At 66.0% G+C, this 114379-nt stretch carries 102 protein-coding genes, 1 tRNA gene, 1 other RNA gene and 4 pseudogenes (1 of these 108 cut by a window edge); 54 read left to right on the top strand and 54 right to left on the bottom strand.

What is annotated here, in order from left to right; translation table 11 throughout:
- The 5 genes from AC5RUP_RS06475 to AC5RUP_RS06455 form a co-directional block, all read left to right on the top strand.
- Positions 1-765 carry the 3' portion of an MFS transporter gene (locus AC5RUP_RS06475; protein ID WP_494153844.1) on the top strand. Its footprint begins 453 nt before the window's first position, so 765 of the gene's 1218 nt are visible here — the last part of the coding sequence; its start codon lies beyond the left edge, outside the window; its stop codon occupies positions 763-765.
- A gap of 137 nt (positions 766-902) precedes the next feature.
- On the top strand, positions 903-1187 hold the full coding sequence (locus AC5RUP_RS06470; protein ID WP_493977268.1) for a DUF1540 domain-containing protein: 285 nt from the start codon (positions 903-905) through the stop codon (positions 1185-1187).
- Between the two features lie 289 nt (positions 1188-1476).
- Positions 1477-2259: an SDR family oxidoreductase gene (locus AC5RUP_RS06465; protein WP_494153843.1), complete on the top strand. Its 783-nt coding sequence runs from the start codon at positions 1477-1479 to the stop codon at positions 2257-2259.
- Positions 2260-2567: 308 nt separating this feature from the next.
- Positions 2568-4466: an FAD-binding monooxygenase gene (locus AC5RUP_RS06460; RefSeq protein WP_494153842.1), complete on the top strand. Its 1899-nt coding sequence runs from the start codon at positions 2568-2570 to the stop codon at positions 4464-4466.
- 123 nt (positions 4467-4589) lie between these two features.
- The gene (locus tag AC5RUP_RS06455; RefSeq protein WP_494153841.1) at positions 4590-5162 is read left to right on the top strand and encodes a CueP family metal-binding protein; all 573 of its coding nucleotides are present in this window, start codon (positions 4590-4592) and stop codon (positions 5160-5162) included.
- Positions 5163-5272: 110 nt separating this feature from the next.
- Here AC5RUP_RS06455 and AC5RUP_RS06450 read toward each other — a convergent pair whose 3' ends face one another.
- Positions 5273-5944: a DNA alkylation repair protein gene (locus AC5RUP_RS06450; protein ID WP_494153840.1), complete on the bottom strand. Its 672-nt coding sequence runs from the start codon at positions 5942-5944 to the stop codon at positions 5273-5275.
- 390 nt (positions 5945-6334) lie between these two features.
- On the opposite strand from AC5RUP_RS06450, the gene AC5RUP_RS06445 reads away from it, so the two are divergent.
- The 3 genes from AC5RUP_RS06445 (at position 6335) to AC5RUP_RS06435 (ending at position 8440) form a co-directional block, all read left to right on the top strand.
- Entirely contained in the window at positions 6335-6469 is a 135-nt protein-coding gene (locus tag AC5RUP_RS06445) for a hypothetical protein (protein WP_493988910.1), read from the top strand.
- Between the two features lie 5 nt (positions 6470-6474).
- A complete protein-coding gene (locus AC5RUP_RS06440) occupies positions 6475-7620 on the top strand; it encodes a N(5)-(carboxyethyl)ornithine synthase (RefSeq protein ID WP_494153839.1) in 1146 nt (381 codons plus the stop codon).
- A gap of 178 nt (positions 7621-7798) precedes the next feature.
- Positions 7799-8440: an NAD(P)-dependent oxidoreductase gene (locus AC5RUP_RS06435; RefSeq protein ID WP_494153838.1), complete on the top strand. Its 642-nt coding sequence runs from the start codon at positions 7799-7801 to the stop codon at positions 8438-8440.
- 133 nt (positions 8441-8573) lie between these two features.
- Here AC5RUP_RS06435 and AC5RUP_RS06430 read toward each other — a convergent pair whose 3' ends face one another.
- On the bottom strand, positions 8574-9542 hold the full coding sequence (locus AC5RUP_RS06430) for a nuclease-related domain-containing protein (RefSeq protein ID WP_494153837.1): 969 nt from the start codon (positions 9540-9542) through the stop codon (positions 8574-8576).
- 226 nt (positions 9543-9768) lie between these two features.
- On the opposite strand from AC5RUP_RS06430, the gene AC5RUP_RS06425 reads away from it, so the two are divergent.
- The 6 genes from AC5RUP_RS06425 (at position 9769) to AC5RUP_RS06400 (ending at position 18288) form a co-directional block, all read left to right on the top strand.
- A complete protein-coding gene (locus AC5RUP_RS06425) occupies positions 9769-10101 on the top strand; it encodes a hypothetical protein (RefSeq protein ID WP_494153836.1) in 333 nt (110 codons plus the stop codon).
- The gene (locus AC5RUP_RS06420) at positions 10098-12077 is read left to right on the top strand and encodes an alpha/beta hydrolase (RefSeq protein ID WP_494158382.1); all 1980 of its coding nucleotides are present in this window, start codon (positions 10098-10100) and stop codon (positions 12075-12077) included. The genes AC5RUP_RS06425 and AC5RUP_RS06420 overlap by 4 nt, the downstream gene beginning before the upstream one ends.
- Before the next feature lie 131 nt (positions 12078-12208).
- Positions 12209-12712 (top strand): hypothetical protein, encoded by a 504-nt coding sequence (locus tag AC5RUP_RS06415; RefSeq protein WP_494154693.1) that lies wholly within the window; start codon positions 12209-12211, stop codon positions 12710-12712.
- Between the two features lie 229 nt (positions 12713-12941).
- Positions 12942-15161, top strand: coding sequence for a choline BCCT transporter BetT (betT, locus tag AC5RUP_RS06410; protein WP_494154692.1), 2220 nt, complete (start codon positions 12942-12944; stop codon positions 15159-15161).
- On the top strand, positions 15158-16654 hold the full coding sequence (locus AC5RUP_RS06405; protein ID WP_494158381.1) for an aldehyde dehydrogenase family protein: 1497 nt from the start codon (positions 15158-15160) through the stop codon (positions 16652-16654). The genes betT and AC5RUP_RS06405 overlap by 4 nt, the downstream gene beginning before the upstream one ends.
- Positions 16654-18288 (top strand): GMC family oxidoreductase, encoded by a 1635-nt coding sequence (locus tag AC5RUP_RS06400; RefSeq protein ID WP_494153313.1) that lies wholly within the window; start codon positions 16654-16656, stop codon positions 18286-18288. Before AC5RUP_RS06405 ends, AC5RUP_RS06400 begins: the two co-directional genes overlap by 1 nt.
- A 56-nt stretch (positions 18289-18344) precedes the next feature.
- Here the strand turns inward: AC5RUP_RS06400 and AC5RUP_RS06395 are convergent, their stop codons facing one another.
- From AC5RUP_RS06395 to AC5RUP_RS06385, 3 genes are all read right to left on the bottom strand, one after another.
- Positions 18345-18719, bottom strand: coding sequence for a VOC family protein (locus AC5RUP_RS06395; protein ID WP_494090600.1), 375 nt, complete (start codon positions 18717-18719; stop codon positions 18345-18347).
- Between the two features lie 153 nt (positions 18720-18872).
- Entirely contained in the window at positions 18873-19757 is an 885-nt protein-coding gene (locus AC5RUP_RS06390) for a DNA-formamidopyrimidine glycosylase family protein (RefSeq protein ID WP_494153312.1), read from the bottom strand.
- A 26-nt stretch (positions 19758-19783) separates the two neighbouring features.
- Positions 19784-20386, bottom strand: a complete 603-nt coding sequence (locus AC5RUP_RS06385) for a TetR/AcrR family transcriptional regulator (RefSeq protein WP_494090602.1) — start codon at positions 20384-20386, stop codon at positions 19784-19786.
- Between the two features lie 57 nt (positions 20387-20443).
- On the opposite strand from AC5RUP_RS06385, the gene AC5RUP_RS06380 reads away from it, so the two are divergent.
- Positions 20444-21628 carry an MFS transporter gene (locus tag AC5RUP_RS06380; RefSeq protein WP_494153311.1) on the top strand — a complete coding sequence of 395 codons (1185 nt, stop codon included), beginning with the start codon at positions 20444-20446 and terminating at the stop codon, positions 21626-21628.
- Between the two features lie 127 nt (positions 21629-21755).
- On the opposite strand, the gene AC5RUP_RS06375 is transcribed toward AC5RUP_RS06380, so the two are convergent.
- Positions 21756-22049 (bottom strand): antibiotic biosynthesis monooxygenase family protein, encoded by a 294-nt coding sequence (locus AC5RUP_RS06375; RefSeq protein ID WP_494068400.1) that lies wholly within the window; start codon positions 22047-22049, stop codon positions 21756-21758.
- A 246-nt stretch (positions 22050-22295) separates the two neighbouring features.
- Between AC5RUP_RS06375 and mdlC the strand changes: the two genes are divergently transcribed.
- On the top strand, positions 22296-23906 hold the full coding sequence (mdlC, locus tag AC5RUP_RS06370) for a benzoylformate decarboxylase (RefSeq protein ID WP_494153310.1): 1611 nt from the start codon (positions 22296-22298) through the stop codon (positions 23904-23906).
- A gap of 30 nt (positions 23907-23936) precedes the next feature.
- On the opposite strand, the gene AC5RUP_RS06365 is transcribed toward mdlC, so the two are convergent.
- Positions 23937-24263 carry a cupin domain-containing protein gene (locus AC5RUP_RS06365; RefSeq protein ID WP_494153309.1) on the bottom strand — a complete coding sequence of 109 codons (327 nt, stop codon included), beginning with the start codon at positions 24261-24263 and terminating at the stop codon, positions 23937-23939.
- A 325-nt stretch (positions 24264-24588) separates the two neighbouring features.
- Between AC5RUP_RS06365 and AC5RUP_RS06360 the strand changes: the two genes are divergently transcribed.
- Positions 24589-26613 (top strand): transglycosylase domain-containing protein, encoded by a 2025-nt coding sequence (locus tag AC5RUP_RS06360; RefSeq protein ID WP_494153308.1) that lies wholly within the window; start codon positions 24589-24591, stop codon positions 26611-26613.
- Positions 26614-26665: 52 nt separating this feature from the next.
- Here AC5RUP_RS06360 and AC5RUP_RS06355 read toward each other — a convergent pair whose 3' ends face one another.
- The 6 genes from AC5RUP_RS06355 to AC5RUP_RS06330 form a co-directional block, all read right to left on the bottom strand.
- Entirely contained in the window at positions 26666-27421 is a 756-nt protein-coding gene (locus tag AC5RUP_RS06355) for an alpha/beta hydrolase family protein (protein ID WP_494153307.1), read from the bottom strand.
- A 108-nt stretch (positions 27422-27529) separates the two neighbouring features.
- Positions 27530-29920: a bifunctional salicylyl-CoA 5-hydroxylase/oxidoreductase gene (locus AC5RUP_RS06350; RefSeq protein WP_494153306.1), complete on the bottom strand. Its 2391-nt coding sequence runs from the start codon at positions 29918-29920 to the stop codon at positions 27530-27532.
- A gap of 23 nt (positions 29921-29943) precedes the next feature.
- Positions 29944-31590, bottom strand: a complete 1647-nt coding sequence (locus tag AC5RUP_RS06345) for an AMP-binding protein (RefSeq protein WP_494153305.1) — start codon at positions 31588-31590, stop codon at positions 29944-29946.
- Positions 31591-31688: 98 nt separating this feature from the next.
- The gene (locus AC5RUP_RS06340) at positions 31689-32603 is read right to left on the bottom strand and encodes an acyl-CoA thioesterase (RefSeq protein WP_494153304.1); all 915 of its coding nucleotides are present in this window, start codon (positions 32601-32603) and stop codon (positions 31689-31691) included.
- Positions 32600-33082: a cupin domain-containing protein gene (locus AC5RUP_RS06335; protein ID WP_494153303.1), complete on the bottom strand. Its 483-nt coding sequence runs from the start codon at positions 33080-33082 to the stop codon at positions 32600-32602. Before AC5RUP_RS06335 ends, AC5RUP_RS06340 begins: the two co-directional genes overlap by 4 nt.
- 33 nt (positions 33083-33115) lie before the next feature.
- The gene (locus AC5RUP_RS06330; RefSeq protein ID WP_494153302.1) at positions 33116-34033 is read right to left on the bottom strand and encodes a fumarylacetoacetate hydrolase family protein; all 918 of its coding nucleotides are present in this window, start codon (positions 34031-34033) and stop codon (positions 33116-33118) included.
- Positions 34034-34170: 137 nt separating this feature from the next.
- On the opposite strand from AC5RUP_RS06330, the gene AC5RUP_RS06325 reads away from it, so the two are divergent.
- Positions 34171-34587 carry a RidA family protein gene (locus AC5RUP_RS06325; protein ID WP_494153301.1) on the top strand — a complete coding sequence of 139 codons (417 nt, stop codon included), beginning with the start codon at positions 34171-34173 and terminating at the stop codon, positions 34585-34587.
- A gap of 97 nt (positions 34588-34684) precedes the next feature.
- On the opposite strand, the gene AC5RUP_RS06320 is transcribed toward AC5RUP_RS06325, so the two are convergent.
- The 6 genes from AC5RUP_RS06320 to AC5RUP_RS06295 form a co-directional block, all read right to left on the bottom strand.
- On the bottom strand, positions 34685-36391 hold the full coding sequence (locus tag AC5RUP_RS06320; protein ID WP_494153300.1) for a thiamine pyrophosphate-binding protein: 1707 nt from the start codon (positions 36389-36391) through the stop codon (positions 34685-34687).
- 121 nt (positions 36392-36512) lie between these two features.
- On the bottom strand, positions 36513-37868 hold the full coding sequence (locus AC5RUP_RS06315) for an MFS transporter (protein WP_494153299.1): 1356 nt from the start codon (positions 37866-37868) through the stop codon (positions 36513-36515).
- A 289-nt stretch (positions 37869-38157) separates the two neighbouring features.
- Entirely contained in the window at positions 38158-39033 is an 876-nt protein-coding gene (locus AC5RUP_RS06310) for a PaaX family transcriptional regulator (protein ID WP_494153298.1), read from the bottom strand.
- Positions 39030-39488, bottom strand: a complete 459-nt coding sequence (locus AC5RUP_RS06305; RefSeq protein WP_494153297.1) for an acyl-CoA thioesterase — start codon at positions 39486-39488, stop codon at positions 39030-39032. Before AC5RUP_RS06305 ends, AC5RUP_RS06310 begins: the two co-directional genes overlap by 4 nt.
- 92 nt (positions 39489-39580) lie before the next feature.
- Complete coding sequence (locus AC5RUP_RS06300; protein WP_494153296.1) at positions 39581-41065, bottom strand: MFS transporter; 1485 nt, start codon at positions 41063-41065, stop codon at positions 39581-39583.
- Entirely contained in the window at positions 41062-42129 is a 1068-nt protein-coding gene (locus AC5RUP_RS06295) for an MBL fold metallo-hydrolase (RefSeq protein ID WP_494153315.1), read from the bottom strand. The genes AC5RUP_RS06300 and AC5RUP_RS06295 overlap by 4 nt, the downstream gene beginning before the upstream one ends.
- A gap of 224 nt (positions 42130-42353) precedes the next feature.
- Between AC5RUP_RS06295 and AC5RUP_RS06290 the strand changes: the two genes are divergently transcribed.
- On the top strand, positions 42354-42839 hold the full coding sequence (locus AC5RUP_RS06290) for a cupin domain-containing protein (protein ID WP_494153295.1): 486 nt from the start codon (positions 42354-42356) through the stop codon (positions 42837-42839).
- Positions 42840-42951: 112 nt separating this feature from the next.
- Here the strand turns inward: AC5RUP_RS06290 and AC5RUP_RS06285 are convergent, their stop codons facing one another.
- Positions 42952-43827: a PaaX family transcriptional regulator gene (locus AC5RUP_RS06285; protein ID WP_494153294.1), complete on the bottom strand. Its 876-nt coding sequence runs from the start codon at positions 43825-43827 to the stop codon at positions 42952-42954.
- 87 nt (positions 43828-43914) lie between these two features.
- Here AC5RUP_RS06285 and AC5RUP_RS06280 point away from each other — a divergent pair, with 87 nt between their 5' ends.
- Both AC5RUP_RS06280 and AC5RUP_RS06275 read left to right on the top strand, forming a co-directional pair.
- Entirely contained in the window at positions 43915-44586 is a 672-nt protein-coding gene (locus AC5RUP_RS06280) for a hypothetical protein (RefSeq protein WP_494153293.1), read from the top strand.
- A 247-nt stretch (positions 44587-44833) separates the two neighbouring features.
- Complete coding sequence (locus AC5RUP_RS06275; protein WP_494153292.1) at positions 44834-45310, top strand: hypothetical protein; 477 nt, start codon at positions 44834-44836, stop codon at positions 45308-45310.
- A gap of 108 nt (positions 45311-45418) precedes the next feature.
- On the opposite strand, the gene AC5RUP_RS06270 is transcribed toward AC5RUP_RS06275, so the two are convergent.
- The 4 genes from AC5RUP_RS06270 to AC5RUP_RS06255 are packed head-to-tail and all read right to left on the bottom strand — an operon-like array spanning position 45419 to position 51165.
- The gene (locus AC5RUP_RS06270) at positions 45419-46408 is read right to left on the bottom strand and encodes a C-terminal binding protein (RefSeq protein ID WP_494153291.1); all 990 of its coding nucleotides are present in this window, start codon (positions 46406-46408) and stop codon (positions 45419-45421) included.
- Positions 46405-48090 (bottom strand): thiamine pyrophosphate-binding protein, encoded by a 1686-nt coding sequence (locus AC5RUP_RS06265; RefSeq protein ID WP_494158380.1) that lies wholly within the window; start codon positions 48088-48090, stop codon positions 46405-46407. The genes AC5RUP_RS06270 and AC5RUP_RS06265 overlap by 4 nt, the downstream gene beginning before the upstream one ends.
- The gene (locus AC5RUP_RS06260) at positions 48083-49795 is read right to left on the bottom strand and encodes an amidohydrolase (protein WP_494153353.1); all 1713 of its coding nucleotides are present in this window, start codon (positions 49793-49795) and stop codon (positions 48083-48085) included. Before AC5RUP_RS06260 ends, AC5RUP_RS06265 begins: the two co-directional genes overlap by 8 nt.
- Positions 49792-51165: an MFS transporter gene (locus tag AC5RUP_RS06255; protein WP_494153352.1), complete on the bottom strand. Its 1374-nt coding sequence runs from the start codon at positions 51163-51165 to the stop codon at positions 49792-49794. The genes AC5RUP_RS06260 and AC5RUP_RS06255 overlap by 4 nt, the downstream gene beginning before the upstream one ends.
- A 217-nt stretch (positions 51166-51382) precedes the next feature.
- Between AC5RUP_RS06255 and AC5RUP_RS06250 the strand changes: the two genes are divergently transcribed.
- The 5 genes from AC5RUP_RS06250 (at position 51383) to AC5RUP_RS06230 (ending at position 57806) form a co-directional block, all read left to right on the top strand.
- Positions 51383-52279, top strand: coding sequence for an Lrp/AsnC family transcriptional regulator (locus AC5RUP_RS06250; RefSeq protein WP_494153351.1), 897 nt, complete (start codon positions 51383-51385; stop codon positions 52277-52279).
- Between the two features lie 243 nt (positions 52280-52522).
- Positions 52523-53854: a hypothetical protein gene (locus AC5RUP_RS06245; RefSeq protein ID WP_494153350.1), complete on the top strand. Its 1332-nt coding sequence runs from the start codon at positions 52523-52525 to the stop codon at positions 53852-53854.
- 10 nt (positions 53855-53864) lie between these two features.
- Complete coding sequence (locus tag AC5RUP_RS06240) at positions 53865-54842, top strand: phosphoribosyltransferase-like protein (protein ID WP_494153349.1); 978 nt, start codon at positions 53865-53867, stop codon at positions 54840-54842.
- Complete coding sequence (locus AC5RUP_RS06235) at positions 54839-56842, top strand: ORC-CDC6 family AAA ATPase (protein ID WP_494153348.1); 2004 nt, start codon at positions 54839-54841, stop codon at positions 56840-56842. The genes AC5RUP_RS06240 and AC5RUP_RS06235 overlap by 4 nt, the downstream gene beginning before the upstream one ends.
- Entirely contained in the window at positions 56829-57806 is a 978-nt protein-coding gene (locus AC5RUP_RS06230) for a hypothetical protein (protein WP_494153347.1), read from the top strand. The genes AC5RUP_RS06235 and AC5RUP_RS06230 overlap by 14 nt, the downstream gene beginning before the upstream one ends.
- Before the next feature lie 957 nt (positions 57807-58763).
- Here AC5RUP_RS06230 and AC5RUP_RS06225 read toward each other — a convergent pair.
- A pseudogene (locus AC5RUP_RS06225) lies at positions 58764-59625 on the bottom strand (ImmA/IrrE family metallo-endopeptidase); the annotation flags it as partial.
- A gap of 40 nt (positions 59626-59665) precedes the next feature.
- On the opposite strand from AC5RUP_RS06225, the pseudogene AC5RUP_RS06220 reads away from it, so the two are divergent.
- The 3 genes and pseudogenes from AC5RUP_RS06220 to AC5RUP_RS06210 all read left to right on the top strand — a co-directional run.
- Positions 59666-59770, top strand: a pseudogene (locus tag AC5RUP_RS06220) (winged helix-turn-helix transcriptional regulator); the annotation flags it as partial.
- Between the two features lie 55 nt (positions 59771-59825).
- A complete protein-coding gene (locus AC5RUP_RS06215; RefSeq protein ID WP_494158418.1) occupies positions 59826-60056 on the top strand; it encodes a hypothetical protein in 231 nt (76 codons plus the stop codon).
- 167 nt (positions 60057-60223) lie between these two features.
- Positions 60224-61300, top strand: a complete 1077-nt coding sequence (locus tag AC5RUP_RS06210) for a DNA-methyltransferase (RefSeq protein ID WP_494153346.1) — start codon at positions 60224-60226, stop codon at positions 61298-61300.
- Here the strand turns inward: AC5RUP_RS06210 and AC5RUP_RS06205 are convergent.
- Positions 61297-61968 carry a BglII/BstYI family type II restriction endonuclease gene (locus AC5RUP_RS06205; protein WP_494153345.1) on the bottom strand — a complete coding sequence of 224 codons (672 nt, stop codon included), beginning with the start codon at positions 61966-61968 and terminating at the stop codon, positions 61297-61299. The genes AC5RUP_RS06210 and AC5RUP_RS06205 overlap by 4 nt on opposite strands.
- A 289-nt stretch (positions 61969-62257) precedes the next feature.
- The gene (locus AC5RUP_RS06200) at positions 62258-63772 is read right to left on the bottom strand and encodes a helix-turn-helix domain-containing protein (RefSeq protein ID WP_494153344.1); all 1515 of its coding nucleotides are present in this window, start codon (positions 63770-63772) and stop codon (positions 62258-62260) included.
- Between the two features lie 128 nt (positions 63773-63900).
- Here AC5RUP_RS06200 and aceA point away from each other — a divergent pair, with 128 nt between their 5' ends.
- Both aceA and aceB read left to right on the top strand, forming a co-directional pair.
- Entirely contained in the window at positions 63901-65217 is a 1317-nt protein-coding gene (aceA, locus tag AC5RUP_RS06195) for an isocitrate lyase (RefSeq protein ID WP_494106841.1), read from the top strand.
- A 197-nt stretch (positions 65218-65414) separates the two neighbouring features.
- Complete coding sequence (aceB, locus tag AC5RUP_RS06190; protein WP_494153343.1) at positions 65415-67055, top strand: malate synthase A; 1641 nt, start codon at positions 65415-65417, stop codon at positions 67053-67055.
- 260 nt (positions 67056-67315) lie between these two features.
- On the opposite strand, the gene AC5RUP_RS06185 is transcribed toward aceB, so the two are convergent.
- The gene (locus tag AC5RUP_RS06185) at positions 67316-67657 is read right to left on the bottom strand and encodes a YciI family protein (RefSeq protein ID WP_494153342.1); all 342 of its coding nucleotides are present in this window, start codon (positions 67655-67657) and stop codon (positions 67316-67318) included.
- A 28-nt stretch (positions 67658-67685) separates the two neighbouring features.
- Here AC5RUP_RS06185 and AC5RUP_RS06180 point away from each other — a divergent pair, with 28 nt between their 5' ends.
- The 4 genes from AC5RUP_RS06180 (at position 67686) to AC5RUP_RS06165 (ending at position 72252) form a co-directional block, all read left to right on the top strand.
- Positions 67686-68069 (top strand): hypothetical protein, encoded by a 384-nt coding sequence (locus tag AC5RUP_RS06180; RefSeq protein ID WP_494153341.1) that lies wholly within the window; start codon positions 67686-67688, stop codon positions 68067-68069.
- Between the two features lie 307 nt (positions 68070-68376).
- On the top strand, positions 68377-69495 hold the full coding sequence (locus tag AC5RUP_RS06175; RefSeq protein ID WP_494158379.1) for a hypothetical protein: 1119 nt from the start codon (positions 68377-68379) through the stop codon (positions 69493-69495).
- A 621-nt stretch (positions 69496-70116) separates the two neighbouring features.
- Positions 70117-70701, top strand: coding sequence for a hypothetical protein (locus AC5RUP_RS06170; protein ID WP_494153339.1), 585 nt, complete (start codon positions 70117-70119; stop codon positions 70699-70701).
- A gap of 708 nt (positions 70702-71409) precedes the next feature.
- On the top strand, positions 71410-72252 hold the full coding sequence (locus AC5RUP_RS06165; RefSeq protein ID WP_494153338.1) for an endonuclease VII domain-containing protein: 843 nt from the start codon (positions 71410-71412) through the stop codon (positions 72250-72252).
- 56 nt (positions 72253-72308) lie between these two features.
- On the opposite strand, the gene AC5RUP_RS06160 is transcribed toward AC5RUP_RS06165, so the two are convergent.
- Both AC5RUP_RS06160 and AC5RUP_RS06155 read right to left on the bottom strand, forming a co-directional pair.
- Positions 72309-72677 carry a helix-turn-helix domain-containing protein gene (locus AC5RUP_RS06160; protein ID WP_494153355.1) on the bottom strand — a complete coding sequence of 123 codons (369 nt, stop codon included), beginning with the start codon at positions 72675-72677 and terminating at the stop codon, positions 72309-72311.
- Between the two features lie 129 nt (positions 72678-72806).
- Positions 72807-73124, bottom strand: coding sequence for a thioredoxin domain-containing protein (locus AC5RUP_RS06155; protein ID WP_494153337.1), 318 nt, complete (start codon positions 73122-73124; stop codon positions 72807-72809).
- Positions 73125-73263: 139 nt separating this feature from the next.
- Here AC5RUP_RS06155 and AC5RUP_RS06150 point away from each other — a divergent pair, with 139 nt between their 5' ends.
- The 3 genes and pseudogenes from AC5RUP_RS06150 to AC5RUP_RS06140 all read left to right on the top strand — a co-directional run bounded on the left by AC5RUP_RS06150 (position 73264) and on the right by AC5RUP_RS06140 (position 74730).
- Complete coding sequence (locus tag AC5RUP_RS06150; protein ID WP_494153336.1) at positions 73264-73770, top strand: hypothetical protein; 507 nt, start codon at positions 73264-73266, stop codon at positions 73768-73770.
- Positions 73767-74333: pseudogene (locus AC5RUP_RS06145) on the top strand (MOSC domain-containing protein). Before AC5RUP_RS06150 ends, AC5RUP_RS06145 begins: the two are co-directional and overlap by 4 nt.
- Before the next feature lie 67 nt (positions 74334-74400).
- Positions 74401-74730: a hypothetical protein gene (locus AC5RUP_RS06140; protein WP_494153335.1), complete on the top strand. Its 330-nt coding sequence runs from the start codon at positions 74401-74403 to the stop codon at positions 74728-74730.
- A gap of 66 nt (positions 74731-74796) precedes the next feature.
- Here AC5RUP_RS06140 and AC5RUP_RS06135 read toward each other — a convergent pair whose 3' ends face one another.
- The 4 genes from AC5RUP_RS06135 to cycA form a co-directional block, all read right to left on the bottom strand.
- Entirely contained in the window at positions 74797-75819 is a 1023-nt protein-coding gene (locus AC5RUP_RS06135) for a 1-aminocyclopropane-1-carboxylate deaminase (protein WP_494153334.1), read from the bottom strand.
- Between the two features lie 19 nt (positions 75820-75838).
- On the bottom strand, positions 75839-76285 hold the full coding sequence (locus AC5RUP_RS06130) for a VOC family protein (protein ID WP_494132921.1): 447 nt from the start codon (positions 76283-76285) through the stop codon (positions 75839-75841).
- A gap of 182 nt (positions 76286-76467) precedes the next feature.
- Positions 76468-77421: an acyl-CoA thioesterase gene (locus AC5RUP_RS06125; RefSeq protein WP_494158378.1), complete on the bottom strand. Its 954-nt coding sequence runs from the start codon at positions 77419-77421 to the stop codon at positions 76468-76470.
- Positions 77422-77554: 133 nt separating this feature from the next.
- A complete protein-coding gene (gene cycA / locus AC5RUP_RS06120) occupies positions 77555-79012 on the bottom strand; it encodes a D-serine/D-alanine/glycine transporter (protein ID WP_494158377.1) in 1458 nt (485 codons plus the stop codon).
- Between the two features lie 328 nt (positions 79013-79340).
- Here cycA and AC5RUP_RS06115 point away from each other — a divergent pair, with 328 nt between their 5' ends.
- Positions 79341-81368, top strand: coding sequence for a vWA domain-containing protein (locus tag AC5RUP_RS06115; protein WP_494158376.1), 2028 nt, complete (start codon positions 79341-79343; stop codon positions 81366-81368).
- Between the two features lie 7 nt (positions 81369-81375).
- Here the strand turns inward: AC5RUP_RS06115 and AC5RUP_RS06110 are convergent, their stop codons facing one another.
- From AC5RUP_RS06110 to AC5RUP_RS06090, 5 genes are all read right to left on the bottom strand, one after another.
- Positions 81376-82710 (bottom strand): DUF2254 domain-containing protein, encoded by a 1335-nt coding sequence (locus AC5RUP_RS06110; RefSeq protein WP_494154032.1) that lies wholly within the window; start codon positions 82708-82710, stop codon positions 81376-81378.
- A complete protein-coding gene (locus AC5RUP_RS06105) occupies positions 82707-83339 on the bottom strand; it encodes a CG0192-related protein (protein ID WP_494154033.1) in 633 nt (210 codons plus the stop codon). The genes AC5RUP_RS06110 and AC5RUP_RS06105 overlap by 4 nt, the downstream gene beginning before the upstream one ends.
- Before the next feature lie 87 nt (positions 83340-83426).
- Positions 83427-83834: a VOC family protein gene (locus AC5RUP_RS06100; protein ID WP_494154034.1), complete on the bottom strand. Its 408-nt coding sequence runs from the start codon at positions 83832-83834 to the stop codon at positions 83427-83429.
- A gap of 32 nt (positions 83835-83866) precedes the next feature.
- The gene (locus tag AC5RUP_RS06095; protein WP_494154035.1) at positions 83867-84364 is read right to left on the bottom strand and encodes an SRPBCC family protein; all 498 of its coding nucleotides are present in this window, start codon (positions 84362-84364) and stop codon (positions 83867-83869) included.
- 24 nt (positions 84365-84388) lie between these two features.
- Positions 84389-84721, bottom strand: a complete 333-nt coding sequence (locus AC5RUP_RS06090; RefSeq protein WP_493977146.1) for an ArsR/SmtB family transcription factor — start codon at positions 84719-84721, stop codon at positions 84389-84391.
- 244 nt (positions 84722-84965) lie between these two features.
- Here AC5RUP_RS06090 and AC5RUP_RS06085 point away from each other — a divergent pair, with 244 nt between their 5' ends.
- Positions 84966-86402, top strand: a complete 1437-nt coding sequence (locus AC5RUP_RS06085; protein WP_494154036.1) for an amino acid permease — start codon at positions 84966-84968, stop codon at positions 86400-86402.
- A gap of 1 nt (position 86403) precedes the next feature.
- Here AC5RUP_RS06085 and AC5RUP_RS06080 read toward each other — a convergent pair whose 3' ends face one another.
- The 6 genes from AC5RUP_RS06080 to AC5RUP_RS06055 form a co-directional block, all read right to left on the bottom strand.
- Positions 86404-87057 carry a GDSL-type esterase/lipase family protein gene (locus AC5RUP_RS06080; protein ID WP_494154037.1) on the bottom strand — a complete coding sequence of 218 codons (654 nt, stop codon included), beginning with the start codon at positions 87055-87057 and terminating at the stop codon, positions 86404-86406.
- 214 nt (positions 87058-87271) lie between these two features.
- Positions 87272-87892: an RraA family protein gene (locus AC5RUP_RS06075; protein WP_494154038.1), complete on the bottom strand. Its 621-nt coding sequence runs from the start codon at positions 87890-87892 to the stop codon at positions 87272-87274.
- Positions 87885-88295, bottom strand: coding sequence for a RidA family protein (locus AC5RUP_RS06070; RefSeq protein ID WP_494154039.1), 411 nt, complete (start codon positions 88293-88295; stop codon positions 87885-87887). The genes AC5RUP_RS06075 and AC5RUP_RS06070 overlap by 8 nt, the downstream gene beginning before the upstream one ends.
- Entirely contained in the window at positions 88276-89637 is a 1362-nt protein-coding gene (locus tag AC5RUP_RS06065) for an MFS transporter (RefSeq protein ID WP_494154040.1), read from the bottom strand. Before AC5RUP_RS06065 ends, AC5RUP_RS06070 begins: the two co-directional genes overlap by 20 nt.
- Positions 89638-89831: 194 nt before the next feature.
- A complete protein-coding gene (locus AC5RUP_RS06060) occupies positions 89832-90278 on the bottom strand; it encodes a helix-turn-helix domain-containing protein (RefSeq protein ID WP_494154041.1) in 447 nt (148 codons plus the stop codon).
- A gap of 3 nt (positions 90279-90281) precedes the next feature.
- Positions 90282-90989, bottom strand: coding sequence for an RsbRD N-terminal domain-containing protein (locus tag AC5RUP_RS06055; RefSeq protein WP_494154042.1), 708 nt, complete (start codon positions 90987-90989; stop codon positions 90282-90284).
- 117 nt (positions 90990-91106) lie between these two features.
- On the opposite strand from AC5RUP_RS06055, the pseudogene AC5RUP_RS06050 reads away from it, so the two are divergent.
- From AC5RUP_RS06050 to AC5RUP_RS06035, 4 genes and pseudogenes are all read left to right on the top strand, one after another.
- A pseudogene (locus AC5RUP_RS06050) lies at positions 91107-91367 on the top strand (thiamine pyrophosphate-binding protein); the annotation flags it as partial.
- Between the two features lie 89 nt (positions 91368-91456).
- Positions 91457-92794 carry a thiamine pyrophosphate-dependent enzyme gene (locus tag AC5RUP_RS06045; RefSeq protein WP_494158375.1) on the top strand — a complete coding sequence of 446 codons (1338 nt, stop codon included), beginning with the start codon at positions 91457-91459 and terminating at the stop codon, positions 92792-92794.
- On the top strand, positions 92791-94047 hold the full coding sequence (locus tag AC5RUP_RS06040; RefSeq protein ID WP_494154561.1) for a M20 family metallo-hydrolase: 1257 nt from the start codon (positions 92791-92793) through the stop codon (positions 94045-94047). The genes AC5RUP_RS06045 and AC5RUP_RS06040 overlap by 4 nt, the downstream gene beginning before the upstream one ends.
- Positions 94048-94075: 28 nt before the next feature.
- A complete protein-coding gene (locus AC5RUP_RS06035) occupies positions 94076-94780 on the top strand; it encodes a DsbA family oxidoreductase (protein WP_494154562.1) in 705 nt (234 codons plus the stop codon).
- Positions 94781-94856: 76 nt separating this feature from the next.
- Here the strand turns inward: AC5RUP_RS06035 and AC5RUP_RS06030 are convergent, their stop codons facing one another.
- Complete coding sequence (locus tag AC5RUP_RS06030) at positions 94857-95492, bottom strand: dihydrofolate reductase family protein (RefSeq protein WP_494154563.1); 636 nt, start codon at positions 95490-95492, stop codon at positions 94857-94859.
- A 380-nt stretch (positions 95493-95872) separates the two neighbouring features.
- Here AC5RUP_RS06030 and AC5RUP_RS06025 point away from each other — a divergent pair, with 380 nt between their 5' ends.
- Positions 95873-97063: an MFS transporter gene (locus tag AC5RUP_RS06025; RefSeq protein ID WP_494154564.1), complete on the top strand. Its 1191-nt coding sequence runs from the start codon at positions 95873-95875 to the stop codon at positions 97061-97063.
- Between the two features lie 139 nt (positions 97064-97202).
- Here the strand turns inward: AC5RUP_RS06025 and AC5RUP_RS06020 are convergent, their stop codons facing one another.
- From AC5RUP_RS06020 to AC5RUP_RS06000, 5 genes are all read right to left on the bottom strand, one after another.
- Positions 97203-97880 carry a LytR C-terminal domain-containing protein gene (locus AC5RUP_RS06020; protein ID WP_494154759.1) on the bottom strand — a complete coding sequence of 226 codons (678 nt, stop codon included), beginning with the start codon at positions 97878-97880 and terminating at the stop codon, positions 97203-97205.
- Positions 97873-98172, bottom strand: a complete 300-nt coding sequence (locus AC5RUP_RS06015) for a type II toxin-antitoxin system VapB family antitoxin (RefSeq protein ID WP_493977152.1) — start codon at positions 98170-98172, stop codon at positions 97873-97875. Before AC5RUP_RS06015 ends, AC5RUP_RS06020 begins: the two co-directional genes overlap by 8 nt.
- Before the next feature lie 142 nt (positions 98173-98314).
- Positions 98315-99820 carry a multicopper oxidase domain-containing protein gene (locus AC5RUP_RS06010; RefSeq protein ID WP_494154760.1) on the bottom strand — a complete coding sequence of 502 codons (1506 nt, stop codon included), beginning with the start codon at positions 99818-99820 and terminating at the stop codon, positions 98315-98317.
- Positions 99817-101406, bottom strand: a complete 1590-nt coding sequence (locus AC5RUP_RS06005) for a multicopper oxidase domain-containing protein (protein ID WP_494158374.1) — start codon at positions 101404-101406, stop codon at positions 99817-99819. The genes AC5RUP_RS06010 and AC5RUP_RS06005 overlap by 4 nt, the downstream gene beginning before the upstream one ends.
- Complete coding sequence (locus AC5RUP_RS06000; RefSeq protein ID WP_494158373.1) at positions 101399-101926, bottom strand: DUF4352 domain-containing protein; 528 nt, start codon at positions 101924-101926, stop codon at positions 101399-101401. Before AC5RUP_RS06000 ends, AC5RUP_RS06005 begins: the two co-directional genes overlap by 8 nt.
- 293 nt (positions 101927-102219) lie before the next feature.
- Between AC5RUP_RS06000 and AC5RUP_RS05995 the strand changes: the two genes are divergently transcribed.
- The 3 genes from AC5RUP_RS05995 to AC5RUP_RS05985 all read left to right on the top strand — a co-directional run bounded on the left by AC5RUP_RS05995 (position 102220) and on the right by AC5RUP_RS05985 (position 105409).
- Entirely contained in the window at positions 102220-103131 is a 912-nt protein-coding gene (locus tag AC5RUP_RS05995; RefSeq protein ID WP_494154397.1) for a hypothetical protein, read from the top strand.
- Between the two features lie 161 nt (positions 103132-103292).
- On the top strand, positions 103293-104324 hold the full coding sequence (locus AC5RUP_RS05990; protein WP_494154398.1) for an isopenicillin N synthase family dioxygenase: 1032 nt from the start codon (positions 103293-103295) through the stop codon (positions 104322-104324).
- Positions 104325-104494: 170 nt separating this feature from the next.
- Positions 104495-105409 (top strand): oxygenase MpaB family protein, encoded by a 915-nt coding sequence (locus AC5RUP_RS05985; RefSeq protein WP_494154401.1) that lies wholly within the window; start codon positions 104495-104497, stop codon positions 105407-105409.
- Positions 105410-105677: 268 nt separating this feature from the next.
- Here the strand turns inward: AC5RUP_RS05985 and AC5RUP_RS05980 are convergent.
- Positions 105678-105765 (bottom strand) — tRNA-Ser (locus AC5RUP_RS05980).
- A gap of 315 nt (positions 105766-106080) precedes the next feature.
- On the opposite strand from AC5RUP_RS05980, the gene AC5RUP_RS05975 reads away from it, so the two are divergent.
- The 5 genes from AC5RUP_RS05975 to AC5RUP_RS05955 all read left to right on the top strand — a co-directional run bounded on the left by AC5RUP_RS05975 (position 106081) and on the right by AC5RUP_RS05955 (position 113128).
- A complete protein-coding gene (locus tag AC5RUP_RS05975; RefSeq protein WP_494158372.1) occupies positions 106081-107094 on the top strand; it encodes a hypothetical protein in 1014 nt (337 codons plus the stop codon).
- Positions 107095-107129: 35 nt separating this feature from the next.
- Positions 107130-107225, top strand: an RNA gene (gene ffs, locus AC5RUP_RS05970) — signal recognition particle sRNA small type.
- Positions 107226-107294: 69 nt separating this feature from the next.
- On the top strand, positions 107295-110948 hold the full coding sequence (locus tag AC5RUP_RS05965) for a DNA polymerase III subunit gamma and tau (protein ID WP_494158371.1): 3654 nt from the start codon (positions 107295-107297) through the stop codon (positions 110946-110948).
- A 24-nt stretch (positions 110949-110972) separates the two neighbouring features.
- Positions 110973-111569 (top strand): recombination mediator RecR, encoded by a 597-nt coding sequence (gene recR, locus AC5RUP_RS05960; protein WP_494002065.1) that lies wholly within the window; start codon positions 110973-110975, stop codon positions 111567-111569.
- Positions 111570-111838: 269 nt separating this feature from the next.
- Positions 111839-113128: an aspartate kinase gene (locus AC5RUP_RS05955; protein ID WP_494091566.1), complete on the top strand. Its 1290-nt coding sequence runs from the start codon at positions 111839-111841 to the stop codon at positions 113126-113128.
- A 96-nt stretch (positions 113129-113224) separates the two neighbouring features.
- Here AC5RUP_RS05955 and AC5RUP_RS05950 read toward each other — a convergent pair whose 3' ends face one another.
- Positions 113225-113437, bottom strand: coding sequence for a hypothetical protein (locus tag AC5RUP_RS05950; RefSeq protein WP_494091565.1), 213 nt, complete (start codon positions 113435-113437; stop codon positions 113225-113227).
- Between the two features lie 74 nt (positions 113438-113511).
- Complete coding sequence (locus AC5RUP_RS05945; protein WP_493977167.1) at positions 113512-113724, bottom strand: hypothetical protein; 213 nt, start codon at positions 113722-113724, stop codon at positions 113512-113514.
- A gap of 95 nt (positions 113725-113819) precedes the next feature.
- Here AC5RUP_RS05945 and AC5RUP_RS05940 point away from each other — a divergent pair, with 95 nt between their 5' ends.
- Positions 113820-114281, top strand: a complete 462-nt coding sequence (locus AC5RUP_RS05940; protein WP_494154779.1) for a MarR family winged helix-turn-helix transcriptional regulator — start codon at positions 113820-113822, stop codon at positions 114279-114281.
- The last annotated feature ends 98 nt before the right edge of the window (positions 114282-114379 follow it).

Below are 114379 nucleotides of genomic sequence, written 5' to 3'. Positions count from 1 at the left end.
CTGGCGGTGGTGCTGGTTGTTGACGGCAGTTACGAGGGCGCGTTCCTCTTCTGTGCGGCCTGTTCCGTCGCGGCTTTGGCGGTGACCCTGATCCTGAGACTGCCGGAAGCGGCAGCGGCGCCTGCCGCCGTCGTCAATCAGCGCGGTCCGGGCGGCGGGCCGGAAAGGGAGCGCCGGACGCCCGCCGTCCTGCTCGGAAAGGTGTTCGCGCCCGAGGTCCTGCCGATCACCACGGTGCTGCTGGTCAGCGGGCTGGCCTTTTCCGGCATCCTCTCGTTCCTGACCTCGTATGCGGAGGCGGCGGGCGCGGCCGATGCGGCGGCGCTGTTCTTTATGGTGTTTGCCGCCGCGGTGCTGGTGTCGCGGCTGACCGCCGGCAGGGTCCAGGACCGCCGCGGCGACAACGTGGTGCTGTATCCCGCGCTGGCGCTGTTCGCCGCCGGCCTGGCGCTGCTGGCACTCGGGCCGGGCACCTGGATAGTCGTCGCATCCGCGGTGTTGAGCGGCCTCGGGTTCGGGACCCTGCTGCCCGGAACGCAGGCCATTACCGTCCGGCTGGTTGCGGAACGGAGGTTCGGCACTGCCCTGGCCACCTACTACCTGATGCTGGACATCGGCACAGGCTTCGGCCCGGTGCTGCTGGGCCTGCTGGTGCCGCTGACCGGCTTTGACGGGATGTACGGCTGGCTTGGGCTGCTCATGCTCGCCTGCATCCTGCTGTACTACCTGGTGCACGGCAGGACGGCCAGCCGGGCGGCCGCCTGAGCCGAGGCCGGCGCCGGCGGGCGTGCCGGAATTACCTCACAGTCTTATGCCTTTTTGATCGGCCGCAACGCGCCTACCGTAGTGAGTGAGGCCGTTCAACCCGGGGCGGTCCCAGGATGGAAGGAAGTGCCATGACCGTGACTTCACACGTCAGCGAATGCGCAGTGACCAACTGTTCCTTCAACGATCACAGCGAATGCAACGCCGCCGCGATTACCGTGGCGGGCGGCGAGAACCACGCCGAATGCGCCACGTTCATCGATACCGGCGTGCACGGCGGTCTCCCCAAGGTGCTGGCCAGCGTCGGCGCCTGCCAGCGGAGCGAGTGCACCCACAACGACCACCTGATGTGCCAGGCACCCGAAGTGCACGTGGGTCCCGGCGCGGACAACGCGGACTGCCTCACCTACGAACACCGGTAACGAGGGCCTCGCGCGGGTTTCGTAATAACCCAGGCCGCGCTCCCATCGGCGCTCGCCTGCGGAACCACCTGCCGCGCCGGCATACCACGGCCATGGCCCGTGCCCGCGCACTCGTCGTCCGCCGCCCGGAGCCCGCCGCCCTGATCCGACCATTCCCCGGGCCTACCCGTTGGCGCGCCGCGGTCGCCGACATCACACCCATTTCCGGAATGCCACCGATTTTTATGCGTTTGCATAGATGTGGGCACCTGTACGAGCGCCCACTCCATTCAGGAAGAGGGAAAGTATCATGCAGAGATTCTCTGGCAAGTCGGTCATCATCACTGGCGCAGGTTCGGGCCTGGGCCGGTCGGCAGCACTGCAGATCGCCAAGGAACAGGGCAACCTGACCCTGGTCGACCTCAACGAAGCCGGCCTCAAGGGCGCCGTCGAGGAAATCCGCCAGGTCGCTCCGGACGCCGACATCCTGACCGTCACCGCGAACGTGGCAGACGAGTCCGCCGTCGAGAATTACGTGGCCCAGGCCGTCGAGCGCTTCGGCAGGATCGACGGCTTCTTCAACAATGCCGGCATCGAAGGCAAACAGAATCCCACCGAGGACTTCGGCTCCGACGAATTCTCCAAGGTCGTGTCCATCAACCTCAACGGCGTCTTCTACGGCCTCAAACACGTCCTGAAGGTCATGAAGGAACAGGGCTCCGGCGCCGTCGTGAACACCGCATCCGTCGGCGGCATCCGCGGCGTCGGCAACCAGTCCGGCTACGCAGCCTCCAAGCACGGCGTGGTCGGCCTGACCCGCAACTCCGGCATCGAATACGGCCAGTACGGCATCCAGGTCAACGCCATCGCGCCCGGCGCCATCATGACCCCGATGGTCGAAGGCTCGCTCAAGCAGATGGACCCGGAGAACTGGGAAGAGGTCGGCAGGGGCTTCGTCGAGCCCAACCCGATGAAGCGCTTTGGCAAGCCCGAAGAGGTCGGCCAACTGGTCGCCTTCCTGCTGTCCGGCGACGCCGGCTTCATCAACGCCGCCGTCATCCCGATCGACGGCGGCCAGTCGTACAAGTACTGATATCTCCCGCCGGGGAGCCGCGCGGCACCTCGCTGCACCTCGCCGGTGGGCGATCACTCAGGAGGACGACGGCGGCGCGCGAGCACCGCCGTCGTCCTTCCGTTTAAGGATGCAAGCGCCGACCGGGCCACGGCCGAACCCGTGAGCCCATGCCCGCCCGGACTACCGCGGGTTACCCGGTTTACTTGTTAGCTGCGTCATGTTTGCCGTACAGTATCTGCAACCGAACGGTTATTCAGTTATAGAACCCGGTGTTCAAATATAGAACACCGGCGACGGCCGCAGATGCAATAGAAGTGAGGACACCCGTGCAGTTTCACCACCACGGTTACGTATCCGGAGACCCGCGCGTCAAGCCGGCAGCCGGCGTAGGCATCGACCGCCCCGAGGAGCTTCCCGACGAGGTCGACGTGCTCATCGTGGGCTCGGGTCCCGCGGGCATGCTCGCGGCCGCGCAGCTGGCTCAGTTCCCGAACATCACCACGCGGCTGGTGGAGCGCCGGGACGGACGGCTGGTCCTCGGCCAGGCCGACGGCATCCAGGCCCGCAGCGTGGAAACCTTCCAGGCCTTCGGCTTCGCCGAGCGCATCACCGCCGAGGCCTTCTGGCTCACCGAGATGAACTTCTGGCGCCCGGGCACCGAGAACCCCAAGCACATCGTCCGCGGCGGCCGCGCGGTCGACGACGAGATGGGCATCAGCGAGTTCCCGCACCTGATCGTCAACCAGGCGCGCGTGCTGGACTACTTCGCCGAGGTCGCGGCCAACTCGCCCACCCGCCTGACACCGGACTACGGCTGGGAATTCAAGACCCTCGAGGTTGCCGACGAGGGCGACTACCCGGTGAAGGTGACGCTGATCCGCAGCGCCGGCCCGGACGCCGGCTCCGAGCGCATCGTGAATGCCAAGTACGTGGTGGGCTGCGACGGCGCCCGCAGCAAGGTCCGCGCCGCGATCGGCAGCACGCTGGCCGGCGACAGCGCCAACCACGCCTGGGGCGTCATGGACGTGCTGGCCCAGACCGACTTCCCGGACATCCGCACCAAGTGCGCCATCCAGTCGCACGACGGCGGGTCCATCCTGCTGATCCCGCGTGAGGGCGGCTACCTGTTCCGCATGTACGTGGACCTCGGCGTGGTGCCCGACGACGACAACGGCAAGATCCGCCAGACCTCGATCGAGCAGATCATCGCCAAGGCCAACGAGATCATGACCCCGTACACGGTGGACGTGCGCAGCGTCGCCTGGCACAGCGTGTACGAGGTGGGCCACCGCCTCACCGACCGGTTCGACGACCTGCTGCCCGAGGACGTCGGCACCCGCACGCCGCGCGTCTTCATCACCGGCGACGCCTGCCACACGCACAGCGCCAAGGCCGGCCAGGGCATGAACGTCTCCATGCAGGACGGTTTCAACATCGCCTGGAAGCTGGGCCACGTGCTGGAGGGCCGCAGCCCGGAGAGCCTGCTCTCCACCTACTCCGCCGAGCGACAGGTGGTGGCGAAGGACCTCATCGACTTCGACAAGGAATGGTCGACGATGATGGCCAAGAAGCCCGAGGAGTTCGCCGATCCCACGGAGCTCGAGGACTTCTACGTCCGCACCGCCGAATTCCCGGCCGGCTTCATGACCGAGTACGCCCAGTCGATCCTGACCGGCGCGCGCAGCCACCAGGACCTGGCCACCGGCTTCCCCGTCGGCAAGCGCTTCAAGTCCGCCAAGGTCTCCCGCGTCTGCGACACCAACCCGCTGCACCTGGGCCACCTCGCCGAGGCGGACGGGCGTTGGCGCATCTACGTCTTCGCCGACCAGGCGCAGGCCGGCGAGTCCACGGCTGTAGCCAACCTGTCCGAGTGGCTGGTGACCGCACCGGATTCCCCGCTCGCCGCCCGGCCGGAGGGCGCCGACCTCGACGCCTGGTTCGACGTGAAGGTGATCTACCAGCAGCATCACGAGGAGGTGGACATCAACGCCGTGCCCGCCGTGTTCAAGCCCGAGGTGGGCCCGTTCCAGCTGACCAACCTCGAGAAGGTCTTCGGCACCGCCAAGGACGAGGACATCTTCGACGCCCGCGGCATCTCCCGCGACGGCGCCATCGTGGTGGTCCGGCCGGACCAGTACGTGGCGAACGTGCTGCCGCTGTCCGCGACCGCTGAGCTGGCCGAGTTCTTCGCGCCCCTGCTGAAGGCCCGCGAGCCGCAGCACTGATCCACCCTAAAACGGAAGAACGACGACGGCGCTTGAGTGCCGTCGTCGTTCTTTCCTTGAGAACAATCACCACCGTTGGCCCCGCGCTGCCCGCCTCCCTGGCGCGGGAATGAGGAGATGGATATGAAACGGGCCGTTATCGCCGCCGCTGCGCTTGGCCTGATGCTGACTGCCTGTGCCCCGGCCCCCGGAGCCACTCCCGCAGGGGAGACCACGGACGCCGAATTCCTCGCCGGCTTCGGGCTTGAGGAGATGGATGCGGTTGGCATCATCGACCACCTCGACCGGCTGGACACTGCCGAACGGCCCACCGACCTGATGGCATCTGTCCGGCAGGGCGATTTACTGCTCACCGACGGCCACAACGAGGTCACACTGGACCTGCCCGAGGACCGCTCCTACATCTCGGTCGCCCCGTATCTCACCCAGACCCACGACTGCTTCTACCACAGCCTGACGACCTGCCTCGGCGAGCTGGGCAACGAGGACATGAGCGTCAAGATCGTCGACGCCGCCACCGGCAAGACGCTGGTGGATGAGCGGCGGGAAACCTTCAGCAACGGATTCGCAGGGTTCTGGGTTCCCGGCGACGTCCACGGCACCATCGAGGTAACGTACGACGGGCGCTCCGGCTCGACGGACTTTTCCACGACCGACGACAGCGCCACCTGCATCACGGATCTCCGGCTGGCCTAAGGACGCTGGGACCGGCCGCCCTGCCGGCGGGCAGGCTTCCAGCGGGCGGCGTCGGCGGTCCGGACGCACTTACTGCCCGGAAGCACCGGGACGCGCCCGATCCACTTCCGCTAGCCCTTCGCCTGCCGGCTCACCATCTCGTTGATCCAGGCGGGCGCATACGGGGACGTGCAGTTCGGCGGTGTCGGGTAGTCCTTGAGCACCCCGAGGCGTTCGCCGATGTCGATCGCGCGGGCGCGGTGCTCGGCGTGCTCGATGCCGATCTGGGCGAGGGTGTGGTTCATCGCCCACTGCAGGCGGTCGGGCGCGTCCTTCATCTCCGCCTCGACGATGTCGAGGAGTCCCTTGAGGTCCAGGCCCTCGGGCTTTTTCGCCACCCGTTCGGTGGTCAGCGCCCACCCGGCGCTGGCGACCACCGGCTCCGCGTCGCCGGTCCAAGCCACGCGGAGCTCCTCGGCGTGCGGACTCTTCTTGACCACGTAGTTCACCAGCCAGTCGTGCACCTTGGGGGCGCGAGCCTCGCGCAGCATGGCGTCCAGTTCGTCGCGTCCGAAATCCTTCGGTCGGCAGATCAGCAGGGTCAGCAGCCGCGCCGCAGTGTTGTCCGTGGCCCACAGCCCGCGCGCCAAATCCTGCTGGGTTTTCAACCGCTTGGCGACAGCGCGCAGCTTGCCGAGGTTCACGCCGTGGTCGTCGCCGCGCTTCTCATTCGCCTCGCGCACCTTCGGGTCCTCAAGCGCGGCCAGCTCGGCCATCACCTCGGTTATCGTCGTCTCGGACATCCACCCTCCCGGTTACTCACGTCTGAGATCCAGCGTAGTGGTGTTTCAATCGCGGGCGCTCAGGTGCTCCAAGGCCCCAAGATCCGGCGTTCCACGCCTCGCGGCGCCCGCCATGCCCTAATTCAAAGGCACCGGCGTCGAAAACGGCCTATATCCGACAGGACGACGACTTTATCGGCCCGTTTCGACGTTTTCGGCCGCTGTCGATGGGACCAGGATGCAGCGCTGCCCTACGACGGCGCATATTCCCCGCTGACGTGCGACAACGTGCGCCACCGAGGGCCATCAAAGCGCCCGCCTGACGCGGAATGGCGTATGGTCAAGGGTACGGAACAAAATCTTTGTTCCCGTTAGAGCGCAGCATTCTTTGCTGGCGCCAAGGAGGCACTCATGGCCGACAAATCTCCCCGACAGACCGCTTCGAAGAAATCGGGCAAGTCCATCAAGGAAAAGCGCAGCGACAAGAAGGCCAAGGCCGCCGGCGCCGCGGCCTCGGAGACCCTGACCTCCATCAAGAAGCGCTGAGGCTTTTGACTCTGCTCTCGCTCGGAGTCCTGGCAACGACGCGCAAGCCCGATGAGCGCAGGCTGGCCCTCCATCCTGCGCACATCGAGCGCCTCGACGCCGACCTCCGCGAGCGGATCATCCTCGAACGGGGCTACGGCGAGCGCTTCGGCGTGTCCGACGCGCACCTGGAACACCTGGTGGGACGGATCGCGCCGCGCGAGGAACTCATCGCAGCAGCGGACGTGGTGGTGCTGCCCAAGCCGCAGCCGGAAGACCTTGCCGAACTCCGTGACGGCCAGATCCTCTGGGGCTGGCCGCACTGCGTCCAGGACCGCGCCATCACCCAGCTGGCCATCGACAAGCGGCTGACGCTCATCGCCTTCGAAGCCATGAACCACTGGGCCGCGGACGGCAGGTTCGCCCTCCACGTCTTCCATAAGAACAACGAGATGGCCGGCTACTGCTCGGTGCTGCATGCGCTGGAACTGGCAGGGTCCACCGGCGACTACGGCCGCCCGCTCACCGCCGTCGTCATTGGTTTCGGCGCCACCGCCCGCGGCGCGGTCACCGCGCTGAACGCGCACGGCGTCCACGACGTCCAGGTCCTGACCAACCGCGCGGCGGCCGCCGTCGGCTCCCCGATCCACTCCGCACGGATTACCCAGTTCGACCAGGACGCCACCGCCCCGCATCTCAGCCACGTCATCACCGACGACGACGGACGGGTGCCGCTGGCTCCGTTCCTCGCGGAGCGGGACATCGTGGTCAATTGCACGCTGCAGGACCCCAACAACCCGCTGATCTACCTCGACGAGGCGGACCTGGACGGCTTCCGGCCGGGCAGCCTGATCGTCGATGTCTCCTGCGACGAAGGCATGGGCTTTAGCTGGGCGAAGATGACGACCTTTGCCGAACCCACCTTCGAGGTCGGCAACCACGTGAGCTACTACGCCGTGGACCACACACCGTCGTACCTGTGGAATTCCGCGACCTGGGAGATCAGCACGGCCCTGATCCCGTTCCTGCGCACCGTGATGAGCGGACCCGACAGCTGGCTCGAGGACGACACCATCAGCCGGGCCATCGAAATCCGCGAGGGCATCATCGCCAACCCGGCGGTTCTCGCGTTCCAGAACCGCTCGGACGAGTACCCGCACCTGCCTGCATAACGACGACGACGGGACGCGGCCCGGGCGATCGGCCACCTCGGCGGCACTCAAGCCGGGGCCGCGGTCCTGACGTTCCGTCGCAGGGCGGCACGCGCCGCGGAATAAGTTGATGCTTCAATCGATTGCACCAAGCAGAGGCAAAGCCTTTTGAAAGACATCACGCCAACGTAAGGACAGCATGAAGATCGGAATCATCGGAGCCACGGGCAACGCCGGACGCGCCCTCTTCCACGAGTCGGCCAAACGCGGCCACCAGACAACGGCCATCGTCCGGAGCGCCGCCAAGGCCGCGGAGGTCCTGGGCGCGGACGCCGAGGTGCTGGAACGCGACGCCTTCTTCCTCGGCGCCGAAGACCTGGCCGCCTTTGACGTCGTCGTCAATGCCTTCGGCACGGCTCCCCACGAGGCCTACCGGCACGTCGACCTGGCCCGCTCGCTGGTCGAGCTCGCCGGGGAAAGCACTCCCCGTCTGGTCTTCATCCTGGGCGCCGGCAGCCTGACTACCGGCGACGACGACCACCTGTTCGTCGAGGACATCCGCAACATCCCCGGCGCCGAGGCGTGGATCTCCATCCCGGAGAACCAGCTGAAGGAACTGGAATACCTGCGCGGTGTCACGGACGTCGACTGGGTCGGGGTGTCCCCCTCGGCGCTGTTCACGCCCGGCGACGCCACCGCCCCGGTGCTGGGTAGCGACCGGCTCCTCTGTGCCGGCGACGGCGAATCACACACCACGACCGGCACGATGGCCGTGGCCATTCTGGACGAGATCGAAAAGCCCGCGCACCGGCAGACCCGCTTCACGGTCAGCGACAGCTAAACCTCTCCAGCCACAACACGACGGCCGCCGCAGCTGGTCCTGCCCGGGCATCCTGTCCGGTCGCAGGCAGCGCGGCGGCCGTCGTTCGCCGTCTCGACCGGCCCCTGTCCACGCGCCCCCCGCCGGTGGAAGATCAGCGCCGGTGTCCGCTGCCGGTCCGGCGGGTACCGGCACCGGCCGGTGCTTTCTTCTGCATGGCCAGCAGCTTCGCCAGCGCGTAGCGGTTGACGGTTCCCGCCTTCTGCCCCTGCAGCAGCCAGTGGCCGATGCCGTCGACGCCGGCCTGCACCCCCGTGATGGGGATGCCGGTGGGAGAAATCTGGTGCCCGGGCGTGAACGTGATCGGCCCCGGCGCGTTCGGATGGGCGATGACGTGGCAGGCCACCTCGGCCGCAACCCTGGCCGTGCGCGGATGTGTCTGGACAACGTCCATGTGAATGGTCCGCCGCCTGAACCCGCGCGGGTGGACGGAGGCCAGCGTCTCCCGGTCGATCCACTGGTATTGCCCGGGTTTCCAGAACTTGGAGTCGATATAAACCACCCGGTCCCCGTTGAGGACGGCGTGGTCGATGTCCGCCACGTGGCTGCCCGGGAACCGCAGCCCGTGGAAGATCCGGGTCCCGGGGATGGCCAGCAGAGTTTCCAGTGCCTGCGCCGTCCACCGCTCGCCTTCCGCGCCCTTGGCGATGTCCTCGCGCCGGAACCGGGACCAACCGCCCGACAGGGCCGCGCCGCCCTGGCCGAAGACCAGTTGCCGGGCGACCTTTTTCGGCGCCGCAACGCCCCAGTGCCTGCCAATCGCGCCAAGGCCCAGGAAACAGGCTGCCGCCAGGGCGACGGCGACCGGCAACTGAGGGGGAGCGTCGCCTAAGGCGGCGCTGGCCAGCATCGAGATGAGCACCAATGACTGTCCGAAACCGATCAGTAATAGGACGACGACGACCAGGACGCGAAGGCCGTTGTAGCCGCGGCCGATGCGCTCCGCGGGCGCGGGCTGGTTCCGCCACGACAGCCGGCCCGGATCGAATTCCATGAACGGCGAATACAGGGTTTCGGGCCCAGCCGGCCGGCCGGCGGCCCGCCACTGTTCCGGACGTTCCATGCAGCCTCCCCCGTTCACGTTTCAGCAAGGAGCCCCAGTATGTCCCCGCCCCGCATCGGGGGCCAGAGGTTCCAGGCCGTGGAGCCGCCCCAAGCGCCAAATCGATAAACCATGGGGAGTCGTCCCCATTCAGTTCCGCGTTCCCGCATGGGACAGTGTGAGCAAACGGTTAAGCGGGAGGGACAGGCGGATGGGCAGCTGGCGGATCAATCCGAGGCAGCTCCACATGATTCTGGTTGACGTGGCCGCGGACGGCCAGTCGCTGGACAAGGCGGCAGGCGACACGGCGGCGGCAGGCGATGAGGCGGCGTCGTTGTTCGGCAGCGCCACGGACGTGGCCGACGCGTTCGCGGGGTTCTGGTCGCCGCGGCGGGATGTGGGCCACCGGATCGCCGGCCTCGTGTACAACAAGTCCCGCGTGGTCGCCGAAACCGCCGAGCTCTTCATCGACGCGGACGGGCGGATGTCCGACGACGCCGCCGCTTTCGCCGAGTCCCTGAACGCCGGCCGCTCGGCCGTCCTCACCCCGCGCGGCTTCGGGCCGGTGCCGGATCCGTGACGGTGCGGCTGGGCAGCGTCCCGGAGATCAACGTCCCCTGGGACCAGCTCGGCGATGCGGTCCGGGAGATGTCCCTGCGCGCCGCCTCCGCCGCAAACTACCTGGTCGATGCCGGTGCCGCCTGGGCCGGGCTGAGCGTCGCATATCAGCAACCGGAGACCGAACTGGAGGTCCATTCCGCCCTAAACGAGTTGGACGCTCCCACGCGGGAATGGACCGCGGCGCTGGCCGCTGCCCGGGAAGCCGTCACGGCCTTCGTCTCCTCGGGCCGGGTGCTGCAGGCGCAGGCCGAAGAACTCGCGGCGGCACGCCCCGGCCTGGCCAGGGCGCTGAACGGCGCGGAATCGCAGGAGGGGGACGAGACGGAGCAAGCGGAGCAGCGGGCGGAGGCCTTCAATGGACGCGTCCGCTCCCTGCGGGCCGACTGGCAGGCGCTGGCCGCGCAAACCGCCGCCGCCCTGCGGGCCATCAGCGGCGGAACCGTCGACTCGCTGCCGCCCACCCCGCTGCTGCCCGCCGCCGCCCCGTCCGCGCCGCCGTGGGCCCACTTCACCAGCGGGCTCGACGAACGGTTCGGCCCGCTGACGCCGGAGTCATACCTGCCATCCCTGGCCGGCCTCACCGACGAGGAACTGCGGGCGTGGGCCGCGGCCAACCCCGAGGGCGCCGCCCTGCTGGCCGCCCACAAGCTGCCCGTGTGGCGGATGCCCGGCTCGGCCGAGGCCGTCATGGCGGAGGCGATGGCCGGCGATGCCGCACTGACCGAGGGCGGAATCGCGGGAATCCGCGAGGCTTGGCTCACCCTGGCGCCGACCGATCAGGAACGGCTGCTGCTGCTCTACCCCGCGGTGTTCGGGAGCCTGAACGGCATCCCCTTCGCCGGCCGGATCCGGGCCAACACCATCACCGCCGCGGGCTACCGCGAAACCGTGGCGACTCGACAGGCACAGCTGGGCCCGCAGCCCGACCTCAACGACTACCTCGTGGCCGCGGGGAACCAGCAGGGCCACCAACGGATGGTCTACCAGCGGGCCTACCGGCAGTACACCGCCGACCTCGAAACGTGGCAGTCCGAACACGACCGGCTGGCAACGCTCAGGACGGGGCTGGACTACGCCGTCGGCCATCGCTCCCAGGTTGTCCTGGTCAGCCTGGACGGCGACGGCCGGATCGTCACCATGAACGGCACCCTGACGCCGGGCACCAGGACGGTCGCCGCCCTGGTCCCGGGCACCGGCGCGGACCTGGGCCAGCTGGAGGCCTACTCGCGCCGGCTCGACGCCGTGAACGGAGAACCGCCCGCCGGCACCGTCTCCTTCTACTGGCAGGGAACCGACCTGCCGGATGAGGTCCCCGACAACATCACCACCTCGTTCAACGAGCGGGGCGGACCCCTGCTGGCCGCCTTCGACCACGCCCTCGACCTGGAGACCCGGCCCGACGCCCGCACCACGTACATCGGCTACAGCGCCGGCGGGTCGCTGCTGGGCACCGCCGAACGCGAGGGCCTGGATTCCACCAACATCGTCTACGTCGCGCCGGCCGGCACCGGGCACAACGTGGGCAGCCCCGCGGACACCGCCAACCCGGATGCCCACCGCTACTGGCTGCAGACCCGCGACGACCCGATCAGCGCGGCCCAGATCCTCGGCGGCGGCTACCACGGAGCGTCGTTCTGGCGCGGCGGCAGCCCCACCGCCATGGACCCGGTCCGGCTCGAGACCGGCTTTTTGAAGCCGGAGGACCCGGGCTCGCTGATGGACGGGCACACGGACTACTTCTGGCCCGGCTCCACCTCGGCCACCAACATCCAGGGCGTCGTCGAAGGCACGAGCGTCAGCCCGTTCGTCCCGGACCGGATCCAGCAGACCTACTCCCCCTACGGCCCGCTGATCACCAGCCCGCTCGAGCAGAATCCCGAGGACTACGCATATGGCAACCTTGAAACCGTGACGGTCGAAAGTCTGGAGAAATGAACATGCGGGCTCGCTCCCCCTGGCACCGCCCGGCCCGCCCGCGCGGCGAAGAACGACGGCGGCGTCCCGGCTGCGCCGCCACCCTCACCGCGTCTGCCGCCCTTTCCGCCGTCATTCTAGGAGGCTGCGCCATGCCGCAGGAGAACCAGCCGCAGGAAATACAACCGACGTCGCAGGACTACGGCCGCCAGCTCGAGCAGCTGCTCCCGCAGGCGATCGCGGAAACGTCCACCGCCGCCGACCTGAAGATCAACCTGCTGCGCGAACAAACCTGCCTGCGCCCGGAGGACGAACGGCCGCAGACCCAGACCGCGTGGATCGCCCGGGCCACCGGCAAGGTCGCGGACGCGGCCCAGGCCAACGCCGCCCTCGACGCCGCCGCCGGCTACCTCACCGCGCACGGCTGGGAGCAAAAGAACGAGGCAACCGCGGAAACCGGCGACGTCCGGACCCTCTACTTCCGCAACGGCGACCTCGGCGCAACCGCCGCCCACCACGTTGCCGGCGGCGTGGGCGCCGTCGTCCTCTCCTTCACCAGCCCCTGCCTGGACCACCCCGAAGACCACCGCATGATCCGCTCCGAACAAGACCCGGAGTTCGGGATGAACAGCCAGTACTACGACGACGGCGCCTGACGCATCCCCTTCTGGTGGCGCCCCACTACCCGCCCGTAAACAGAACACGCGGGGCAATCGACGTGAACCTAGTCACTTCATGAGGTGATCCTCCTCACTTAGTTCATGTGCTATACGCGCGCATGCGGGTAAATTCCTGCTCTTGCTAGCGTCGAGAGTTGCCCTCACCCGGCCAAGACAACAGCGAGACCGCGACCAGCATTCCTACGATGTGAGGTACGAGACCGATATGAGTACGCCGCCCGAGACCGACGAGCCTAAGCTCGACGGCGAAGACAGTAAGCGCCCCATCCCCGGAACGGCTCCGCCGGAGTCCCCCGCCGTCGAGCCACGGACGCGGGTGAACTGGACCGTCTTCATCGGCTCCGCGGCGGGCGTCCTTGGCATCGCGCTGTGGGCCATTTTGGACCGTGAGTCGGCCGATGCGGTGATCGGCACCGCCGTCGCCTGGGTGGGCGAGACCTTCGGCTGGTGGTACTCCCTGATCGTCGTCGCGGTCCTGGCGTTCGTCCTCTTCGTGGCCGTCTCCCGGGTGGGAAAGACCCGGCTGGGGCCCGACCACTCGCGCCCGACCTTCAATCTCTTCACCTGGACCGCGATGCTCTTCGCCGCGGGCATCGGCATCGACCTCATGTTCTTCTCGGTCGCGGAGCCGGTGACTCAGTACCTGGCACCGCCTACGGGCGACGGCTCCACCGTGGAGGCCGCCCGGCAGGCCGTGGTCTGGACCTTGTTCCACTACGGCATCCTCGGCTGGGGCCTCTACGCCCTGATGGGGCTGGCGCTGGGCTACTTCGCGTTCCGGCACAACCTGCCGCTGAGCATCCGCTCGGCGCTCTACCCCATCCTCGGCAAGCGGATCCACGGCCCGGTGGGCCACGCCGTCGATATTGCGGCCATGCTCGGTACCATCTTCGGCATTGCCACCAGCCTGGGCATCGGCGTCGCCCAGCTCAACTACGGCCTGAGCTTCCAGTTCGGCATTCCCGAGAACACGGTGGTGCAGATCGCCCTCATCGCCGTCGCGGTGCTGATGGCAACCATCTCGGTGCTGACCGGGATCGAGAAGGGCATCCGCCGGCTGTCCGAGCTCAACGTCGTCCTGGCCATCTCCCTGATGGTCTTTATCCTGATCACCGGCTCCACCCGGTTCCTGCTGGACGGGATCGTGACCAACATCGGCGACACGCTCTCCCGCTTCCCGTCGATGGCCCTGGACACCTTCGCCTACGACCGGCCCGACGAGTGGCTGAACGGCTGGACGCTGTTCTTCTGGGCCTGGTGGATCGCCTGGGCGCCGTTCGTGGGCCTCTTCCTGGCCCGCATCTCGCGCGGACGCACGCTGCGCGAGTTCGTCGTCGGGGTGCTGGTGGTGCCGTTTGCCTTCATCCTGCTGTGGATCTCGATCTTCGGCAACAGCGCCCTCGAGATCGTGATGGGCGGCAACGCCGCGTTCGGCGAGGTGGCCATGAGCCAGCCGGAGCGGGCCTTCTACGGGCTGCTGGAGCAGTACCCGATGGCCCCGCTCAGCGCCGCGATCGCCACCTTCACCGGGCTGCTGTTCTACGTCACCAGCGCCGACTCGGGTGCCCTGGTGATGAGCAACTTCACCTCCTACCTCAAGGACGCCGATTCCGACGGCCCCAAGTGGCTGCGCGTCTTCTGGTCGGTCGCCACCGGCCTGCTGACCCTGGCCATGCTGCTGGTGGGCGGGGTGCCCACGCTGCAGAGCGCCACCGTCATCATGGGCCTGCCCTTCTCGGTGGTGCTGGTCTTCATCATGCTCGGCCTCTACAAGGCGCTGCGGCTGGAGAAAGCCTTGGCCGACAGCTACCAGGCCGGCCTGCACTCCGTGCTGAACTCACGCACCAACGTGCCGCACGGGGCGGACGGCCGCCGCGGCTGGCGCCAGCGCCTGGCCCGGGCCATGAACTACCCGGGCCGCCGGCAGGCCCAGCGCTTCGTCGCCGAGGTCGCCATGCCCGCGCTCAACGACGTCCGCACCGACCTCGCCGCCCGCGGCCTGGAGGCCACGCTGAAGACCAGCACCGTCGACGCCTTCGGGATCGACACCGCCGACCTCTGCGTGGAGCTCGACGGCGAACGCACCTTCAAGTACCAGATCTATCCGGTGCAGAACGACGTCCCGTCCTATGCGCGCTCGTCCGCCGCCGGCGGCAAGTACTACCGGATCGAGGTGTTCTCGCTCGAGGGCAGCCACGGCTACGACCTCATGGGGTACAGCAAGGACGAGGTCATCGCCGACGTGCTGGACCATTACGAGGTGCACCTCGAGTTCCTGCACCAGCACCGCGCGACGCTGCCCTACAGCACCGCCGCCGAAAACGTCCCGCCCAAGGCGGACTGGGAAACCGATTACGACACCGTCGACGAACCCGTCGCCGCCGTCCCAGAACCCGTCGCCGCACTTTCGAAGGAGACACCATGACCACCACCGCCTCCACCCTGTTCATCAACGGCGCCTGGGAACCGGCCGCCGACGGCGCGGTGCGCGAGATCCGCAATCCGGCCGACGGCCGGGTCGTCGCCACCGTGTCCGAGGCCGGCCGGGCCGACACCGAGCGGGCCATTGCCGCCGCCCGCGCCGCCTTCGACTCCGGTGTCTGGGCCGCCGTCCCGGCGCCCGAGCGGGGTGACTTCCTGCTCAAGGTGGCCGCCGGGCTGCGCGAGCGCCGCGAGGAGTTCGCCCGCGCCGAGTCGCTGGACACCGGCAAGCGGATCGTCGAAAGCCGCATGGACATGGACGACATCGCCGCCTCCTTCGAGTACTTCGGCAAGATCGCCTCGCAGGAGGCGGGCCGCGTGGTCGACGCCGGGGACCCCGCCGTCGTCAGCCGGATTGTCTACGAGCCGGTGGGCGTCTGCGGCATGATCACGCCCTGGAACTACCCGCTGCTGCAGGCCGCGTGGAAGATCGCGCCTGCGCTGGCCGCCGGCTGCACCTTCGTGCTCAAGCCCGCCGAGCTCACCCCGTCCACGGCCATCCTGACCATGAAACTGCTCAAGGACCTGGGCCTGCCCGACGGCGTCGCGAACCTGGTCACCGGCCCCGGCGCGGAGGCTGGCGCACCGCTCTCCGAACACCCCGACGTCGACCTTGTCTCCTTCACCGGCGGCCTGGTGACCGGCAAGGTAGTGGCGGCGGCCGCAGCCGGCACCGTGAAGAAGGTGGCGCTGGAACTCGGCGGCAAGAACCCGAACCTGGTGTTCGCCGACGCCGACTTCGACGCCGCCGTCGACAACGCCCTGAACGCGGCCTTCGTCCACTCCGGGCAGGTCTGCTCCGCCGGCGCGCGCCTGCTGGTCGAGGAGTCCATCGCGGAGCGCTTCGTGGACGAGCTGATCCGCCGCGCCGAGGGCATCCGCCTGGGCGGCCCCTTCGACGAGGCCGCGGAAACCGGCCCGCTGATCTCGGCGGCACACCGGGAGAAGGTGGACGCCTACGTGAAGCGCGGCGTGCAGGAGGGCGCGCGGCTGCGCTGCGGCGGCGCCGCCCCCGAGGGCCCCGAGTACGACGACGGCTTCTACTACCTGCCCACCGTCCTGGACCGCGTGGAGCGGGGGATGTCCGTCGTGGTGGACGAAGCCTTCGGCCCGGTGGTGACCGTGGAGACCTTCCGCGACGAGGACGAGGCAGTGGCCACCGCCAACGACACGATCTACGGCCTGGCCGGAGCCGTCTGGACCCAGGACGCCGGCAAGGCCCAGCGCGTGGCCGGCCGGCTGCGCCACGGCACCATCTGGATCAACGACTTCCACCCCTACCTCCCGCAGGCCGAATGGGGCGGCTTCGGCCAGTCCGGCGTGGGCCGCGAGCTCGGCCCCACCGGCTTGGCCGAGTACCAGGAGTCCAAGCACATCTACCAGAACACCAGCCCGCAGGTGACCGGCTGGTTCGCTGACCACCGCAAGGAGAACTGATGCACATCGACAACGTCGAGAACCTCGTCGACCGGGACTTCGACTACATCGTCGTCGGCGGGGGATCCGCCGGCGCCGCCGTCGCCGCCCGTCTAAGCGAAGACCCCGCGGTGTCCGTGGCGCTGGTGGAGGCCGGCCCGGACGACCGCGGCGTCCCCGAGGTCCTGCAGCTGGACCGCTGGATGGAGCTGCTCGAGTCCGGCTACGACTGGGACTACCCGATCGAGCCGCAGGAGAACGGCAACTCCTTCATGCGTCACTCGCGGGCGAAGGTCATGGGCGGCTGCTCCAGCCACAACTCCTGCATCGCCTTCTGGGCCCCGCGGGAGGACCTGGACGAGTGGGAGTCCAAGCACGGCGTCACCGGCTGGAACGCCGAGGCCGCCTACCCGCTGTACCAGCGGCTGGAGACCAACGAGGACGCCGGCCCGGACGCCCCGCACCACGGCGACTCCGGCCCCGTGCACGTCATGAACGTCCCGCCGGTGGACCCGACCGGCGTCGCACTGCTGGATGCCTGCGAACAGGCCGGCATCCCGCGGGCCAGGTTCAACGACGGAACCACCGTGGTCAACGGCGCCAACTTCTTCCAGATCAACAGCCGGGCCGACGGCACCCGCTCCTCCAGCTCGGTGTCCTACATCCACCCGATCATCGAGCGCGAGAACTTCACCCTGCTCACCGGCCTGCGCGCCCGCCGCCTGGTGATTGACGCGGACAAGCGCTGCACCGGCGTGGACATCGTGGACAACGCCTTCGGCCGCACGCACCGGCTGTCAGCGCGGCGCGAGGTGGTGCTGTCCACCGGAGCGATCGATTCGCCGAAGCTGCTGATGCTCTCCGGCATCGGGCCGGCCGCACACCTGGCCGAGCACGGCATCGACGTGCTGGTCGACTCCCCCGGCGTCGGCGAACACCTGCAGGACCACCCCGAGGGCGTGGTCCAGTTCGAGGCGAAGCAGCCGATGGTTGAGACCTCCACCCAGTGGTGGGAGATCGGCATCTTCACGCCCACCGAGGAGGGCCTGGACCGCCCGGACCTGATGATGCACTACGGCTCGGTGCCGTTCGACATGAACACTTTGCGGCACGGCTACCCCACCACGGAGAACGGCTTCAGCCTGACCCCGAACGTCACGCATGCCCGCTCCCGCGGCACCGTCCGGCTGCGCAGCCGCGACTTCCGTGACAAGCCCATGGTCGATCCCCGGTACTTCACCGACCCCGAGGGCCACGACATGCGCGTGATGGTCGCCGGCATCCGCAAGGCCCGCGAGATCGCCGCGCAGCCGGCGATGGCGGAGTGGGCCGGCCGGGAGCTGTCGCCGGGCGTCGAGGCGCAGACGGATGAAGAGTTGCAGGACTACATCCGCAAGACGCACAACACCGTCTACCACCCGGTCGGCACCGTGCGCATGGGACCGGCCGAGGACCCCATGTCGCCGCTGGACCCCGAGCTGCGGGTCAAGGGCGTCACCGGCCTGCGCGTCGCGGACGCGTCGGTCATGCCCGAGCACGTAACCGTCAACCCGAACCTGACCGTCATGATGATCGGCGAACGCTGCGCGGACCTCATCCGCGGCAGCCGGACAACGGAAACAACGACGGCGGCGGCCGGCGCGGCGCACGCCTGATCGGTGGTGCAGTGAGGGTGGCGGACGCAAACCTGCTTCCGCCACCCTCTGCTCTTCTACCCGCTATGAGGCGAGAGAAACTCAAGCCGATTTCCGTGGTTGTCCCGTAGGTAGAACCGGCGCATTCCAGGGAAATTGTCATCCCATTCGGGTGCATGCCCATGAGCTTCTATCCGCCGGGCCAGTGCATCGATGTCCCGAACGAGGATTCCGGGATGTGCCTTCCGCTGAGGACGGAAATTTTCCTCGACTCCTAGATGAATCTCTAGGTTATCGGCGCGCACCCACAGCCCACCACGCGCAGCCAAAATCGGTGGCTTTTGAACCTCCGTGAGCCCAAGGACTTCGAGGTAAAACTTCCGGCAATCATCCTCACCACCCGGCGGCAGTGCGAGCTGAATGTGGTGTAATCCGAAACCAAATTCAGGCACGAGGTGTTGCCTCGTATGGCTCAGCGATCATGCCCCCCCTCTTTCCCGCAGTACGCGTCGTCCCTTTTGAAGATACCGCGGTCGGAGGAACCACCCGTCAAGGAGCACCGCGAATATCTACGGTGAAAAACCGGACCGCAGACCGCAGCAGGTTCACTTGAGGAACTTGGACATCCGCCGGTCCGCCAGCAGCTTCCCGCCGGTCTGGCAGCTGGGGCAGTACTGCAGCGAGGAATCCGCGAAGGACACTTCCCGGACCGTGTCGCCGCACACCGGGCACGGCTCGCCGGTTCGGGCGTGCACGCGCATGGCTTTGCGCTTGGAATCCTTCAGCTCGCTGGCCGGTCGGCCGGAGGCGTGGGCAATCGCCGACTCGAGCACCTGGTGCATCGCCCAAAACAACCGCTCCACGTCCTCTGCATCCAGCTTCGAGGCGTTGGCGAACGGCGAGAGCTTCGCCGCGTGCAGGATTTCGTCGCTGTAGGCGTTCCCGATGCCCGCGATCGCCGACTGGTCCCGCAACAGCCCCTTGATCTGTCCCGAATGGGAGGCGAGCATCTGTGCGAAAGCCGCGTGGTCGACGTCGAGCGCGTCAGGTCCCAGCCGGGCGATGCCCGGTACATCCATCGGGTCCCTGACCACGTAGGCGGCCAGTGATTTCTTGGTGCCGGCTTCGGTCAGGTCGAACCCGGGCTGACCGGCGCCGTCGGCCGCGACGAACCGCACGCGCAGCGCAATGGGGCCCTTGCCGGGCCGCAGCGGTTCGGGCTTCAGCGCATCCGACCAGCGGAGCCACCCGGCCTTGGCCAGATGCATCACCAGGTGCGTCTGCCCGGCGGTGATGACGATGAACTTCCCGCGGCGCGAGACCGCGGACACCGGCTCGGCTCCCATCGTTTCCGGCGGCACGTCCGCCGTTTTCAACACGGAGAAGGACAGCACCTCCACTTTGGCCACCTGGGCCGGCGGGGCGTCGGTCGGGATGAGCTTCAGCCGCAGGAAGTCGACGAGTCCCTGCACTTCCGGCATCTCGGGCATGCCCTAACGATAACGGAAGCTTGCCCCTATGACCGGGCGGCTTGATCCTGGCCTACCCCCGACTCGATGATCATGCGCGCGACGTTGCGCGCATGCCTCACCGGAGCGGCCGGAGCTCCCCGCAGCAGGCTGCCCAGGACGCCGTTGTAAAGCAGCAGCAGCGCTGAAGCCAGCGCGTCAGGGTCGGGGCAACCGGCTTCCTGCGCCAGCCGTGCCAGCCGCTCCGTAACCATCTGCGTGTCCTGGCGGATCAGTGCGAAGACCGGGTCGGCCTCACCGTCCTTGGGCGTGGGCCGTTCCGACGCGGTGGCCAGGAAACTGCACCACTGGGTCGGGTTCGCTGCCGCACGGAAGGACTCGACGGCGTCAAAAACCGCGAGTAGCCGTTCCTCCGCGGACGCAGCGGCCGCTACGGCGTCATCCCAGTGTTCGCTCCAGGCCTCGAGCCGGCGGGAGAGCACTTCGCGCAGGAGGTTGTCCTTGGAACCGAAGTGCTTGTACAGGGTCACGATCGCCACCCCGGCCGATGCGGCAACGCGATCCACCCCCGTGACGGAGATGCCTTCTTGGAAGAAGTGCATCTCGGCGGCATTCAGGATGCGGTCGCGGGTAGTCAGGAGGTCAGGCATGGGGCTAGTGTAACGCTCGTTATGGCGTAACGGGCGTTATGGGTGGAGGTGCCCGGCATGGGCAGGACCGCGGCGGGTCGCCGAGCAGGCTCCGGCCTCAGCGTGGCGCTGGCCGGAATGCTGTTGATCGCGGCCACCTACGGCATGGCACGGTTCGGGGTCGGCCTCTTCGCCCCGCTCTTGGCCGCGCAGCGGCCGGAACTTACCGGGGTGCTGGGATGGGCTGCGGGCGCGCAGTTCACCTCCTATTCGGTGGCTGCCGTGGCGGCCTCCCGCTTCGTCGACCGCGCGCCTCGGGCCGGTCTCATCCTCGCCGGAGGCACTGCTGCCCTCGGCTGCCTGGGAGTGGCCGTTGCCTCATCCCCGGGCACGTTCGTGGCGGCTGTGTTCGTCGGCGGTATGGGCGGGGGCTTCGCCTCACCGGCATTGGTGCAGGTTATTGACGCGCTCGTGGCACGCCGCACCAGTGCGACGGCACAGTCCCTGGTGAACTCCGGAACCGCTGTCGGCGTCGTGGGAGCCGGCATAGTCGCCTCAGTGGTCACTTCGATTCACTGGGCATGGGCGCTCATGGCGCTGGTGTGCGCGGCGACGGCGGTCGCGGCGTGGTATCCCGTCCGGGCACGGGCGGATCTTGGCACCTCTGCCCGCCCGGCCTCCGCGCCGGCCTCGAACCCCGAACGCCATGGCCCGTGGCATCTTCTCATCGTCCCCGCCGGGGCCGCGGTCATTGCGGGCGCCGGCTCGGCCTTGATCTGGACGTTTGGACCATCGCTGGTTACGGATGCCGGTTCCGTGGCTGCCGCTCGGGTCGGATGGCTGTGGATCGCCTTGGGCCTGGGCGGGGTCCTCGGCATACTCACCGGGGCCCTGGTCCGGCGCATGGGAATGCAGGCAGCGTGGTCCTTTTTCGCCATTGTCCTGGCCATCGCCACTGCAGGGGTGTCGGTATCAGCAGCCACCGGCAGCGCTTGGGTGGCCTATGCCGGCATGGCCGTATTCGGTGCCGGCTACATGAGCCTGTCCGGCGTGCTCATCCTCTGGGCGCGCAGCGTGTGGCCCGGCGGTGCCGGAGCGGGGACTTCGTGGCTCTTCATCGCGCTGGCCATTGGACAGGCGCTGGGCTCCGCCGGTTTTGGGCTGGCTTACGGGGCCTTGCCGCCCGGTGTGCTGGCGTCCCTGGCCGCGGGCCTCCTCGTCCTCGGCGGTCTCACCGGTTTGTTCCGGTTGCGCCACCGCTAGGAGATCCTCTCCCGGAAGGAGCTCCCAGCGGACACCGGGTGGGTTCCGAAGCTCCAATCGGGCAGCCTGGGTTTCACCCCACCGCAAGTCCGGCCCCAAGCCGTGACTCTGTTGCCAGTCGGGGTTGTCAGTCGGCGAGTTCGACGACCTCGAACTCGAGCAGTTCCGACCCACTGGCCACCGGGGTCTTCGAGCCGTGATCGCGTGGCGCACGGTTGTCGCGCCAGTTCTCGAAGTCCTCACGCGTGGCCCACTGGGTGTACACGAAGTAGCGGTCTTCACCGGCGACCGGACGCAGCAACTGGAAGCCCTCGAACCCCGGTGCAGAGTCGACGGCGTGCTTGCGTGCGGAGAAGCGCGCCTCCAATTCGGTGCCCGAGCCTTCGGGGACCTTGAGCGCGTTGATGACGACGATGGACACGATGCTGCTCCTTTCGGGTCCGAACCGCCCGGACCATCATGGGTCCACGCTATCGCGTCCGGGCCCTCGCATTGCCGCGCGTCCCTACGTTACCGGCGCTGCCCAATGGGCAGGCCTTCGGGAAGGCGGCGACTGTTGGATTTAGTGATTCGCTGCACATAGGCTGCGTCCAAGGGCACGACGCCGGGCCGGCGGGGCCTGCCGCGGTACCGACCGCCGGGTTCGCGACATATGAGGAGCAGACGAGTGACGGGCAAGCAGAAGACGGTTCTCGAGGCGACGCTGGAGATGTTCCGCGCACACGGGATGACCACGATTTTCGGCAATCCCGGGTCGAACGAGCTTCCGTTCCTCGCCGGCCTGGGCGGGGACTTCGACTTCGTCCTCGGATTGCACGAGCAGGTGGTCGTGGGCATGGCCGAGGGCTATGCCCGAGCCACCGGCCGGCCCGCGCTGGTGAACCTGCACGCCGCCTCCGGGTCGGGCAACGCCATGGGCGCGCTGACCAACGCCCACTACGGGCACATCCCGATGGTCATCCTCGCCGGCCAGCAGGTCCGCCGCACCGTCGGCCAGGAAGTGATGCTCGCCAGCGCCGACGCCTCGGCCCTGCCGGCTCCGTTGGTCAAGTACTCGCACGAGCCGCTGGCCGCCGCCGACGTGCCGCGCACCCTGTCCCAGGCCGTGTTCGAAACCTGCACCCAGCCCCGCGGACCGGTCTACGTCTCGGTCCCCCTCGATGACTGGGCCGAGCCCGCCCTCGACGACGACGCCCTGCTCACCGACCGCTCGGTCACCACCGCCGGCGGCCTCACCGAGGACCTGGCCCGGGAACTAATCTCCGCGATCGACGGCGCCAAGAACCCGGCCCTGGTCGTCGGCCCGCAGGTAGACGCCGCCGCCGTCGAGGATCCCAGCGTGTTCGACGCCGTCGTGTCGCTGGCAGAGAAAACCGGTGCCTCCGTCTTCGTCGCCCCCTCCCCCTCGCGCGGCCCCTTCCCCACCACCCACCCGAACTTCGAGGCGGTCCTGGTCCCGGGCATCCAGTCCGTGCGCGACCGGCTCGCCGGCCACGACGTCGTGCTGGTCCTCGGCGCCGCCGTCTTCCGCTACCACCGCTGGGAACCCAGCAACTACCTGAAGGACGGAACCCAAGTCATCCAGCTGACACAGGACCCGGGCGAGGCGTCCCGGGCACCATTCGGCCGGTCCGTCGTCGCCGACGTGGCAGGGGCGGCCAAGACCCTGGCACAGGGCGTGAAGGACCGCGGCCGGCGGCGCGGCGAACCGGGCACCCGGGAGCTGCCGGCGGCCAAGACCTCCCCGGACGGCATGACCGGCACCGAAATCCTCGAAGTGCTGAACACCCACGTCAACGACACCGTCGCCTACGTTAACGAGACCACCACGCTGGACCTTGACTACCTCGAACGCATCGCCATCGACCGGCCGGGCATGTACCACTTCCCGGCCTCCGGCGGCCTGGGCTTCGGCCTGCCCGCAGCCGTGGGCATGTCCCTGGGCGCCCCGGAGAAAACCATCGTCGCGACCGTGGGCGACGGCTCCGCCAACTACGGCATCACCGCCCTCTACACCGCGGCCCGGCGGCAGACGCGGACCGTGTTCGTCATCGTCAACAACTCCGGCTACGGCGCCCTCGCCGGCTTCGCCCAACGCATGGGCGTGCCCGACGTCCCGGGACTTAAGCTCGGCGGCATCGACTTCGTCGCCATCGCCGAGGGCTACGGCGTCCCCGCCGAACGCACCACCACCCGGGAGGAATTCGAAGCCGCCTACCAAAAGGCACTGGCCGCCAACGGCCCGATCCTCATCGACGCACAGGTGGCCACCGGCTGAATCGCCGTAGGCCGGGCTACTGTCGATGGGCTACTTGAGCTCGATCTCGACGAACACAAAGTCGTCGTCGGACTCGTTGACGACGTTGTGTTCGCTGCCCGCCTTGCGGGTGTAGGAAACGCCCGCGGTCAACTGGCTGGCCGACGCGCCCTCGCGGGTCTCCAGGGTCAGGGAACCGGTGCTCATGGGCACCACGACATAGTCCACTGGATGTACATGCCAACCCGTTTCGGCACCGGGAGCAAACCGCCACTCCGTCACCGTCACCCGGTCGTTGTCGATCTGCACGGTGGCCACCGCGGGCGGGCGCCCACCGGTTTGTTGGTCCACGAAACCAGTCCGCACGTCGCGTTGCATGTTTCTCCTTCGGTCAGGAAATGGCTGTTCGTGGCCATCCTATCCGGCGCCTCGGCCATCCCGCAGCAGCCCTCCACGCCGGTGCCCCTCCCCTGGCCAAAACAGGGTAGGCCAGCCTCTACCGAACAGGGTTTTGAGCTTCTACCATTTTCTCTACTGCTCCACTGCGGGGAAGGAGGGGTGTGGGAACCATCGTCAGGAATTGCTCCCCAACGCCCCGCCCGAAGGCTGCGCGCGGATGCATCCGTCACTTGAATTTCCCGCATAACGCATCATGTGGCCCTTTCGACGAAACAGGTTTCAACAGGTCGATTTCGATGAACTGATGGCGTCTGCCCGTCGTCCGAAGAAGAAGCTCCGGCGTCGGCGCCTCGACTTGTGGCTGGTGAGCGTTGCCGTGGCGGCCCTGGGGGCCGGGGCGATCGTCGCACCCGCGGCGGTGGGCGTGTCCGCCGTCGGCAATTCCGTCCTGGACATGTGGCAAGGGCTGCCGACCGACCTGCCGGTGGAGCGACCGCTGCCGCAGCACACCGTTCTGCTGGACAAGGACGGCAAGGAATTCGCCCGGCTCTACAGCGAGAACCGGATCGACGTTGAGCTGGACCAGGTGTCGGAGGCCTTTAAGGAGACCCTGATCAACACGGAGGATGCCCGCTTCTACGAGCACCGCGGAGTCGATCCCCTCGGCATCACCCGCGCGTTGATCAACAACGTCACCAGCGAAAACGTCCAGGGTGCTTCCACCATTACCCAGCAGCTGGTCCAGAACATCCTGGTCAACCATGCCCGCAATGAAGACGAAGACAAGGTCGCGGTCGGCGATACCTATAACGCCAAGCTCCGCGAGATGAAGTACGCCGTCGCTCTGGAAAAGCAGCTGTCCAAGGACGAGATCCTCACGCGCTACCTGAACGCGGTCTATTTCGGCAACCGGGCCTACGGCGTGGAGGCCGCCGCCCGTGTGTACTTCAGCACGACGGCGGCGAAGCTCGACCACGCACAGTCCGCGCTGTTGGTCGGCCTGCTCAAGGCGCCGGTAACCTACGACCCGTTCACCCAGCCGGACGCGGCGAGCGCGCGGCGGAACACCGTGCTCCAGGTGCTGGAAAAGGAGGGAGTCCTGTCGGCCGGCGAGGCACAGAAGGTCCGCGAGGCCCCTCTGGGGGTGAAGCGCGGCTCCGTGCCGTCCAGCTGCGGCGGGTCCAAGTATCCGTTCTACTGCGAGGTGGTCCGCGAGGAAATCCTGGGCAACCCGGCCTTCGGCAAGACGGCAGACGCGCGGCAGGAGCGCTTCTACCTGGGCGGCCTGACACTGACGACGGCGCTGGACCGGAAGGCCGCCGACGCGGCCCAGAAGGCAGTGAAGCGGGCGCTTGGCAACGATAACCGCGCGGCCCTGGGAACCGCGATTGTCCGGCCGGGCAAGGGGCACGTGGTCGCCATCGCGCAGAACCGTGCCTGGGGCGAGGGTGACGGCAAGACCCAGGTTGTCTACGCCAAGCACGCCTTCCAGGTCGGTTCGGCCATGAAGCCGATCGTGCTCGCCGCCGCACTTGAGCAGGGCATCCCGACCTCCCAAAAGTTCAAGGCGGACGGCCCCTACCGCTCAAAGAAATTGGACAATCCGAAGGGCGGCTACATCAACTACGACAACGAGGACTACGGGGTCATCAATGCGTACCAGGCGATCCGTGCCTCGGTGAACGTCTACTTCATCAAGCTCGTCGAGCGCGTCGGGGTCGTCAAGGCCGCCGAAATGGCCAACACGCTGGGCATCACCTCCATCGACCCCAAGAAGCTTGGCGGCAGGGAGGGTTCCATTGCCCTGGGCGCCTACGAAGTCAACCCGCTGGAAATGGCCAACGCCTATGCCGCCTTCATGGGCGACGGCACGGTGTGCCGCCCCGTCACGGTCATCAAGGCAGTCCGCACCGGCACCGAAGAGGAGCTGCCGGTCCCCGACCCCGGCTGCCACCGCGCCATCGATCCGAAAGTCGCGGACACCGTCGCGGACGTACTCAAGGAACCGTTCAACCCGAGGGGCACCCTGGGACCGCGCCTCGAACTCGACGGCAACCGGGAAGCCGGCGCCAAGACCGGAACCACCAACGACTTCGCGGCCAACTGGATCGTCGGCGGCACTCCCCAGCTCACCGCCGCCGTCTGGCTCGGTGATCCCCGCGGCGGAGCAGAGTACCCGCTGACCCGCCTCACGGCCTACGGCAACACCTACACCGACCTGACCGGCTCCGAAGTCGCCGCCCCGGTGTGGAAGGAAACCATGGACGGCGCGCTCAAGGGCGAGAAGAAGGTCCCGCTGCCGGAAGCCCACCGTTCGATGACGAAGTAGGCATTGCCTCACCAGCCTTGCTCATCGTGGAACTACTGTGAGGCGACGATGGTTACGGCATTAAGGGCACACGTTCCAACCGTGATCCTTGTTCATCCATCCACGTCAGTACCGTGTCCCAGTGCCCGGCCCCTGGATCGATGAGCTGGACATGGTCCATGCCGGGCTGAACGCATAGTTCGATCCGGGCACCGTGTGTCCGGGCCCGCCGGACGAAGTCGCGGGTGTGATCCAGAGGCACGCGGACGTCGGCATCGCCATGCACCACCAAGGTGGGGATGGAGCGCGGTCGCTGCCGCACCGGCGATGCATCACGGTACAAGCCATGGCGGTCTGCGCCGTAATATTCGACGACGGCACCTTCCGCCAGGTTTTCTTCGTAAGTTCGTGCCACGTCCGTCACAGGCGCCAGCGCAACCAGCGCGTCAACCGACGCGTGGCTCAGCAGGACCAATTGCCCGCCCACCGAATGACCGATGGCAATCCGCGGCCCGGGCAGCTCCTGCGCCCAAGGACTTTCGGTAACCGCACGGATTGCCGCGTCAACGTCCTCCTGCGGTTCGGGCCACTCACTCTCCGCCGCTCCGCGCCGGTATTCGATGTTCGCCACCGCCCATCCACGGGAGGCCAGGTCGGCCGCCATCGGTTTCATCAGCGAGGCATCGAACTGGGCACGCCAGTAGCCGCCGTGCACTAGCAAGGTTAAGCCGACGGGTGCAGCGTGGCCGGCTGCATTCCGGCAAACAACGTGCTGGGAGGCATCCGACCCGTAGTGGATCGTCTGCATTTCTTCGGCGAGTCTGCTCACTTAACCTTCCCTTTCGGCCTGCCCGCACCGGTGAAAACGGATGCGGCTGACGGTTGGCCCGGGCCGCTGCCCGGGCCAACCGTCATCAGTCACCAGATGCCCTGCACCTTAGCCTGCCAGTGCTGGCTCGGCCGGACGCACTGGCTTCCAGCGTAGGTGCGGGTTGTCCGCTGACTCGTTGACCTCCCGGATCAGGGAGAGTCGCGGGCGGACCGCATCCGTGCGCGCGCTCGGCGGTTTGCGCCGTCCGGCCCGGAATTGTGGAATCCACGCGACGCCGTCGCCCCGGTAGTCCTGCTCCGCAGCTGCGTGCAGCGTCCAGTGCGGGTCATACAGGTGGGTACGTCCCAGAGCGATCAGGTCGGCGCGTCCGGCCAGCAGGATCGAGTTCGCGTCGTCGTAAGTGGAAATCGCCCCCACTGCGATAACAGCGATGCCGGCGGGGACGGCGACTTCCTGGCGGATCCGGTCCGCATACGGCGTCTGGTAGCTCCGGCCGAACTGAGGCTTCTCCCCCTTGGCGATCTGGCCGGTGGATACATCGATTCCATCAGCGCCGTGGGCCGCAAACGCCTTGGCGATCTGAACAGCTTCATCCAGCGTATTGCCGCCCTCGATCCAGTCTGTCGCGGAGATGCGTACCGTCAGCGGTTTCTCCGCCGGCCACGCAGCCCGAACCGCGTCGAAGACCTCCAGCGGGAAGCGCAGCCGGTTGTCCACACTGCCCCCGTACTCGTCCGCTCGGTGGTTGGCCACCGGAGACAGGAAGGAGGAGAGGAGGTAGCCATGCGCCGCGTGTACTTCCAGGAGGTCGAATCCGGCCTCGTCTGCCCGCTGTGTGGCGGCGACAAAGTCTGCCACGACCTTATCCATCTGGGCACGATCCATTTCCCGAGGAACCTGGTTGTCCGGTCCGTAGGGCAGCGGCGATGGGCCGACGACCTCCCAGTTGCCCGATTCCAGCGGCTGATCGATGCCTTCCCACATCAGCTTCGTTGACGCTTTGCGGCCGGCGTGGCCGATCTGGGCGCCGATCTTGGCGTCGGAATGCCCGTGGACGAACTCGGTGATGTCTTTCCATGCGTCGCGCTGTTCGTCCGTGTAGAGCCCGGTGTCGCCCGGGGTGATACGGCCTTCTGCCGAGACGCACACCATCTCCGTCATGACGAGGCCGGCGCCGCCCATGGCCTTACTGCCCAGATGCACCTTGTGGAAGTCGGCCGGCATCCCATCGGTGGCGGAGTACATGTCCATGGGCGAGACCACGATGCGGTTCTTCAGCTCCAGACCGCCGATGCGGTACGGCTGGAACATCGCCGGCGCGACCGATTCCAGACCCTGCGAGCTGGCAAAGTGTTCCTCCACCTTCAGCGCGAATTCGGGATCGCGCAACCGCAGGTTGTCCTGCGTGATGCGCCGGCTGCGGGTGAGCAGGTTGAAGGTGAACTGGACCGGGTCCTGCCCGGTGTATTGGCCCACGCGTTCGAACCACTCGAGGGACGCCTGCGCGGCGCGTTGGGTAGATTCCACCACTGGCCGCCGCTCGGTTTCATAGGCTTCCAGTGCCGTCTCCAGATTCTGGTGTTCGTGGAGGCATGCCGCCAGGGCCAGGGCATCTTCCATGGCCAGTTTGGTGCCGGAGCCGATGGAGAAGTGTGCGGTGTGCGCGGCGTCGCCGAGCAGCACCACGTTGCCGTGCCGCCAACTGCTGTTGCGGACGGTGGTGAAGTTCAGCCACTTGGAATTGTTGGCCAGTACCTGATGGCCCTCGAGCTCGTCGGCGAATATCTCCCGGATCTTCGCGATGGCTTTCTCATCGGAGACGCCGGGGGCAAACACCTCGTTCTCGGTTTCATCGAAGCCGGCAGCGCGCCAGACGTCCTCGGGCATTTCCACGATGAACGTGGAGCCCTGATCGGAGAACGGGTAGCCGTGGATCTGCATGACCCCGTGCTCGGTCTCTTTGATAAAAAACTTGAAGGCTTCGAAGACCAGGTCGGTACCCAACCACATGAATTTGTTCGGCCGCGGGTCCAGATTGGGGCCGAACGAGTCGGCGTACTTCGAGCGGATCTGGGAGTTTACGCCGTCTGCTGCCAGCACCAGGTCATAGCCGGCTTCGAGTTCCTCCACCGGGGGTGCCAGGGTTGAGAAGCGCAGGTCCACACCGAGTTCCGCACAGCGGTGCTGCAGCAGTTCGAGCAGTTCCTTACGACTCATGGCAGCGAAACCTTGGCCGCCCACGGCGATGGTTTCGCCCTGGTAGTGAATGTCGATGTCGGACCAGCGGGCGAATCGGCGGCTCATATACTCGGCCACCACCGGGTCCGCGTTGCCGATCCCGCCCAGGGTTTCGTCCGAAAAAACCACGCCGAAACCGAAGGTGTCATTAGCCGCGTTGCGCTCCCAGACGGTCACCTCGTGCGCCGGGTCCAACTGCTTCATCAGGGCTGCGAAGTACAGGCCGCCGGGGCCGCCTCCCACAATTGCGATTTTCATGTCTGTTGTCCTTCCGGTCTGGTCTAAGCCGGGCTGCCGGCCAGGTCTGCCCCTTGGCCGGCCTGCTCGCGGAGTTTGAAGTGCTGAAGTTTTCCGCTGGGGTTGCGCGGCAGTTCGGTCACGAACCTGATGTCCCGCGGGTATTTGTAAGGCGCGATGGTTGCCTTGACGAAGTCCTGGATGTCCTTGCGTGTGGCGTCGTCGCCGACCGCACCGTCGCGCAGCACCACGAAGGCGCAGACCACGCTGCCGCGTTCCGGATCCGGCCGACCGATCACCGCGTTCTCCACCACGTCCGGATGCTGGTCGATCGCCGCTTCCACCTCGGGGGCCCCGATGTTGTAGCCGGACGAGACAATCATGTTGTCCGACCGGGCCTGGTAGACGAAGTAGCCTTCCTCGTCGCGCAGAAACGTGTCGCCGGTAATGTTCCAGCCGTTCTGCACGTAGTTTGCCTGCCGCGGGTCGTCCAGATAGCGGCAACCGGTCGGGCCGATGACGGCCAGCTTCCCGGGCTGGTTGACCGGGGCTTCGTTGCCGTCGTCGTCCAACACCTTGGCGCGAAAACCCGGGATGGCAATTCCCGTCGCGCCCGGGCGGATGTCGTCTCCGGCGGCGGAAATGAACACATGCAGCATCTCGGTGGAACCGATCCCGTTAACCAGAGAGAGCCCGGTGGCCTCATGCACCGCCTCCCACGTCTCTCTGGGCAGATGCTCTCCTGCCGACACCGCAATGCGCAGCCCACGAAGGAGGTCCGCGCGGCCTTCCTTCAGGATGGCGCGGTACGCCGTGGGGGCCGTGAAAAGCACCGTAGCGCCGGCATTGGCCGCCTGTTCCGCCAACTGCACCGGGGTGGCACGTTCGGTCAGGAGCGCGGAAGCACCAAACCGCAGCGGGAAGACCACCAATCCACCGAGCCCGAAGGTAAACGCCAGGGGCGGGGATCCCGCGAACACGTCGTCGGCGGTGGGTTGCAAGATGTACCGGGCGAACGTATCCGCGTTAGCCAGGATGTCCCGGTGGAAGTGCATGGTGATCTTGGGCGTGCCGGTGGTACCCGAGGTCGGCCCAAGCAGGGCAACGTCGTCCGCCGCTGTGGCCACGTCGTCGAATTTGCCGCTCTTGGCAGCACACCTGACGGTGAGGTCATCGGGGTCGTCCGCCCCGTAGGTCATGACGGCGATGCCTTCCCCGACCGCCTCGGCAAGTCCATCAGCAAAGCGAGCATCAGTGATCGCTGCGGAGGGACGGGTCAACTGGCAGATGGTGGCGACTTCACTGGCGCGCAGCACCGGCATCGTGGTGACGACGACGGCACCGGCCTTGAGCACGCCCAACCAGGCGGCCGCCAGCCAGGGGTTATTGGGGCCGCGCAGCAGGACACGGTTACCCGGCACCACGCCGAAATCCTCGGTGAGCACCTGCGCCACTTGGTTGGCGCGCTGCTGCAGTTGGCCGTAGCTCCACGTCTGGCCGTCCGGAGTATGCAGGGCGGGCTGCTCGCTCCCGAAGGCGGTTACGGCCTCATCGATGAGCACCGTGGCAGCGTTAAGTCGGTCCGGATACTGCAGTTCGGGAAGGGTGAATTCCAGGATTGGCCACTGCTCAACGGGCGGCAGGTGGTCGCGCGTGAACGAGTCCACATGAGCTGACGGGGAAAGCTCCATGGCGTTCCTTTCGGAGAGAAAAATGGGCGGGGAGATGAAAGAGCGGGTTAGTCGGGCAGTGCGGAAGCATGTGGATGGCGCACATGCCTCCGCCAAGTTCAGCGCCCTGCGCGGATCATGCCTTCTTGCGCAACCGTGGCCAGCAGGCGGCCGTCGCGGTCGAAGAACCGGCCGGTGGCCAGCCCGCGGTTGCGCTGGCCGGAAACCGCTTCCTGGGAGTACAGCACCCAGTCGTCCACGCGGCCGTCGCGGTGGAACCACATGGAGTGGTCGAGGCTGGCGGTCACGAGTCCGGGTTGGGCCCAGTACTGGCCTTGCGCACGCAGGATCGGCTCCAGGATGGTGTAGTCGCAGACGTAGGCCAGCGCGGTGCGGTGCAGGTCCCGGGTGGCGCGCTCGTCGACTTGATCAGGCAGTTGCCCGAATGCCTTCACCCATACAGCTTGCTGCGGCACCTGTTCGCCCTCGATCTCCACATACACCGGGCCGGGCACGTGCCGCATGTCGAAACTGCGTCCCCGGGACCAGTAGGCAGCGGCGTCGCCTTCGACGCCTGCCAGCACGTCGGCGGCACTCCGCAGGGAATCCGGGTCTACGGAGGCCGGCATGTCCGGCTGGAATTCCGGTCCGTCCTCGGGCACCTGGAAGGAACCCATTGCGGCAAACACGGTCTTGCCGTCCTGCCAGCCTCGTACGCTGCGGGTGGAGTAGCCGCGACCGTCCCGCAGCTTCTCCACTTCGTAGCGGACCACGGCCCCAATATCCACCGGGCGCATGAAGTAGCTGTGCATCGAATGCAGCTGCCGGTCCTCGCCCACGGAGCGCATCATGGCCGCTGCGGCTTGGGCCACCATGTCGCCGCCGTAGGCCTTCGGCCACGGCACGTACTGGGTGGTCGCCTCGTAGGCTTCGTCGTGGACTTGAGGTTCAACGGCGGTCAGTTCGACAGCGCGCAGGAAGGTCTCGGCCGTCGGCGCCAGGCTTCCCTCAACGGTTACGGTGTCGGTATTCATGCCCGGCGGTATCCTTCCAACGTCTCGTCCGGAACTTCGTCCAGGTTGACCACAATGTTTTCGGGCGTGCGGGCCGTAAGCCAGACCAGCTCTTCTGTGACGGACATGTTCGCTTCCACGTGCGGCATGAACGGCGGCACGAAGACCCAGTCGCCGGCCGTCATGTCCACAAACTCGGAGTAGTCCTCGCCGAAGTAGATCCGGCCGTGGCCGCGCAGCACGTAGCCGCCGGTTTCGGCTTCGCCGTGGTGGTGGGGCAGCGAGCGGTAGCCGGGAACGTTCGAAACCTGGCCGAACCAGATCTTGGTGGCCGGCGTGTGCTGGATCGAGACGCCGGAGACGCGGACGCAATCGCCGGACTGGGCGGTGTTGGTGTCCTCGCTGCCGGACTTGGTGACGACCGGGACCACTTTCCCGTCCGCTCCGGCATACACCGAGTTGTCGCCCTCAGTGCGGTATTCGGTAGCTGCTTCAGTCATGTCGCTCCTCTGTTGTAGGGGTGGGTTGGAAGGCTATAGGGGTGAGTTGGAAGGCGGCTCCGCCGTCGTTGTTCCGGAAAGGGCCGGTGCCGGTTCCCGCTGGCCTTCCGCGGGCTGGATGCGAATCAGGTTCGTCAGGCGGCCGATGCCATCGATCTCGGTGCTGAGCACGTCGCCGTCGGCCAGGAAGCGCGGCGGAACCATGCCCATGCCTACTCCCCCGGGTGTGCCGGTCAGGACCACGTCTCCCGGGCGCAACGTAGTGAATTGCGAAATGTAGGACAGCAGTCTGGCCGGCCCGAACACCAGCGTGCGGGTGTGGCCGCGCTGTACCAGCTCGCCGTTTACGTAGCCGCGGACCTCGACTCCGGTTCCGTCGAATTCGTCGGCAGTCACCAGCACCGGTCCCAGCGGCGTGCTCGCGTCGAAAGCCTTGCCTTGGAACCACTGCAGGGTCCGGCGCTGCCAGTCGCGCATGGAGACGTCGTTGGCCACCGTGTAGCCGGCGATGGCGGCCGCGGCCTGGACTTCGTCGGCTCGGGTCAGGGTGGCCCCCACGACCACGGCCAGCTCGGCCTCCCAGTCCACGTTCTCACTGCCGGCCACCGTGAGTTGGTCCTCGGGACCGGCCAGGGTGTCCGCGAATTTGGCGAACAGCGTCGGATACTCGGGCAGCTCGCGGCCCATCTCTTGGATGTGGTCGCCGTAGTTCAGGCCGCAGCAGATCACCTTGCCCGGGCGCGGTACTACCGGCGCCAGTTGCCCGTCCTGGTGCCGGACGACGGCGGCGCTCGCCGCGGCGCGCACCGCCTCCTCGGCCTGAGCACGCCAGCCCGGCATCGCCAGCAAGGCTCCCACATCGGAGGCTGGCAACGGCACATAGGCGCCGGCCGTCGTTTGGACGGCGGCCGTGGTGCTGCCTGCTCCGGTGCGCAAGGTGGCCAATTTCATGCGATCTCTCCTTCGTATTTCGATGTGTCGACTTTTTTACGGCCGTCACATATGCTCAACGTACACGATCAGAACGATCCGCACCAGAGTTTTTTCCAAACTGACCAAACCGACCTACCAACGCCAGGAGAGAACACATGAGCCATCAGTCAGCCGTCGGAAACCGCACCATCAATCCGGCTTCACTGCCCAAGCCGTCCGGCTATGCGCATGGAATTTTGGCCGGAAACACCGTCTTCTTAGGCGGCCAGACCGCGCTGGACAAGGACATGCAGATTGTCCCGGGCGGCATTGTGGAACAGTTCCGCCAAGCGTTTTCCAACGTGCTCGCCACGCTGGAGGAAGCCGGCGGACGCCCGGAAGACCTTGTCAGCGTGACCATCTACCTCACCGATGTAGACGACTACTTGGCCAACGGCCGGGAAATTGGGCGGCTCTGGCGGGAAATGGCCGGCACTGAATATCCGGCGATGGCCGGCATCGGCGTCTCCCGGTTGTGGCAGAAGGAAGCGCTGATCGAAATCCAAGGCACCGCGGTGATCCCGGAGCGCTGAGTAAAAACGCAGAGCCACGGTGTGTGGGAGGGCGGAAATTTCCGCCCTCCCACATGTTTTCAGCCGGGGCCGACCACATCCCCGGCAGCGCCGGCGGTCAATGTCCCTTGAACGCCTCGGCAAGCCACCAGGCACCGCCGTCGGAGGCGATCCGTGCATCTGTCACCAGCGGCTTCGCACGAGGGCCCGCAAGCCACGCCGAAACCGCCGCTAGATCGTCCAGGCCGGTAACGGTTATCGCCTCGGCCCCGTAGCCCTTGGCTATCGCGGCGATGTCCACGAGCGGAAAGCGGACCACCTCAAGATCCTCGTCGTCTACGTCGAAGTGATGGACTTCGGCCCCGTAGGCGGAGTCGTTGTAGACGATGACCACCAGCGGAATCCGCTCCCGCACTGCTGTCTCCAGGTCAGCGATCGCCATCAGGAAGCCACCGTCGCCGGTGCCCAGGACCGGCAGGCGGTCCGGGCGGGCTGTGGCGGCGCCGATGGCAGTCGCGAGCCCGAGGCCAATGGATTGGAACGCCTGGGTGAAGCAGAATCCGAATTCGTCCGGCACCGACAGGTAACTGCTGGGGTAACCCATGAAGTTTCCGGAGTCGATGGACACCAGCCGGTCAGCCGGGAGGATCTTGTCCAGCTCCCGGCTGATGACGCGGGGGTCGATGACCTCATCAGTGGACAGGTCTTCTATCGCCACGGAGTTCCAGCGGGCACGGGCGGAGATCTGAGCGGCCATCTCCTGGGTACGCAGTCCGGCGGCCCGGTAGCCCTCGGCCTGCAGCACTTCCAGTACGGCCTGGGCCGTCTCGGCGCTGTCACCGAGTACGCCCAGTTCGATTGGCCGGTTAGCGCCGAGGGCCGAATCCTCGACATCGATCTGGGCCACTAGCGTGTTCGCCCCGATCAAGGACCCGTGCCTCATGGTCCACATGTTCAGTGCGCAGCCCCAGCCGACTATCAGGTCCGCGCTGCCAATTGTTTCCGCGGTGAAGGGGGAGGAAAACCCTCCGGATATTCCGAGATTGAAGGGATCTCCGGCGAAGAGCCCATGTGCCACTGCGGAGGTTGCCACCAGCGCCCCGGAGGCTGCGGCAAGCGCCGAAATCTGCGGACCCGCTCCGCGGGCGCCGCGTCCGGCGACAAAGACGGGACGCTGCGCGCCGCGAATCAGATCGGTTAACCGGGAGACCGATGCGGCGTCCGGACGGACGGCCTGCGGCACGGGGAGAGGTTTAACATCGGGCACGTCGGCAGACACAGCCGCCGCCTGGATATCCGTGGGCAGCGACAGCACCACCGTCCGGCGTTCGTTGACAGCGGTACGGTAGGCACGGACGGTGTCCGCTACGGCGCTCTCCGGCGAATGAACGCGTTCGGCGACGGCACCGACGCTTCGTGCCAGGACATCTTGGTCGATTTTGAAGTTGGAACGGATGGCCGAGGCCGCCGTATCCGCTGTCAGCACGATCATCGGAGTGCGGCTCTTAGCGGCTTCCCCGATCCCGGTGACGGCATTGGTCAGTCCGCAGCCTTGGTGGGTAGAAGCGATGCCCACCCTTCCGGACACCCGCCCGTACGCGTCGGCCATGGTCGCTGCGCCGGCTTCATGCCGGGCGGCGGTGAACGGGACGCCGTAGCGGCGCAACGCCGTGGTCGCAGTGAAGTTGCCGCTGCCTACTACCCCGAAAACGTGGCCCGCCCCCAGACGTGCCAGGGTGTAGCCGACGAGCTCTGCGACGTTGACGGGTGGACGGGCGTCTGCTTGCGGGCGTGCCTGTCGGCAGTTGTTGGTCGTAACGGTCAAGACGTATCCCTCCATGGGCGGGACCAGTCCAGCTCGGCAATGGTCCCGCAGTATCGATGAAATGACGGAAATGCCTCGGCTCCGGCTCGGCTCCGAGGCATTTCCGCGGTCAGCAGTTCGGCTAGCGGACGCCCACGTCGGCAGTTTCACCGCCTGGCTTCGTCGACGGCAGCGTTGGCGAAATGCGTTTCGGAATCAGCGCAACTGCTACCGCTGCGATAACGGCGACTCCGGCGAAAATGATGAAGTTCCACTCGAAGGGCAGTGCGGCGCTTCCGATCCATCCACCAATCAAGGGGCCGGAGATGGCTCCGATGCGAGCGAAGCTCAACGCCCAACCGGTGGCGGTGGCCCGCATATTTGCGGGATAGTAGTCGGCAATGTAGCCGGTCAGCACCAGCGAGGTAGAGATGGAGCCGATACCGGCGAACGCGACAAACAGGAGATTGACCACCATGTTGCCGGGGAATATCAGCAGAAGAATGCCTAGACCCCCGAGGAGGTAGAAGACCACCAGAATGAGCTTCTGACCGTACCTGTCTGCAGCCCTGCCCAAGGCCAGCCCTCCTGCAGCGGAGGCGAGGCTGAACACCAACAGGAAGGTCAGAGAGGAACCAAGGTCGTAGCCGGCGGATTTCATGATGGAAGGCAGCCAGGTGTTCAGCCCGTAGACCAGAACCATGCCGCAGAAGAGGGAAATCCAGAAGAATACTGTGGAGCGCAAGTACCGGGAAGAGAACATCGTCGTAATGGTCCGCCACCAGGGGTCGGTCTTGCCTTCTTCGACTGGCTTCGTTGGCACGGTCGGAACATAAGGAGCTATTCCCAATCGGCCGGCCAAAAGCTCAGCCTGCTGCCGCTTTCCGCTGGCCTCCAGATAGTCCAGCGACTCGGGCAGCAGCTTGGCGATAACCGGCAAGAGTAGAACCGGGACGGCGCCGATGGCGACCACCCAGCGCCAACCGGCCACCGGGAGCAAGAAGAGCGCCATGAGCGCCGCGGCAACGATGCCCAGCGAGTAGCCGGAGTACATGAGTCCGTAATTGTACGAACGATTTTTCGGAGCCGAATACTCGATAGTCAGCGCGGCGGCCACGGGAATGACGCCACCCATGCCAAGGCCGCCAATGAGTCGGAAAAGACCGAAGATTTCCGGCGTCGGAGCGACCGCGGCACCTGCTTGTGTCAGGGTGAAGATGACCATCGAGACCAACAGCATCTTTTTGCGCCCATACATATCGCTAAGGGTGCCGATAAACAGGGCACCGATGAGCATTCCAACCAGGGCGTAGGCTCCGAGTCCGCCGAGCTCCAAGGGCGTGAGGTCCCAGGCACGGTACTCCGCCAGCGCCGGCAGGACCGCACCAAGGACGCCGACATCGTAGCCTTCCGCCAGGATGGCCAGCCAGCAGCAAAAAAGCACCGTCTTCGTTGCCTTGGGCGGCACCCTGAAGGCGGGTGGGGATGTAGTTGTCATTCGGGTCTCAATTCATCATTCGGGACGAAGTGGGCGAGTGCTCTACGGGACGGGCAGGACTGCCGTTGTGCGGTTCTACTGCACCGCCCAAGGCATATGCTGACATCTTTACGAGCGTCATACTGGCACAACATAGGACAGGCTTGTGACGGGCGTCACCAGATTTCCACAAATGAATTTTGAAGACGAGGAGGCGTCACGCCGGCGTCGGCTTGCAACCCGTCGGCGGGGCCGGCAGACGCCTAAGCCGCACACCGTCCCGGCGTTCTGCGGCTATTGCGGTCCGGCTTCAGGCCGCGGCGTCGTCGGCGACCAGCGACTGTGCGTGGGCCTCGGCCAGCGGGCCGATCAAGCGATGAACCCCGAAAAATGTCTGCCGCGCGTCCGGGCCGCGCCAACCTTCAGGCAGGTACTTCAGCGGGAGTCCGGGATCCCGATACGGCAGTCGCCGCCACAACGTCAGCATGGGCACGTAGTACCGGAAAGCGTCCCGCCTGGTTTCCGCATCGGACGCGGCCAGCGCCCGCGCGGCGTCGTCCCCCACGCGCTCGGTCCACGCTGCCAGCGATCCACCGTAGTAGTCCAGGAATTCATCGATTTGGGCCGCCAACGCGTCGAGGTCCCACCACTGCGCCACCTTGGCTCGCATATCCGGCCCTTCCGAGTACTCACCCGTGAAGAATTCCACGTACTCGGCCAGGCCGCGGTCTTCGAGCCGCCGCCGGGCGCTCTCCCGGACTGCGGCCGGAGCAATCCAAACCCCCGCCGACATGGACCCGAAACCGAGCCGGGCCAGTTCGGCGCGAAGTTGGTGCCGGCGATCGCGCATCGACTCCGGCACCGAGAAAATCGCCAGCACCCATCGGCCTTCCGGCTCCCCGCGGTGCGGCGCGAAAATGCGCTCATCGCCTTCCTGCACTATCTCCAGCGATCGCGGCGACAACTCGTATCGCGCCGCGCCGCCGCTGCGAACGCTGTTGAGCACGCCCTTCGCCTTCATGCGCGAGACCGCCGAACGCACCCCCGGGGCGTCGTGCCCCAGGTCGCCGAGCATATGGATCAGCACCGACACGGGCAGCGCGGATCCGCCTCGCCGCCCGTACAAGCCGTAGATGGTGAGGATCAACTGCTGGTGCTGCAGTTGCGGCGCTGGAATCTCCATCATGCTTTCAGGATTCCCGCACCCACCGGACGAAAGCCGGCACCGCAGATGGCGGCGCGCATATGGTCGGGCCACGGCTGCGCGCCGCCGCTGTCGGCCGGTACGTAAACAGTGGTAAAGGTTCCGTCGGCCGCCAGACCCCCCGGCGACTGCTCATGCGGCTGGCCGTGGACCTCGAACGCGAACGTCAGGGACGTCCGACCCAACTCCTGCACGGACAACCGCGCGGTCACCCGCTGGCCGAACCACAGCTTGGCCCGGTAGTTGATCACCTGCTGCACGCGCGGGGCGCTGGGGAAGTAATCGGGCAACTGCAGCCGGCGAAACAGTTCGGCCTCAGCAGCCTCCACCCACCGCATGATCACGGAATTGTGCTGGTGGCCCGCCGCGTCGGTATCGACCCACTCAACGGTCCGTTCGATGCTGACCTCCGGCAGGCCGCCGTCATTCCGCTCCATGGTTCTCCTTTCGCTGCAGACCACATCCATCCTATGGCGCAACGGTGACGGAGCGCCCTGCCGGGTCGATAGACGACGGCGGCCTTCCGCCGTCAGCCGTTGAACACGAACCGCTCCTGCAGCCGATTTGCCGTGCGGTCCGGGTTGAGCATAATGACGCTCAGGATCCCGACCGCGACGAGGTAGATGCCGATCATCCAGAATGCCGAGTTCATCCCCGCGGCCAGCCGGGCGGCCATCTCGCCGGTATCGGCAGCACCCTTGGGGCCTATGACATAGCCGGCACGGTCCATCAGTCGGCCGACCATCGCCGGAGCGATCACGCCGCCGAGCGAGGCCAAACCGGTCAAGGTGGCCATCACGGCACCACGCTGCTTGGCACAGACGCTGAAGGCCAAGGCCGTCGGAGCCAGCGGAAAGACCAGCGCCAGACCGGCGCCAAGCGTCACAAAGACCACCGCTGCCGCGCCACCAACCTGCGGCAGCACCAGGAAACACACACCCGAACACAGCAGCGATGCGCCGAACAGCGCCCCCAGTGCCCAGCGAACGGTCACACCGCGCTGCATGAGGAACCGGGACGTGTAGCCGAGCACCAGCAGCGCCAGCGCGCCGAGGACCCAGGGGAAGGTGGAGACGAGCCCAATCATCTCGGGAGAAAGCTCGACGACCGAAGCGAGGTATTTGGGCGACCAGGTGGTCAGGAATCCCTGCGCCCAGAAGCAACCGGCTCCCGCCAGGACAGCGCACAGGAACATGCGAGTGCCGAGCACACGTCGGATCGGGACTATCTTGAGCAGGTCCGAACGGTCAGCGATACTTGCGGTCGCGGGAGCGGGCGCAGGTCGCTCCTCTGCCGCCGCAGCAACAAAAGTTGGCTCCTCACCGCCCGCCTTGCCGGACTCTGATCTGGCAGTGTGGCTATAAGGACCTTCGCGCCCTATAAACAGCCAGGCAAGCGACCACAGCAATCCCACGATCCCCAGAAATCCGAACGCCCAGCGCCAGCCCAGGTCGGGATGCGCGATGATCCAGGCCAGCATCGGAGCTGCGATGATGGGCCCCAGCGTGGAGCCAATAGCGACCATGCTGCTGGGCAATCCCCGCTCCTTGGCCGGGAACCAGCCGTGGACGTGCTGCAGGCTGATGGGAGTGGCCGGACCCTCTGCGGCGCCCAGGATGATCCGGGTAACCAGCAGGACGGCCGCGCCGCCGCCGAAGAGCATCGGGAACTGCAGCACCGCCCAGGAAATACCCATGGCCAGCAGGATCCAACGCGTCGGCACCTTGCCGGCCAGGAAGCCCACGGCCACGGCAGCTGCCGCGAAGAGAAAGAAGAACGCGCTGCCAATGAAGCCGAACTCACCGGCGCTCAGGTTGAGCTCCTGCATCACGGGCGCTGCGACCAGGCCGAGCACCGCCTTGTCCGCGAAGTTGATGATCTGAAAAACCACCAGCGCTCCCGTGACCAGCCAGGCTCGACGATTCATCCGTCCATACCTGACCGCTGCCCGGAGGGTATGCGGCGGGATCAGCTCCTCTTGCCCGGTCGCCTCCCGGGCCTGCTGCGCGCTCATACTCCGACCTCCACGGTCTCGGCTGCGACCACAGCCTCCGCGGCCCCGGCCGCCGACGGCGCACCCACCGGGAACCCCGGTGGCAGGACGAAAACGTCATTGTCTTCGGCCACGTCGACCGGACCCCCGAAGTCGGCGGCAGCGGCCTCCTGCATTTTCTGTGTGTCAGCCGCACCCGGCGTATTCGGCACCACATGGTGCAGCACCAGCCGCCCCACACCTGCACGTGCGGCCACCTTGCCCACTTCGGTGTAGGGGGTGTGCGATTCACGCAGGTGGATTTCTATGCCGTTGCGGGTGGGCCCGTCCGGGAAGGTCGCGAGGATGGCTTCCAGATCCATCACCTCGTGCAGCAGCAGCTCGGCGCCCTGCGCAAGCCGGATGCAGTTCTCCGAATAGGCTGTATCGCCGGATATCACCACCGAACCGTACGCCGAGTCGAAACGGTAGGCGAAGGCCGGGAAACACAGCCGGTGGTCCACCAGAATGGCGCTGACGGCAACTTTGTCGTCCCGGTAGATCTCGAAGGGCTCCATCTCGGGATGTCGGTTGTAGACAGGGTCTGCTGCCGCCGATGCTGGTATCTCAATATCTGCGGCAACCACCCAGTCGTTGGGGTCGGCGCGCCCTTCATCGGCCATCCGGATGCAGATATCAGAGGCGAAAACCTTGTCCAGCAGCGCGCCCACCATCTCGCGGGTACCTGTCATGCCGCGGTTGCCGAACCGTGCGCTGATCTGCCCGGCATGCTCGTCATCCAGAGCCGGCACGCGCTCAGGACGGCCCGGCCCCAGAATCTGGATCTGCCGACTAAAGGACTCCCCGGGGACCTGCCAACCCGTGACCAGGAACGAGCCTAGGTCGTACACGTGATCGGAGTGGTGGTGGGTCAGGAAAATCCCCCGCAGTTCGCCCCACGTAGAGCTGGAGCGGTAGTTGCGGATGCTGCCCATTCCGCAGTCCACAACGTAGACAGCGTCATCTACGCGGATGGCGGTGCTGGTTCCTGCGCGACTGCTGGAGACAATCGGACCGCCTCCAGTTCCGAGCGTGTGAACGCTCATACCCTGCGGTGCTGTAGCCATGTGCCCTCTTTCCTTCGGTAGGTGGGCGGGAAAATGAGCCGCCCGAGAAGGTGATGTGGCGGCGTCGTGACGCGCCCCGGCCTTGCGGCATCGAAGCGTGACACACATCATATGGAGCTACTTTTGCGATCGCAATACCTATTGCATATTCATCCTCAGCCTGCCATGCTGACTGCACAGTTCGTTCAACGAAAGGAGCCGCCATGCAGGCGCAACAGGATCAGGAAATCATTCTGGGAGACCTGCCCAAGGGCATCACTCTGGCCAGCGAAGCCATGGGCAACAAAACCTGGAACGTCCTCGGCCACACCTACTTGGCCAAGTCGGAAAGTGCCACCAGCTTTGCGTGGCTGTCGCTGGATCCCACCGGAACCGGCGTGCCTCCGCATGTCCACCCCACTCAGGACGAGCACATCTACGTGATGGAAGGCGTCTATACGCTGTACCTCGACGGCGAGTGGACCACTGCGGGCCCGGGCGACACCGTCCGCATGCCCCGGGATTTGCCGCACGCTTACTACAACAAGGGAGAGACCCCGGGCAAGGCTCTCTTCTGGGTCAGCCCGTCAGGCCGGCTGGCCCAGCTATTCGACCAGCTGCACGACCTCAGCGATCCGGAAGAAGTTGTCCGCCGCTCGGCGTTGCACGACGTAAACTTCCTGCCCGAGGGCAGCGTTTCCGGCGCGTAAACGCCCGCTCCGGAGCGGCCGGGGAAAGTTTTGAACAACGGCGCCGGTGCCCTGCTCGCGCAGCGAGGGCACCGGCGCCGTTGCTTATCGGGCCCGCGGATACCGCGCCAGCTCAGCGGACCGCTGCCGCCAGCTTCCGTGCATGGTCGGCGGCCGGGGCACGAAGGATGCGGTCCAGGGTCAGGAAGACTTGTTTGGCTTGCGGTGCTTTCCAGCCTTCAGGCAAGTATTCGAAGGGCAAGTTCGGGTCCCGGTAAGGGAACCTTCGCCACTGAGTGAGCATTGGCACGTACAGGCTGAAGGCGTCGCGCGGAAGCGGCTTTTCACCTTTGAAAGTCCGCCGCTGCCACTCGTCAGCCACCGGAGAGTAACGAGCCAGGAAATCCTGATACTGGCGTTCGAGCAGGGCGAGGTCCCACCACTGTTGCACCTGCTCGCGGACATTGCCGTCTTTGAGGTAGCTTCCAGCAAAGTACTCCGTGTAGCGGTCCAGACCGCGGTCAGCAAGCCGGCGCATAGCCTGCTCCATCACCGTAGCGGGCGCGACCGCCACGCCTGCCGCCACAAACCCAAAGCCCAGGCTGGTCAATTCCGCGCGCAGTTCATACCGGCGGTTTCGTTCGGCCTCCGGCACGGAAAAAACTATCAAGGCCCAGGGGTCTTCCGGCCGTGAACGCTCAGGTGCGAAAATGCGCTGGTCATCGGAATGAAAAATATCCAGCACGCCTTCGGAGAGTGCGTATTCGGACACTCCGTCGGTCCGGCGACCGGACAGCACACCCTTTGACTTCAACCGGGAAATGGTCGACCGCGCTGCTTGACCGTCCACGCCCAAGTCCGCCAACATTGCCACCAGCACAGAGACCGGCAACCACGCTCCGGCGCCTCCCGCATAAAGACCGTAGAGCGTAACCAGCAATTGCTGCAGCTGCGGGCGCTGCGTCCGTGGCGCCATGGCGGGAATTGAGTCCTCCTCTTGAATGCGCACCCTTCATACTCCGTGCGTCTCCCATCCTAAGTCGGTGACACTTATCAGCTGCGCCGGGCTGCAGCGGCGGTCCGATAGGCTCGGTGGGTGCGCGCTGAAGACGAGATTATTGCCGGCCGGCTGCCGGGCTCAAAGGGACAACCACCGCATCACCGTTTCATCGTTACGGTCTTCGGCATCTATGGTCGGCAAAGCGGCGGTGCAATCCCCGTGGCCGTCGTCGTCCGACTGCTGCAGGACTTGGGTGCGGAACCGGGCAGCGTGCGTTCCTCGATCTCACGCCTTAAAAAGAAGGGCGTACTGACCAGCGAGCGCGTCGACGGCGAGGCCGGCTACGCCCTCTCTTCGGAACTTGAAGAGCATTTCCGGATTGGCGACGAGCGCATTTTTGCCCCCCATACTGCGCGTGCGGAGGACCCGTGGCTGTTGGCGGCGTATTCCGTCCCGGTCACTCACGCGGTGGGGCTGGGAAGAGATCGTCTTCCCAGCCCCACCTCTTTGAGGTCGGCGCAGTTTTCAGTTCCGCGATCCAGAAGACTCGCGGCCGTGGCTGCGTGCGCCGGGGCAGCCCCGCCTGACATCAGTGCGAGGGCGACCAGGACCGGAACCATCAGAATGTTTAACGCCAGGCGCATGGAAGGACTCTCTAGTGAAGGAAAGGCGAGACAGGAAAAGCAGTGGCGGAACTATCGACGGCACCTGCGGCGCAACATTATCCGAACCGATCGAGGCGAATCAAATGCACCGCGCGGTGCATAAATTGACACTATTCCGGTCCCCGGAATTAGGGCCCCGCGATCGTCTTATTCCTGCCGAAGAGCGACAATTGTTCGTTATGCACGGCACCTCCGGTCACAGCTCAGCCCAGCAAAAGCGCAGCTTTTGGAAAGCAGCAACAGGCTTTCAGCAGATTAACCGCAGGGTCGGCTTTTGCGCCGAGTGCACTCGTTACTTTCGGAAGGTGGCTGGCGCTGGGCCAGCTATCTCATCCGAATACGGAGTAAGAATGACTGCAATTCGCAAGATCGCCGCTGGCTTCCTCACCGCCGCCCTCCTTGTTGGTGGAAGCGCCACCGCCGCATCCGCCGCTGACCTTGAGCCCGTCACGACCGCGCCGGTTGTTACTGAGTCAGCCGCCCTCACCATGGCCGACGTCGCAGCAGCAAAGGCTGCCTTCAAGGACGCGCAAATCGGAGCCCGCGCCGCTGAGAAAAAGGCCAGTGCCACCGCTGCCGTTGAGCTGAAGTCGCTGTCCAAGAAGGTGAAGCTCGCCAAGGGCAAGGCTGTGAAGGCTGCGCAACTGGAGGTCAAGAACCTGCGTGCAGCCCAGGCCGCGGCGCTGAAGAAACTCCGCGCCGAGAACCGAGTGATCGTCGGCGAGGCCCGCGCCGCCTACCAAACCATCGCTGCCGCCTACGAGGCGCAGCTGGTTGCCGCGCAGCCGGTTGTCGAAGCACCCATTGCCGAGCAGCCAGCCGCCTAACGTCGCATCGCGCAAGGATGGGTGCCGCCCGGTAACCTCCAGGAACGCGAACGGCGCCCGGCCTGCTGAATGCAGACCGGGCGCCGTTGCGTGTTCAGCGAACCTGACTTACCCGGCCGCCGGGGCGAGAGACGGGGATGCCGCGGCGACCGGGGTCTCCGGCTGCCCGCCCTGCAGGCAGGCGATGATGTTCCGGGCCGGCAGCGCCACGTATTCGCGCAGCGAGACGTTGCTGCGGTATGCGGCATGGGGCGTGACGATCGCCGACGGGTGGACCACCAGCGGGTGGTCGGCCGGGGCCGGTTCCTCCGAAAGCACGTCCAGCATGGCCCCGGCGACGTGGCCGGAGTCCAGGGCGGCGCAGAGCGCCTGTTCGTCGACGAGGGCGCCGCGCGACACGTTCACCACGTAGCTGCCCGCCGGCAGGACGGCGAGGTTCTCGGCGTCGAGCAGGTTCCGGGTCTCCTCGGTCAGCGGGGTGTGCAGGCTGACCACGTTCGAGGCCGCCAGGACCTCGGCGAGCTCGCCGCGGCGCACGTCGCCTGGCCACGCCTCGTCCGGGACGAACGGATCGTAGGCGATGACAGACCCGAAGACCGGGGCCGCCAGGCCCGCCAGGTACTGGGCGATGCGCCCGAACCCGACCAGCCCCAGGGTCAGCTCGCTGATCCGCGGCGGCACCGGGATCCCCTCCCCCGTCCAGTCCCCGCGACGGGTGGCAGCCCGGGAGCGCGGGAGCTCGCGGATGAGCGAGAGCATGCCCGCGAAGGCGTGCGTGGCCACGTCGCGGGTGGCCACCGAGGGTACGTTGCACACCGTGATGTTCAGGGCGGCCGCCGCCTCCAGGTCGACCATGTCGAAGCCCGCGGACATGGTGGCCACGGCCTTCAGGTTCGGCATGGCGGCGATCATCTCGGCGTCCAGGGTGGCGTAGCCGAGGATGATCCCCTCGCACCCCGCCGCGGCGTCGAGAATGGCGCCGCGGTCACGGGTGTTGAGGTAGTGCCCCTCGATGCCGGCCTCGGCCAGCAGCTCCAGGGCAACGGAGTAGTCGAGGTCCTCGGCGTCGGTAATAATGACCCGCGGGCTTCCCGTCATGCCTGGCCGTCCTGCGCGAACAGCTGCGCGGGCACGTGGATCAGCTGGACCCCGCCGTCGGCCAGGGCCTGCCGGATGGCCGGGGCCAGCTCGGCGGCGTCGTGGATCCGCCGGCCGGTGCCGCCGAAGGCGGTGGCCAGGGCGGCCCAGTCGGGCTGCACGAGCTCCACGCCCACGGGCTCGATGCCGCGGTCCAGCTCGTTCTGGCGGATCTCGCCGTAGCCGCCGTTGTCGGCGCACACCACCACCAGGTCCAGGCGCTGTTCGACGGCGGTGATGAGTTCCTGCACCGCGAACATCAGCGCGCCGTCGCCCACCACGCAGACCACCGGCCGGTCCGGCGCGCCGATGCGGGCGCCGATCGACGCCGGCAGCCCGTAGCCGAGGGTGGCGTAGGCCGGGGTGTAGAGCAGCGAGTGCGGCCGGTCCTGCGGCACGAAGCTCGCCGTCCCCAGATACGTGGCCTGGGAGGAGTCGCCGCCGATGATGGTCGACGCCGGCACGGCGGCCGCCACCTGTTCGGCCAGCGCGGCGAACTCCGGGGACAGCGCCCGGGCGGCGTCGCGCAGCCCCGGACGCAGCCGGGCCGCGCGGTCGGCGCCGCTTTCTGCCCGCGGCGGGACACCGCCGTCGTTGTTTTCCCGCAGTGCGGCGAGCAGTTGGGGCACGACGGCGGCGCTGTCACCGACCAGCGGAACGTCGGCCGCGATGTTCTTGGCCATCTGGCCGGGCAGGATGTCCACGCGGATCACCGTGCCGCTCGGCTGCAGCTGGTTGAACCACAGTTCGGCCTCACCGACCTTGGAACCGATGACCAGCAGGACGTCGGCCTCCTCGCAGAGCTGCTGCGCGGCGGGCAGCCGGATGTCCGAGCCCAGCGAGAGCGGATGCGATTCGGGGATGGCGCCCTTGCCGTTGAGCGTGGTCACCACGGGGGCGTCCAGCGCTTCGGCCAGCTGCAGCAGGTGCTCGCCGGCCCGCAGCGAACCGCCGCCGGCCAGCAGCACCGGCCGGCGCGACTCGGCCAGCAGCTGGGCGGCGTGCCGGATGGCCTGGTCGGACGCGCCGGCCGGCTCCCGCCGCGGCGCAGCCTGCAGCAGCTCCGCCGGAGCGTCGCTCGGTCCCTCGAGCACGTTGAGCGGTACCTCGATGTGCACCGGCCGCGGGCGCCCGTAGCGGAAGAGTTCGAAGGCGTCGTGGATGCCCTGGACCGCCTCGGTGGCGGAGGTGACGCGCCGCGACCACTCGACGATCGCGCCGACGGCGGCCGTGGCGTCCTTCGTCTCGTGCAGCGAGCCGATGTCGGCGAACTCCTCGCCCTCGGGCACGCCCGGCGACAGGATGATCAGCGGCCGGGACTCGCAATAGGCGGTGCCCGCGGCGGAGAGCGCATTGAGCAGGCCGGGCCCCGACGTCGTAATGACGACGCCGGGCAGGCCGGTCTGCTGTGCCCAGCCGTCGGCGGCGTAGCCCGCACCCTGTTCGTGCCGGGTGGTCACCGGGCGGATGTCCAGCGGCGCCAAGTGGCGGTAGAACTCCAGGTTGTGCGTGCCGGGGATGCCGAAGATGGTGTCGATGCCGTAGTTCCGCAGGACCGTCATGACGGCCAGGCCGGTGTTATCGGCGACGACCCCCTCGGGCAGCGTGACCGCGGGGGTCGCCGCCGGGGTGTGCTCAGACATGCTGGACCTCCGCCTTGGCTCGCACAGGGCGGTCGGCCGTGAAGCGCTGGATGCCGTCCACCCAGGTTTCCAGGACCTGGATGTCGGCGATGTCGGCGGCGTCGACGGCCAGCGGGTCGCCGGCCAGGACCACGAAGTCGGCCCGCTTGCCCGCGGTCAGCGAGCCGAGGTCGTCCTCGCGGCCCAGCGTGTGGGCGGCGTTGATGGTGTGTGCGGCCAGCGCCTGGTGCGCGGTGATGAGCAGCGAGTCCGACCCGAGCTTGACGCCGGAGCGAGTGATGCGGTTGGTGGCCGCCTGGATGGCTTCTAGCGGCTTGGGCTCGGCCACGGGGGCGTCGGAGCTGATGGTCACCGGCACGCCGGCTGCCACGAATTCGCCCAGGGGGTTGAAACGCTCGCCCGGGGTCCCGACGGCTTCCTTCACGCCCTCGCCCCAGTTGTAGTAGTGCTGCGGCTGGTTCACCGGGTGGATGCCGGCGGCGGCCATCCGGTCGATCTGCTCCAGCGTGGGCAGCCCGCAGTGTTCGATCCGGTGCCGGGCATCGGTGTCGGGGCGTTCCGCCTGCGCGGCCTCGATGGCGGAGATGACCATCTCCAGGGCCGTCGGGGACTGCGCGTGGGTGGCGGTCTGCAGGCCCAGCCGGTGCGCTTTGGAGATCAGCGCGGCGTAGTCGGCCGGGTCGTGGTAGAGCTGGCCGGTGCGGCAGGGGTCCCCCACGTAGCCGTCCGGGAAGTATGCGGTCCAGCCGCCCAGGGTGCCGTCGGCATAGAACTTGAACCCGGCGAAGCTCAGCCGCGCGTTGCCGAACTGGCCGTGCAGGCCCATCTCGGCGGCCTCGTCCAGCAGGTGCGAGAGCAGGTACATACTGACCCGGACCTTGAGCTGGTTTTCCTCCGCCATGCGCAGGTACATGTCGAACTCGCGCCGGGACACCTGGGCGTCGCCGATGGTGGTGACGCCGCCGGCCAGGAAGTTTTCCTGGGCGATCTGCAGCTGGCGCAGGTGCTCCTCGGGCGCGTCGGCCAGGTGGAAGTTCGGGCCGTGGTGGCCGATCTTCACGCCCTCGAGCCCGGTGAGGATGTTGCAGGCCGCGTCGGAGAGCTCGCCGGTCAGCTCACCCGAGGCGTCGCGGAAGAACTCGCCGCCGGCCGGGTTGGGGGTGTCCTTGGTGACGCCGTGCAGTTCGAAGGTGTAGGAGTTCACCACGCCGCCGTGGCCGGAGGCGTTCATCAGGTAGACCTCGCGGTCGGTGGCGACCTCGTCGAGCTCCTGCCGGGTGGGGTGGCGGCCCTCCACCAGGTTGGTGTGCTCGTAGCCGAAGCCGCGCACGGGCAGGCCGTTGGGGGTCTCGGCCGCCCGCTCCTTCAGCAGCGCCACGATCTCGGGGATGCTGCCGGCGCGTACCGGCCCGCAGTCCACCCAGGTCTTCAGCTGCCCGTACATCAGCGGGTGCGCGTGCGCGTCGATGAAGCCCGGCACGATGGTGGCGCCGCCGGCGTTGTGTTCCTTCGGGTCCGGCAGGCCGAGGTTGACGGCGGCGGCGCGGCACTGTGCCTCGGTGCCCACGGCGAGCAGGTAGCCGTCGTGCACGAGCATGGCCTCCGCCGTCGGGCGCTCTTCATCCATGGTGTGGATGGTGGCGGCCGTGATCAGCTGTGGGATGAAGCTGGTCGCGGGAGCGTCGAATGTCTTGAGTTTCCTCACCGGAAGGCCTCCAGGTTGGTGTTGCTGTTGTTCGTGCGTTCTGTGTCGGCGCCGGCGGCTAAGTCGGCGTCGTCGTATTCGTCCTCGTCGCGGTGCTGGGGAGCGATCACCAGGCAGATGATGCTCAGCACGCCCATGGCGCCGAACATGATCAGGACCGGCCAGATGCTGCCGGTGCTGCTGTACAGGTAGGTCGCGGTCAGCGGGGAGAGGGCCGCCCAGATGGCGTTGGCCATGCCGTAGGCCAGCGAGATGCTGGTGTAGCGGGCCTGTGCCCGGAACAGCTGGGACAGGATGGTCGCGGTCGGCGCGTAGGTGGCGGTCATGACCAGGCGCATCGCGGCGAACGCCAGGAAGATCAGCCATTCCGGACCGGTGGACATCAGCAGGAACTGCGGGACGATCAGCACGATCGAGCCCACCAGGCCGACGAACATGACCCGCTTGCGGCCCCACCGGTCGCCCAGCCAGGCGACGCCCAGCGTGCAGATGAGCTCGACCAGGGCGGCCACGGACAGCGCGTTGAGGATCATGGTTTCGCTCAGGCCCACCGACGGGTCGGTGCCGTACGCGGTGGCGAAGGTGGTGGCCAGGTAGTAGCCGCCGGTGGAGATGGGCAGCAGGCCGATGCCGATCAGGATCGGCTTCCAGTTGGTGACCAGCGCGTGCTTCAGCGGCAGGGACTGGACCTTGCCCTCGACCTTCTCCTCGAAGACCGGGGATTCCTCCACCCGGTAGCGGACCCAGAAGCCCACGCCGATCAGCACCACGGAGAGCAGGAACGGGATGCGCCAGCCGCCGTCCACCAGGAACGTGTCGCTGATCCCGGACAGGTAGGCGAAAATCAGGGTGGCGCCGAGCGCGCCGGCCGGGTTGCCCAGCTGCGCGAAGCCGCCGTAGAAGGTCTTGTGCTTCTCCGGCGCGTGCTCCACCGCCATCAGCACGGCGCCGCCCCATTCGCCGCCCACGGCCAGGCCCTGCAGGGCGCGCAGCACCACCAGCAGGACGGCGGCCCAGGAGCCGATGTTTTCGTGCGTGGGCAGCAGGCCCACAAACACGGTGGACAGGCCCATGATCAGCAGCGTGATCACCAGCGAGGGGCGCCGGCCGAACTTGTCGCCGATGTGGCCGAAGATGATGCCGCCCAGCGGGCGCATGAAGAACCCGACCGCGTAGGTGGCGAAGGCGGCGGCGATGCCGGTCATCCGGTCCGCTTCCGGGAAGAAGAGCGGGCCGAACACCAGGGCCGCGGCCGTGGCGTAGATGTAGAAGTCGTACCACTCAATGGCGGTGCCGACGAACGCCGCGAATCCGGCGCGGCGGGCCCGGGCGTGGCTGAACTGCGGCCGGGCTGCTGATGTATGAGACATGGTCTTCCACCTTAAGGTGTGGGCATGAGTGCCGTTGTGATCTCTGCGACTGTAGGGCCTAAATCACAATCCAACAAGAGCACAAATGTCGCATTACGGTCCCCTGAATTCACTTCTGCTCCGGTTCCCGCGCATGTTTCTGCGGAAGGGCTTGCCTGTGCGCCGCATCACTGGATAATTGACGACGGCGGTGCTCACTTGGGAGGTTAAGGAAACTTTGGCGGACCACATCGAAATGATCGACACAAAACTCGTCCGGGCTCTTCAGAAGGAGGGCCGGGCGAGCTACCAGGAACTGGCCCGCGAGCTCGGCCTGCCACGGGCCACGGTCTCGGCCCGGCTGCGGGAGCTGCTGGACAGCCACACGGTCCGGGTAGTGGCGGCGGTGGATCCGGCGTTCCTGGGCCAGCACGTGATCGCTCACGTCTCGGTGGTGGCGTCCGGGCCGGTGCGGCATATTGCCCAGCGGCTGGCGGAATGGTCGGAGGCCGTACTGGTTTCCGCAATCGGCGGGACGCACGACCTGATCGCCGAGATCCGCGTTGCCACGCACGACGAACTGCACGCCGTGCTCACCCAGCTCCGCGAGCACCCCAACGTGGCTTACATCGACACGCTGGTCTACACGAGGGTGGTCAAGGGCCTCTTCATCTCCCAGTACGCCGGCGAGGTCACCATCGACCAGGTGGACACCCAGCTCATCGAGATCCTGCAGCAGGACGGGCGGACCAGTTACCGGGACCTTGCCGCCGCCGTGGGGCTCACGCCCACCGCCGTGCGCTCCCGGGTGCAGCGGCTGCTGGACGCCCGGATCATTAGGATCAGCGCGGTGGAATCCCGCGGCGCCGGCGGCCGGCAGCTCTCCATGGGCGTCGGCCTGAACCTCTCCGGCGACAACGACGCCGTCCTTGAACTCCTGCGCGACTCATCCCACGTGGAGTTCGTCGCCCAGACCGTCGGCCGCTTCGACGCTATCGCCACGCTCGCCGCCGAGTCCCCCCGCGACCTCCTCGCCCAGCTTGAAGAAATCCGCAGCCTCCCCGCCGTCAGCCGCACCGACTCCTGGCTCCACCTCGAAGTTGTCAAAGAAGACTACGCACGACGGATTTTTTGAACTATGAAGAACGACTGTCGGCGCCAGCTATCTGGCTCCATCACGAAGAGCGGAGTCGCAGCCAGCGCCAGTCGCACTTTGAGTCATACTGTTTCCCCGCTGTGTGGGCCGTGGGAACAGGCTCTGCGTCTTTCGCTGGACCGCGCAGGCGCGTGCACTGCCCAGCCCACCGCCTAGCAATCTTGTAGCCACTACTAGCGATTCGCAACAAAGATTCCCCTACTGGCGGGGTAATTTTGAACAATGCCTTCCTTTCTTGCTGCCGACGTCGAAGATGAGAACCATGTCGGCTTCAAATACTCCCTGCGCTACACCCGGGACATGGAGGAGCTGATCGGACAGTATGCCGGACACCCCTTAGAGGTCAGCTTTCGCGAACTAGTCGGCGCGCTTCCAGCCGACGAGTCCACCCACAGCATCTTCCCCTACCCCGCCAGGCTCCTGCGGCACATCCCAAGGATGATGCTTGCCAGCCGTCAAGCCTTATCCGGCATTGATTATGTTATAGATCCATTTTGCGGATCGGGCACTGTCTTGCTTGAAGCACAAAACCGTCGCATACCTTCGCTAGGAATAGACCAGAACCCAATAGCAACATTGATCAGCAGAGTCAAAACCGCTCCGCTGCAGATGCCGAAAATGATCAGTCTTTTAGAACAATCGACAGCATTGGCGAAACGCAGCAGAAAGACTCAAATTCCCGCAGATTATTTACGCAGGTGGTACGAACCTTCTGTCCTTTCTGCGCTAAGCCGACTGGCCGCAGCAATTAATCGTATTGGGGACCCTCATCACATTGATTTCCTTTCGTTAGCATTGGCGTTAACGGCTAAACAGCTTTCAAACGCTGACCCACGGATTCCCGTTCCTGTCAGGCGTAAAGATGCAGACGGGCCCACATTGACCTCAACCGACGTCTGGCGTCTATGGCAAGTCACCGGCGAGCGTATGGCTGCGAAGATTTGCCGTATCCACGGTTCCGAGCCCCGGGCACATGTAGTCCTCGGAGATGCACGCGACCATTCGACTTGGTCCACCCCGCTACTGGGTCAACCGAGCTTGATTGTTACAAGTCCTCCGTACGGCGCAGCCCAGAAATATATCCGAAGTACCAGCTTGGAATCCGGTTGGCTCGGCTTCGCCGAAGACAGAGGCACAATTGGCCTAGAAAGAACAAGCATAGGACGAGAGCATCTCAATAGGGCCGACCGTAGTAATCACTGCGTGGACCTGAAAAACGCGGAACTGAATCACGTTTTGAGCCAAATCGCTGAGGACAACCCCACCAGAGCAAGCATATACAGAAACTACTTCCTAGACATGAGACGCGTGTTCATCAACGCCGCTTCTCCGGAAGTCAATTGTCAACGGCTTATACTTATCTGTGGCACAAACACTGTCCGGGGAAAACTAATTCAAACTCACGAGCATCTGTCACAGATTGCAGAGTCACTAGGGTTTAAGAGAATAGTCAGCCTGCGAGACGCAATCAGGGGGCGAACCCTCTTGACGACCAGGAACTCAGTTGGCACACCAGCTCCCGCTGAATACATCGAAATGTTTGAGAGAGACTGAGGACCTGCCGATGAATGACCTTCGCAATCTCGACGGCGAACACGCGGAGATATTGAACAGGATTCGCATTCTCTCGAACTACGTATGGGAGCAAAGTGTACAGACACCGGACATCGAACGATGGCTCGACAACTTTGATGGTAGATCGTTTCCCGTTGAAGAAGAGAGACTTCACGCCCTCCATCTGCTCTCGCATTTTAACTATTTTGGCTTGCGCGAAATTCGGGAGTTACTCAGAGCCGTCTTCCGCGACCTGTTCAAATATCCAATTATTCAATCACTTCGGAAAAAAGCCGGGGGAACGAGTGACTCCAAATATCTAAATGAACAATTCATGGAAGAACTTATGGCCACGCGATTCCTTGGCATGGGAAACCCTTCGGAAAGCGGCTCGCATCTTCTCTACTACTTCCGTCAAGAAAACAATCTCCCCAAAGGGTTATTCATCCACCAACACGAGATACTTGACTCGATGCCTGGCGCGGCAGACGCAAAAGTCGCTATAGAAGGGCTAAAGCGAATAGTTTTCATCGATGACTTGTTGGGATCCGGATCTCAGGCGACGCTGTACAGTCAACGGCTCTTAGAAGCTGTTCGACAAGCGGCTGAACGAGACGGTATAGAACTTGAGATTTGCTACTTTACACTTTTCGCAAAGCCGGAAGGCATGGCAGTGGTTGAAGCACTCGCTGGTTTCGATCGTGTCGATACGATACACAAACTCGACACGACAGAATCGGCCTTCCACCCAGAATCGCGTGTATATTCAAGCACAGAAATCAATCTTTCATTGGATGAGGGCAGGCAGATCGCGGCTTGTTATGGTGAAAAGATTTTCCCTGGTGGCGGACTGGGTTTCGGAAATGGGCAGCTCCTATTGGGGCTGCACCACAATATCCCTGACAACTCTCTTCCCATATTCTGGCAGGAAGAAACTGGCACCAACTGGACACCGATATTTCCTCGATACTCTAAGGTGTACGCATGATCCCTAATCCCTTCGAAGTGACAAAAGCTGTCGACTTCACCGATATCGAAATAAGTCGCAAATTTGTCAGCTTCACCTCTAGCGACCCGTATTCATTAGTAGACCCCCGAAGCCCCATGCCGCAATTTCTTGTGGGCGGAAAAGGGGGCGGGCGTACACATCTACTCCGATACTTTGCCTATCCACTGCAGAAAATGCGCGGAGAACAGGGGACGCTCCAACAAGTCCAAAAAGAAGGATATCTCGGTGTCTACTTTCGCTGCAGTGGGCTTAACAGCTCTCGATTCGACGGGAAGCATCAGTCAGAAGAGGTTTGGGCAGCCGCATTTGCGTTTTATATGGATTTATGGCTTTGTGAACAGCTTCTGGTAGTTCTTGACGACCTGCAGCAATCAGAAGGTAAATGGACAGAATCAGAGGAACTCGACTTTGTTCAAGCCGTCGTCGCTCTGTTCAATAGCGATCGGGAGAAGACACATAATCTTGTTGACAAACCTCGCTCTCTTGACGACCTTCTTGGCCTCGTAATTGATTTACGCCACGTATTAGACCGCGCAATCAACAACGCGGCACTCACCAAATCTCTTGACATTGAAATCCTTGCCTCCCCTGGAACGCTTATTTTTAGAACATGTCAACAAGCCGCAAAACTTACTGGGCTCGACCGAGTCAAAATGACCTTCTTAGTTGATGAATTCGAAAACCTAAGTAAGAACCAACAACGGTACTTCAACACGCTGATCCGTGAGAAGGAGTTGCCTGCATGTTTTTTGATCGGCGGGCGCGAATGGGGAGTTCGAACTCATGAGACGCTGAGCGCAGAGGAGGTGAATCGTCGCGGAAGTGAATTTGAGTGGAGAGTATTGGAGAATTCGTATCGTACAGGCCACTCGTACGACGAATTCTGCGAGAGCATGGTGCTCAACCGTATGAAGGATGCAGGATTGACAGGACTCGATGTCAAGGCCCTGAATACGATATTCAGCAGGGGTGAGCCGGGTCGGTTCTCCAATGACGCGCTCCTGGCAGTTCTTGGCTCAGTTTCCCCGCTTGAACGGCCACATCTACGGAAACTCAAAAAGTCTGTAATGGTGGCAACGCAGGATCGCGAACTAGCAGATGAAATCTGTGCGCATTTAAGCCTGCCTGAGCACCCCCTCATCGAGAAGCTCGCCATTCTTCGCTTTTACCAGCAGTGGAACACTTTTCGGAGTATCACACAAGAAATGGCAGCGTCGGCGCGCTCATATGTCATGCCTCTGCTTGACGGAACCGAGAGCGAAGAGCTTCGTAATTATCTAAACTTGTGGAAGTCTGATTTGATTGCTCAAGTCTACGCAGAAAACGACCGGCGAAATACGTACATTGGCTTCGAGCAGTTTGTTGACATGTCTGGCTTCTTACCGAGAAGTTTACTTATGATTCTTAAATACGTCACACACTGGTCAATATTTTTTGGCGAGAAGCCTTTCGAGAATGTCAAGCCTATCTCAGCAGAGGCCCAGACCGCAGGAGTTCTTGACGCCGCTCGTTGGTTCCTCTCAGATGCTAAACCCCTTGGTCTGGTAGGTGAAGATTGCGACTTGGCCATTCGAAGATTAGGGTCTTTACTACAGAAAGTGAGATATTCCGATAAACCGGCAGAAACAAGCGTAACGACCTTTTCGAGCAACCTCCAGCGGATAAGCGCTGACTCTCTCGCTATTATAGAGGCTTGTGTAAACCACCGCTTGCTGATTGAGGTACCTAATGGTCGTAAAGCGCGAAACCGCGGGTCGGTTCATCGGAAGTTTCAGCTGCACCCAATGCTGGCTCCTCTTTTCGGCTTACCTACCGGACGACGTGGTGACCTGTCGCTCAAGCCAGCGGAGGTTTCCGCGGTTTTTGGCCCTGAGACGACGGAAGGGGAGTATTCCCGTATAGTCAAGGAGCGAATTGCGGGGATGCGCGCCCCCTTCTCAGTTGCAGATAGTCAGGAGTCCCTCTTTGAACTCAGTTGACTACTCTTTATTTTCACGTGAGCGGCTCCGCGTAGATCAGGTGCGAAATCACAATTTCGACTTGTTTATTTCGTCCTTCAATGACTCGGAGCGCGTCAACACTCTTTTCGCCTCCGTGAGCTCTCACAGCAAGATCTGGCTCATACATCCGGAGTACAACTACACCAAGGACGGTTTCCCGAAGACCGGCACGCATTTTCGAAGTCCCCATGGGCTCTCTCCTGTCGAGTTTTGGCAGTCCTTTTTCGAATGGTTAAAGACCAGTCGGGGAGAGTTGAGCGCCTTAAAAATTGGCATTGACATCACCGGTATGATGCGGCCGCATCTTCTGCTCCTACCCATGATGCTTCCCCTGGAAGGCGTAGCCCATGCGACCTTTTTCTACTCGGATCCCACGACTTACTCGTCTGGAGATCGAACCAAGTTCTCCAAGGGCCCGGTTGAAGGCGTAGCGATTGTCCCGGGAATGGAAGGCACCCATCGATCTACGACGAATACAAACGACGTCCTCATAATTGGAACTGGTTACGACCACGAACTCGTAGCGGCGGTCGCTGAAGAAAAGCGCTCGGCAGACCCCTACCTCCTCATGGGCCTTCCCAGCCTACAACCGCACATGTACCAGGAGAGCGTCCTCAGGATGAGCAAGGCAAGCGAGTCTATACGGGATTACAGAAATAGGACGATTCTTTTCGCTCCAGCTAGCGACCCGTTCATGACAGCCCAAGTCCTCAGCGACCACATCTCGAAATTGAAGGCGGAAGGCCGCGCAGATAACGTTTACCTGAGTCCAGTCGGCGCCAAGACTCAGGTACTCGGCTTCAGCTGGTATTTTTTGTGTGAGGCACGGAATACGCCCACGAGCGTGCTGTTTCCGCGCAATCAGTACTATGAGCGCGAGACGTCTCGAGGTATTTCTTCAGTACATAAATTTGAGATGGAACTCGACGTGATCGCAGTCTGATTCCCGAGAGTCTGACGCTGCATGCGGTGCTCCCACCGCAAGACTCCGGAGATCGTCGAGGACCAGTGAAACGGAAACAGGACCCCTTCCGTTCGGTGCGAGCGGTGCAGCAGAGGGTGCCGGCTTTGACCAAAGCTTGGCGGGCAGGATGAACGCGACTCTCGAAGCACAGTGACGGGAACCTGCCGGCCTTCGATGACGCCGGGGTGCGCGGCCGGGAGTTCGCGCCACCGTTCTCATATATCTTCGTCGGGATGCTGGACCCAGGCACCTTCTGGAAGTTGCATACTCTGCCCATACAGTGTGTTTCGACAGGGCGCAGTCAGCGAGTTTAGGGCTTGCCTCCCTGGTTCGAAACGTGCGAATCGCCACGCTTTGCTTCTCTCAAGTGCAAGGGCAGGAGGACTTGCTGGAGTGCGGATTGGAAGGGCTCTGTAGGTGAAATACCATGAGTCAAGCGCTGCCATCTCGAAGGGTGACGTGGAGGAACTCCGACGCTCCAAGTGGGCAGTTTCAATCTGTCCAGTTCATCCCACAGCCATTTAATTTGCTCACGAAAGTGCAGCCGCGCCGGCCCGTTGGGTTCCGTGACCCCATAGCCGAGTAGAACTCCATCACAGTCTTCCATCATATTCTGTATGGCTATTCTGGAGCGCAGCCATGAGTACTGCTCCTGTCCCACGGAAGTCAAATCCGTTGTCCTGTACGTGGGAATATCTAGGATATTCGCGACGGCTATTCGCTCGAAACCGAGCAGGTCCTTTGCCAATTCCAGACGGTTTATTGTTCGAGTTCCTGACGTTGTAGCGGGACTAGCAAGAATGGCGAGAAGCAAGGTCATGAAATTGGGGAAATTACTCTTGTCGGGTCATCGTTGTCAGAGGGTTCAAAGAGAGTCTAGTCTTCGATTATACGGGCACGGCAGGTTTGGCCGCCTTTCTACGACAGGTTCGTCGACTATGCCTGAGACTGTAAGAACTGGTACACCTCGGTATCATCCACTCCGGGAAAGGCCCCGGGTGGAAGCGCAGCGAGGAGGTGGGAGTTGGCGCGGGCGCTAGGCCAGGCGTTCCCGGCCCATTCGTCGGCTAGGTCGGCGGGTGGGCGGCGGCAGCAGGATTCGTCGGGGCAGTTGGAGACGGAGCGTTGGGCGGTGTCGCGACCGCGGAACCACTTCACTTCCTTGTAGGGGATGCCGATACTCAGCGAGTACTCCCCCAACGAGTGCCGCACCGTGATGGCGGTGCACCAGAAGGTCCCCGCTTCAGCGTCCGTGTACTGGTTGAAAGCACGACGTGTCCGGCACGTCGAACACGGCCCGTGAGGTCCAGTAGCGGCAGACCAGCTGGCCATCGATAGCACCGGTATGGTCGGCGGGTAAGTTCACGCCGTCGTTCTCATAGGCCTTGTGGATGGTCCCCGAGACGTGGACCTTTTGGAAGTGGCAGGGGATCCCCCGATGATGAGTGGCCAGGTTGGTGAAGCGGTGGGCCGCGGTCTCGTAGGAAACACTGAACGCGTCACGCAGGTCTTGGCCAACTCCTTGGACGCCGTGGCTTTCTGCAGGAAGTCCACCGTGGCGTGCTCGGGCATGAGCAGTGCCGCAGCGAAGTAGTTGGTGTAGACGCGCTGGCGGAGGAAGTCCGCGTAGTCGGTAGGCGTCCGGTGCCTCAGGACGTAGTGTCCAACGGCCTGCAAAAGCACCGACCGCGGACCGTGCTCGGACCGGTGGCCTTGGGTCAGGTAAATTCTGCTGTTTTTTCAAATCTGTGTCGGAGCGGGTGGAATGCGGCAGATCGCTGACGTACTGCAGACTGAAGGCGTCGACGGCGGTGCTCACTTGGGAACTTTAGGAAACTTTGGCGGTCTCCCCCGAAACGATCGACACAAAACTCGTCCGCACCCTGCAGCAGGAAGGCCGCGCCAGCTATCAGGACCTGACACGCGATCTCGGCCTGCCCCGAGCCACGGTCTCTCTGCCCGGCTGCGCGAGCTCTTGGACACCACACCGTGCGGGTGGTGTCAGCCGTGGATCCGGCGTTCCCGGGCCAGCACGTGATTGCCCACGTCTCGGCGATGGCGTCCGGCCCGGTCCGCCACATTGCCGAGCGGCCGGCCGAGTGGTCGGAGGCAGTGCTGGTTTCGGCGGTCGGCGGCACCCACGACCTGGTGTCCGAGATCCGCGTTTCCACGCACGACGAACTGCACGGCGTGCTTACGCAGCTGCGTGAACATCCCAAATTCTGCTGAAGCACGGCTCCATCACCAACACAGACGGCGTCTACGCCCACATGTACAAGTAGGACTACTCCGAGCTGCGCCGAAAAGTCTCAGTTTCCCACATCGGGTGAGGCGTGGTCCTTGGCCGTCAGTGCGGTCCTCTAACCTATTAGGAAGCCCTCAACCAAGGAGTCATCTTGTCATCTCAGAGCAGCATCGAACTGGACCACCTACATCTAGGCGATTGCCTTGAGTGGCTCCGGGGACTGCCCTCAGACTCTGTAGACTGTGTCATCTCTTCGCCTCCCTACAATATTGGGAAGGAATACGAGAGTCGCCGTGCGCTGGATATTTATCTTCAGGAGCAAGCTCAGGTCCTGGCTGAGTGTGTCCGTGTCCTGAAATCGACGGGTTCTTTATTCTGGCAGGTTGGTTCGTACTCCAACCGTGGGGCTCTCATTCCGCTGGACATCAGGTTCTTCCCGATCCTGGAGGACCTTGACATGGTCCCGCGAAATCGTATCGCCTGGATCCGGCAGCATGGTCTGCACGCCAGGAACAAGTTCTCGGCGCGCTTCGAGACGATCCTTTGGTTTACCAAGTCAGACGAATACAAGTTTGATCTCGACCCGATACGGGTGCCCCAGAAGTACCAAAACAAGAAATCGTGGCGTGGCGCTAACAAGGGGGAACTTACCTGCAATCCTCTTGGAAAAAACCCGGGAGATGTCTGGTTATTCCAAAATGTGAAGCACAATCACGAGGAGCAGACCATTCATCCCGCTGCCTTCCCAGAGGATATGGTCGCACGTATGATTCTGGCAACAACTCATGAGGAAGATGTTGTTCTAGACCCCTATATGGGAACGGGAACGGTTGCCGTCGCCGCGAGGGATCTGAACCGTCATTATGTCGGCGCCGAAATTGACGCAAACTACCACGAAGTTGCTGTAAACCGGATCGCAGGACGCCCTGATAAGGATGGGGTGTTTCCCAATTTGAAGACGTTGCGTGACTTCTGTGAAGCCAACGGTGAAGATCCCGCCAAGTACCGTTTCGCTGCCCAGACAGCTAAATTCGCTACAGGTCGATCCACGTCGCGACGCTTTCCAGAGGAACACCATTTGGAAGAGTTGGAGAAACGACTCCAGCTTGAGGAAGATGCGTTCGCCGGACGGCTACGCGGCACGGCTGATGGATTGCCTGATCTTGAGCAGTACCGAGTCAAGCCGACGGAGGAACTGCCGACATTGTTCGATGAGGCTGTCAGTTAAACAAACCGGGCGAGTGTGTAGCCATACTGCCCTTTTCCCCTCCAAGAGGCATTGAAGGTGCGCCGGGTCGTGGTTGCGACCCGGCCATAGCGTTCTTCATACGCGTTCCAGTCGCACTCGAATGTTGTTGTCTCAGCGGGAAGAGCAAGACCGACGAGCCGAATAGGCATTTTAAAAACACCTAGTGTCGTCACAGTGTTGATCTGCGCTCGTGCCTGCTCATAGTACAGCGTGCTATTCGAGGCCGGGAAGGACCCGGACTTAGTGACAATGACGAGGGCTTCCGCCGGAGCCGTGAGCGGTGGCACGATCTGCCGTGAATGGAAGATAGCTTCGCTGCGAATAATGTTGTTCCACAAGAAGGGATAATTGCTGAACTGCCATTCAACCAACACAGCCTCTTTGCCCGCATCCCAGTCCTTACCGAACGGTTGGAGTTCTTTAGGCACAGCCACATTTGTCCAGCCGAGTTCAGCGGCGTGGGCAGTCAGCTTCGCATTGCTACCTTTAGGGTCAAATATTGGTTCGCCGATCTTCCCCTTCTGATCACTCCCCTGAAGTTGGGGCACCAAAGTGTCCAAGACCTTGGACAGTTCGGACCATCTCCCCGAGCCTCGATCCGCGAAGTACTCAGCAGCTCCATTGAAGTCTTCCAGATGATAGAACACTCATTCCCCCGTTTGCGATTGATCTGCTCGACCATATCAGCGCTGAGTTGAGCGAGTGAAAAGTGCGGTGTAACACAATTGCCGGTAAACCAAAAGAAGCAGAACCGCACGCCACTTGGGCGGGTTTTGGACGGGATTAGGGATTATCGGACAATACAGAAGCGCGCCGCTACGGGCAAACATCCCAGCAACTACACGCTTTCTCGCGGAGCCTACCGGATTCGAACCGGCGATCCCCTGTTAACAAGTCGGGTGGTCATGGTCCACTCGTTACTTCAAGCCCAGCCCTTTACTCCCCCGCATGTGCGCGAAGGAACTGATATACCTCAGTCTCATCCACTCCGGGAAAGGCCCCGGGTGGAAGCGCAGCGAGGAGGTGGGAGTTGGCGCGGGCGCTGGGCCACGCGTGGCCGGCCCATTGGGCGGCGAGGTCGGCGGGCGGGCGGCGGCAGCAGGATTCGTCGGGGCAGTTTGAGACGGAGCGTTCGGTGGTGTCGCGGCCGCGGAACCACTTCACCTCTTTGTAGGGGATGCCGATGCTGAGCGAATACTCCCCCGACGAGTGCCGCTCAGTGATGGCGGTGCACCAGAAAGTGCCGGCCTTGGTGTCCGTGTACTGATTGAAGGCGCGGAACTTGTCCGGCACGTCGAACACGGCACGCGAGGTCCAGTTCCTGCAGACCGGTTGGCCTTCGATGGCCCCGGTGTGGTCGGCGGGGAAATTCACGCCGTCGTTCTCATAGGCCTTGTGGATAATGCCCGAGACGTGGACCTTTTGGAAGTGGCACGGGATGCCCAGATGATGCGTGGCCAGGTTCGTGAAGCGGTGCGCAGCCGTCTCGTAGGAGACGCTGAAGGCGTCGCGCAGGTCTTCGATGGCCAGCTCCTTGGATGCCTTCGCCTTCTGCAGGAAGTCCACGGTGGCGTGCTCCGGCATGAGCAGGGCGGCGGCGAAGTAGTTGGTGTAGACGCGCTGACGCAGGAAGTCCGCGTAGTCCGTGGGCGTCTGGTGCCCCAGCACGTAGTGGCCGACGGCCTGCAGCAGCACGGACCGAGGGTCGTGTTCGGACCGGTGACCCTGGGTCAGGTAAATTCTGTTGTTCTTCAAATCCGTCACGGACCGGGTGGAATGCGGCAAATCGCTGACGTACTGCAGGCTGAAACCGAGGTGCTCGGCAATGTCCGCGGCCACGTGGTGGGACAGCGGGCCACCCTTGAACCCGACCGCCTTAAGCAGCTCCTGGGCCTGGGCCTCGATGTCCTCGTAGTGGTTGTTGCGCGAGCGCATTTCCGCCCGCAGTTCGGTGTTGGCGCGGCGGGCTTCCTCCGGGGTGGCGGCCTGCTCGTCCAACCGACGCTCCAGCTCATGCTGCAGCCCGACCAGCGACTCCAGGACGTCCATGGAAAGCCGCGAGCTGACGCGGACTTTCGGCAGCCCGAGCGATTCATACAGCGGCCCGCGCTGGTAGCGTTCCAGCTCGATTTCCAGCGCGGCGCGGCGGCTGGGCGGCTCGGCCCCGAGCAGCTGGTCGATGCCCACGCCCAGCGCCTTGCCGAGGGCCTGGAGCATGCCGAGCTTGGGCTCGCGCTTGCCGTTCTCGATCAGCGAGAGCTGCGAGGGCGCTGCGCCGACGGCGGCACCGAGATCGTCCAGGGTCATGCCCTGGGCCTTGCGCAGGTGCCGCACCCGCCGGCCCAGGCTGATGACGTCGATTTCGGGCTCGGCGGAGGCACCGCCGTCGTGCTTGGCGGGACGATTCCAGCTGGTGGTTGTCATTTCTTGAGAATACGAGAAGAAGTGCAAATCTTTCCAGTAATTTCCATGGATTACCTGTTGCAGAGTGCGGAATAGTCGGTTTCACGAAGGATTTGGCCCGGACCGATCACCGAGAATCGGAACCTGCCGGACCCGACACCGAACAGGAGACAGCAATGACTGCATCATTTGAGCCGGCCCCGATGAACGCTGAGGAAGCGGCCAAGGCACTGGAGCTCGAGTGGGCCGCCGATTCCCGCTGGGAGGGCATCACTCGCGACTACACCGCAGCGGATGTCGTCCGCCTCCGCGGCCGGGTCCAGGAAGAGCACACGCTGGCCAAGCGCGGCGCGCAGAAGCTGTGGAAGCAGCTGACCGAGGAAGCCGCCGAGGGCCGCTACACCAACGCGCTCGGCGCGCTGACCGGCAACCAGGCGGTGCAGCAGGTCAAGGCCGGGCTGCGCGCCATCTACCTCTCCGGCTGGCAGGTGGCCGCGGACGCCAACCTCTCCGGCCACACCTACCCGGACCAGTCGCTGTACCCGGCCAACTCGGTGCCGCAGGTGGTCCGCCGGATCAACAACGCGCTGATGCGGGCCGACCAAATCGAGTTCTCCGAGGGCATCCAGACCGTCGAGGACTGGCTGGTGCCGATCGTTGCTGACGCCGAGGCCGGCTTCGGCGGGCCGCTGAACGCCTACGAGCTGATGAAGTCCATGATCGCCGCCGGCGCCTCCGGCGTGCACTGGGAGGACCAGCTGGCCAGCGAGAAGAAGTGCGGCCACCTGGGCGGCAAGGTGCTGATCCCCACCGGCCAGCACATCCGCACCCTGAACGCGGCCCGCCTGGCCGCCGACGTCGCCGGCACCCCTTCGGTGATCATCGCCCGGACCGACGCCGAGGCCGCCACGCTGCTCACCTCCGACGTGGACGAGCGCGACGCCGAGTTCATCACCGGCGAGCGCACCCCCGAAGGCTTCTACAAGGTCCGCAACGGGATCGAGCCGTGCATCGCCCGGGCCAAGGCCTACGCCCCGTACTCGGACCTGATCTGGATGGAGACCGGCACCCCGGACCTGGAGCTGGCCCGGAAGTTCGCCGAGGCGGTCAAGGCCGAGTTCCCGGACCAGATGCTCTCCTACAACTGCTCGCCGTCCTTCAACTGGAAGAAGCACCTGGACGACGCGACGATTGCCAAGTTCCAGCGCGAGCTCGGGGCGATGGGCTTCACCTTCCAGTTCATCACCCTGGCCGGCTTCCACGCCCTGAACTACTCGATGTTCGACCTGGCCCACGGCTACGCCCGCAACGGCATGAGCGCCTACGTGGACCTGCAGGAGCGCGAATTCGGCGCCGAAGACCGCGGCTACACCGCCACCAAGCACCAGCGAGAAGTGGGCACCGGCTACTTCGACACCATCTCCACTGCCCTCAACCCCAACGGCAGCACCCTGGCACTGGTCGGCTCCACCGAAGAAGGCCAGTTCCACTAACGACGACGGGGCTCACCACCGGCGCTGCGCCGGGACCCGCCGCGGCACGACCTTCCGACGGCCGCGGGCGGCCTTACGGAAGCTATTAGCCGCTTTCCGGGTCCCGGCTCCGCACCTCAGACCCGAACGTCACCTTGGCACCCAGGCCGGGCGCCGCCGTCGTACTTACAAAAGTTTTCTTGAGGAGTGAATGAGCGATGAATGATCCGATTACCTTGAACGGGATTACGTTGACGGCCCCGCCAGTGCGCCGGCAGGAGGAAGTGCTGACGCCGCAGGCGCTGGAGTTCGTGGCCAAGCTGCACCAGGCCACCGCGGCACGGCGGCGGGAGCTGCTGGTGCAGCGGGAGAACCGGCGCCGGTCGATCGGCCGCGGGCACGACCCGAAGTTCCTGCCCGGCACACGGCACATCCGCGAGGACTCCTCGTGGCGCGTCGCTCCCCCGGCGCCCGGGCTGGAGGACCGCCGTGTGGAGATCACCGGTCCGGTGGAGAAGAAGATGACCATCAACGCGCTGAACTCCGGCGCGAAGGTGTGGCTGGCTGACATGGAGGACTCCTCCACGCCCAGCTGGTCCAACGTGGTCAGCGGGCAGCTGAACCTGACCGACGTGTTGGAGCGGCGGATCGACTTCGTCTCCGACACCGGCAAGGAATACAAGCTGACCGGCCAGACGCTGACCGACCTGCCCACCATCGTGGTGCGGCCGCGCGGCTGGCACCTGCCGGAGAAGCACATGCTGATCGGCGGCGAACCGGTGGCCGGCGGCATCGTGGACTTCGGGCTGTACTTCTTCCACAACGCCCAGCGGCTGATCGCCCAGGGCCGCGGACCGTACTTCTACCTGCCGAAGATCGAGTCGCACCTTGAAGCCCGGCTGTGGAACGACGTGTTCATCCTGGCGCAGGACCTGCTGGGCATCCCGCAGGGCACCATCCGCGCCACCGTGCTGATCGAGACCATCACGGCCGCATTCGAAATGGAGGAGATCCTGTACGAGCTGCGCGACCACGCCTCCGGGCTGAACGCCGGCCGCTGGGACTACATCTTCTCGGTGATCAAGAACTTCCGGGCCCGCGGCCCGCGGTTCGTGCTGCCGGACCGGACGCAGGTGACCATGACCGCGCCGTTCATGCGCTCCTACACCGAGCAGCTGGTCCGCGCCTGCCACCGCCGCGGCGCCATGGCCATCGGCGGGATGGCCGCGTTCATCCCCAGCCGCCGCGACCCGGAGGCCAACGCCATCGCCATGGAGAAGGTGCACGCGGACAAGACGCGCGAGGCCTCCGACGGGTTCGACGGCTCCTGGGTGGCGCACCCGGACCTGGTGCCGGTCTGCCGCGAGGTGTTTGACGGCGTGCTGGGTAACCGCCCGAACCAGCTGGACCGCCAGCGCGAGGACGTCACCCCCGACGACGCCGCCCTGCTGAACGTCGCCGGCACCGAAGGCTCCATCACCGAGAAGGGCATCCGCACCAACCTGGAAGTCGGCATCCAGTACATCGAGTCCTGGCTGCGCGGCAACGGCGCGGTGGCCATCCACAACCTGATGGAGGACGCGGCGACGGCGGAGATCTCCCGCTCGCAGATCTGGCAGTGGATCCACGCCCACGCCGTGACCGACGACGGCGAGATCATCACGCGCGAATGGGTGCGGGAACTGCTGGAGGAAGAGTTCGCCGGCCTGCCGCGGTTCGACGGCGACCGGTTCGACGACGCCCGCGAGATCTTCGAAGAGGTGGCCCTGGGAGAGGAGTTCCCGGCCTTCCTGACGATCCCCGCGTACCAGAACTACCTGCTGGAGAAGTCGCCGGCCAAGGTGGTTGCCGCGGCCTGATCTGTCCGGCGGCGGACCAGGCCCAATAGCCAGCCCCCGGTTCGCCGCCGGCACCAAGACTTTCCGCAGGGCCGCCAGGTCCACGCATCTTTCGCCACAAGCAGCCCGATGGTCGGGCGGACCGGCGGACCCTGCGGAAGCACAGCCAAACGAAACGTCGGGTGCGGCTCTACCTTGAGGGCCGCACCCGACGTTTCTAAGTTCGAGCCTAACCAGCGGTGTGATCGCGAGCCGAGCGAGGAGGGCCACCCATCCGAGTTCTAGCTGGCCGGGTCGTAGTGGAAAGCCCGCACCTCCTGCGCGCAACGGCAAGCTACCGCGATCTTCGCGGCCCACTCCAAGGCCGCATCATACGAAGGCAGCTCCAGCACTGAGTAGCCGCCCTCGAGCTGCGTCGTCTGCGGGTAGGTGCCCTCGCTCACGGCCCCTTCGCCGTCGACCATAACGGGAGGGATGCTCTCATCGATGCCGCCACCGAAGACCCAGACCCCGGCGTCCTTCGCCTCCTGCACCACCGCGTGCGCCGCGTCCGAAACGGCTGGCAGGTCTTCTTCGGGGACGACCATCGCGGCACTCGGAAACGAGATCAGATACTTTGTCATCGCGTCGACTCCTTCTTCGCAGTACGGGATGACCTGCATCCTCGCCGAACCCACCGCACCGCACAAGGATCTCGGCCATCCTGCGGATGCCGGTGCCTGGAATGTTCGCTCGGCCGGTCCGGACCACTGGCTTCAGTGGCCCGCGCTGGCGGACGAGCGAGGGGTGTTGCATCTGTTGTGGGGAATCCGCAAGCATGCACACAACATCTCTGAGAATTCCCGAATTGCGCACAAACCCTGGACGTGGCGCAGCCGCGGAGGGCGGTCAGCGGGACTTGGACTTGATCAGTTCCGTCCTGAAGCTCGGTACTTTCCCGGGCACGGAGCAAAGGCCAACCTCATCAGAAATGATTTGAAGGCTGAGGATGCCACGTCGCGCGAATGGCGGATGGCCGTCGTCACGCCACCGTGACATGGGTCCAGGCGCATTCTCCATGGCGCCCAGAGCAGGCGTCCGGGGAGGTGAGTCTGGCGCTCAACCCGCAGGCAACAGCCGCCATCCCTATTACCCGGCGCTCAAGGCCCTCGGAGCAAAGCATGGGACAACAGCGCGCACCTCCCATTGTGTAAACCCCCCATCCGGAGCGCCGTGACGAGACATCCGGCCCGACTCGGAAAGTGGAGATTTTTTGCCGCTGGTTCTGATAGTGGGCCACAGCCGACGGCGCACGCGACTGCGGATGCCATCGATGCTCCCCGACGCCGGTATTATCCGCTTCATGACAATTCAAGACTGTGGAAACACAGTGGGCCTAGTAGCCCGCAAGATGGTGTCAGAAGACGCCCGGTGGATCGCGGACGCATTTCTTTCAGCACACGAATGCTCCGAAGACTTTGCCGCGACGGTTTCACTGCTATTTTTTGGCCACAGCTCTCGGATTGTCTACGAGGGGGCCCTTGCCATACGGTCAACCGATCCACAGCTTGGAGTAGCATCCCTCGCCGCCAGGCTGACTAGTTCATACGCAGATGTTATTGCGCGTGCCCGCCACGCGACCAAGCTCCTAGACGACAACATGAAGTCCTTCGAAGACTTGCAATGCGAAATGAGTGACTACTATGCCCAGCACCATCAGGAGTTCACAGGCAATGCACCGGAGTGGGCGCAATTCTTGGAAGCGGATCTCGCGGTCTTTACCGAAGCAGGTCGCCTGCTAGGTGCAAGCATGCCCCTTCAGTTCCGGCTAGGGCAACTGGCGAGCGAACGTGTCGACGAACTTGGACCCCAACTAGGCGAAGTCTCATGGGAACAAGGCAACATCCTGTCCCTCCTTGCAGAAGCAGCGGGCGACACCAGCCCTATTAGTCCGTCGATCGACTACAGCGCCCTAGGACAAGTCGAGTCGACGGACCATCTCGCGGACCGATACCTGTCTAAGCGGTATGATCCAGCCCTGCCTATCGAAGCTAAACTGCTGATTCTCATGATTGAGGGTGAACTTAACGTCGCAAATGTGCTTTTGCCGATTACCGAAAGCTCGCACCCCGATGCCGTATTTCGCGCTCGGACGATAAGCATGTTTCACGCTCTTAGCGGCATCCAGCAGATCCTTCAGCGTTACAACGCGGCCCAATCGTCTGCAACTGGGAAAATTCGGGATTACCTGTCACAAACCCAGATTCAGCGGTTCCTAACTGCCCGAGGTCCTCGCAATGTTCGCAACCGTTGTATGCACTACGAAATTAAGGATCTGAATCTTCCCGTCGACGCCAGCCAGCCCATGAATGGCATCGTCGAAGCCGTCTATCCTGGCATGTCATTCAGCGCGTTCTATCAGGAGATGACTTCTACCGCCGAAGAACTCAGTACGGCTCTACGTGAATGGATTAGCCACTAATAGGACCGTCGTCGCTTTGGGACGCTGCGTGCTCCGTGCCGCAGCCCGCAGTCATAATTTCGGCCGCCGAGCGATTCCCTTCTACGTCACGTTGACCTATTGTCATGCTCACCGCCTCAAGGCTCGAAACGGCCACGGTCCGACATACCAACACAATCTTTGAGGATATCCCTGACCGTCCTCGGGCATTTCTAAGGAGGCGGACCTCCTGCCATTTCAGACGCTTCAAGTGCGTATGTCACCGCCAAACCCATATCGCGCATATTGAGCGCAGGGGCGGGCAACTTGCGGAGAGGCACCCCCATCATCACGAGGTGGCCCGGGGGGACTGTGACCTGATCAAGCAGCTGGCAGGTTGAGACAGACCCTACTCCCGGAATTGTGCCACTAGCGCGTTACCCGGTGCGTCCCGAAGGGGTGTTCTCCCCTTCGCTGACGACTGCCTTTTGGGGGCAGCAACGTCCTCCGCATCAACGTGGATAGGATCACCGGCGCAGTAAGGCAAGTAGTAGGTCACCATGGTGCCGACTGCACTGCTTACACGCAACTCAAACGAGAGCGACACACAAGCAATCTGATGCCGAAGCCTAGTCAAATGCCGAGGCCGCATAGGCTGTACCCGTGGACTTCTACCCGTGGTTAACGAGCGTGAGCTGGGGCTCCGTTCCAGATTGGCTAGCGGCGGTTGGCACGATTAGCGCCGTCCTTTTCGCATTGCTTGCCTCTCGTCGGGACTCCCGACGCCTCGACAAGGAACAACAGCAGGCTGCCCAAGATCGAGCAAACTTCCGGCGAGAGCAGGAGGAACAGGCGACCCAGCGAAAGAGGCGCCTTGCGGCGCAAGTCACTTTGGTCACCGACCCTGGCAACTATGGCCCCTACCGCCGATACACGGTGCACAACGGCAGTGAAGAGCCGATTTTCATGGTGGCCATCGTGGAAATGCTAGCTAACGACGCCAGACCAACTGATGGGGACAATCTGCAAATCGTTGATGGCTGGCGCGTCATCGAGCCCGGGGGCAACCGCGAGGCACGGCAGATGATCAATGCTCCACTCGAGCCAGGTCGCCGCGAAGTCAGGTTTACCGATGGCACAAACCAGAGGTGGATTAGGAATGAGGCCGGCGAACTCCGTGGAACTACTCGCTCTGGGGAGTGGGCAGAAGCCGAGCTTTATATTCTAAGCCGTGAAACGTTTCTTTAATTGCTGGAAAAGTCTCACTTCAGTGTTCCGCTTTGAACAGCGGAAAGCCGACAGCCCCGAGGCCAGATCCTAGTCCTTTACATCGAGCCGAACCTGTCAGATGAATAGGATGAGGCAGTTTAGAACACTTAAAAAGGCAAGCGGGCACTTGAGAATGGGAGTGCTTAAACGTGGCGCGTGGCTGCACCGTGATCTCAACGTCGCCGCGGATATCCTGTTCGATGCCGCGCTAGCGGAGAGTTCAAGCCCCGGTGCACCGAGGTTATGCGCGTCCGGTGCGCTGGCGGCGATGAAGCAGTAACCCGCCGTACGATCTTCAGTTCCGATTATGGCCAGGTTGCCTGATTTGATCGCCACATAGATTCTCCGTCGGGGTAGGCAGATATCACGCGGACATTCTGCGGACCGCTCCTCACCGCGAGGCGCTCCCGGACCCGGACCGCGGGACGTGAGGCCCAAACTGACAGTCGTATGTCATACAGTTCCCATGTGGAGACAAAGAAGGATGCCGAAGGTTGGAACCTGTGTAGCGCCTTGCCCAACTTCACGTGCGGCCGGCGAACTCGGAGCAAGGGCGGCAAGTATTGCAACTCGCATGCCCTCCAGATCAACAGGGGAAAAGAGCTCAAGCCCATTCAACCTTGGGGTCGGGGTCGGGGCCGGACCTGCGAGGGCCCCGGCCGCGACGGGAACCCATGCGACCGACTGGTGACGCAGCTCGACCTTGATCCGGGACCCCTTTGCCAGGGCCACGCAAGGCAGTACGTCAGCGACGAGTGGATGTGGCAGCTCCCACCGCGGGATGGCGAATGGAACGACTGCGCTGCGCTCGACTACGGCTGTGGCCGCAAGGCGAAAACCGCGGGATCTCGGTTTTGTGGCACTCACTACAACCAGTACTACCGCGGCGAGCTGAGTCCGATCAAGCGAAAGTCCGCCGACGGCACAAGATGCGAAGGCCCCGGGCCCGACGACGCGCAGTGCGGTCGCAAGGACATCTACCAGGATGAGCCTGTGCCCCTCTGCAAAGCTCATGCTCTCCAGTACAACAACCCCGGCGGGATGAAGGTGATTGTCCCCCGCTACAGGTTCGGGTCCTTGGATCGGGACGACCGTGGCAACAAACGGTGCACCAGTTGTGGCCAGTGGTTGCCCGAGAAGGAGTACGGTAAGAACGACAATTCGGCGGATGGCCTTGCGAGCCGTTGCCTGCGATGCGAAGGCGATGCTGCCCGCGAACGAAAGTTCGGTGTCAGTCGGGAGCAGTATGATGCCATATTCGCTGCCCAGGGTGGAGTCTGCTGGATATGTAAGCGCCCGCCAGGCTGGGGCCGTGAAGCACTGAGCGTGGACCATGACCACGACTGCTGTGAAGACAAGTACAAGACGTGCGGCAGCTGCATCCGCGGGCTCATCTGTGGCGCCTGCAACCTTGCTCTTGGTCTGTTCGACCACAAACCGGAACGGTTGGAAGCGGCCCGGGTGTACTTGACTGCAGGCGTCCCGCATATCTTGACATACCTTGAGTCAAGACGGGAGCTTCCCGGGTGATTCCTAGGCCTACCATAGGCACAAGACTTGGGGCCTCACCCAGGCATAGGGCCGAGTCATGTCAGATATTGCACCGTCCGATTGTGCGGACTGCTCCGGGATTCTGGTGGACACGCAGTCATAATGGGTGTGCGGAGCGAATGCGTAATTTCGGAAAGGTCGCGCATGAAGGGTAGCGCCAAGCGCTGCACGCCGACGGAACGGGGCGCATGAGAGCCGACTCCCCACAGGACTAGCCCCACGTGGTAGCGCCCCTCGGCACCCTTATCCAAGCGTCCTTGTTCCACCAATGCTGCGAGTATCCGGTGGCAAGTGGACATAGGCAGCCCTGCCATGCGGCTGATCTCGCTGGCGCTGAGATCCTCATTGCCCTCCAAACGAGCGCAGGGTTCCCACCACCCGGGCCAGAATACTGCGCCAATCATCGCTCCGCAATTAAACTCCAGTTCAGCACTACTGTCACGACGATCCAACTCTAGGCGAGCCGGAGGATCTGACTCTGCGGCGGCCGGTAGACAAAAGTTTGAACGCGGGCAGGGCAGAGCAGGAGTGCCCTAGATGTCGTCCTCGTAGGCAGGGCCGCCTTCGTCTTCCCAGGTCTCGAGGCGCTTGACCTTGGAGGCGTTGAACTTGCGGCGTACGCCATAGCCACCGTGGTCGTCGTCCGCGATGAAGACGACGCCGAACTGTTCCAGAGCGCGGCGAAGTTGCCAGTTTTGTTCCGGAGTCAGCGCTTGGTTGCCCTTTTCGAATTCCCGCACCTGTTTCTTGTCCAGACCGGCTGCCTTGCCGATCACCTTGGCCGAAACCTGCGTCAAGGCACGCGCCGCGCGGGCCAAATCTGAAGGGATGATCGTGGGTGACTTACTCATGGCCTGATCATCCCAGCTATTTGGCTTGTGTCCACTGTCCTTATGCTGCCGGACTCTGTCACAGCCGACCGGCGAGTCATGCGTGGGCTCTAGCCGTGGCGCGCAGCATGCTGGCTGAAGAATGCCCTAAGTTGGAGCCATGGTCGCCCAGACGGTTCCCGATCCGCTCGAGGTTGTGGTCCGAAACGATGCCCCGAATGCGTGGGACGTTCTCGCCTCGCTCGGCCCATTAGCCATCCTCGTTGCCGCGCTCATCGCCGCCTTCATCGGTTGGCGCAGCTTGCAAGTCCAGGCCGAAGCCAACCGCCGAGCGCAGTGGTGGGAGCGGGCCGAATGGGCGCTGGATGCGTCGATGTCCTCCAGCATGGACCGACGAGTGCTCGGATTGGGGGTGTTGGCTCTCCTCGCCGAAAGCACTCTGGCCGGCGAAGAAGAAGCGCGGATTCTGCGGGTCGCCTCCAACGATAGTCTGACTCAAAAGGTCACCGCACTTGAGGACGTCGAGTCCACGCCGCCGCCCCTTAGCCACATTGAACTTTCGTCGCAGGACAGCATCAGGATCCAAGCCGCCAAGCTCCGCACTGTGACCGACAGGAAGCTGGGTGAGCAGACGCCTGAGTGGATCGTGGAACTGGCCCAAACATGACCTTCACGTACCCCATCGAGATCCTGCATCTGTTGGTGTCGCCGGGCCACGCCTACTTTGGCCGGGCCAAGGATGGCGCGGCGTAGGTGCCTACCGCCGATCTCGACCGGGTGGAAGTAGTGGCTGGCAAGGGCATTGTGGGCGACAGGTTCTACGGCAAGGCGGCGCACATGGACGCTGCGGTGACGTTCATGGCCATCGAGTCGTTGAAATCCATCGCCGAAGAGTTGGACGTTCCTCCGTTTGACCCGCTCTTAGCGCGGCGCAACGTGGTGCTTCGGGGAGCCCAGCTGGCGCCCTTGATCGGCGAGGAGTTCTCGGTTGAATCGCGCGGTGCACAAGTACGCTTCCGGGGCGGCGGGCACGCCCACCCCTGCCTCTGGATGGACCGGATGTTCGCGCCCGGTGCGCACGCCGCCATGCGCGGACGCGGAGGACTGCGCTGCCAGCCGATCTCGGATGGCGTTCTCCATCGCGGCCTGGCGCTGCTCCTCAGCCCGGTACCGCTCCAACCTGAAGAAGCGGGTGCAGCGGTGCGACCTCGGCCCGGCCGGCTGCCCTGACTATTGCGTGCGCAGCCGTACTCCGCCCTCATGGCAGAATGGCGGCAGACAAGCCCGGAGGAAATGCATGACAACCCACGATCAAACCGCGCCAGAAACGCGGCAAAAGCCGAAAAGCTACTTGGAGTGGAAGTTCGCCAGCGGCGGCAAAGTCTTCCGCGATCTGCTCGGGATTGGCTTTATTTTTCTGTTCATCACCCTTTTCAATATGGCGGGGAACGGGTTTTGGATGAACCTCGGCGGTGCCATCCTCATCGGCTTGGCCCTCGATGCCGTCGAGTACCAGCACGAGGTACACCGGAGGCCCGCCGTTCGGAAAGCCGTTGTGTTGTGGCAGGTGCTCGCTGCGCTTGCCGTGACCATTCTGTACACCAGCGTGATCCAGCTGGCGCGCTAACGATCCGCCGCCAGCCCGGGACCCACTGAACGGCGGCGCTCAGCCAAGCGCCGCCGTCGTTGTTTCCTAGCTCCGGAACAGGCCGCTGTAGGCGTTGAGGGCCGGCTGGCCGCCGAGGTGGGCGTAGAGCACGGTGCTCTCGGCCGGGATCTGCTTGCTGCTGACCAGGTCGATCAGGGCGGCCATGGATTTTCCTTCGTAGACCGGGTCGGTGATCATGGCCTCGAGCGAGGCGCTCAGCCGCATGGCCTCCAAGGTGGATTCGACCGGGATGCCGTAGAGGTCGCCGGCCCAGCCCTCGAGCACCGTGATCTCGTCGTCGTGCAGTTCCCGCTCGAGCCCGATCAGCTGCGCCGTGTTGCGAGCGATGCGGCCGACCTGGTCGCGGGTCTTGGACAGGGTGGCGGAGGCGTCGATGCCGAGCACGCGGCGCGCCCGGCCGCCGGCGTCCTGCAGGGCGGCGAACCCGGCGACCATGCCGGCGTGCGTGGAGCCCGTGACGGTGCAGACCACGATGGTGTCGAAGAAGACGCCGAGCTCCTTCTCCTGCTGCTGCACCTCGTAGGCCCAGTTGGCGAAGCCCAGCCCGCCCAACTTGTGCTCGGAGGCGCCGGCCGGGATGGCGTAGGGCTTGCCGCCGGCCGCCTCGACCTCGGCGATGGCGTTCTGCCAAGAGTCGCGGATGCCGATGTCGAAGCCGGCCGGGTCGAGCCGCACGTCCGCCCCCATCAGCCGGGAGAGCAGGATGTTGCCGACGCGGTCGGTGAGCGGGTCCGGCCAGTCGACCCAGTTCTCCTGCACCAGCAGCGCCTTGAGGCCGAGGGTCGCGGCCACCGCTGCCACCTGCCGGGTGTGGTTGGACTGGAAGCCGCCGATGGACACGATGGTGTCCGCGCCCTCCGCGAGGATGTCCGGGACGATGTACTCGAGCTTGCGGGTCTTGTTGCCGCCGTAGGCCAGGCCGGAATTCACGTCCTCCCGCTTGGCCCAGAGCTGCGCGCCGCCCAAATGCTTGCTGAGGCGGGGCAGATGGTGGACCGGGCTGGGGCCGAAGGTGAGCGGGTAGCGGTCGAACTCCGTGATGGCCATGGGTCCTCGTTCGGCCGGGTTACGGCTGCTGCGCCGAGCCGGCGTTTTCCGGGGCGGTAATGTTGACCATCCAGTTCACACCGAACTTGTCCGTGAGCTGCCCGAAGTAGTCGCCCCACGGGGCCTTTTCAAGCGGCTGGTTGACGGTGGCTCCGTCGCTCAGGCCCTCCCAGTAGCTGCGCAGCTTGTCGTCCTCGCCCGGGTCTTCGCCGCTGGAGCTGACACAGATGTAGCCGTTCGGGGAGGCCTGCATCTCGGGCGGCACGTCCGACGCCATCAGCAGGAAGCCGCGGTCCACGGTCACGGACGAGTGCATGATTTTCCCGCCGGTCTCGGGGCTCTCGTCGCCCATTCCCTCGGCGTAGGTCATTTTGCTCAGCTCGCCGCCGAACACGGAGTGATAGAACTCGATCGCCTCCGCGGCGTTGCCGGTGAACTGCAGGTAGGGGTTCAGGTCCAGTGCCATGGGTCTGCCTTCCGTAGTGGATGCGGCGCGGTTCCGTGCCGCGTTCATTCTTGCGCCTTCAACGGCGTGCGGGAAGAGTCGGCGGGCCGCGGCTGCCCCTGCCCGTGAGGTGGAACGTCCAACCTGGGCGTGCTCCGGGTGTTTCCCGCACCCTGTGCCGGGAAGTGGGTCCGTACTACGGGTCAGTAGGTCCGCTCGACGCCGAACTCCAGCGGCGGCAGTGCCGCGCGCCGCCGGACCAGGTCCTGCGCGTGGGCGGCCAACCGCCGGTCTTCGTCGGAACGCAGCACCAGTTGCGGAACCTTGGCGGCGTGTCCGGCGTCGTCCCTGGTGACGAAGATGGTCATACACTGCGTGGTGTCCCGCCAGTCGCCGCCGCGCGGGTCGCGGGCCCGAACGCGGACGGCGATGTGCATGGAGTGCGGCCCGGTGTGGATCATCCGTGCCGAGAGTTCCACCAGGTCCCCGATGTGGACCGGGTTCAGGAAGTGGATGCCGCCGGAGTAGACCGCCACGGCGTCGGCGCCGCACCAGCCCATGGCGCAGGCCCTGGCCACCTCGTCGATCCAGCGCATCACGATCCCGCCGTGGGCGTGGCCGCCCCAGTTCACGTCGGTGGGGGCCGCCAGGAAACGGAAGCGTTCGGTGGGCGTGGTGCCCGCCTCCGTGTATTCCTCGGCGCTCATCACCTCACGGATCTCGCGCCGGGCCTCCAGCCGGCCGGCGACACCGCGCGCGAGCCGCTCCGACGCCTCGTCGGTCGGCGCCCACGCCGGAACGGGCCGGGGCCGCCGCTGCTCGTCCATGGCGACGAACACCAGGATGCAGTCCATGGCGGGGCGGAACTGCCGCTCGCGGACATCGGCGGCGTCGACGGTGACGACCACCTGCATGCTGGAACGGCCGGTGTGCGCAATGCGGGCGCTGACCTCGATCAGGTCGCCGTTGTGAATCGGCCGGGTGAAGTGCACATTGCCGACGTACGCGGTGACGCAGTAGCCGCCCGAATACCCGACGGCGCACGCGTACCCGGCCTTGTCGATCCACTCGAGGACCCTCCCGGCCTGCACGGTGGTCCCATCGGCCGCAACATCCGTGGGCGCGGCGAGGAAGCGCAGCGTGATCGAATCTTCCATGGCGCCCATCGTAGTCGCGCGGTGGCGGGCCGGACGGGCGGGGCTGGCTGCGGAGAGGAAACACAACGGAAAACGTCCGCTCCCCGGAGATCCCGGGGAGCGGACGTTTCGGTGTAACCGGCGGCGGGCTCCGCTAGCGGCGGCCGGCCAGGGCGTCCTCGCGCCCGCCGAGGGCCGCCTTTTCCTCGGCGACCTTGGCGTCGTGGGCGGCACGGATGGCGGTGTGCTCCGGGTTGCGGCGCAGCAGCAGGTAGCCGACGCCGAGCGCGACGAACCAGACCGGGGTGAACAGCAGGGCAGCCAGCGTGTCCGGCTGGGTGGTCAGCGCCCAGAGGATGAAGGCGAAGAAGGCCATGACCACGTAGGGCATGAACGAACCGCCCGGCATCTTGAACTTGCTGGCCTCGTGCAGCTGCGGCCGGCGGCGGCGGTACACGATGTAGCTGACCAGGATGATGGTCCAGACGAACATGAAGCAGAGCGCCGAGACCGTGGTGACCATGGTGAACGCCTCGGAAACGCTGCCCTCCGCATAGAGCAGGACCACGCCGGCGAGCAGGAACATGCAGGAGAACAGCAGCGCGCTGCGCGGCACACCCCGGCTCGAGAGCTTGCCGAAGCGCTTCGGGGCATCGCCCTCCAGCGAGAGACCGTAGATCATGCGCGACGTCGAGTAGATCCCCGAGTTCGCCGACGACGTCGCCGAGGTCAGGACCACGAAGTTCACGACGCCGGCCGCGCCGACGAGGCCGGCGAGCGCGAACATACCCACGAAGGGGGATTCGTCGGCGTTAAACCCGGTCCACGGCTGGACGGCCATCAGGATGATCAGGGCGCCTACGTAGAAAATCAGGATGCGGATCGGGATGGAGTTCACCGCCCGCGGCAGGTTCTTTTCCGGGTCCTTGGTCTCGGCGGCGGTGGTGCCGACCAGCTCGATTCCGACGAACGCGAACACGGCGATCTGGAACCCGGCCACGAAGCCCATGAAGCCGGTGGGGAACATTCCGCCGTGCTCCCACAGGTTCCCGAAGGAGGCGCGGACGCCGTCGTGCTCGAAGTTAGTGATGATCATGACCAGCCCGACGACGATCAGGGCCACGATGGCGATGATCTTGATCAGCGCGAACCAGAATTCGGTCTCCCCGAAGGCCCGCACGGTAGGCAGGTTCAGCGCGAGCAGAAGCAGGATGCAGGCGAGCGCCGGGATCCACAGCGGCAGGTCCGGCCACCAGAACGCCACATAATGGGCGATCGCGACGACGTCGGCGATGCCGGTGACCACCCAGCAGAACCAATACGTCCAGCCGGTGAAGAACGCCGCCCACGGTCCCAGGATGTCGCCGGCAAAGTCGCCGAAGTTCTTGTACTCGGTGTTGCTCAGCAGCAGCTCACCCATCGCCCGCATGACGAAGAAGAGCATGAAGCCGATGATCATGTAGACGAAGATGACCGACGGGCCGGCGACGGAAATCGTCTTGCCCGAGCCCATGAAAAGCCCGGTGCCGATCGCACCGCCGATGGCGATCAACTGGATGTGGCGGTTGGATAACGACCGCTGGAGGTGCGGTTCGGTGCTGGTGGCGCTCACTATGTTCCTTACGGGTGGGACTGTGTAGCTGCGGGAGGTTCCGCTCAAACCGGTCCGACGCAGGCTCCATCGCCCATCCGGCCAGACCGATAGCAGGCCCCCCGCCGCTCAGCCCGGAGGGGCCGACTGGGTGACCTACGCCACGAAAACTTATCCGCCGCGGCTCGCGTGGGTCAAATCGAGAACAATCGGGAACATCGTCCCGGCTGGCCCGCGTGGAAACGCGCGGTGAACAATGGCCGGCTTTCCGCCTGCCGGCCGGTGGGCCGCGCTCTGCCGGATATAGTCGGGACGAAATAACGTTTCATCGAAAGAGTCGGTGTCGATTATGAGTGCGAGCGTCGGGGTCTTGAAGGGCGCGCTGGGAGTGGTTGCCGCGCTGGCCATGTTCCTGCCGCAGCAGGTGCCGGCTTCGCAGGTGCCCGTCCCGCAGACGCCAGCTTCGCAGGTGCCGCAGCAGGTGCCGGCTTGGCAGGTGTCCGTCCCGCAGGCTCCCTCCGCAGGATCTGAGGAGGCCGTGCCGGTGATGCTGATCCTGGACGCTTCCGGCTCCATGCTCAATCCCGACGCCGACGCCAGGGGCACGCTGCGGATGGACGCCGCCAAGGCCGCCGCCTCGGAACTGGTGGAGACCCTGCCGGCGGGATCGCAGCTGGGCCTCATGGTCTACGGCACCAACACGGACAGCTCCCCGGAAGCCCGCGCCGAGGGCTGCAAGGACGTGAGCGTGCTGTCCAAACTGGGCACCGCAGATCCCGGAGAACTTCTGGATCAGATCGACTCGATTAAGGCCGCCGGCTACACCCCGGTGGGCGAGGCGCTGCGCCGGGCCGCCGCGGAACTTCCCGACGAGGGGCCCCGCAGCATCGTGCTGGTATCCGACGGCATCGACACCTGCTCGCCGCCGCCGCCCTGTGAGGTGGCGAAGGATCTGGCCAAGGACGGCGTGGACCTGGCCATGCACACCATCGGGTTCAAGGTGGACGCGCAGGCGCGCAAGGAACTCGAATGCATCGCTAAGGCCTCCGGCGGCACCTACGCCGATGCGGACAACGCGGACACGTTGCGCGAGCAGATGGTGATCAAGACCGTGCGCGCCCTGAATCCCTACGACTTCGCCGGCATCCCGGTGACCGGCGGGAAGAGTGCGGCCGGCGCGGCGGACGTGTCCGCCGGCCAGTATCTGGACACCTTCGCCACCGGCAGCAAGAGAACTTACGACGGCGGCACGCGCAAGTTCTATAAGGTGCACTTGGATGACGGCGAGCGCCTGCACGTCAGCGCCTCCCTGGTGATGCCGATCAAGGCCGGCAGCATGTCGACTTACAGCAGCCTTGAGCTGGAGGTGCTCGGCCCGGACGGGCAGGAATGCCTGACCCCGGTCCGAGAAGCCCGCGACGAGGCCCGGCTCTCCGACGGCCCGGTCACCGCGGTGCTGTCCACGCCGGCCATGGGCAGCGGCGACAAGGAGTGCCTGGAGTCCGCCGACGGCGGCGACCTGGTGGTCAGCGTGACCCGCAGCGGTCCGGGCTGGCGGGACGACGCGTTGCCCATGGAGCTGCTCTTCCTGACCGAGCCAGAGGCCGACACCGCCGGCCTGCCCGAAGCCTACGACTCGGTGACCACGCTCGACCTGCTGAAACCGGGCACCAAGCCGCAGGAGACCACTCCGGGCAACAGCTTCAATTCCGCTCCCGAGCTGGCAGCGGGCAGCTACACGGCCACCCTCATCCCCGGCGAGGTGCACTTCTACAAGGTGCCGGTGGACTACGGGCAGCAGCTGCGCGCCGTCGCACAACTCGGCGACTACGAGAGGGACATTTACAATCCGTCCTACCTGCAGGTGGGCGTTGCCAATCCGCTGCGCCAGCCGGTGACCATCACCGACGGCACCTCCACCGGCGCCTATGGCATGACCTCCATGGCCGATCTTGGGACCACCGTCGCCGCGAACTTCGCCTCGCCGGTGCGCTACCGCAACGCCGCCGAGGGCACGCACGACGTCCGCACCCTCTACCTTGCCGGTGACTACTACCTCCAGGTGGCCGTGGACCCGCTGTACTTCGAGGACGCCAAGGAAACGGAGATCCCGTACACGCTCACCCTGGATCTGGTGGGCGACGTCGAGCCCGGCCCCGGCACGGCCGGGCCCGGCGCTTGGGCCGCGGCCACCGAATCAGCGGTGGCAGAACCGGCGGACCACCAGGCGGGGACGGCAACCGTCGTTGCGGTGGCGGACGACGGCGAAGGCCCGGCTTCGGTCCCGGCCCTCGCCTGGGGCATCGGCGCGGCCCTGGTCCTCGCCGCCGGCGCCGCCACCGCCGTCGTGCTCCGCAGGAATCGCGGCGTGAAGTAACGCCGGGCTACCGGCTGTGGCTGTGGTCGGCGGGGTCCGTCTCGTCGGAAGAAAGCGCCTCGAGGCGCCGGAGGTCCTCGGGATGCAGCCCGGGCTGGTCCCGCAGGGCCTCGAGGAGTAACTTCATCTGCCGGTCCAGGGCCGGCGCGTGTTCGGCGTGGCCCTCGGCACGGACGTGCGCGGTGAGCATGCGCAGGACCCGAAGCAGCGCGGCGACCACCTCCGGCTGGTTCAGGCAGGTCTGGCGGAGCTGGTCGAAGGCATGGTTGATGTATTCGCGGTGGTCCAGGTTCCACGGCTGCACAAGGACCCGGCCTGCTCCGTCCCTCAGCGCCTCAGGAGCAAGCGGGGCGGTCAGGACCGCCCGCAGGAGGCTGCCCAGCCGCAGGATGACCTCCACGGCGGTCGTGGGGTCGTTGACGGCCGGGCTCAACGCCCGCAGGCCGATGTCAACGAGCTGCCGGATGGCGAAGTCGACGTCCTGCAGCATGGCCCGCGCGGCGGCCACTTCAATCGCACCGGCCAGCCTTTCCCGGCTGTGCTCCGGCGGAGCCGGCCACACCGTGACCAGCGGCTCGCCGGCGTGGATGTAGGCCCCCACGCGGGTCTCCATCCGCACCGTCGTACCGGCGGGGACTGCTGCCAGAAGCTGGCCGCTGTCCACCTGGCTGACCCATCCGCTGGCCTGGCTGGGGACGACGGCGGCATCCTCGGGGACAGGGAAGTCTGCGGGGTCCACGCGCTGCAGGCCGGCGGGCACCCGATCGAGGGCGGCAACGACGGCTCGGCCCTCGACCGCGATGACCCGTGCGACGTTGCCCACCTGCAGGCCCCGGGCGAGATGGTCCAGGTGGACGATGATCCCCACCACCGTCACCAGCGTGAGGACGACGGCGATCGTCAGGGATACGCGCGGCGCAGGCTCGGTGGGTTCCCCGCTCAGGCTCGGCAGGATGAGGACGCAGTAAAAGAACGTGGCAACCAGCAGGCCGATCACCGCCTGGCTCAGCCGGTCCCGGATGAACGAGCGCATGACGCGGGGTGAGAACTGATCGCTGGCCAACTGCAGGCTGACCACGGTGAGCGAGAAGACGACGCCGACCGTGGTGATCATCGCGCCGGCGACGGTGGACAGCAACCAGGTGGCGGCGTTGCTGCTCATCGCCAGCGTGAGCGGCACGGCAGCATCGTGGCCGAGGGCGTTGTCGACGGCGGTGGCACCGATCGCCAGGGCGATGCCGGCCAGCATCACCACGGCCGGGAAGAGGAAGAGGCTCTCCTTGAAGCGGTAGCGGAAGGCTGCAAGCCGCAGGCCCCAGGCCTGCCCCGGGGCCCGCTTCACCAGGCGGAAGCGAGGATCAGCGGCGGCTGGCCCGGCAGCGAGCAGGTCAGCGTCAGGGCGGTGGCCGGCCGCTCCTGGGAACCGGGGGCGCGGTATACGGTGAGCGTCAGGGGGGTGGCGTCGATCGTGGTGACGCTGCCCTCGGTGGTGGGCACCGCCGTCGTGGTGGTGGGGACGATGCCGCCGGGACCGCCGCTGCCGCGAACCGGGAGGGCGCCGGACAACGGCTCGAGCTTGCCGTCCACGTCGCGGAACTGCTCCGCGCCCGATCCGCCCTGGATGATGACGGTGGCCAGCGCGGTGGCGTACACCGGGTCGGCGCAGGCGTCGTAGATCCAGCGGTCGCCGAGCACGGAGTGGTCCATGGTCTCGGCCAGGAATTGTTCGGCTCCCGGCAGCGGTGCGCCCCGGTAAGTCAGCGGGACGTGCAGCACCGGCCCCGTCCCGGCCCGGACCAGGTGGGTTTCCATGCCGACTTCTCCGGCCGGATCGTCGAAGCGGAAGGCGCCAAGGTGCTCCAGCTCGCCGGCGCTGGCTCCAAGCTGTTGGAACCACGGCTGTTCGGGCAGCCATGCCGCCAGCAGCTCCTGCTTGGTGGGATTCAACACTGCGTCGTAAATGATGGCCATGTTTGTAGCCTACGACGGCAACGCGCAGGATCAACGCCGGGTGCGGCTCCCCTAACGGGAGCCACATCCGGCGTTGATCCGGTGGAACTAGGAGGCGGTGACCTGCCAGAGGTGGTTGTCGGGGTCCGCGAAGACGGCCGAGTAACCCCACGGCTGCCGGCCCGGCTCCATGACGACTTTCGCCCCAGCCTGCCGTGCCGCGTCGGTGGTCGCGTCCACCTCCTCCGGCGAGGCGACCGGCAGGCCGAGCAGGCATTCCGTCTGGTCGCCGGTAGCCATCGGCCGGTTGGCGGTGACCCAGCCGAAGCCCCCGTGCGGTACAAACATCAGCCGCAGGCCCGCGTTGACCTCGAACTGCAGGGGCTCGGGGATGCCGTCGTCGGCGGGTTCACCGACGGCAGCCAGGCCCAGTGCCCGGTAGAACTCGAACGCTGTGCGGCGGTCCGCCGTCGGCAAAGCCAGGACGGCGGGCTGGCCGGATGGCACGAGTGACACGGGTGCTCCTTTCGCTCGCGGGCTGCCCGGACTCAGACGGACGCGGGCTCGGCGAGGATGGCGTCGATCTGGCCCATGGCTCCCTGCATGCCCTCGACCATCCCCATCTCGAGCATCTTCTCCAGCTGCTCGGCGGACTCGAACCTGGATTCGGTGGTCATCCGGGTGCGGCCGTTGATGGATTCCAGCGTCACGGTGGCGTAGGTGGTGCCCATGTCCGGCGCGGGCTGGCCGTCGTCGTCGGCAAACCCGTCCTCGAAGGCCAGCCGGTGCGGGGCCTCGATGGCGGTGAATTTCCACCAGCCGCCGGCCGTCTCGCCGTCGGGCCCGGTCATGTAGTAACTGGCCCTGCCGCCGGGAGTGAACTCGTGCTTGTCGAAGGTGGCGGGCCACTCGGGCGGTCCCCACCAGCGTTCCAGCTGGCGCGGGTCTTCCCAGAGCTGCCAGACGCGCTCGACGGGTGCGTCGAACTCGGCCACGATGGTGAACTTCAGGCCCTCGAGGTCCTGCTTGGTGTCGGTGATCGGCATGACGGTGTCCTTCCTATCCCTTGGCTATCCCTTGGCGAGAATGTCCTGGATCCGGTCAACGCGTTGGCGCCAGAGCATCTCGTATTCGTCGAGCAGGCGACGCGCTCTTCGCACCCCTTCAGGATGAGGCCGCACCATCTGCTCCCTTCCGCGCTTCTCCTTAACCACCAGGGAAGCCCGTTCCAAGACCGCGACGTGTTTCTGTACCGCGGCGAAACTCATCTTGTACCCCGCCGCCAGACCCGACACCGAGAACTCGCCGGTGAGCACCCGGGCGACGATGTCGCGGCGGGTAGCGTCGGCGAGCGCCTGGAAGAGGCGGTCCAACTCGAGGTCACTGACTTGATCTACAACCATTTGGTTGCAGGTTAGTCCCTGGGGCGGCGGGCGGTCAAGGGTTTGGGTGTGAAAACGGTTGAATAGCGCACAGCATCACCGGTGGCGGCCTGGTGATCACCGCTGCCGCGGTTGCGGTGCATGGGCATAAGGCGGGGCGTCAGGCGTGCGGACGGCTTGGACCGCGAAGGTTGCGGGCGGGGCGTAGAATTGATTGGCCACATTTTCAGGCCGGCCGTCTCCCTCCAGCAAGGTTGTTTTTCCCATGCCGCAATTCGCGTCCGCGCTCGCGCGTGGCTTGACTGTCCGCCACATCCGTTTCATGGCCCTCGGCTCCGCGATCGGCACCGGCCTGTTCTACGGCTCGGCCGCCGCGATCCAGGCTGCGGGCCCGGCCGTGCTGCTGGCCTACGCGATCGGCGGGGCCGCGGTTTTCCTGGTCATGCGGGCGCTGGGCGAGATGGCGGTGCGGCACCCGGTTTCCGGGTCGTTCGGCCAGTACGCCAGCCGCTACCTGGGGCCGTTCGCAGGGTTCATCACCGGCTGGACGTTCGCGTTCGAGATGGCCATCGTGGCGATCGCGGACGTGACGGCGTTCGGCATCTACATGGGCTTCTGGTTCCCCGAGGTGCCGCGCTGGATCTGGATCCTCGCCGTCGTGTTCTTCATCGCCGCCCTGAACCTGGTCAAGGTCAAGGTGTTCGGCGAGACCGAGTTCTGGCTGTCGCTGGTCAAGGTTGCCGCGATCATCGCCATGATTGCCGGCGGCGCCGCGATCATCGTCTTCGGGTTCGGGCTGCCAGACGGGGCCAACCCGGGACTGGAAACCATGCTGGGGTCCGGCGGCTTCTTCGCCAACGGGTTCTGGGGGCTGCTGGCCTCCTTCTCCATCGTGATGTTTGCGTTCGGCGGAATCGAGACCATCGGCATCACAGCGGGCGAGGCAAAGAACCCGAAGAAGGCGATCCCGGGCGCGATCAACACGGTGCCGGTGCGGATCCTGCTCTTCTACGTCTGCACCCTGGCCGTGCTGATGATGATTTCGCCATGGGACCGAATTGACGGTTCCACCAGCCCGTTTGTGCAGATCTTCGACATGTTGGGCATCCCCGCCGCCGCGCACATCCTCAACGCCGTGGTGATCACCGCCGCCATTTCCGCCATCAACTCCGACACGTTCGGCGCGGGGCGGATGATGTACGGGCTGGCCGAGCAGGGCCATGCGCCGAAGGCCTTCGCGAAGATTTCCCGGCATGGGGTGCCGTGGATGACGGTGGCGACGATGGCCGCGGTGCTGCTGGCCGGCGTCGTGCTCAATGCGCTCCTGCCGGAGTCGCTGTTCCTGATTGTTGCGTCGATCGCGACGTTCGCCACCGTCTGGGTCTGGCTGATGATCCTGCTCTCCCACATCGCGATGAAGCGGGAGATTGCGCGGAAGGGGCTGCCGGCGTCGGAATTCCCGGTGCCGTTCTGGCCGGTGGCGTCCTACCTGGCGCTGGCGTTCATGGTGTTCATCGTGGTGCTGCTGGGCATCATGCCGGACACGCGGGTGGCGCTGCTGGTGGGCTGCGCGTGGATCGCCCTGCTGTTCGTGGCCTACCGCTTCGGAGTCAAGGGCGCCGGGCGGCGCCGCGCGGAGCTGGTGGACGAGACCGGCGTGGACGTGGCCGCGGAACAGTCGCGGACGCCGGCGGAGCAGTAACTCAGGCGCCGATGACCAGGGAGCGGGGCGCGGCCTGCTCGGGGAACAGGTAGGCGCTGATGGCGTGTGCGATCTTGCGGCCGCCCTGGACGGAAGGCTCGATCGGGTTGGCGTAGTCGGCGTCTTCGGGACAGATGAGCCTCAGGTCCACCAGCGCCAGCCCCCGGGCGAAGACGGCCCGGGTGATGTGGTCGTTGAACAGGGCGGCAGCCGACCGGATGATCCGCTGGTCGGGCCCGGAGGGCGGGGTGTCGTAGATGGTGCAGGCCGCCGTCGGCAGTCCGGTGGCCGCGACCGCATCCAGCATCGCGCCATAGCCGGCGCCGAACTTATCCTGGGCATCGGCGAACATGGCCAGGGCTTCGGCCGCCCACACGGCCGGTTCATTGAGCAGGTAGGCGAAGCCCAGGGCGTCGTTCCCGCCGACGCTGATCACCAGGTGCGTGGCGTCCCGCGGGAGGGAGCGGAGCTGGCCGGCGACCCCGCTGATGACGGCGCCGTCGAGGGCCAGGAGCGTGGCCTGCCACCCGCGCGGCAGCCGCCCCCGAAGGTGCGTCACGACGTCGGGGCCGCCGGCAACATAGGCAGCGTTGTCGAACACCGAGTCGCCGAGCAGCACAACGTGGCCGGTGTTGCCGGATGCGTCAGGTGCCATGTCGCCCTCCTGAACCGGGGTCGGTGAGGCTTTTCGGGCCGGCGGGCGGGTACTCGGGCCGGTGAGCACACCTTATCCCCCGTCCGGGACAACCCGGTAGGTTCGCGCCCCGTCCTGGTTGGCCGCCGGGGGCGGGCAACGCGCCACAGGCCAGGGGGCGAAAGAACCCGGGTGCGATACTACGCACCCGGGTCCTGTTGCGGATTACTCCTCGCTAGCCGAGGTAGAGCACTTCCTCCAGCGGCTCCCCCGCGGCGATCCGCTTCAGGATCGCCGGCTCGGCATCGTCCGACGCAAGGGCGGAATCGACGACGGCGGCTGCCACCTCGGGCGACAGCACCACCACTCCGTTCTCATCGCCCAAGACGATGTCTCCGGGATTCACCGTGGTGCCGCCGATGGTGACCGCGACACCGAACTGCGACCGGCCGGAACCGTGCCGCTTCGTGGTCAGGCACGTGGTGCCGCGCGCGAACACCGGCAACGCCCCGCCGTCGTGCACCGCCTGCAAATCCGTGAGGTCGGTGACCGGACCGTCCACCAGGATGCCCGCAGCACCGCGTGCCCGGGCGGCGGCAGACGTGACCGCACCTACCGGGGCATGGCTCCGGTCCCCGTTCAGGTCCAGAACCAAGACCTCGCCGGGACGAAGCCGGACCAGCGCCTGGTTCACGGCCACGGCATCTGCATCGGGAATCAACGCGGTGGCGGCGACCCCCATCATGCGGACGCCCGGCACCATGCTTCGGATGTCTCCGCTGCAGAAGCCGTCCTCAAGGAAGTGGCCCAGGGTGGGAAGACTGACCCGGCCCAGTTTCAGCAACAACTCATCCATGGTCTGCCCCCGGAACCACTGCCACGCACTCGATCTCCAAGGACACGCCCCACAGGCTGACGCACACCGATGTGCGGGCCGGCCGGTGCGGGCCGAAGTACTCGTCGTACACGGCGTTGTATTCCTCGAGCTGGTCCGCACTGGTCAGGTAGGTGTTCACCTTGACCACGTGCTGCAGGCCGCTGCCGGCGTCGACCAGGATCGCTTCCAGGTTCCGGATGGTCTGGCGCACCTGCTCGGAGAAGCTCTCCGGCTGGTCGGCCAGGCCGCCCGGTCCCGCCGGGATTTGCCCGGAGGTGAAGACAAACCGTTCGCCACCACCGCCTGGGAGTAGGGTCCGACCGGCCCCACTGCACCCGGCGCGGCAGTGATTCGGCGAATACTCACGATTCCGCCTTGGCAAATGCCTTCACGGTGTCCGTGTTGTCCACGGCGTCGATGTCGCCGTGGCGGGTCTCCGTCAGCAGGTACAGCGCGATGAGGGAGAGTACCGCGGCGCCCATGATGTACCAGGCGATGGACGTGCTCTGTCCGGTGGCCGCCAGCAACGCCACGGTGATCGCGGGAGTCGCCGCGGAACCCAGCAGGCCGGAGAGCATGTAGGACACGGACAGTCCCGAGTAACGGACCTTGGACCCGAAGAGCTCGGCGAGGAAGGTCGCGATCGGTCCGTAGTTGGCGGAGAACGCGAGCATCATCAGGCCGTAGGCAACGAAGAGCATCGGCTCGGATCCGGAGTTCAGCAGCCAGAAGAACGGGAAGGCCAGGAGGGCCTCGGCGATGATGCCGGCGAAGATGATGGGCTTACGGCCCACGCGGTCCGAGAGCCGCCCGAAGAAGGGGATGGCAACGAACGCCAGCGCGCAGGCGAACATGACCACCCAGAGCATCTTGTCCTTGGAGTAGCCGAGTTCCGCGGTGCCGTAGTTGACGCCGGAAGCCACCAGAAGGGTGAAGGTGCTGCCCGTGGAGAGGGTGGCGACGCCGCCCAGGATGACCTGCTTCCAGTAGCGCTTCATCAGGTAGGCGAACGGAAGCTTGGCCTTGGCCCCGGTCTCGCGGACCATCTGGAAGGACGGGGTCTCCTCGATGTTGAGGCGAATGTAGATTCCGACCGCAACCAGGACGGCGGAGAGGAGGAACGGGACGCGCCAGCCCCAGCTGAGCAGCGCCTCGTCGCTCATGGTGGAGGCCACGATGAGGAAGGCGACGTTGGCCAGCAGGGTTCCGATCGGAACACCGATCTGCACCATGGAGCCGAAGAAGCCGCGGCGGTTCTCCGGCGCGTGCTCGACGGTCATGAGCACCGCGCCGCCCCACTCGCCGCCGAGCGCCAGCCCCTGGATGAGCCTGAGCAGCAGGAGCAGGAGCGGCGCCGCCACACCGATGGTGTAGTAGTCCGGCACCAGGCCGATGGCGAAGGTCGCCGCGCCCATGGTCATGAGCGAGATCAGCAGCATGGACTTGCGGCCCAGCCGGTCGCCGAAGTGACCGAACAGGATGGCCCCCACCATGCGGGCAAGGTAGGCCGACGCGAAGGTCAGGAACGAGAGGATGGTGCCGACGGCGCCGTCGAGCTCGGGGAAGAAGATCCGGTTGAACACCAGCGCGGACGCGGTGCCGAAAAGAAACAGGTCGTACCACTCGACGGTGGTGCCGATGACGCTTGCCGTGGATATCTTCCGCATCTTCCGGCGGTCCAAGCGGGCCGCGGCCGCGCTGGTGGGTGTCACATGCTGGGACATTGCATCTCCAATAGGGGTGCGAGGTGGGTCGGCGGCAGTGCCGCGTTCTCGTGCGTGAGCGCATTCGAATCGTTTACCCACTATCCCGGCGTGTAGTGCGCCTCACAATCGCTAAGCACACACGTTTCGGGCGCCGGGGCTGGGCATCTGCACACCCGCGCCGGGGCCGCCCCTTCAGGCCCCCGGGACTTGCCTCATGCCCAGGCGACAACCGCGCGGGCCGCCTCCACGGGTTTCATCAGGTCAACGCCGGTCAGGTCCTTGAACCGCTTGAGCCGGTTCAAGATGGTGTTGCGGTGGCAATAGAGGTGTTCGGCGGTTTCGGTCACGCTCCCGTTCCGCATAAAGCAGAGCACGGTTTCTTCCAGCCGGTCGCGTTCGTCCGGCCGGCAAGCTGCCAGCTGTGCCTCGAGTCCGGCCCTGACATCGATGCCGATTCCTGCCATCCGCAGGCGGGTCAGGCGGGTCCAGTTCTCATCGACGGTCAACGGTTGCCGGTCACTGCTGTTGACCAGATCGCTGAGCACGGCGGCGATCCTCGCCGCCGGCGTCAATTCCCCGAGTCCGAGCACGGGACCGTGCACGCCGCAGGGCACGGACGCCAGCGGGGCCGGAACCCGCACCCCGCCGAGGTCCCCCATCCCCTACGTCTCAGGCCAGAACACGTACGTGTACTTGTCCGCCTGATGCAGGAAGGCCGGTGCGCCGCGGTGTGAGTAGGACGCGAGCTGCCGCAGCGCCGCGGCGGCTTTCCCCTGCGCGGCGGCTATTCCGAAACGGCCATCCGGGTTCACATCAAATGCCGTGGCAAACCGGTTCCGGGTCTCCGGCAGCTGTCCCTCCGGCCCGAACAACGCGGCCACGAACTCGTGCCGCACGTCCGCTTCCTCCCGGGCCATGATTATGCGTTCGGCGAGATAGCTGGAATGGGCGGCGGCGGCGTAGTCGTCAACAACCTTCCAGACCGATTCCACCCGGCTTGTCAGCATGGCGGCGTCCTCGGGGCCCGACAGCGCAAGCAGGCTGCCCCAGATCACCGGAAAGTCGAGGCGCACGGCGGAGATCAACGCCTCGGGCGGCACACCCTGACGTGCCCGGCGGGCGCCCAGTTCCTCCGCAAACTTCAGCAGGTCAGGATAGGAAGCAGGTTCCTTCAGGCAGTCCAGGATCAGCTCGAGCGACCCCGCCGCCGTCGACTCCAGGTCGTCGGGGCCGACCAGGTCCTGCGCGTAGCCGGGGATGCTCCGCACGCGGTTGACGAAATCTGTCTTAAGCGGCCCGGCCTGCTGCCGCAGCCGCGCCACCAGCCCGGCCCAGGCCCGGTCGGACGTCTCGTCAAGGACTGTGTGCATGAGCACAGTCTAAACGCGGCAAAGGGGTTGGCTTCAGCTAGTTACTTCGCATCTGGCGCCTGCCAGCATGGAACGAGACAAAGACCGAAGGAAGGGAACAGCGTGAGCACTACAGCCATGCCAGAGGCCGGCAGGTCCGGCAGCGCAGGCAACGCCGGCGCGGGCATCAGCGCGGGACATCTGATCGTGGCGCAGCTCGAGGCGGCCGGGGTGAAACGTGTCTACGGCGTCCCGGGCGAGAGCTTCCTCGACGTCTTGGACGGCCTGCACGATTCCCCGATCACCACCGTGGTCACCCGCCACGAGGGAGGCGCCGGGTTCATGGCGTTGGCCGAGGGCCGGCTGACCGACCTTCCCGGCATCGCCATGGTGACGCGCGGGCCCGGCGCGGCGAACGCGTTCATCGCCGTCCACACCGCCTACCAGGACGCCACCCCCCCCTGGTGCTCTTCGTCGGCCTCATCCCCGTGGCTGACCGCGGACGTGAATCGTTCCAGGAGTTCGACATCCACGCCTGGTTCGGCAGCACCGCCAAGAAGGTATTGGTCCTCGACCATGCAGCCTCGGCGGCCGCCGTGGTGGACGACGCCATCCACACGGCCCTCAGCGGCCGGCCCGGCCCGGTGGTCATCGGCCTGCCCGAGGACGTCCTCACCCACCTGGTCCCGGGCGGGACCCCCGTAACCCCGCGCGCCCTGGCGCGCACGGCGCCGTCGTCGTCGGCCCTCCAGGAGTTCGAGACGAGGCTGGCGCAGGCCAGCCGGCCCATAATCGTGGTGGGCGGCGAAAGCGGGACGCAGGAGTCCGGCGAGGCGCTGGCCCGCTGGGCGGCCGGACGGGGAATTCCGGTGGCCGCAGATTTCCGCGCCTACGATGCCGTGCCGCACCGGCTCGACGGCGGCAACAGCTACGTGGGGTCGCTCGGTTACGCGCGCAGTGACGCGCTGGCTGCACGGTTCGACAAGTCGGACCTGCTGGTGTTCATCGGCTGCCCGCGCGCCGACGTCCTCAGCGACGGGTACACCGCCGGCCTGGACGCCGAGACCGTCGTGGTGATGCCCGGCGATACCCTGGGGCACTTCGGGCGGCTCGACCAGCACATCGTGGCCGATCCTATTGCGTTCACCGAGGCCCTGGCCGGGCTCGCGGCGTCCGGCGCCGCCGAGCCGTCCTGGCTGCCGGACGCACGCGCCGAGTACGAGCGCTTCAGCTCCCCGGTGCCGCTCGACGGCGGCCTGGGCGTGGACCTGAACGAGTGCATGGCGGTGCTGCGCGAGGAACTGAACGACGACGCCGTCATCACCTACGGCGCCGGAAACCACGCGCTGTGGCCGGCACGCTACCTGCCGCACACGGCGGCGGACTCCCTCGTTGCACCGCGCAACGGCGCCATGGGGGTCGGCATCCCTGCCGCCGTGGCGGCTGGATTGATTTTCCCCGGCCGGCAGGTGGTCTCCGTGGCCGGCGACGGCTGCTTCCTCATGAACGGGCAGGAGTTCGGCACGGCCGCGGCGTACGGCAGCGCACCGGTGGTCATCGTGGTGGACAACGGCTGCTTCGCGACCATCCGCGAGCACCAGGAGCGCAGCTATCCGGGCCGCCCGTCGGGCACGGAGCTGACCAACCCTGACTTCGCGCAGTGGGCCCAGTCCTTCGGCGGCCACGGCGAGCGCGTGGAACGGACCGCGGATTTCCGCGCTGCCTTCCGCCGTGCCGTCGACAGCGGCAAACCCGCCCTGCTGCACGTGCTGCAGGATCCATCCGTGCGGTCACCCCAGACCAGAGAACAGGAAGACGCGCGATGAGCGAACAAAATTCTCACGAAGACGCATGCTTCTTGCGGGACTTCGAGGTGCTGAGCGGGTTCGGGGCGACGGAGAACGGCGGGGTCCACCGAATGGCCGCGTCGGCGGCTGACGGCGAGCAGCGGCGGTGGTTCACCGAACTGCTGGAGGCGGAGGGCTTCCGCGTGGAATTCGACCAGGTAGGCAACCAATTCGGCCTGCTGGAGTTGGTGCCGGACGCGCCGTACGTTGTGGTGGGCTCGCACTTGGACTCCCAGCCGACCGCGGGAAAGTACGACGGCGCCTACGGGGTCCTCGCCGCCGCGCACGCCGCCTTCCGGCTGGCCGCCGAATGGCGCTCCTCCGGCGTCGTGCCGCAGCACAATCTGGCCGTCGTGAACTGGTTCAACGAGGAGGGTGCGCGGTTCAAGCCCTCGATGATGGGCAGCTCGGTCTACACCGGAAAAATGACCGCCGCTGCCGCGTTGGCGGTGGAGGACCCGGCCGGCATTACGGTCGCGGAAGCGTTGCAATCCATCGGGTGCCTCGGGTCCGGCACGGGGCCGGCGGCGGCCTACTGCGCCGAGATCCACATCGAGCAGGGCCGGAGCATGGAGCGCGACGGCGTCACGATCGGCCTGGTGGATTCGAACTGGGCGGCGAACAAATACGAGTTTGTGGTGCACGGCGAGCAGTCGCACACCGGTTCCACGGTGATCGCGGACCGGAAGGACGCCCTGCTGGGGGCCTCGATGCTGGTGGTGGCGGCCCGGGAGATCGCGGACCGGTTCCCCGGCGTCCTGCACACCTCCGTGGGCCAGCTCGACGTGTATCCGAATTCCCCCGTCGTCGTGCCGTCCCGGGTGAACCTGTTGCTCGACCTGCGCTCTGCCGACGAGGCGGTACTGGCCGAGGCAGACGACATGCTGCACGAGCGGATGCTTCAGATCGAGCGGGCCGCGAACGTGCGGATCGAGAAGGGCGGCTCCCACTGCTGGCCCGTGATGCCCTACCAGCCCGAGGGCGTGGAGCTGGCCGAAAAGGCCGCGGTCGACCTCGGCCTGTCCTATCGGAAGGTGAAGACCTTGGCCGGGCATGACTCGACGAACATGAAGGACATCGTTCCAACGATCATGCTGTTCGTGCCCTCGGTCGAGGGCATCTCGCACAACGAGCACGAGTACACCCGGGACGAGGACATCGTGGCCGGCCTGCACATGCTCACGGACGTGGTCCGGCGCCTGTGCCACGGCGAGCTGGACCGCGCGGAATAGCCGGCCCGCACTCTTTGTTGACGTGTCCATGAAGATTGAGATCTGGTCCGACATTGCCTGCCCCTGGTGCTTCATCGGCAAGCGCCGCTTCGAGACGGCCCTGGAGGGCTTCGAACACAAGGACCAGATCGACGTCGAATGGCGCAGCTACCAGCTCGACCCCACCCTGCCGGAGCACTATGACGGCACCGAGACCGAGTACTTGTCCCGGATCAAGGGCATGCCCCAGGACCAGGTCAAGCAGATGTTCGGCCACGTCACGGCGCAGGCCGCGGGCGAGGGCCTGAACTACGACTTCGACTCCGTGGTGGTGGCCAACAGCTTCACCGCCCACCGCTTCCTGCATCTGGCCAAGGAGCACGGCGTGATGGACGGGGCCAAGGAGGCCCTGCTGTCCGGCCATTTCGAGCATGGCAAAGACATTGGCGACGCCGAGTATCTGGTGAGCATCGGCGTCGAACTGGGTCTTCCTGAAGCGGAAATCCGCGAAACGCTGGCGGGCGACCGCTTTGCCGCGGAGGTCCGCGCCGACATCGACGAGGCCCGCGCGCTTGGCGTGAACGGGGTGCCGTTCTTCGTGCTGGACCGCAAGTATGGGATCTCCGGGGCGCAGCCGGCCGAGGCGTTCGCGCAGGCGATCCGGCAGGCGTGGAACGAGCGCAGCCCGCTGACCGTGCTGCCGCAGTCGAAGACCGACGACGGCGCGGTGTGCGGCCCGGACGGCTGCAACTGACCTGACCTTCCGGAACCGGCGGGCTGCTTCTCGGAGCGGCCCGCCGGTTTCTTGTGTCCTGCGACTTTTTTGTGTCCTACGACCCGGGGTTGCCGGGCGGGTTGTCGAGCACGGTGGGGACGTACTCGAGCAGCTGGAGCCGCCCGTCGAAGGTCCGGCTGTCCACCATCTCGAGCGAGACGTCCGGGTAGCCGTCGTAAATCCGCTCCCGGCCGGTGCGGCCCGTGATGACCGGGAAGACGACCAGCCGGAACCGGTTCACGAGGCCCGCGGTCAGCAGCGACCGGCTCAGGCTGAGGCTGCCGAGGGTGCTGAGCTGCCCGGTCCCGGTGCGTTTCATCTCCGCCACGGCCGCCACGGCGTCCCCGGTGACCAGTTCCGAGTTCGGCCAGGTCAGCGGCGCCTGCAGCGTGGAGGAGAAAACGACCTTGGGCACGGCGGCGAGGCCGGTCAGGCTGGCGCCCTCATCCTCAGAGAATTCCGCGGACCCGGCCGCGGCCTGCTCGGACATGCCGGACATCAGCCGGTAAGTGTTCGCGCCGAGGAGGAAGGTGTAGTCCTTCTCCCCCTCCTGCTCGAGCCAGGCCAGATACTCCGGGCCCTCCAGCCCCCACCATCCGGGCCAGCCCACGGCCGAGGCATAGCCGTCCAGCGAGATGATCAGGTCCACCATCAGGGTCGCCGATCGCGCCTGTGCAGCTGCCTCGCCCATCGCCCGCTCCTCGCTCTGCTCGGCGCTTGGCCGACATGCTACTCCCGAAGCGACAGGTTGTTGAAGGTGCGGGCGCCCCCCGCCTGGAGTTTCCCGTGTCGAACCTCACATCGCTGCCACCGGCGTAAACAGGGACCCCCAGTAGAGTGAAAACGCTTGGCACCTCGTCGCCGAAGATTCTGCCACGGACCCTCTTGAGTTGCCTGACGGCACACTGCCGCCCGCGAAGGTCTGGTTCCCCTAACAGTGGCGACCGCCGCCCCCTTGGGCGACCGCGGCGAAGCACCCTGGCTGCACACTGCGGTTCCATCGGCGTGTGCAAGTGCATGTACTGCTTGGATGGCCGACGCTACGGCTCGACTGGGAGAGGAGATAGCGGGTTGAATCAGCAACCGACGAGGCTCTGGACCAAGAACTTTATTCTGGCCATCGTCGTCAATCTGTTCATCTCCCTGGTCTTCTACCTGCTGATGACCACCATGGCGCTCTACGCCGTGGATCGGTTCCAGGCCTCCGACACCGCCGCCGGTTTCACCTCCAGCGCGTTCGTGCTCGGTTCGGCCTTCGCACGGATCTTCGCCGGGCGGCTGCTGGACGTCGTGGGCCGCCGAAAGATGATCCTGGCGAGCATGGCCGTGTTCGTGGGCGCCTCGCTGCTGTACGTTCCCACCGGTTCACTGGCCTGGCTGATGGTGCTTCGCATCGTGCACGGCATGGCCATCGGCGCGGGCACCACCGCGGTGGCTGCCTCGGCCCAGGCCCTCATCCCCCACACCCGGCGCGGCGAGGGAACCGGGTACTTTGGCCTGTCCACCACGCTCTCGACGGCGGTGGGCCCGTTCGTGGGCGTGCTGCTGGCGGGGCTGGGCAACTACGACGCGATGTTCTACTTCTGCGCCGCCGCCTCGGTGGTTGCCCTCGTGGTGGCCCTGTTCCTGCGGGTGCCGGAACTGCCGGCCGCGAAGCGATCCGGCCGGTTCCGGATGAGCCTGAGCGATATCTTCGAGACGGCGGCCCTGCCCATCTCCTGCATCATCCTGCTGGCCGGGGCCTCCTACTCCGGCATCCTGATCTTCCTGACCTCCTACGCGGAGTCGCGGGGCTCCACCTCCGCGGCCAGCGTCTTCTTCCTGGTCTACGCCGGCGCGGTGCTGGTTTCCCGCCTGTTCGCGGGCCGGATCCAGGACCGCCGCGGCGACAACAGCGTCATGTACCCCACCCTGATCTCCTTCGTGCTGGGGCTGGCGCTGCTGATCCCGGACCCCACCCTCCTGACCATCATCGGCTCGGCGATCTTCAGCGGCATCGGCTTCGGTACCGTCATGTCCGGCGCGCAGGCGATTGCGGTGAAGGTGTCGCCGGCCATGCGCATCGGCACGGCCACGTCCACCTTCTTCCTGGCGCTCGATGTCGGCTCCGGGCTGGGCCCCATCCTCCTGGGCACGCTGGTCCCGGTTCTCGATTACCCGGGCATGTACGCTCTGCTGGCCGTGGTGATGGTGCTGACCACCGTGCTCTACTTCTTCGTGCACGGCCGCCGGAAGGGTGCCGCCGGCGCCGTCGGCGCCTAGGGCGCAGCGCCGCGGCGGTACGACGGGCAGTGCGTGCGGCGGGCAGTGCGTGCGGCGGGCGGTGCGTGAGGCGGCCGGTGCAGCGCCGCGGGCGGTGCGCCGGGCACCCAGGCCAGGCACCGCCGTCGTGCTGGAAGCGCTACTCCTGCTCCGCCGCTTCGCTGGGCGTGGGCGACAGCCGCGGGCAGCTCAGCGTCCCCGGCGTCTGGTCCACCCGGTTGGCCGGCACGAGTTCCTTGTAGCCGGCGCCGACCACCACGTCCACGCTGTCGTCGCCGCGGTCGTCCGACACATATTCTGAGTCAGGAATATTCCGCTGCAGGTTGAATGCGTTGGCTTCGCCGGCCTTGCCCGACACGACGACGGCGCTCATCCCGTAGACGCTCAAGGTCTTGTTGCCGACGGAGCCGATGTCGTAACCGCGGTCGGACAACGCCGCGGCCACCTTGCTGCCCAGGCCCTCCAGCTGCGTGCCGTTGTAGACGTTGAGCCGGAACGAACCGTTGTCCGGGTAGTCGTAGGTGCCGGCCGGGCAGGTGGCCGCTTCCGGCGGCGGCGGCGGACCCCAGCCGGGAACCTTCAGGTCGCCCCGGGCGACGGCCAGGGCCGCGAGCACCGCGGCGATGACCAGGCCGACCAGCAGCACCAACACCACCCCGTGCAGGATCCGCCGGTGGTAAATGTGCGGCTTCTCCACATTGCCGTCGTCGACGAAGACGCGGTCCAGATCCTCTTCGGTGATGACGCGCTGGCCCTGCCAGCTCAGAATCTGCTTGGGCTTGCGTCGGGGTGGCGGCGGTACGCTGGGTTCAGTCATCGACCACCAGGACCCGGGCATGCAGCACGGCCCTCTGGTGGAGCGCCGTGCGGACCGCGCGGTGCAGTCCGTCTTCCAGATAAAGGTTTCCCTGCCACTGCACCACGTGCGGGAACAGGTCCCCGAAGAACGTGGAGTCCTCGGCCAGCAGGGCATCGAGGTTGAGCGTCGACTTGGTGGTGATCAGCTCGTCCAGGCGCACTTGGCGCGGCGGCACCTCGGCCCAATCCTTGGGGCTGACGTGGCCATGTTCGGGGTAGGGGCGGCTGTCGCCCACGGCTTTGAAGATCACGAACCCAGCCTAAGGAAGTCCGCCCGCGAAGGAAACGTGCGCCCCAGCGTGCCGCAGACCCGTAGCCAAAAGGTTACGGTCCGTTTGCTGCACGTCTTGGGGTACGCATGCCTCGCACTGTCAGGCCGCTGCCTCCCGCCTGTCAGGCCGCGGTGATCGGCACGTCGCGGACGCCGACGGTCTCGCCGGTGATCCAGTCTTCCCACTCGACCCGCAGCCGGTACTCCCCCCGCTCCGGCGGATGCAGCATCACGTCGTACCGCTCGGCCGCACCGAAGGCCAGCACATCGGTCATGAGCGGGTATCCGGCCTCCCGGCAGGTCGGCGAAGGCGCTCCCGGCACGGAGGTGTCACGGAACGGCCGGCCGTCGTGGGCGATCAGCTCGGCCATCCGCACCGGCTCCCCGTCCACGGTCGTGAAGTACATGCGGTTGGGCAGGTAGTTGGCGTTCAGGATGCGCAGCAGCGTTGGCTTCTTGTCATCCCCGGCAACATTGGCCCGCAGCGCCGACAGGCTCCACACCCGGTTATCGCCGGACCGCCGCCGAACCAGCTCGCCGCCCATCAGGTAGAAGTGCCGGGGCTCGTACCGGTTCAGCCCCACATCCTCCCCGGACAGCCCGGCCGCGTGGTGCATTTCGTGCCAGCGCGGATCCAGCGAGTACGCGATCACCATGGACTCGGTGTCGACGTCATACTCCGGCCCATCCACGAACGCCCGCCGCGCTCCCGGCGTCACCGGGTAGTCGGGGTGCACCACCGGATCCACGATCACCGGGCCGAACATCCCCATCTGCGCGTGCAGCACGGTGTTGACGTGGCAGTGGTAGAAATAGGTTCCGGCCGCGCCGTAGTTGGGATCTCCCGGCCGGCCCGGTTCCGGCGCCCACTGGTACGTGTACGTGCCGCCGATCTCGAACGAGGTGTGGCCTACGCCGTCGTTGCGCGGGTCGGGTTCCAGTCCGTGCCAATGAATGGTGTGCGGCCCCATCGAGGGATGCACGGTGGCGTGGAAGATCTGCCCCTCCAACGGCCGGATCAACGGGCCGGGAAAGCCGCGGCCGGATTCCCGCGACTCAAAGCTCCACATCTCGAACTGCGCGCCGTCGTCGAAGCGCAGGTCCCGGTTGAAGACCTCCAGGTAGACGGACGAATGCGGCGTCTGGCGGAACTCCGTGACCGGGCGGTCCAGATCCAACTGGTCCGAGCTGAAGTCCACCTGGCTCCGGAACCGGTGCCGCGGGCGGTCGTCGTCGCTGGTGGGGCTCGGGCTCGGCGTCGGCTGCGCGGTGGGCTCGGTTGGTTCCCCTGTGGGGGACGACGTCGGTGCCTCCGAGGGCTCGTTCGTGGGCGTCGGCGTCGGCGCGGCGGTGGGATTGTTGGTGGGCGAGGCTGTCGGTTCAACCGTGGGCGCCGCCGTCGCCGTGGGCTTCGGGGTTGCGGTGGGCTTCGGCGTCGCGGTGGGCTTGGTCCCGCCCCCGCCCTTGCGGTCGTCGTCGTCCTTCTTCTTGCCCTTTTTCCGGTCCTCCTCGCGCCGGCGGGCAGCTTCGTCCCGCTTCCGCTCGGCCTCGGCCTGCTTGCGCTGCTCTTCGGCCCGTTGTGCGGCCTTGCGGTTGTCGGAGCGCAGGGGCGCTCTCGGGTTGCTCATCGTCCCTCCCCGGGAAGCGGTGCCTTCAGGTTCCAGTGGGCCACCAGCCCGCCCGGATACAGCCCGCCGGCGGCGGTTTGCGAGGGCTCGGCGTGGCAGTGCATCGGGTACTCCCAGTCGGTGGTCCGGGCGTACCAGACCGGGTCCAAGGCATCCGGCGGCCGCTTGACCGGGATGATGCAGTCCTTCCGGTCCATCGGCTGCAGCTCCACCACGTCTTCCCACTGCTGCAGCACCACGTGGCCCTGCTTGTCCACGTACCCGTCGCGCCGCGGCCAGTGGTAGTTGTTCCGCCGCACGGTCCACAGGTGGTTCCCGTGGAAGTGGATCTGGTGGTAAACGATGCCGGGGTTGATCAGCCGCACCAGCTGGCCGCCGCGGAGGGTGCCGGCGGTGCTGCCTTCGCCGAACTGGCGCACATCGAGCTGCCGCGGATACCCGGAGACCAGGGTTTCCTCGTCGCTGGCCAGGTTCAGCGCCTCGTTCCGGGTCATCGCCAGCGACTCATAGCCGCTGTGCCCGTTGAGCGTGAAGTACCGCGGCACGGCCTTGGTCAGCGACGGGTCAACGGTGCCGCCGGCGGCCTCGATGGCGGCCCAGTTCGACTCCACCGCGTGGCAGATCCACACCCACTGCCGTTCGAAGCTGGCCCTGCCGGGCGTGATGTCCCACTGGTGCACCGAATCCATCACCACCAGCGCGCCGAACAGCCCGAGGGTCCGCTCGACCGGCGCGTTGGTCGGATCGCTGTAGATGTAGGTTCCGGCCGGCGGGCACGGCAGCTCCAGCAGCGCGCTCCCGCCCGGCGCAATCGGACCGGTGCGGGCGTCCTCGTGGCCTGGCCCGACGTCGTGCAGGACAAACTCGTGGTTTTTGGCCAACCGGTTGTGCACCCGGAAGCGCAGCGTCGAACCCACCTCGGCGATGATCGTGCGCGCGGGGAAGTAGCTGGCCCAGTAGTTGCGGCGGATGAAGTACTGCCCGGGGTTCGCCGGGTCGGGGCCGTATGGCTGCGGGGTGCCGCGCGGCGGCAGCGCCGCCCCCAGCGGGTAGCTCCGCGACTCCACCAGCCGCCCGTCGGCGGTGAACACCTTGGGCGCCACGGCCAGGCTCGGCGAGGCATCGCGCAGGCCGGTGGGCCGGTCGCCGAAACCGCGGTGGTAGACCAGCGAGTCGTCCACCATCTTCAGGTAGCCCTCGTTGATGTAGAGGTCCAGCACGCCCGGGACGGGCACGACGGCGGAGGGCCGGGTTTGCGCGCGCGGCACACCGGCCACCGTCCCAGCCGCCGCTCCCGGCACAGCGGCGGCCGGTGCTGCCGGGGCCGCTGCCGCCGGGGCCGCGGCAGCACTGCCCGTCCCGCCCAGTGCCAGCGCGCCGAGCCCGGCAGCGGCACCGTATTTCAGGAAATCCCACCGACCCACGCTTGCTGTCTCCTGGGACTCCTTTGGCAGCCGGGGCTCCGCGCCTTCAGCCCCGGTCCTATCGGAGGCAGCGCGACCCAACGCAGAACTACCCGAGGAGGCGCCATTCGAGGCGGTACTAAACGTGCGGCCATGGTCCCGCTCCGGTACGTGCTCAGCCATGATGGCCTCCTTCGTCCAGCCAGCCGGGCCTGAGCGCCACCCGCGGCAGTTCGAGCCGCAACGGCGCCGCGTGCAGCCAGGGATCCGTGAACTCTGCGGAGAAGCGCTGCGCGTCCGCCGGCACCAGGAAGCTGATCCAGAAGCGCTCGGTACTCCAAGCTGCCAGCGCCACGGCCTCTCCGGAGTCTCGGTTGGTCACCGTCGGCCCGCCGTCGCCGACCCTCAGCCGCAACTGCCCGGGGGCGAACAGCACCTCGTCCTCCGAAGCGTTCTGCACCTCCAGCTCCACCAGCACGTGGTCGCCCCACGTCATGTTCGCCGGCTGCGGTGCCGCCGCCATGATGGGGCCATGGCCGGCGTGCCCGGATCCACCCCCGGCAGTCCCCCTGCCCGCAGCGCCGCCAGCCGGCCCCGCCGCAGCGGAGGTCGCCGTGCCCAAGGCGGGAACACCGCCGTCGTACGCCAACCGATGCTGGCGCTCCGCGGACACCAGCCGCACGCTCCCGAAGGAGGTTTCCACGCCTCCCGGGCTTAGGTTGCCGGCCCGCAGGTGGCTGGCCGTGAGCAGGCCAGCACCCCCCGCCACGCCGGCGATGCCGGCCCCAACAAGTACGCCAAATACACGCCGCGAGAGACCGGACGGCAGGCTCGCGCTGCTGTCCGGCCCCGGCACGACCGCGCTATCCCCATAGAGCGTCGTCATTGCTTTACCGCTTTCCCATCCCCCAAACCTGTGGCACCCATCCTTGCCGCGCGGGCTTGGGAAAAACTGGTGGGATGCAAACGGCCGTGCCGCCCCGTCATACTGGGACCATGAGCCTCGAAGCCGGTCTCCCTGCCCGCCCGGACCAGCCGCCCATCGGCCTGCTGCTGGACGTCGACGGCCCGGTTTCCTCGCCGGTGACCCGCACGGTGCCGTCGGAGATCATCCACTCGCTGCTGGTGATGGCCAAACGCGGCTGGCCGATTGTGTTCAACACCGGACGGTCGGACCAGTTCATCCGCGAGCAGGTGATGGAGCCGATGCTCGCCGCCGGGATGCCGCCGGGGGTGCGCTGCTACGCGGTGTGCGAAAAGGGCGCCGTCTGGTTCAGCTTCACCGCCGCCGGCCCGGGCACCGTCCATGTGGACCATGCGCTGGCCCCGCCGCAGGAGTTCGCCGCGGAGGTGCGCAAGTTGGTGAGCTCCGGCTACTCCAGCCACATGTTCTTCGACGAAACCAAGCGGGCCATGGTCTCCGTGGAGCAGGTGGTGGGGACCGAAAACCGGGAGTACCGCCAGGTGCAGGAAAAGTTCGACGCCGAGGTCCTGGCTTTGATGTCCAGGTTCGGCATGGGTGCCACGCGCCTGGATCAGCACCTGCCGGACAGCGACGACCGGATTGACTACCGGGTGGACCCGAACATCATCGCCACCGACATCGAGTCGGTGCAGCTGGGCAAGGACCTGGGCGCCGAGCGGGCGCTGGAAATGCTGGCCGCGGACGGCGTGGTGCCGCACGCGTGGCGAACGATGGGCGATTCCCGCACCGACTACGCGATGTCCGACCTGCTGCACCACAACGGGCACGCGGTGCTGCACGTGGATGTCCGCCCCGACGACGGCGTCCCGCAGAAGCCGTACCCGGTGCTGACCGCGGCCCACCTGGGCTTCCCGAAGGCCGTGCATGAAGAGGCCGGCGCGGCGTTCCTGCGGACGTGGGCTGCGATCGCGCAGACGTTGTAGGGGCTTCCCGAGCCAGCCGCCCCGCCGTCGGGCCGTAACACGGGGAAATACGGGGCGCATTCCACGCCGATTCCCGCCGCGAGTCAAGCGAAACTGTGCCGCCGCAGCAAAACGTAACGTCCGTAACAATTGACTCAGGGCCCGATGCTAGTCTGCCTTCCATGAACGCACTTCAGGGGAGCATTCCAGTACTCGACATGAGCACCGCCCGGTTGGCGGACAACAGCTTCAACCCGGACTTCATCGACCAGCTGCGCGACGCCGCGCACCGGGTCGGGTTCTTCCAGATCACCGGCTACGGCGCTGCCGAGGGCCAGGTGGCGGAGCTATTCGACGCGATCAAGCGCTTCTTCGAGCTGCCGCTGGAAGAGCGGCTGAAGCTGGACAACCGCAACTCCCCGCATTTCCGCGGCTACACCCGGATGGGCACCGAGCGGACCCAGGGCCGCGCCGACGCCCGCGAGCAGCTGGACTACTCGCCGGAGAGCGAGCCCGTCACCGACTACCCGGAGGACCAGAAGTACTGGCTGCTCCGCGGACCGAACCAGTGGCCGGATGCCGTGCAGCCGGACCTGCGCGAGAAGGCCATGGCCTGGGCCGAGCTGATGTCCACGGTGGGCCACGACCTGCTCTCGGCCATCGGCGTCGGGCTGGGCCTGCCGGAAGACTACTTCGACGAGCCGTTCGCCGACACCCCGCACTGGATGGGCAAGCTGGTGCACTACGTCGGCGGCGTGGTGGAGGAAGCCGGCGACCAGGGCGTGGGCGTGCACGCCGACTACGGCTTCGTCACCCTGCTGCTGCAGGACATGGTCGGCGGGCTCGAGGTGCGTCCGCCGGAGTCTGACGAGTGGCTGCCGGTCGAGCCGATCGAGGGCGCCCTGGTGGTGAACCTGGGCGAAATGCTCGAGGTGGCCACCGACGGCTACATCACCGCCACCGTCCACCGCGTGCAGGCTCCGCCGCCCGGCGTGGACCGCTACTCGGTGCCGTTCTTCTGGTCGCCGCGCCTGGATGCCGTGATCGACCCGGTGCCGCTGCCGGACGAGCTCAAGGCCAGCTCCCGCGGCCGCACCGACGACCCCACCAACCCGATGCTCTCCAGCTTCGGCGCCAACATGCTCAAGGGCCGGCTGCGCGCCCACCCGGACGTGACCGAGAAGTTTTACCCGGAGCTGCTCGCCAAGAAGTAGGCGCGGTAGGTCGCCGGGGGGTCCGGGCTTCTGGGCCAGGCCCCGGGGTCCGGGCCTCCGGGCTGATGTTCCCCTCGAAAATGGTGTGTGCGACGTCCAGCGGCGCACACACCATTTTTCTCGGTGCAGGCTCCGCCCACCCCGTGCGCCGCCGATCCCGCTCGCCCATAATGGGCTGTGTGGGCAACATCCTGACCCGCTGGCGCGAGGAGCTGCGGGGCACGTTTTCCGGACAGAGCGACACGATCCCGCAGTGGGAGTTGGACCTGGAGAACGGCGACGACGCGGGCTACTTCGCGCCCGAATCGGCCGTCTGGGCGGTTCACGGCTCGATGCCCACGCTGGTTGCCGGCATCCGTTCTCTGCTCACGCAAACGCTGCATCCCGGCGCCCTGGCAGGCGTGCATGACTTCTCCGCCTACCGCGATGATCCGCTGGGGCGCCTCGCCAATACCATCCGGTGGATTTTCACTGTCACTTACGGCGACACAGCAGCGGCCCGCTCCGCCTGCGACCTGGTACTGCGCCTGCATGAACGCGTTCGCGGAACCTACACCGACTCCTCCGGCGGGCAGCAGCCGTACTATGCCAACGATCCGCGTCTGCTGCGCTGGGTGCACCTGACCTTCACCGACGCCTTCGTCACCGCGCACCTGGCCTACGGCCACCGGTTGCCGGGTGGTCCGGACCGCTATGTGGCCGAATGGGCCAAGGCCGGCGAGCTCATGCATGTCTCGGACCCGCCCGGCACTTACGCGGAACTGCGCGCCCAACTGGCCAGCTTTGAACCGGAGCTCGCCGCGTCGCCCGCCATGGAGGAGACGGTCGCGTTTGTCAGGCGGCCGCCGCTGCCCCGCTCGCAACGACTGGGGTACCGCATCCTGTTCGCCGCCGCCGTCGAAACGCTTCCCGAGGAGCACCGCCGCCTGCTGGGGCTGCGCCCGACCACTCCCCTACCGCTGCGCGTCCTCATCAAGCCCGCCACCCACATCGTCCTAGGCGTCGTCCGGCTCGGCCTGTCCAAGACCGGGCCCAGCGAAGCCGCCGCGCGCCGCCGCCTCGCCCGGCTCGAGCAGCAGGCCTGATGGCGGCGCCCCGGCGTAATGACTTCCCACGTTTGAGACGGGCTCTTGAACAAACCCGCAGGTCAGGGGCTTTTTGGTGCCCCGAAACGTGGGAAGTTAGGCCTAGACATGGGAAGATGCTGACCGATCCGCGGCCGGCTCGCCGACAAGAAAACCTCGTCCGGCCGTGGGCTGGGCATCAGCGACCGGCCATGCGCTGCCTCAACGACCGGCGCTCGGTTTAACGCCAGCGGCCCCGGTCTGCAGTGCAGATCGGGGCCACTGGGTCTGGCGGAGGATGGGGGATTTGAACCCCCGAGGGCGTGAACCCAACACGCGTTCCAGGCGTGCGCCATAGGCCGCTAGGCGAATCCTCCAGATGCTTGCTCACAAGAGCAGATACCAGAGTACCCGAAAGCGGCCGCATGTGCCGAATCGGGCAGGAGTGCAGGGAGCTGGATCCGGGAGTACAAGGACCTCGGTCGCACGCCTCCCGGGGCTGGGCTTGGGCAACCTGGGCCCTGTCCGGACACGGCCGCCACCCGGTCTGGACGTACTCAAAAATCGAATCCAAGACCGTGCGGGTACCACTGCCCTTAAGCTCTGGAAGGCTGCGACCGGCAGTGGCAAACTTACGCCATGGGTGAGGTGAGGGGCTGGGGGCAGCCCCTTTTCTAAGGGGACTAAACAACATGGCCACCGGTACAGAGTCAGCGGTAGGCAGCGTGCCACCGGCACGCATCTTGGACTGGCTGCTGGCCGGGGATCCGTCAATCCGGTTCCAGACCCTGCGTGATCTCTGCGACGCGCCCGAAGGCGAAGTGGCGGCCGCGCAAGCCGAAATTGCCGGCTCCGGCTGGGGTGCCCTGCTGCTCAAGGCGCAGGATCCGGACGGCAGCTGGGGCGGCGGCCTCTACAACCCCAAATGGACCTCCACCATGTTCACCCTGCTGCTGCTGCACTGGCTCGGGCTCGCCCCGGGGCACCCGCAGGCCGTGGCCGGCTGTCGGAGGCTGCTGGACGGGGCAGAGTACTTCGACGGCGGGCTGACCTACGGCCGGCATCAGGACCGGGCCGAGAACTGCGTCACGGCCATGGCTGTGCTGGTCGGCTCCGAGCTGGGCCAGCGGCTCGGCGGCGATCCGCGGATCGACAAGGCAGTGTCGTGGATGCTGGCCGAGGAACTGGACGACGGCGGCTGGAACTGCGAGCCCCACAGCTCGCGGACCAAGCACGCCTCGTTCCACACCACCATCAGCACGCTGGAGGCACTGGCCGCCTACCGGCACAGCGGCGGCTCGATCAAGGTTGACGTCGCCGAGGCACGCGGCCGCGAATTCCTGCTGATGCATTCGCTCTACCGGTCACACCGGACCGGGGCCGTGGCGCATCCTTCGCTGTCCCAGTTCCGGTTCCCGCCGCAGTGGCACTACGACATCCTGCGCGGCCTCGAGTACTTTCGGGCCGAGGGCTGCCCGCACGATGACCGGATGTCGCCCGCCATCAAGGTAGTGGCCCATGGACGGCGCAGCCCGGGCAACTGGGGCGGGTACCGCCCGTATCCGGGGCGGATGTGGTTCCGCTGGTCGGCAGAGGACATCGGCCGCTGGGCCACGCTGCGGTGCTCCCGCGTGCTGCGCTGGTGGGATGCTCCCGACGCCGTTCCCGACGCCGCCGCCGGTGCCCCGACGAGTCCGGGCACCTGATTTCGGGGCGCCGTCCGACGTCAGGTAGACTGTTCGTCGGCCCCTCATGCGGTGTCATCCTGTGAACTCCCCCAGGACCGGAAGGTAGCAAGGGTAAGCGGGCTCTGTCAGGTGCATGAGGGGTCTTTACTTACCCCCATGCTGCCTATCCCCAGCCCGGCCGCTTCGGCGTGCGCCGGCCCAGTTTCAACCGATAGGGTTTGATCGTGAGTACAGCCCTTTACCGTCGCTACCGCCCGGACACTTTCGCGGACGTTATCGGGCAGGAACACGTCACCCATCCGCTGATGGCGGCGCTGCAGAAGAACCGCGTCAACCACGCGTACCTGTTCTCCGGCCCGCGCGGCTGCGGCAAGACCACATCGGCCCGTATCCTGGCCCGCTGCCTGAACTGCGCGGAAGGCCCCACCCCCACGCCCTGCGGAACCTGCGACTCCTGCGTTGAACTCGGCCGCGGCGGCCCCGGCAGCCTCGACGTCATCGAGATCGACGCCGCCTCCCATGGCGGCGTGGACGACGCCCGCGACCTGCGCGAGCGGGCCACCTTCGCCCCGGTGCGTGACCGGTACAAGATCTTCATCATCGACGAGGCCCACATGGTCACGTCGGCCGGCTTCAACGCCCTGCTCAAGATCGTCGAAGAGCCGCCGGAACACATCAAGTTCATCTTCGCCACCACGGAGCCGGACAAGGTCATCGGCACCATCCGCTCCCGGACCCATCACTATCCTTTCCGACTCGTCCCGCCGGAACCGCTGATGCAGTACCTGGAACTGCTGTGCCGGCAGGAGAACGTTCCGGTGGCCCCGGGCGTCCTCTCGCTGGTGATCCGGGCCGGCGGCGGTTCGGTCCGCGACTCGCTCTCCGTGCTGGACCAGTTGATGGCCGGCGCCGGACCCGACGGGCTGGACTACGAACTGGCCGTTTCCCTGCTCGGCTACACGCACGCCTCCCTGCTGGACGACGTCGTCGACGCCTTCGCCGCGGGCGACGCTTCCACCGTGTTCAGCGCGGTGGACCGCGTGGTGCAGACCGGCCACGATCCGCGCCGCTTCGTCGAGGACCTGCTCGAGCGCTTCCGCGACCTGATCATCGTGCGTGCCATGCCGGAAAGCGCCCACGCGATCCTGCGCGGCGTCCCGGAAGACCAGATCGCCCGGATGCAGACCCAGGCCAACCAGCTGGGCGCGTCCGAGCTCTCCCGGGCCGCGGACATCACCAATCAGGCGCTGACCGAGATGACGGGCGCCACCTCCCCGCGCCTGCACCTTGAGCTGCTGTGCGCGCGGATCCTACTGCCCGCCGCCGACCAGGGCGAGCAGGGCGTCGCGGCTCGGGTGGACCGGATCGAGCGCCGGCTCAGCTACGGCGGGGCCCCGGTTTCCTCCCCGGCAGCCGGCCAGCCGCAGGCGCCCGCCGTGCACGCCGCCGCGGAGCCCCCGCTCTCCGGGCCCGAAGCTGCGCGCGCTGCGCTCCGGGGAGCCAACGCGCAGAAGGCCGAGCCCGCCCGCCCGGACGCCGAGCGCCTCACTCCCCCGCGGGTGAGCACCACCGACTGGCCCGGCGAAGAACAGCAGGGTCCTGCCGCTCCCGCCGCCCACAACCCACGGCCCGCAGGCCAGCCTGCCCAACAGCACGACGGCGGAGCTCCCGCCGCTTCCGCGGGTACGGCACCTGCGACGGCGGAAACCTCCGGATCTCCAGCTGTGGCCGGAGCCGCGGCCGCAGCCGAGGCCCAGGCGTCCGCCCAGCCGCCTTCCGCTCCGGCATCCGCCAACGATTCCAGCCGTCCGACCGTCCCGACGTCGGTGTTCGGGAACCCGCGGGACGGCGGCAGGCAGGACTCCGGCGTGCAGGTCCCGTCCGACGCGGCCGGCCAGCAGAACGCGGCTGCCGGCTCCTCTGGCGAAAGCGCGGCCGACTGGGGTGGCACCTGGGGCGCCATGCCGGAGCCGGCTCCAGCACCCGAAGCACAGCGCCCAGCCCCGCCGGCCGGAGACCAGGCCCGTGGATCGGGTCAGCCGGCTCAATCTCCCCGGAATACGGCGGCGCCGGTAGCTGCAGCCAACGAGCGGCCGCAGGCACAGGGACAGCCCCCGGCGCAGCAGCCCGCACCGCAGCGGCAGGCGCAGGCAGGACCACAGGCTCCGGGGCGCCCGGAACCGGTTGGCCCGCAGGCTCCGGCGCTCCCGGATCCAGTTGCACCGCAGGCGCAGGCTCCTGCCCCCGCCCAAGCGCCAGCACGCCCGGAACCGGTTGCACCGCCGGCGCAGGCTTCGGCACAACAGTCTCCCGCGCGCCCGGAACAAGGCGCGCCACCGGCGCAGGCTCCGCGCCAGGGTCAATCCGGCCCGCAGGCGTCCGGGCAGATCGAGATGATCCGCCGCGCCTGGCCGGAAATCCTGAATACGCTCAGCGGCATCCGCAAGGTGACGTGGATGAACGTCAGCACCAATGCCTCGCCGCTCAGCCTCGACGGCACCGCGCTGACGCTGGGTTTCAAGAACCAGGGTTCCGCCACCAACTTCAACAACGGCGACCACGCGGACAACGTGCGCCAGGCCATCCAGCAGGTGCTCGGCATCGACCTGCAGATTCAAACCGTCGAAGACGCGTCGGTGACAGCGGGTGAGTCAAACCCAAAAGTACCTACTAGCCGGCCGCAGCCGGCAGACGGAGGTTGGTCCGCCAACACCGCTACGGTAGGTGCGCCCGCGCCGGTTTCGGGACCGGTTGGGCAAGCTGATCATCGGCAGCCGGCACCAGCCGCTGCCGAGGTGGCCGGCTTCATGGCCGGCTCGGGCTCGGTGCCTTCTCCGTCTTCTGCTGAACCGGCGATGCCGGCTCCCCCGGCCGGCCCGGCGACGTCGACCGGCTTCGCAACGTCCGGCTTCTCCGGTGGTCCTGCGATGTCGGGGGGATCCGGCGTAGCCCCTGCCTCGGCTGTTTCCGGTCCGTCTGCCCCCAGCGGGGTCTCCGCGCCCACGGGCCTTTCAGCAGCAAGCGGGATGTCGGCCGGCACCGCCGCTTCAGCCCCCAGCGGCGTTTCCGCGGGCTCAAGCTTGTCGGCACCCACGGCCGCCTCGGCTCCAAGCAGTGTGTCGGCAGGCTCAAGTTTCTCGGCGCCCACCGTGGCTTCGGCCCCCAGCGCTGCCACCGCCGCGTCGGGGGCATCAGCATCCAGCGGCTTCTCCGGGGCCACCGCGGCGTCAGCGCCGTCGGCCGAATCACCGCACAGCGCCCCCGGCAACGGCCAGCGACCGCCCGCCCTGCCCGGGGAAAAGCCGGTGTTTGCGAAGCTGGCCGAGCGGATGGCGGGGCCAGGAGCTCCCGCCGCTGTCCCCGTGGCAGCCGGAGCGCCGTCGGCCGCGAACCACTCCGGCTCGGCGCTGGCCGGCTTCCCCGCCCCCGCAGCCCCCACAGCGCCAGCAGCTCCCGCAGCGGCGGACCCCGAGGGCGCCGCCCAACCGAGCAGCCAGCCATCCGGCACCCTGTCGGCACCACCAAGCACGTCCGCTCCCTCCGCCCCGGCACAGCCGTCTCCGTACGACGACATCCCGTACGCGAACGACGAACCGCCCGCCGAGGAATGGGAAACGACGCCGGACCGGCAGATGGCCGGACAAAAGCGCAGCCGCTATCAGCAGTTGCTGGACCAGGCGAAGGCCACGCGGGCGACATCGGCCGTCGCGGCGCCGTCCCCGGCAGCCCGTGACCTAAACTTGAAGTACGTCGAGGACATCCCGAGCGAAGACGACGAGGCCATCGAAGATTCCGGACTGGTGGGCCGCGCTGCCATTGAGCGGCTCCTCGGCGGACGCCTGATCGAAGAACGAAGCCTCGACGGTTCCTAACCGCCCGCGGAGATTGAAGGTTCAGTGTACGAAGGTGCTGTCCAGGAGCTGATCGACGAGCTCGGCCGCTTGCCTGGAATCGGCCCGAAGTCCGCCCAGCGCATCGCGTTCCACATTTTGGAGTCCGATCCGGCCGACATGAAGCGGCTCGTTGACGCCGTCACCCATGTCAAGGAGCGGGTGAAGTTCTGCTCCATCTGCGGGAACGTCTCCGAACAGGACACCTGCAACATTTGCCGGGACCCGCGCCGGGATCCGACGGCCATCTGCGTCGTGGAAGAGTCCAAGGACGTCATCGCGATCGAGCGGACCCGGTCGTTCAAGGGCCGCTACCACGTGCTCGGCGGAGCCATTAATCCGATCGGCGGCGTCGGTCCGGAGCAACTGCGCATCCGCGAGCTGCTCGGCCGACTCTCGGACGGACAGATCGAGGAAATCATCATCGCCACCGACCCGAACCTCGAAGGCGAGGCGACGGCGACCTACCTGGGCCGGATGCTCAAGACCATCGGCATCCCCGTCAGCCGGCTGGCGTCCGGCCTGCCGGTCGGAGGCGACCTCGAATACGCGGACGAGGTCACGCTGGGCCGCGCCTTCGAAGGCCGCCGCATGCTCACGTAGCAACCCCGGCGGCCCCAGCCAGGCGTCAGTGGGCGGACCAGCCCCGCATCAGTCGGTGGAGTCGCGCGCGTGGCCGGGCACCGGCGTCGTTATTACCCTGGCCGGTCATACTGGCCGGCCGCATTCTCCGCCCTACCCTTGGCGGCGCTAGAATTGCCCTTGCCGCGCCGTGTCCGCAGCCGGGATGCGCGGCAGCAAATCCATGAGCCCGGCGGCGCGCCCTGGCGGCCGCGGTCCGGGCCCCAACCCAGGAGTTGTTTAGAGAACACATGAGCCTGATAGTGCAGAAGTTTGGCGGTTCCTCAGTATCGGACGCGGAGGGGATCAAACGCGTGGCACAACGCGTGGTCGATACCCAGGCCGCCGGCAACCAGGTTGTCGTCGTCGTGTCCGCCATGGGAGACACCACCGACGAACTGCTGGATCTGGCCAACCAGGTCTCCTCCAGCAGCAGCAGCGCCCGCGAAATGGACATGCTGTTGTCCGCCGGCGAACGCATCTCGATGTCGCTGCTGGCCATGGCCATCCAGGAATTCGGCTCCAGGGCCCAGTCCTTCACCGGCAGCCAGGCCGGCATGGTCACCGACGCCATCCACGGCAGGGCACGGATTATCGACGTCTCCCCGCACCGGGTGATGACTACCATCGAAAAGGGCGAGATTGCCATCGTCGCCGGCTTCCAGGGCATCAGCCGGGAAAGCAACGACATCACCACGCTGGGCCGCGGCGGTTCCGACACGACCGCGGTGGCGCTGGCGGCGGCCCTGGGCGCCGACGTCTGCGAAATCTACACGGACGTGGACGGCATTTACACCGCCGATCCGCGGGTGGTGCACAGCGCCCGTAAGATCGACACCATCTCCAGCGAGGAGATGCTGGAAATGGCGGCCTCCGGCTCCAAGATCCTGCACCTGCGCTGCGTCGAGTACGCCCGCCGCTTCGGCGTGAAGCTGCACGTGCGCTCGTCCTTCAGCACGAACGAGGGAACCTGGGTACTGCCCAACCCCGACGACAAGATCAAGATTCAAGAGGGAGAACCCTTGGAACAGCCCATCATCTCCGGCGTTGCCCACGACCGCTCCGAAGCCAAGGTCACCATCCTGGGCGTGCCCGACATCCCCGGCAAGGCCGCGGAGATCTTCGGCATCGTCGCCGGCGCGCACTCGAACATCGACATGATCGTGCAGAACATCTCCACCCGCGGGACCGGCAAGACGGACATCTCCTTCACGCTGCCCATGGTGGAGGGCAAGGAAGCCCTGGAGGCACTCAACGCGGCTCAGGACGTGGTGGGCTTCGAGGGCATCCTCTACAACGAAAACGTCGGCAAGCTCTCGCTGATCGGGGCGGGCATGCGCTCCAACCCCGGCGTCTCCTACAAGTTCTTCGAAGCCCTGCATAAGGCCGGCGTGAACGTGGACATGATCTCCACCTCCGAGATCCGCATCTCGATTGTCACGCACGCCGATCTGCTGGACACCGCGGTCCGCGCCGTCCACGCGGCATTCGACCTGGATACCGACGAGGAAGCCACGGTCTACGGCGGCACCGGCCGCTGAGGCAGTACGGGCGGAATCGGGCAGTCGGCAGTCAGCCGACGGCCCCTTCGTCCGGTGGCTGAGCCAGCTCGGACGGACCTGAAATCGGGGCGGGGATCAGGACTTGCGCGGCCGGCGGTAGGCATAGGCGTGGCCGGGTCCGCGCTCCACTTCGATCTCGGCCAGTTGTTCCTCGGACGCCTTCTCCGCTGCGTCGTGCCTGTGCACCACGGGGGAGTCAGCCTCGATCCGATCGGCAGGGCCCCAGACCTTCGCCGCCTTTTCCGTGGCGCGCATAAAGCGGTCCATGAAACGCCCATTTCCAGCCATCTGAATCACCTTCTTGCTCAGAAGAATCCGTGGCATCAGTTTAACGAGGAGCGGTACGGAAGGACAGAGCGGGGCTAGGCCGGCTTCTTCGGCACGATGTAAGTGCTGCCGTCCGCCCGGGTGACCGTTTCCCACTGCGATGCTTCGGCCTCGCGCTGCTTGAGCAGCGCCTTGTTCTCCTCGGTCATGGGATGGTCGACGCCGCTTTTCTGGGCCGGGCCGAAGACGATGCGGAACTTGCCGGTCGCCCGCATGAACGCGTTGACGCGGGACTTCTTCTCGGTCATGGGCGTGATCCTTCTTCCGGTGCCCGGTGGACTCTGGTGGGCATTCAACCCCATAATAGGGCACGAACAATTAGCGTACGAACTGATGGATGGTGATGGCCGTGACAGCCTCAGTGGGGACGACGGACGACCTGCTGCTGGAGCACCAGTTGTGCTTCGCGCTGTCCGTGGCGTCGCGCAGTGTGGTGGCCTCCTACAAGCCGGTGCTGGAGAAGCTGGGCCTCACGCATCCGCAATACCTGATGATGCTCGCCCTCTGGGAGCAGAGCCCGCGGATGGTTAAGGACCTGTCCGAGGCGCTGCAGCAGGAACCCGCCACCCTGTCCCCCATGCTTAAACGGCTGGAGCAGGCCGGGCTGGTGACCCGGGAGCGGGTGGAAGGCAACGAGCGGGCGCTGGCCGTGGGGCTGACCGATGCGGGCCAGGCGCTGCGGGAGGAGGCACTGGCCGTGCCCGGAACCATGCTGGCGCGTTTGGGGCTTGAACGGGAGCAGTTGCGTGAGCTGAACGCCTCGATGCATGCGCTGATCAAGGCCGCGCGGGAAGCCAAGGACTAGCTGTATTGCCCACGGACGTTAGGGACGCGCGGCGTGGCTGGGTGACATGAAGAAGACCTCCGGGTGAGGTGGGGCTTGTCGAGAGTCCACATCTTCAC

Source organism: Arthrobacter sp. Y3223151, assembly GCF_059091125.1.
This window is presented reverse-complemented; position numbering and strand designations above follow the sequence as displayed.

Coding starts and splice junctions, on each gene's coding strand:
- AC5RUP_RS06030 (WP_494154563.1), bottom strand. CDS start 95,492: ATGGGCGAGGCAGCTGCACAGGCGCGATCGGCGACCCTGATGGTGGAC.
- AC5RUP_RS06130 (WP_494132921.1), bottom strand. CDS start 76,285: ATGGCACTGGACCTGAACCCCTACCTGCAGTTCACCGGCAACGCCGCG.
- AC5RUP_RS06310 (WP_494153298.1), bottom strand. CDS start 39,033: ATGATGGAGATTCCAGCGCCGCAACTGCAGCACCAGCAGTTGATCCTC.
- AC5RUP_RS06175 (WP_494158379.1), top strand. CDS start 68,377: ATGACAATTCAAGACTGTGGAAACACAGTGGGCCTAGTAGCCCGCAAG.
- AC5RUP_RS06255 (WP_494153352.1), bottom strand. CDS start 51,165: ATGTCTCATACATCAGCAGCCCGGCCGCAGTTCAGCCACGCCCGGGCC.
- AC5RUP_RS06090 (WP_493977146.1), bottom strand. CDS start 84,721: ATGGTTGTAGATCAAGTCAGTGACCTCGAGTTGGACCGCCTCTTCCAG.
- AC5RUP_RS06135 (WP_494153334.1), bottom strand. CDS start 75,819: ATGGCCATCACGGAGTTCGACCGCTACCCGCTCACCTTCGGCCCCAGC.
- AC5RUP_RS05940 (WP_494154779.1), top strand. CDS start 113,820: ATGGCCGTGACAGCCTCAGTGGGGACGACGGACGACCTGCTGCTGGAG.
- AC5RUP_RS06445 (WP_493988910.1), top strand. CDS start 6,335: ATGGCCGACAAATCTCCCCGACAGACCGCTTCGAAGAAATCGGGCAAG.
- AC5RUP_RS06235 (WP_494153348.1), top strand. CDS start 54,839: ATGATCCCTAATCCCTTCGAAGTGACAAAAGCTGTCGACTTCACCGAT.
- aceB (WP_494153343.1), top strand. CDS start 65,415: ATGAATGATCCGATTACCTTGAACGGGATTACGTTGACGGCCCCGCCA.
- AC5RUP_RS06350 (WP_494153306.1), bottom strand. CDS start 29,920: ATGAAAATCGCAATTGTGGGAGGCGGCCCCGGCGGCCTGTACTTCGCA.
- AC5RUP_RS06185 (WP_494153342.1), bottom strand. CDS start 67,657: ATGACAAAGTATCTGATCTCGTTTCCGAGTGCCGCGATGGTCGTCCCC.
- AC5RUP_RS06360 (WP_494153308.1), top strand. CDS start 24,589: ATGGCGTCTGCCCGTCGTCCGAAGAAGAAGCTCCGGCGTCGGCGCCTC.
- AC5RUP_RS06385 (WP_494090602.1), bottom strand. CDS start 20,386: ATGCCTGACCTCCTGACTACCCGCGACCGCATCCTGAATGCCGCCGAG.
- AC5RUP_RS05985 (WP_494154401.1), top strand. CDS start 104,495: ATGGGCTGTGTGGGCAACATCCTGACCCGCTGGCGCGAGGAGCTGCGG.
- AC5RUP_RS06095 (WP_494154035.1), bottom strand. CDS start 84,364: ATGCCGATCACCGACACCAAGCAGGACCTCGAGGGCCTGAAGTTCACC.
- AC5RUP_RS06465 (WP_494153843.1), top strand. CDS start 1,477: ATGCAGAGATTCTCTGGCAAGTCGGTCATCATCACTGGCGCAGGTTCG.
- AC5RUP_RS06140 (WP_494153335.1), top strand. CDS start 74,401: ATGACAACCCACGATCAAACCGCGCCAGAAACGCGGCAAAAGCCGAAA.
- AC5RUP_RS06340 (WP_494153304.1), bottom strand. CDS start 32,603: ATGAATACCGACACCGTAACCGTTGAGGGAAGCCTGGCGCCGACGGCC.
- AC5RUP_RS06240 (WP_494153349.1), top strand. CDS start 53,865: ATGAATGACCTTCGCAATCTCGACGGCGAACACGCGGAGATATTGAAC.
- AC5RUP_RS06080 (WP_494154037.1), bottom strand. CDS start 87,057: ATGGCACCTGACGCATCCGGCAACACCGGCCACGTTGTGCTGCTCGGC.
- AC5RUP_RS06400 (WP_494153313.1), top strand. CDS start 16,654: ATGCACATCGACAACGTCGAGAACCTCGTCGACCGGGACTTCGACTAC.
- AC5RUP_RS06330 (WP_494153302.1), bottom strand. CDS start 34,033: ATGAAATTGGCCACCTTGCGCACCGGAGCAGGCAGCACCACGGCCGCC.
- AC5RUP_RS06150 (WP_494153336.1), top strand. CDS start 73,264: ATGGTCGCCCAGACGGTTCCCGATCCGCTCGAGGTTGTGGTCCGAAAC.
- AC5RUP_RS06305 (WP_494153297.1), bottom strand. CDS start 39,488: ATGGAGCGGAATGACGGCGGCCTGCCGGAGGTCAGCATCGAACGGACC.
- AC5RUP_RS06270 (WP_494153291.1), bottom strand. CDS start 46,408: ATGACGGGAAGCCCGCGGGTCATTATTACCGACGCCGAGGACCTCGAC.
- AC5RUP_RS06290 (WP_494153295.1), top strand. CDS start 42,354: ATGCAGGCGCAACAGGATCAGGAAATCATTCTGGGAGACCTGCCCAAG.
- AC5RUP_RS06405 (WP_494158381.1), top strand. CDS start 15,158: ATGACCACCACCGCCTCCACCCTGTTCATCAACGGCGCCTGGGAACCG.
- betT (WP_494154692.1), top strand. CDS start 12,942: ATGAGTACGCCGCCCGAGACCGACGAGCCTAAGCTCGACGGCGAAGAC.
- AC5RUP_RS05975 (WP_494158372.1), top strand. CDS start 106,081: ATGGCCACCGGTACAGAGTCAGCGGTAGGCAGCGTGCCACCGGCACGC.
- AC5RUP_RS06415 (WP_494154693.1), top strand. CDS start 12,209: ATGCCGCAGGAGAACCAGCCGCAGGAAATACAACCGACGTCGCAGGAC.
- AC5RUP_RS06325 (WP_494153301.1), top strand. CDS start 34,171: ATGAGCCATCAGTCAGCCGTCGGAAACCGCACCATCAATCCGGCTTCA.
- AC5RUP_RS05945 (WP_493977167.1), bottom strand. CDS start 113,724: ATGACCGAGAAGAAGTCCCGCGTCAACGCGTTCATGCGGGCGACCGGC.
- AC5RUP_RS06365 (WP_494153309.1), bottom strand. CDS start 24,263: ATGCAACGCGACGTGCGGACTGGTTTCGTGGACCAACAAACCGGTGGG.
- AC5RUP_RS06035 (WP_494154562.1), top strand. CDS start 94,076: ATGAAGATTGAGATCTGGTCCGACATTGCCTGCCCCTGGTGCTTCATC.
- AC5RUP_RS06245 (WP_494153350.1), top strand. CDS start 52,523: ATGCCTTCCTTTCTTGCTGCCGACGTCGAAGATGAGAACCATGTCGGC.
- AC5RUP_RS06180 (WP_494153341.1), top strand. CDS start 67,686: ATGACCTGCATCCTCGCCGAACCCACCGCACCGCACAAGGATCTCGGC.
- AC5RUP_RS06430 (WP_494153837.1), bottom strand. CDS start 9,542: ATGGAACGTCCGGAACAGTGGCGGGCCGCCGGCCGGCCGGCTGGGCCC.
- AC5RUP_RS06345 (WP_494153305.1), bottom strand. CDS start 31,590: ATGGAGCTTTCCCCGTCAGCTCATGTGGACTCGTTCACGCGCGACCAC.
- AC5RUP_RS06065 (WP_494154040.1), bottom strand. CDS start 89,637: ATGTCCCAGCATGTGACACCCACCAGCGCGGCCGCGGCCCGCTTGGAC.
- AC5RUP_RS06010 (WP_494154760.1), bottom strand. CDS start 99,820: ATGAGCAACCCGAGAGCGCCCCTGCGCTCCGACAACCGCAAGGCCGCA.
- AC5RUP_RS06160 (WP_494153355.1), bottom strand. CDS start 72,677: ATGATTGGCGCAGTATTCTGGCCCGGGTGGTGGGAACCCTGCGCTCGT.
- AC5RUP_RS06020 (WP_494154759.1), bottom strand. CDS start 97,880: ATGACTGAACCCAGCGTACCGCCGCCACCCCGACGCAAGCCCAAGCAG.
- AC5RUP_RS05955 (WP_494091566.1), top strand. CDS start 111,839: ATGAGCCTGATAGTGCAGAAGTTTGGCGGTTCCTCAGTATCGGACGCG.
- AC5RUP_RS06115 (WP_494158376.1), top strand. CDS start 79,341: ATGAGTGCGAGCGTCGGGGTCTTGAAGGGCGCGCTGGGAGTGGTTGCC.
- AC5RUP_RS06450 (WP_494153840.1), bottom strand. CDS start 5,944: ATGTCCGAGACGACGATAACCGAGGTGATGGCCGAGCTGGCCGCGCTT.
- AC5RUP_RS06005 (WP_494158374.1), bottom strand. CDS start 101,406: ATGGCTGAGCACGTACCGGAGCGGGACCATGGCCGCACGTTTAGTACC.
- AC5RUP_RS06040 (WP_494154561.1), top strand. CDS start 92,791: ATGAGCGAACAAAATTCTCACGAAGACGCATGCTTCTTGCGGGACTTC.
- AC5RUP_RS05990 (WP_494154398.1), top strand. CDS start 103,293: ATGAACGCACTTCAGGGGAGCATTCCAGTACTCGACATGAGCACCGCC.
- AC5RUP_RS06335 (WP_494153303.1), bottom strand. CDS start 33,082: ATGACTGAAGCAGCTACCGAATACCGCACTGAGGGCGACAACTCGGTG.
- AC5RUP_RS05995 (WP_494154397.1), top strand. CDS start 102,220: ATGAGCCTCGAAGCCGGTCTCCCTGCCCGCCCGGACCAGCCGCCCATC.
- AC5RUP_RS06435 (WP_494153838.1), top strand. CDS start 7,799: ATGAAGATCGGAATCATCGGAGCCACGGGCAACGCCGGACGCGCCCTC.
- AC5RUP_RS05950 (WP_494091565.1), bottom strand. CDS start 113,437: ATGGCTGGAAATGGGCGTTTCATGGACCGCTTTATGCGCGCCACGGAA.
- AC5RUP_RS06085 (WP_494154036.1), top strand. CDS start 84,966: ATGCCGCAATTCGCGTCCGCGCTCGCGCGTGGCTTGACTGTCCGCCAC.
- AC5RUP_RS06060 (WP_494154041.1), bottom strand. CDS start 90,278: ATGGGGGACCTCGGCGGGGTGCGGGTTCCGGCCCCGCTGGCGTCCGTG.
- AC5RUP_RS06300 (WP_494153296.1), bottom strand. CDS start 41,065: ATGAGCGCGCAGCAGGCCCGGGAGGCGACCGGGCAAGAGGAGCTGATC.
- AC5RUP_RS06275 (WP_494153292.1), top strand. CDS start 44,834: ATGACTGCAATTCGCAAGATCGCCGCTGGCTTCCTCACCGCCGCCCTC.
- AC5RUP_RS06425 (WP_494153836.1), top strand. CDS start 9,769: ATGATTCTGGTTGACGTGGCCGCGGACGGCCAGTCGCTGGACAAGGCG.
- AC5RUP_RS06055 (WP_494154042.1), bottom strand. CDS start 90,989: ATGCACACAGTCCTTGACGAGACGTCCGACCGGGCCTGGGCCGGGCTG.
- AC5RUP_RS06265 (WP_494158380.1), bottom strand. CDS start 48,090: ATGTCTGAGCACACCCCGGCGGCGACCCCCGCGGTCACGCTGCCCGAG.
- aceA (WP_494106841.1), top strand. CDS start 63,901: ATGACTGCATCATTTGAGCCGGCCCCGATGAACGCTGAGGAAGCGGCC.
- AC5RUP_RS06125 (WP_494158378.1), bottom strand. CDS start 77,421: ATGGAAGATTCGATCACGCTGCGCTTCCTCGCCGCGCCCACGGATGTT.
- AC5RUP_RS06155 (WP_494153337.1), bottom strand. CDS start 73,124: ATGAGTAAGTCACCCACGATCATCCCTTCAGATTTGGCCCGCGCGGCG.
- AC5RUP_RS06455 (WP_494153841.1), top strand. CDS start 4,590: ATGAAACGGGCCGTTATCGCCGCCGCTGCGCTTGGCCTGATGCTGACT.
- AC5RUP_RS06390 (WP_494153312.1), bottom strand. CDS start 19,757: ATGCCCGAGATGCCGGAAGTGCAGGGACTCGTCGACTTCCTGCGGCTG.
- AC5RUP_RS06315 (WP_494153299.1), bottom strand. CDS start 37,868: ATGACAACTACATCCCCACCCGCCTTCAGGGTGCCGCCCAAGGCAACG.
- AC5RUP_RS06295 (WP_494153315.1), bottom strand. CDS start 42,129: ATGAGCGTTCACACGCTCGGAACTGGAGGCGGTCCGATTGTCTCCAGC.
- AC5RUP_RS06380 (WP_494153311.1), top strand. CDS start 20,444: ATGGGCAGGACCGCGGCGGGTCGCCGAGCAGGCTCCGGCCTCAGCGTG.
- AC5RUP_RS06075 (WP_494154038.1), bottom strand. CDS start 87,892: ATGGATGAGTTGTTGCTGAAACTGGGCCGGGTCAGTCTTCCCACCCTG.
- AC5RUP_RS06105 (WP_494154033.1), bottom strand. CDS start 83,339: ATGGCCATCATTTACGACGCAGTGTTGAATCCCACCAAGCAGGAGCTG.